This window comes from Mesorhizobium sp. WSM4871, from assembly GCF_055811295.1.
In genome coordinates this window covers 285667-374432 of record NZ_JBVVPU010000005.1, presented here as the reverse complement: position 1 = coordinate 374432, position 88766 = coordinate 285667, and the positions used below count along the sequence as shown (strand labels likewise).

Here is an 88766-nt window from a genome sequence, read left to right as displayed (position 1 = left end):
CCCCCCCCCCCCCCCCCCCCCCCCCCCCCCCCCCCCCCCCCCCCCCCCCCGCCCGGCGCCGCCCCGGCGGCCCCCGCCCCCCCCCCCCCCCCCCCGGACCGGAAACGGCAAGAGAATTGTCAACTCACGCCGGCAAACGAACCTTGCATGAACAGATCCGGCAAATAGCCTGCCGGCTTATCGCCAACCGCCTCGCCACCCGTCAGGCCGCCCTGTATTCCAGGGCCGAAGAACGAATACGGAAAGGACGTGACCGGCCGGTTCGCCGCATCGAGCCGCGCCCGAAGCTCCTCGGGAATGTCGAAATCGATCGCGCCGAGATTGTCCTTGAGCTGGTCAAACCTGGTCGCGCCGACGATCACGTTCGCAATGCCTGCCCTGTTTGCCGTCCAGTTCAGGGCGACCTGCGCTATGCTGCGGCCGAGCTGGGCGGCAACGGTCTACAGTACGGCGACGATTTGCCAATTGCGGTCGGTGAATTTCTGGAACCCGGGATTGGTGGAACCGCGCATGGTCTCCGACCGGCCACCGTCCTTGATGATTGTATCGGAACGGTATTTTCCGCTGAGCAGGCCGCTGTATCGACCAGGGCGCGGACGGTTTTGTTCTCGGCGCCCCAGCCCTATTCCGTTCCGAAGGTCATCGTGCCGAGCGCAAGCCGCGTGACACGCAAGCCGCTGTTGCCGAGCGTGTAAGACATGGTCATGATTATGATTGACGCGGCTTATCGGCCGGGAGTGGCCTTGACCCAGGGATTGCCGCGCTCATGCGTCATGCGGAACGTGAAGCCGTCGACCTTCCAGTCGTCTCCTGAGCGCTTCAGGCGGTGCTCGTAGGTGCCCCACACTTCCCACAGCGGGTCGCCATTGCCTTCCATCCGGTTCCAGGCATAGCCGTTGGAGGAGACCGTCGCGGCGTCAGGCTCGATAACGACCTGGTGGTTGGTGCGCAGATGCAGACTGCTCTTGCTGCCCTTGAGGTTGGCCGACCAGGTGCCGATAAGGTCGTCCGCGGCAATCGTGGCCGGAGGCTGTCCGGAGAGGCTGCTGAAGTCGACGGTGACGCGATCGGCGAAATAGCTGCGAGCCCGCTTCCAGTCCTGTGCATCGACGGCGCGATCGATGGCATCGGCGATGCGGATGACGGCGCGCTCGTCGGCGAGCGCTCGCCAGTCCGATGGTTCTGCTCCGCCGGCATTGACGGGCGCCAATGCAAGGCCCGCCGCGAATACCACGTGCTTCAACGCGTTCATGTCTCCATCTCCTTTTGCGCGCACCAGCCCGCGCCGATGTGTCAACGACAATGTGGGGCAGCGCACCGACATCGATAACATTGCATTGTCTGCACAGACTATGCGATATTGTTCATGAATGGACCGCGACCTGCTCAGCCATCTCCCAGTCGTTGTCGCCGTGGCGCGGCGCGGCGGCTTTGCGCTGGCGGCCGCCGAGCTCGGCATGAGCCCATCAGCGGTCAGCCATGCCGTGCGGCTGGTGGAGGAGCGGATCGGCCAGCCGCTGTTTGCCCGCACCACACGCAGCGTCTCGCTGACCGAGGCCGGTCTGGCGCTGGTCGCGACGGCGGAACCTGCGCTGCAGGATATCGCCGAGCGGATGGAGCGTATTCGCGGCATTAAGGGCCGACCGGCCGGGCTGCTCAGACTGAATGTTTCGCATGTCGCCGTCCCGATGGCCGTAACACCGGTCGTGGCGGTCATGGCGGAGCGTTACCCCGATGTAACGGTGGAAATCTTTGCCAATGAAGGACTGGTCGATATCGTTGGCGAAGGCTTTGACGCCGGCGTCAGGCTTGGCGAGATGATCGCGCAGGACATGGTCGCGATCCGGCTGACGCCGCCGTTCCAGGTCATAATCGTCGCTTCGCCCGCCTATATCGGCCGGCGAGGCCGCCCGGGCAGCCTGGCCGATCTCGCCGACCACAATTGCATAGGCTACCGTCTCGTGCGCTCAGGCGCGGTCTATCGCTGGGATCTAACGGAAGACGGCAAGGATTTGGCGGTGGAGACGCGCGGCACGGCTGTCGTCACCGATTCCCTTGTCGCGATCGATCTGGCGCTATCGGGAACGGGACTGGCCTATGTGTTCGAGCCGCTGGTGCGCGCCGACATGAAGGCCGGCCGGCTTGTCCAGGTTTTGCCGCAGTCGGCGATCGAGGAGCCAGGCCTGTTTCTCTATTTTCCCAGGCGCTCGGCAATGGCGCCGAAGCTCAGAGCCTTCATCGACACCGCACAAGAGATCGGCCGGACATCCTCGCGGACGCCCGGCCGAGTTGCCTGAGCTGAGAAACCCGTCTCCGGGTTATTTGTTTTGGGCTACTTCTTGACCGCTGCCGCGACTTCCGCCGCGAAATCGGTCTCTTCCTTCTCGATGCCCTCGCCGAGCGCGAAGCGCAGATAGGCCGTGATCTTGGCCGGAGCGCCGATTTCCTTCTCGGCATCCTTCAGCGCCTTCTCGACGGTGATGTCGGGATTGAGCACGAAGGCCTGCTTCAGGAGCACGACCTCTTCGTAGAACTTGCGCAGGCGGCCCTCGACCATCTTCTCAATGATCGCTTCCGGCTTGCCGGACTGGCGTGCCTGGTCGGAGAAGATCGCCTTCTCGCGTTCGATGGCAGCCGGGTCGAGCTCTTCGGTAGTCAGCGCCATCGGGCTGGTGGCGGCGACATGCATGGCGACCTGGCGGGCGAAGGCGTTGGCCGCATGCTCGTTGCCCGTGGTCTCGATGGCGACCAGCACGCCGAGCTTGCCCAAGCCATCGGCCACCGCGTTATGCACATAGGTCGCGACGGCGCCGTGCGGAACCGTGAGCTTGGCCGAGCGGCGGAAGCCCAGATTCTCGCCGATGGTGCCGACGGCGTCCTTGATGACGTCGGTGACCGACTTGTCCGAACCCGGATACTTGGCAGCCGCAACCGCCTCGGTCTTGCCGTAGGCGAGCGCGACCTTGGCGACTTTGGCGACGATCTCCTGGAAGGCAGCGTTGCGGGCAACGAAGTCGGTCTCGGAATTGACCTCGACCACTGCTGCTTCGCGGACGCCGGAATCAACGCCGATCAGGCCCTCGGCGGCAGTGCGGCCGGCCTTCTTGTCGGCCTTGGAGATGCCCTTCTTGCGCAGCCAGTCGACGGCTTCTTCCATGTTGCCGTTGGTCTCGTTCAACGCCATCTTGCAGTCCATCATGCCCGCGCCGGTCAAGTCGCGGAGTTCTTTGACCTGTGCAGCCGAAATGCTCATTGTCGCCTCTTTGTTTCAAATGCGCCAACGCACCACCGGTCCTCGATGATGCGCCAGGCGCCAGCGCTTAACACGCCAAAATATGAGAAAGATGAAGGCCGAAACCGGCCTTCGCTGTTACGCTTTTGGGCTCTCGGCGGCCGGCGTCTCGGCCGGTGCCTCAGCGGCCGGCGTCGGATCCAGCGCCGGCTCGACCGGAGCCTCGACCGCAGCACCCACGTCGACGCCGAGCGCGCCCTGCTGGCGAGCGATACCGTCGATGGCCGCTTTGGCGATCAGGTCGCAATAAAGCTGGATGGCGCGAGCCGCGTCGTCATTGCCGGGGATCGGAAAGTCGATCTTGTCCGGATCGCAGTTGGAATCGATGATGGCCACGACCGGAATGCCGAGGCGCTTGGCCTCGAGGATGGCGATCGCTTCCTTGTTGGTGTCGATGACGAACATCAGGTCCGGCGTCGAGCCCATGTCCTTGATGCCGCCGAGCGCCTTGTCGAGCTTCTCGCGCTCGCGGTCGAGGTTGAGGCGCTCCTTCTTGGTGAGGCCCTGGGCCTCGCCGGCCAGCATCTCGTCGAGCTTGCGCAGGCGCTGGATCGAATTCGAGATCGTCTTCCAATTGGTCAGCATGCCGCCGAGCCAGCGGGAATTGACATAATACTGGGCCGAACGCTGGGCTGCATCGGCAACGATGTCGGACGCCTGGCGCTTGGTGCCGACGAACAGAACGCGGCCGCCCTTGGCGACGGTGTCGGACACCTGCTTCAGCGCCTGGTGCAGCAAAGGCACCGTCTGCGACAGGTCGATGATGTGGATGTTGTTGCGAGCGCCGTAGATGTAGGGCGCCATCTTCGGGTTCCAGCGGTGAGTCTGGTGGCCGAAGTGAATGCCAGCTTCCAAAAGCTGGCGCATGCTGAAATCAGGCAGAGCCATTCTCGAGTTCCTTTCCGGTTAGCCTCCACGGACACAGGCATTCTTGGACTTATGTCCTCGAATGCCACCGGAGGTTTCAGCCGGATTTCTCCCGGGCAGACACCAAAGTCCGTGTGTGGAATGAGCGCGCATATAGAGGGGAAGCGCTGTAAACGCAAGCGCTGCCTCTCAGGGTGCGGCGATCGGCACCGGGGTGATCAGCGTATCTTGCCCTTCGGCACCCGGACACGCCGGAAAATCGCGACGATTTCCTCACGGCTGCACTCGATGGCGCCAAGCCGCACCGCGCGGTCGCGTTCGAAGCCGGTTATGTCATAATGCGGCGCAGATGTCTTCGGCGGTCCCTGATAGGATGATCGCTTGATGCCGAGCTGGGCGGCAAAGCGGTGCAACTCGTCGGTATCGTCGGCAAGCAGATGGCACCAGCGGTGGCCGACCCACTTCCAGATTGCCGCATCGACATAGACCGCCATCAGGGCTTACCGCACTCCCTCACCCGGTCCGCATACCCGGTCGTTAGAACGATGTACGTCCAATTGGACGCACAAAGTACGCTCTAACATTTTGAATCTACGCATCGTGCTTTCCGAAAATCGATTCCGATTTTCAGGCCCGATGCGTCATGCCAAGGTTGCGGCATCAGCGATGATAGAAGGGATTCGGGTAGAAAATGAAACCACCGTTGGCCTCGACCTGGCCGACGATTGTTGTGATGGCGTCCTGCATGCGGCGGTGCAATTCGGCAAGCGCCTCGTCGATCGAGCCCTGCCAGGCATGCAATCCCAGCGGCTCCGGCGCGCGGATGTGGGCGCGACGCGGTCCGGCCGGCTGCGGTACGAAGCGGTTGATCGTGTCGCGCAGCGTGCCTTTGCAATAATCGTTGCGGATGCGCTTCAGATGCTCGGCGATCTCCTCCTGCGTGATACGCGGACTGGACCATGCCCACGGCCCGACACGCTGGATACGCTGGATGGTGTCGGCAAGCGCCCGCACCTGCCTATGCTCTTCAGGGTCGCCTGCCCCTTCCCGAAGCCAGCGGCGCGACCGGCGCAAAAGCTCGGCGATCTCATTGGTGTCGGATTGGATTGGGGCACCGGAATCGACCGGAGCGCCGGACTCGACTGGAATGAGTTTCCCAAGCCGCCGGCTTAATTCGATCAGCAATCGCTGCTGGCGCGCGGCATAGGAGCCCTGCGCGTCAGGCGTCACGTCGCAGGCGCTCTCATCGCGCGACAACAGCGTTGCATAGATATGGTGGACGCGTTCCGCCAGCGTATCGGCGGCATGGCGTTCGATCTTCAGGCTTTTCTCGACATAGCCGCATTCCCGCGCCAGCGCCGGCTCGACATCCCCGGTGAAAGCCAGCTTCCAGACGACCGGCGCGATCCACGCCTTGAAATCCCCATCCGTTGCGCGACCGCGCTTGAGCGCTTCGAACCCCATCTCGATGGCTCCCGGCAGCAAGGGGGCGGCGACATTGGCATGCCAGCCGACGCCGCCCTCGGGATGCAGGAGCACGCCATGCCCTTTCAGCGCCCAGGCGACCGAATGCTCCTTGGCCGCCCCGCTGTTGCCGGGAATCTGGGCGATCAGATTGTTCGCCAGCCAGAATTTCTGCATGATCCGGCCGAGGCCGTTGACGACGCCGTGCGTGGCCCAGTACGCCGCGAGCGGGCTGACCTGCGAGACGATCTCCTTGTCGATCATCCAGTCGGTGAAGAACTCCGGATGGTTGGGCGTGATGAATGCCGCCTTGCCCGTGCCGCAGCAGGCCTCCAACCGCCGCCGGTCGTCATCGGGAAAATCGATGTGGCGGACATTGGCAACGCCGCGCAACCCGGCCAGGCGGTTGAACGGCAGCAGGTCGCGCAAGCCGGGAATGCCGTGCAGCATGATGACCCGGTTGACGAACGTCATCATACTGATCAGCGCCGGATTGGGCCGCGGCACCACGAACACATCGATTCTGCTCAACCTGATCCCCCAAGGTAGACGCTGGGGAAAGGGTGAAACGCAATTGCGGCACGTTCAAGTCATTGGCTGCGACAGCGCCGCGTCGTGGTTAAGCGAGGGCTTATTTCGTCGGGCAAGGCTTCGACTGATCGAACAGCGACAGGTTGACCAGCTTGCCGGTCATCGAGAACTCGCCATAGTCCATGAGCATGTCACGCGTGATGCCGTTCTCGAGCAGCTTGAAGCTGATCCGATATTCCGGCACCTCCTCGCCCGACTTGTCGGTGTCGTCGAAATAGGCGATGTCGACCGGCCAATATTTGTCGGTCGCGAGCCTGGCCAGCGCCGGCGCTTCCGGATCGGCCTTGTCGGCATCGGTTTTCTTGCCAACGACGACGGTGGTGGCCATCACCTTGTCGGCGTCTTCCGAGCCGTCGAACAGATTGGTTTCGTAGAAGTTCTCGCCCTTTTCGGCCTTGCCAATCAGTTCGACCAGGTGCTGGGTCGGGAATTGGGTGGCAGCCAGTTCGATGCTGTTCTTCTCCGGCTTGTCCATATCGACCTTGAGGCCCTTCGTCTCCTTCGTCGCGGTGCCCTTGACCTCCTTGTCGAGGTTCTGGTCGACGAAGGATTTCGTCACGAACGAAAATGTCTTGCCTTCGGCGTCCTCGAAGGTCGTCGTCTGCTGATCTGTCAGCCGCGTGTTGTCGCCGGTGACGATCTGGGTGACCATGCGGAACTTCACCGTGTAGCCTTCGCAGGGCGAGCCATTGAACTCGTAGACCATGCGGCCGGAAATGCCGGTGATGCCGGAACGATCCGACGCCTTGTCCAGGGTGATGTCGTAAACGGCGCGGTGCGCCTGCAGCGCCGGGACGGCCAAAGCAGGAGCCGCCGCGAAAAGCGCCGGCAGCAGAACAGCATGGAATGCAAGGCGCGTTGCGCGCATGAGGGGCTCCGATCATCGCGGCCAATGGCAGGCCGCAGGGAAAGATGGTCCAGCTTAAAAAAAGTCATGGCGGAAGCGAGGCAAAAATAGCAATTTCGGCCCGGCCAGCGCGTCGACATCAAGCAATAGGGAAATACCATGAGTGAAACAATCGAAAAGCGGCTAAGCGATCTCGGCGTGACGCTTCCGGTCGCCGCGGCGCCCGCCGCCAACTATGTGCCCTATTGCAGGTCAGGCAATCTGCTCTTCACCGCCGGGCAGTTGCCCCTCAGGGAAGGCAAGCTGCAGGCAAGCGGTCTGCTCGGCCGCGAGATCGACACCGCGACCGGCAAGGAGGCGGCAAAATACTGCGCGATCAACGTATTGGCTCAGGCCAAGGCAGCGCTTGGCGACCTCGATAAAATCCGCCGGCTGGTGAAGATCACCGTCTTCGTTGCTTCAGCGCCGGATTTTGTCGAACAGCATTTGGTGGCCAACGGTGCTTCGGATTTTCTGGTCGCCGTCCTCGGCGATCGCGGCAGACATGCCCGCTCCGCCGTCGGCAGCGCTTCCCTGCCGCTCAATGCCGCAGTGGAAATCGAAGCGATCTTTGAAGTCGAGTGAATAAGATGACCGACCTTTCCTGGCTGACTGCCCGGCCCGTTGCCCATCGTGGCTTTCACGACATGAACAAAAAGCGCTGGGAGAACACGCTTTCCGCTTTCGCCGCCGCGGCCGAGCGCGGCTATGCGATCGAATGCGATGTGCATTTGTCGTCGGATCGCGTTCCCGTCATCATCCATGACGACGACCTGAAGCGGCTGACCGGCCAGGACGGCTTCGTCTGGCAGCGCACGGCGGCTGAACTGACGGCGCTCAGGATCGGCGGCACTTCGGACCGTCTGCCGACGTTGCAGCAGGCGCTCGATCTGGTCGACGGCCGGGTGCCCATGGTCGTCGAGCTCAAAGGCGTTCCCGGCCATGATGATGGCCTGGTCGAAAGCGTCGGCAAGTTGCTCAAGCGTTACGAGGGCAAGGTGGCGATCATGTCGTTCGACCACTGGTTGATCCGCGATTTTTCGAAACATGCGCCCGGCATCCCAGGCGGGCTGACCGCTTATGGCAAGGACGTCAGTTTGATCGAGGCGCATTTCGCCATGCTGGCGCACGGTCTCGCTTTCACCTCCTATGCCGCCGGCGACCTGCCAAACCGGTTCGTCTCCTTCGTGCGCGAGAAGCTCAAAATGCCTGTCATCACCTGGACCGTGCTCGACCAGCCCGCGGTGGAGCTTACCTTCAGATATGCCGACCAGATGACGTTCGAAGGCTTCGAGCCCGATCACGTGAAGGTGGCCTGAAGCGGGCTTGCATGGGCCACTTTGGCGCTTAAATTAGCCTCATGGATCAGGGTGATGAATGCGACGGGCAAACGGCGAATGAACAGTATTCGATCCGCGTCGCCGCCGGTATCGGCGCCTTCACCCGCGCCGAATGGGATGACCTCGGCGGCACTGCGCGAGGCGATAAAGAAAATGGCTACAACCCCCTTGTTTCGTTCGCTTTTCTGAGCGCGCTCGAAGACTCCGGTTGTGCCGTCCGGCGCACCGGCTGGCAAGGTCATCACCTCAGGCTGGAGACGGCGCAAGGCAGGCTGCTCGGCGCCGTGCCCTGCTATCTGAAATCGCACAGCCAGGGCGAATATGTGTTCGACCATGGCTGGTCGGACGCGTTCGAGCGCGCCGGCGGGCGCTATTATCCCAAGCTGCAATGCGCGGTGCCGTTTACGCCCGTCACCGGCCCTCGCCTGCTGGTCCGCAAGGGTGAGGACAGCGGCACCGTGAAGGCCGGGCTGGCTGCTGGCCTGAAGGCCGTGACGGAAAAGCTCGGCGTGTCTTCGGCCCATGTCACCTTCGCCCAGGAGAAAGACGTCGAGACGCTGGAGGCAGCGGGTTTCCTGCACCGCACCGACCAGCAGTTTCACTTCTTCAATGAAGGCTTTTCGACCTATGACGATTTTCTCGCCACGCTGGCTTCGCGCAAGCGCAAGGCGATGAAGAAGGAACGGCGCGAGGCGCTCGCTCACGGCATCTCGATCGACTGGCTGACCGGCAAGGATTTGACTGAAAAAGTCTGGGACGACTTTTTTGCGTTCTACATGGACACCGGCAGCAGGAAGTGGGGCCGGCCCTATCTCAGCCGCGAGTTCTTCTCGATGATCGGCGAGCGCATGGCCGACGACATCCTGCTGGTGATGGCCAGGCGCAACGGACGCTACATTGCCGGCGCCATCAATTTCATCGGCTCGGACGCGCTTTACGGCCGCAACTGGGGCTGTGTCGAGGACCATCCCTTCCTGCATTTCGAGGTCTGCTATCATCAGGCGATCGACTTCGCCATCTCGCGCAAGCTGAAAGTGGTCGAGGCGGGCGCGCAAGGCGAACATAAGCTGGCGCGCGGCTATAGGCCGGTGACCATGCATTCGGCGCACTACATCGCCCATCCTGGCCTGCGCAACGCGGTGGCGGACTATCTCAGGCGCGAGCGGCGCGAGGTGGAGCGGATGGGCGACTATCTCGAAGAGCACACCCCGTTCCGCAAGGATCTCGAGGAGTAGCAGCCGCCCAGCGTCCTCGACCAAGATGCGGCGCTCGTCGAGGCGGGCATGTTGATCTTGCCCGATTGTCTTGCCGGTCCGGAATGGCTTCGCTACACGAGACAGCGAGGCACAATCCGGAGCACAGGCCATGGCGGACGCCACCTATGACAGCAACAATATCTTCGCAAAAATCCTGCGCGGCGAAATCCCGTCGCACCGTGTCTACGAAGATGATGCGGTCGTGGCTTTCATGGATGTGATGCCGCAAGGCCCAGGCCATACGCTCGTCGTGCCGAAGGCGCCCTCGCGCAACCTGCTTGACGCCGATCCGACAACACTCGGCCCGCTTTTTGCGATCGTCCAGAAAGTGGCGCGTGCTGTCAAAAAAGCCTTCGGCGCCGATGGCGTCACCGTCATGCAGTTCAACGAGCCGGCATCGGGCCAGACCGTCTACCACTTGCATGTCCATATCATTCCGCGCTTCGAGGGTGTCCCGTTGAAGCCGCACAGCGGACAGATGGAAAAGCCGGGAATCCTGGCTGAAAACGCCGGTAAGATACGGGCAGCGCTAAGCGACTGATCGCGTCGCAGGCGGGCTTTAGCCGACTTGCGATTGCGCCAGCCTTCGAAAAGCGGTCGGCCGCGGGCCGTGGTCAAGCCGCCGGCTGATCGCCTCGGCGCACTGCTGCGGGCTTAGCAGCGACGTATCGACCTCCAGGTCGTAGATGCCCGGCCGGTGCACCTCATCCTGCCACAGGCGCACGGGCCGCGGCACCGGATCGTCGCTGGAGCCGGTCACATAGCCCTCGTCCGCCGCGCTTCGCGCGCGACGTTCAAGAATCGCCTCGATCGGACAGCGAAGGCCTACGAAAAGGACTGGCAGACCGGCGAGCCGACCGGCGCAATCGGCCAGGATATTGAGCGGCTTCGAATAAGCATCGTGATGACCGAGATCGGCGACGACATTCAGCCCCGACCGGCTGTGGGCGGCAATCGATTCATAAAGCGCGGCATAGAATCGAGGCACCTGCATTTCGAGATCGGGGCGCTCGCCGCCGGGGCGCAGGCCAATGCCCGGACGAAACCCGGGCGGCGTGATCTGCGCGAAGGTATCGACGCCAAGGTTCATCCAGACGCCATCGAACGTCTCCTGGATTGCCTGGACAATGCTCGACTTTCCCGATCGCGGCGCACCGTTCAGAATGATGATTTGCCCGATCTGCACGCGGCCTCCCTCCCAACAAAAAAGCCCCGTTGCCGGGGCTTTTCTGACTCCAGAGCTTGTCAGCCCTTGCGGGGCAGTTGCGGCACCAGGCTGCGCTTGCCGCCATCCTTGCCCTTGGCCTCCGGCTTCTGCGCCACGGCCTTTTTCGCGGCGGGCTTCTTCGCTACGGCTTTCTTGGCCTTGGGCGCATCGTCCAGATCTTCCTTCTTCGGCTTGACCGGCGCCTCGTCGGCCAGCGATTCGAGCTTCAGGCCGGTCTCGCCGGTCTCCTTCTTCTCGACGGTGACGCGCACCGTGCCGCCCTTCTTGAGCTTGCCGAACAGCACCTCGTCGGCCAGCGGCTTCTTGATGTGCTCCTGGATGACGCGGCCGAGCGGCCTTGCGCCCATGCGCTCGTCATAGCCCTTGTCGGCCAGCCAGGCGATCGCGTCCGGCGACAGGTCGAAGGTGACGCCACGCTCGGAAAGCTGGGCCTCGAGCTGCATGACGAACTTCTGCACCACCTGATGGATGACCGGCACCGGCAGCGAGCCGAACGGGATGATCGCATCGAGACGGTTGCGGAATTCCGGCGTGAACAGCCGGTTGATCGCCTCGACATCGTCGCCTTCGCGCTTGGTCGAGCCAAAGCCGATCGCCGCGCGCTGTGCATCCGACGCACCGGCGTTGGTGGTCATGATCAGGATGACATTGCGGAAGTCGATCTGCTTGCCGTTGTGATCGGTCAGCTTGCCGTGATCCATGACCTGCAACAGGATGTTGAACAGGTCGGGATGCGCCTTCTCGACCTCGTCCAGCAACAGCACGCAATGCGGATGCTGGTCGACGCCGTCGGTCAGCAGGCCGCCCTGGTCGAAGCCGACATAGCCGGGAGGCGCGCCGATCAGCCGCGAGACGGTGTGGCGCTCCATATATTCCGACATGTCGAAACGGATCAGTTCGACGCCGAGCGAGGCAGCGAGTTGCTTTGCCACTTCGGTCTTGCCGACGCCGGTCGGGCCCGAGAACAGGTAGGAGCCGATCGGCTTTTCCGGTTCGCGCAGGCCGGCGCGCGCCAGCTTGATCGCCGAGGTCAGCGCGGTGATCGCGGTGTCCTGACCGTAAACGACACGCTTCAACTCGACGTCGAGGCCCTGCAGCACCTTCTCGTCGTCGGCCGAAACCGTCTTGGGCGGAATGCGGGCCATGGTGGCGATCGTTGCCTCGATCTCCTTGATGCCGATGGTCTTCTTGCGCTTGGCCTCCGGCACCAGCATCTGCGAGGCGCCGGTCTCGTCGATCACGTCGATCGCCTTGTCTGGCAGCTTGCGGTCATTAATGTAGCGCGCCGACAATTCGACCGAGGCCTTGATCGCCTCGCTCGTGTAGCGGACCTTGTGGAACTCCTCGAAATAGGGCTTCAGGCCCTTCATGATCTCGATGGCATCCTCGATGGTCGGCTCGTTGACGTCGATCTTCTGGAAGCGCCGCACCAGAGCGCGGTCCTTCTCGAAGAACTGGCGGAACTCCTTGTAGGTGGTCGAGCCGATGCACCGGATCGCGCCGGACGACAGCGCCGGCTTCAACAGGTTCGACGCATCCATGGCGCCACCCGATGTGGCCCCTGCCCCGATCACGGTGTGGATTTCGTCGATGAACAGCACCGCGCCGGGATAGTCCTCGAGCTCCTTGACGACCTGCTTCAGCCGCTCCTCGAAATCGCCGCGATAGCGGGTGCCGGCCAGCAACGTGCCCATGTCGAGCGCAAAGATGGTGGCGTTGAGCAGCACTTCCGGCACATCGCCCTCGACGATGCGCTTGGCAAGGCCCTCGGCGATCGCCGTCTTGCCGACGCCGGGGTCACCGACATAGAGCGGGTTGTTCTTGGAACGGCGGCACAGCACCTGGATGGTGCGGTTGATCTCGCTCTCGCGGCCGATCAGCGGATCGATCTTGCCGGCCTTGGCCTTGTTGTTGAGGTTGACGCAATAGGCGGTCAGCGCGTCCTGCTGCTGCTTCTTCTTGCCGTTTTCTTCCTGCGGCTCGGCGCCATTCTGGCCACCCTGCTCATCGTCGGCGCCGCGTGGCGTCCTCGCTTCCGAAGCGCCGGGGCGCTTGGCGATGCCGTGCGAGATGTAGTTGACCGCGTCGTAGCGGGTCATCTGTTGTTCCTGCAGGAAATAGGCGGCATGGCTCTCGCGCTCGGCGAAGATGGCAACGAGCACATTGGCGCCCGACACTTCCTCGCGGCCGGACGACTGCACATGGATCACCGCACGCTGGATGACGCGCTGGAAACCGGCGGTCGGCTTGGAGTCCTCGTCGTAACCGGTAACGAGATTGTCGAGCTCGGTGTCGATGTAGGTCAGCACCGTATGCTTCAGATCGTCGAGATCGACATTGCAGGCACGCATGACAGCGGCCGCCTCGGTGTCGTCGATGAGCGCGAGCAGCAAATGTTCAAGGGTTGCGTATTCATGGTGCCGCTCATTGGCGAGCGTCAGCGCTTGGTGAAGCGCCTTTTCCAGGCCTTGGGAGAAAGCCGGCATGTTACCTCACTTCTTCTCCATCACGCATTGCAGCGGATGCTGATTCTGTCGGGCGAAATCCATGACCTGAGACACTTTGGTCTCGGCCACCTCGAATGTATAGACCCCGCACTCGCCCACTCCATGATTGTGAACATGAAGCATGATGCGTGTGGCGGCTTCACGGTCCTTCTGGAAAAAACGCTCCAGCACGTGGACCACGAATTCCATGGGTGTGTAGTCGTCGTTGAGGATGAGGACCCGGTAAAGGCTGGGCTTCTTGGTCTTGGTTTTGGTGCGCGTAATGACGGCCGTGCCGCGACCGGCCTCATTGCCGCCGCTGCCGTTTTGCATACGCGCCACGTCTCTCGTGGCAGTCAAACCGATCGTCACGTAGTCCTGCCTTTTTCGAATCCCCATGCGAGTTCGACATGTAGGTGTTCGATGGACGATTTTAAGCCCTTCTGTTTAGCTGACAATATGGCTAGGTGGCCAAACTTGACGGATTTTCGCAATCGTGAAGCCGGCAGAGCCCCTGATTTGAAATTGCCATGAAAAAACCCGGCCGCGCTTCCGCGACCGGGTCTGTCTTACAGGCTCGGGGCCGTCTTCACATCATACGGACAAACTACTTCGCCTTTGCGACGATCGATTCGAACGGCTTGTAGGCTTCCTTGGCGAGTTCGGCGTAGAGATCGCCGATCTTTGTCGCCTCGGTGACGAAGGATTCGTAGGACTGCTTGGCGTAGTCGGACTGGATTTCGATCGCCTTGTCCAGCGACTTGGCCGAGAAAAGTTTCTCGACCGCGGCGCTGCCGGCTTCGAAGCTCTTCTTGGTGTATTCGCCCGCTTCGGTGGCAATGGCCTGCGCGCCCTTGGAAAGGGACGCAAAGCTCTTCAAGCCGGTGTCGGCAAACTCTTTGCCGTATTTGCTGAAATCTTCATAGGTCTGGGCCATTTCACGCATTCCCTTTGATGACGGCCTTTGATGGCCGTCCCGAACTGGGCGCCTATCCGGCCACGTTGTGCAATGCACGTGAATATATTGTGCGCTGCACAAAAGTCAAGGTTTAGCCAAAATCAGTAACCCCCGCCACGCCGGCAGCGGCTAAGATTCGAATAAAGAGAAGCTCAATCCCGAAGAAAATGGTGAACGCGGCGGTTACCATAAACGGATTGGTAACGCTGACCGCGGTAGCGTGGCTGGAAGTGAGGCAGGGACCCTTTGCCGCCTCCAGGGCAACAAAAAACTCAAAGGAATTATCGGTGCGTCAGGCGTTGTCGGGCATTCTTTCCAAATCCGCGTCCTCTTTGAAAACGATCGTGATCCTCGCTTTGGCGATGACATTTGTCGTTGCCGAGGCCGCTTCGTCGCAGGCGGCCAGGTCGGCCGCTATCGTTATCGACGCCAAGACCGGCAAGGTGCTTTATTCCTCGGATGCCGACGGCCGGCGCTACCCCGCCTCGCTCACCAAGATGATGACGCTTTACCTGACCTTCGAGGCCATGGCGAAGGGCAAGATCGCCAAGAATTCGCGAGTCGTTTTCTCGGCACGTGCCGCAGCCGAACCGCCGACGAAACTCGGCGTCCGGCCCGGCGGGGTGGTCACGGTCGAGACCGCGATCCTGTCGATGGTGACCAAGTCGGCAAACGACTCGGCAACGGCGCTTGGCGAACTCCTCGGCGGCAATGAAGCCAATTTCGCCCGTATGATGACCGCCAAGGCCCGGGCGCTGGGCATGAAGTCGACCGTTTTCCGCAATGCCAACGGCTTACCGGACCCCGGTCAGTTCACGACCGCGCGCGACATGGCGATGCTCGGCATCGCGCTAAGGGAGCATTTTCCCCAGTATTACGGCTATTTCTCGCAGCGCTCTTTCCTGTACGGCCGCAAGCGCATTAACGGCCACAACCGGCTGCTCGGCCGCATCAAGGGCGTCGACGGCATCAAGACGGGCTACACGCGGGCCTCCGGTTTCAATCTTGTCTCCTCGGTTTCCGATGGCGATCGCCGCATCGTAGCGGTGGTCATGGGCGGGAAATCGGGCGGCAGCCGTGACAACCAGATGGCCGGTTTGATCAACGCCTACATGCCGAAGGCGTCGTCGCGCGGCAGCGGCGCGCTGATCGCCAAGGCTGGTGGCGGCAATCCGATCACGGCACTGGCCAAGGTGTTTTTGCCCAAGCACGACGCCCCGACGCCGGACGAAAAGCCGGACAATGATGCCGTTGCCGCTCTCGTTGAGGAAAACGCGCCCGTCGTCGATGAGACCACTCCCGTCGTCCAGACCAGAAAGGTCAAGACCGTGGCCGTGGCCACAGCGGACGATGTGGCGACGGCCCGGGTTGCGGCGGCCTATGGCGACACGGAGGCGGTCGATCCCGTCAATACCGCATCGGTGCCCTCGGGCTGGGCAATACAGGTCGCTTCTTCGCCAAAACGGTCCGAAGCCCAGGCTTTCCTCGACAAGACGACGAAGCAGGCCCCCTCGGTCCTCGCCGACGCGTCCGGTTTCACCGTCGCTTTCGACAAGGATGGCGTCACCTACTACCGCGCCAGGTTTGGCGGCTTCGGTTCGAAGAACGCCGCCTGGAAAGCCTGCAGCGCCCTGAAGAAAAAGAAGATCGAGTGCTACGCCGTCCAGCAATAGGCGGTGTGGAAGAACGCCTCCCGGGAAATTCTGCGTCGAAGGAGACTAGTTGTGATTGGAGAGCAAGACATCCTTGGCTTCGTTGATCCGCGCCGCAAGGAAAGACGTGCCACCGATATCGGGGTGCAGGCGCTGCATCAGGCGGCGGTGCGCCTTGCGGACATCCGCCGCGGCGGCCCCCGCTTCAAGACCAAGGATCTTGTAGGCCTCCTCCTTAGTCATGGCGCCCGCACCTGGCGCAACACCCAGCCCGTCGCCACCATTCGCCTCAGCGTCTTTGCGCCAGACGGGAAATCTGCTGTCAAGATACGTCTCTAGCAATTGGCGGCTCTCCGGGTCGCCGGGAAGTTCGAGGTAAAGCTGCTGCAACTCGGCAAGCGCCATGGCGCCGAGCATCTTGCCTTCATGGCGGCCGGCCAGCACGAGGCCTTCCAGGCTGCCGGTATCGTGATCGAGTTCCATTTCGAGTGCGGCGGTGCGCACTGTCGAGTGTTTGCCCGGCGACAACTTCGTTGGCGGCCGTTTCATTCGCATGGAGCCGTACCAGGCGAGCGCCGCCGACAGGATCAAACCGCCAATGCCTTGACGTCCGACCAGAAGCACGGCAACCCCGACCAGCGCCAGCAGGACAGGCCCAACCGTCCTCATCCCGCTTGCGAGTTTCGCCGGGTCGGCGCGCAGGAAGATCATAGCCGCGCCGAGAAGCACCAAAAGCAATGCTACCAATGCGATAATCGCACCCATTATTTCCTGCCGCCCCGCAGATGCTCGATCATCAGCCGGTCTTCCGGCCTGCCCCTGGCTTCCAGTGCCGTCAGCCCTCCGGTCGCAAACACGGCGACCGCCGAAAGCAGGCTGGCCAAGGTCGCGGCGGCCCGCCGATCAAATCGGAACCATGCCCCTTTGGACAGCCGCGTGATCTCCTTGAAGGCATTTTCTGCGCCGGAATCATGACCCTCCTGAAAGACGAAGACGGGAACGCCATGCAGGCCGAGGCTGCCGGCTTTGGCGGCAAGATCGTCGACATTTTCTTCCATGGCGTCGCCGATATAGACCAGCGCATTGACCTTTGAGGCCGCCGTCTGTTTCAGCGCATGGGCAAGCACCTTGCCGATCTGGGTATGGCCGCTACGGCATTCTATCCGCGTCATCAGTTGCTTCAGCGCGTCCGTATTGGTCACGAACGCGGATGAACGACACTCGCCCAGACCGCGAAAATAGACCAATTGAACCTTGAGCGCCCCGGCCCTGCCGACGGCGTCGAACATCTCGCCCTGGAGCGCACAGGCGAGATCCCAGGTGGGCTGGCGGCTCATTGTGGCGTCTAGGGAAAGGATCAACCTGCCCGAACCAGTCGCGGACGCGGCAAGCGTCCTCGCTTGGCGGACAAAGGCGTCGATTTCGCCGGTGCTCGATTGAGGCTTGACCGGTGCAGGATCGGCCCTTGCGGGCACGGGTTGCTTCTTGTCGCTCATGCGATTCAAGATGTGGCGTTGCCGCACCGCTTGCAAGTCCAACATGATGAGACTTGGAGGGCCAGCAATCAAGACCATCGGCCCCGGACCTGGCGCATTCGCCTCAGAGCAGGCCGAGGTCGGCAAGCTCGCGCCTGAGTTTCGGCGGTATCTCGAAGAGCCCGGCCATGCCCTTGCCAAGATCGGCCGGCGCATCGGAAGGCTTCAGGTAGCGCCAGCCCTGAAAGGCACGACGCGGCTGCCAGTCGGTGCGCACGACGACAGGATCGAGGACGAGATGGCAGCGACCAATCCCCTCGCCATCGGTGAAGGGCCGGATTTCGGTGATCAGCTGGCGGCACTGGACATTGCCTTTGACCACCCAATAAAGAGACCCACCATCGGTGACTTCGGCGCCACGCGTCGGCACCATCCGGGTGGTGTGGTAGTGCTCAGCAGGTTCGCCGGCGCGCCTTTTTTCCTCGAGACGGAAGGCGATCCACTCTTCGAGATCCTCTACGCTGTCGCAGCCGACACAGAGCTTTATGAGATTGAGAGACATGGATTAAGGTTTAGTCCGGCACGCGAAGCCGTCAACGGCCTGGTCGACTTTCTCCACAGTGCCAGGTTTTTGGCTCAGCACTCCACGACGTTGACGGCAAGACCGCCAAGACTGGTCTCCTTGTATTTCTCGTTCATGTCGAGGCCGGTCTGGCGCATGGTCTCGATTGCCGCGTCGAGAGGCACGAAATGAACGCCGTCGCCCTTGATCGCCAGGGACGCGGCGGTCACTGCCTTGACGGCGCCCAGCGCATTGCGCTCGATGCACGGCACCTGCACCAGCCCGCCGACCGGATCGCAGGTCATGCCGAGATGATGTTCCAACGCGATCTCGGCCGCGTTCTCGACCTGCTCGGGCGTGCCGCCCATGACGGCGCACAGACCCGCCGCCGCCATTGCCGAGGCTGAACCGACCTCGCCCTGGCAGCCTACTTCAGCGCCCGAGATCGAGGCGTTGGTCTTGATGATGCCGCCGACCGCCGCAGCTGTCAGCAGGAAATCGCGGATGCTCGGCTGATCGGCCTCGGGGTGGAAATGCAGCCAGTAGCGCAGCACCGCGGGCAGCGTTCCGGCAGCGCCATTGGTCGGCGCGGTGACGACGCGCCCGCCGGCGGCGTTCTCCTCGTTGACTGCCATGGCGTAGATCGACAGCCAGTCATTGGCGAGCAAGGGATTGGGCCGGTTCTGCTGCCACTGCTCCTGCAGCTTGTCATGCAATTGCCGCGCTCGACGGCGCACCTTGAGCCCGCCCGGCATGATACCGTCCTGCGACAGGCCACGATCGATACAACCCTTCATGGCGCTCCAGATGCCGTCCAGACCAGCGTCGAGCTCTTCGCGCGACATCTGCGTTTCCTCGTTGACACGCTTCATGTCGGCGATGGAAAGGCCGTTTTTCGCCGCCATGGACAGCATCTCGACCGCGTTCTTGAATGGGTAGGGAACCTTCTTGCCTTCCGTCGTCACCGAGCCCTTGGCCTTCATCCGCTGCAGCTCTTCCTCGGAAACCACGAAGCCGCCGCCGATCGAATAATAAATGCGCCTGAGCAGCAGCCGGCCGTCGGGATCATAGGCCGAGAAGGCCATGCCGTTGGCGTGGCCGGTGAGCGGCGTCTTGCGGTCCAGCACTAGATCCGTGTCCGGGTCAAAGCGATAGGATGGATGACCGGGCGGCGAAATCCGCTTCTCGGCGGCGATGCCAGCGACAATGCCGTCGGCCTGGTCGGGATCGACGGTCTGCGGTGTCTCACCGGCAAGGCCAAGCACCACCGCGCGGTCGGATCCATGGCCGATACCGGTGTAGGCGAGCGAGCCATGCAGGCTTGCGGCGATGCGATCGACCCTGGCGCCGGCCGGCCGCGGCCAGTCGTCTCCCGCGACTTCATCGAGAAACCGCCGCGCCGCGGTCATCGGCCCCATCGTGTGCGAGCTCGATGGTCCGATGCCGATCTTGAACAGGTCGAAAACCGAAAGGAACACGCGGCGCTGTCTCCGTGATCAATCCACATATAGGAATTCTCATGATGTTTCCGCTCTTTTGAAAATCGCGGCGCAGCGCCTGCCGACCTTGTTTGCTCCGCCAGCGACATGACTGAAATCGATCATCGAAGCGACGGCTCTGCTTGTGATAAAAGAAAGCGCATGGGCGATTCCTTCCATCTGTCGACGGCCGATCTCGCAGCACTGGCCTTCTTCCTCATCGCATGGGTGCTGCACACGCTCGCCGCCGACGGAAGGCTGGTCAGCCGCGTGTCGCTGACGATGGCGATGAACGCCCAGCGCGAAGCCTGGATGCGGACCATGGCCGAGCGCGAGATCCGCATCGTCGACACCGCCATCATGAGCGGGCTACAGCAAGGGACCGCCTTTTTCGCTTCAAGCTCGCTGATTGCGCTGGGCGGCTGTTTTGCCTTGCTTGGCGCTTCCGACCAGGTCGTTTCGGTGCTGAGCGACTTGCCGCTGGGCGATGCACCGTCGCGCGCGGCCTTCCAGATAAAGGTATTCGGGCTGGTGCTGATCCTGGCCTTTGCCTTCTTCAAATTCGGTTGGGCCTACCGGCTGTTCAACTATTGCTCGATCCTGATTGGCGCCGTGCCGATCCCGCATGGCGAGGCTTCGCGCAACCCGGTGACCGAAACGGCGGTCTGGCGGGCGGCGCGCATGAACATGCTGGCTGGAAAGCATTTCAATTCCGGCCTGCGCGGCGTGTTCTTCTCGATCGGTTATCTCGGCTGGTTCGTCGACCCGATGGTGTTCGTGCTGTCGACGCTGCTGCTTCTGGCTGTGCTGGTCCGCCGCCAGTTCTTTTCCGCCGCGCGGCAGGCGGTGATCGGTCAGCCGCCTGGCCCGTCAGCCGGTCCGGGGAAAAGCCGATCGATGCGGCCCGACAGCCAATAAGCCATCAGCCCGATCCATTCACGGACCGCGGTGGTGGTGACCTCCAGCCCGTTGTAGGGGGGGAATGTGCCGATGCTTTCCGTGCCGGAGGTCATGTAGTCGACCGGCCACGGAACGGTCGGAAAGCCTGCCTTGTCGAACAGCGCCGTGGCGCGCGGCATATGGAAGGCCGAAGTCACCAGCAGCCAGGTCTCGCCGGGTTTCGGTGCGACCAGTTGCCTGGTAAAGACCGCATTCTCATAGGTGTTGCGGGATTTGTTCTCGAGGATCAGCCGATCGGCTGTCACGCCAAGCGCCGTGAGCAGGCGCGGCCCGGAGTCTGCATCGCCCTCACCTTTGATTACCATTTCAACGGTACCACCGGAGATGGCGATCTTCGCTGTCGGAAAACGCCGCGCCAGCACGGCCGCCTGAACGATCCGGTCGCCGGCGCCGTTAATTTCATAGCCGCCACGCACGGCATTGATGGCACTCTCCAAACCGCCGCCCAGCACGATGATACCGTCGACCCTTTCTGGCAGCGGTGGCCTGGGGAAGCGGTCCTCCAGCGGACTGATCATTATCGCGCCGAGTTCCGTCCATGTCGAAAGCGCAAGAATGAGAACGGCAAGGACGCTGCCGGCGGTCGCCAATCCTCGCCGGCCGAACATCGCCGCCACCAGCCCCGCCAGCAGCAGGAAGATCGCAAAATTCAACGGCTGGACAAAGAACCAGAGAAATTTGGAAAGATAGAAGAACATCCTTCACCCCCACCGCATCGGCCCGAAAATCGGTATCGATTTTCGGAAAGCCCGGTGCTTAGACCAAACGTGTCAGAGCGTATTTTGTGCGTCCAGATGGTCGCTCCAATGCATGCCGCCCAAAAGCGCGTAGCGGTTCTGGGGGCAACGACCTGCATAGACCGGGGCTAAAGCGCACCGCATCATTCAAACGCGATGCCTAAAGGACTACCACCACTTTTCCGGCTGAAACGTGCCGGCCGCCTGTTCGATGACATGGGCGGTCTGGAACAAGGTTTCCTCGTCGAAAGGACGGCCGATCAGCTGCAGGCCGAGCGGCAGGCCCTTGGCGTCGAGGCCGGCCGGCACGGTGATGCCCGGCAGCCCGGCCATGTTCACCGTCACGGTGAAGATGTCGTTGAGGTACATCTTGACCGGGTCGGCGGCCATGTCCTCGTCGGCGATGCCAAAAGCCGCCGACGGCGTCGCCGGTGTCAAGATGACGTCAATTCCTGCGGCGAACACATTCTCGAAATCCCGCTTGATGAGGTTTCTCACCTTCTGCGCCTGCAGATAATAGGCATCGTAATAGCCGGCCGACAGAACATAGGTGCCGATCATAATGCGGCGCTTGACCTCGCGGCCGAAGCCGGCGGCCCGGGTCTTCTCATACATGTCGACAATGTCCTTGCCGGGCACGCGCAGGCCGTAGCGGACGCCGTCATAGCGGGCGAGGTTCGACGAGGCTTCGGCAGGCGCCACGATATAATAGGCCGGCAAGGCATATTTCGTGTGCGGCAAGGAAATGTCGACGATCTCGGCGCCGGCATCCCTGAGCCAGGCAATACCCTTCTGCCACAGCGCCTCGATCTCTTCGGGCATGCCGTCGACACGATATTCCCGGGGGATGCCGACCTTCATGCCTTTGACCGGACGGCCGATCGCCGCCTCGTAGTCTGGCACCGGCCTGTCGACCGAGGTGGTGTCCTTCGGATCGACCGAGGCCATGGATTTTAGCAGGATCGCGGCGTCGCGCACGTCGCGGGCGATCGGCCCGGCCTGGTCGAGCGACGACGCGAACGCGACGATGCCCCAGCGCGAGCAGCGGCCATAGGTCGGTTTGATGCCGACCGTGCCGGTGAAGGCGGCGGGCTGGCGGATCGAGCCGCCGGTGTCGGTGGCGGTGGCGCCCGCGCACAGGAACGCCGAGACGGCCGAGGCCGAACCGCCGGACGAACCGCCCGGCACGAGCTGGGCATTGTCCAGCGTGCGCGCGGTCCTGGTGCCGCCGGCCGAGACGAAACCGCCGTCGCCCTGATGCGTGGTCGGCATCACCACCGTGTCGAGGCGCGAACGCCGCCACGGATTGACGACCGGACCATAGTAGGACGTCTCATTGGATGAGCCCATGGCGAACTCGTCCATGTTGAGCTTGCCCAGCATGACGGCGCCGTCGGCCCACAGATTGGCGGTGACGGTCGATTCGTAGCGCGGCTTGAACCCGTCCAGCACGTGGCTGCAGGCCTGGGTATGAATGCCCTCGGTGCCGAACAGGTCCTTGATCCCGAGCGGTATGCCTTCGAGCGAACCGCCCTCGCCCTTGGCCAGTTTCGCGTCCGATACCTTGGCCATGCCGCGCGCCTTGTCGTCGGTGACGGCGACATAGGCGTTGAGCGCCGGATTGGCCCGCTCGATCGCCGAGAGATAGGCGTCGGTGATCTCGGTTGCGGTGATTTCCTTGGCGCGCAGCTTGGCGCGGGCCTGCGAAATCGTGAGTTGCGTCAGGTCGCTCATCGGGCAAGGCTCTTTTCGTAAAACACCGACCACTCGGTATCAGGGTAATCCAGAACCGGGCCGCAGCGCGAGAAACCGGCGCGTTCGTAGACAGTCCAGGCGGCCGGATGGCGGTCGCCGGTCTCCAGCACCAGACGCTCCAGCCCTTCGCTGCGCGCCAGCGCCTCGACCCGCTCGACGATTTTCGCGCCGATCTTCCGGCCGCGATGCGAGGGACGCGTATACATGCGCTTGACTTCGCCAATGACGCCATCGTGGCGTTTGAGCGCGCCACAGCCTATTGCCAAGCCGTTGTCGCGGGCGATGAAGACAGTCGTATTCTCGTCGGCCATCTGCTCGACGGTCATGTGGTAGCAATGCTCCGGCGGCGTCAGCTCGAGAAGCGTGGTGTTGAGCTCGTCGATCAGCCCCCGCACATCGTCCTGCAATGGCGTCTCGATGGCGATCTCGATTGCCATCGGCCGCTACTCCACGACCTTCGGAACGAGGAAGAAATTCTCTTCGGTCGCCGGCGCATTGGCAACGATGTCGGCCGCCTTGTTGCCGTCGGTGACGACATCCTTACGCTTCTTCATCTCCATCGGGATGACCGACGTCATCGGCTCGACGCCGGAAACGTCGACCTCGTTCAATTGCTCGACAAAACCGAGGATGGCGTTCAACTCTCCGGTCATGCGCTCGGCATCCTCCTCGCTCACCGCAATGCGGGCGAGACGCGCGACGCGCTTCACAGTCTTGACATCAACGGACATATTTGTCGCCTCGGGAAAACCAGGTCGCGCTATAGCGGCGTGGCGCGTGCCGCGCAACATGCATCATGCCGGCAACGCGGCCGGAAGCGTCTATGGCAGCGCCACGCCGTCGCAGAGGAAATAGCTGCCGCTGTTGCCGCTTGCCTCGCTCTCATCGTCGACGGGCCGGACGGAAACCAGGTCGATCTGCTTCGGATTCATTTGCGTGACCGACAAAACGTCCGGAAAGAGATAGCCCGGCTCCTGGCAGATGGCGGTCACCGCCCAGCTCGGTGAACGAGTCGCCTTGGTGATCTCAAGGAATTCGCAATTGTATTCGATGCTTTCCAGGCCGCGGGACGACAGCACGATGTTGCCGGCCTCGATCACCGTCTGCAGCGTATCCTTCCTGGCTTGGGCACAAAGCTCCTCGGATTGGAGATAGACACCTTCGATGAAGTCCTCCGCGGCGGGCGCAGGCGATGCCGCGACCAGCATCGAAATGCAAAGAGAGCTCCTCAAAGCCATGTTTTCATTCCGTTTTGGTACCTTCTACCCGATATCTTCTACAAGGTAATCGTCTCGCCGATCTTCGGCAATGCCACTTTCACATCCGATCCGTCCATTCCCGCCACGAATTTTTCTGCGGTCTGGTCGATGATCGGAAACGTGCCGAAGTGACTGGGGATGACCGTATCGAAATCGAAGAAGCGCCGGCAGGCAAGGGCCGCCACCGCGCCGCCCATGGTGAAGCGGTCGCCGATCGGCACGATGCCGATCTTCGGCTCGTGCAATTCGTTGATCAGCGCCATGTCGGAGAAAATGTCGGTGTCGCCCATATGGTAGAGCGTCTTGTCCTCCGGAAAATGCAGCACAAGCCCGCCCGGATTGCCGAGATAGGTGTTCTGGCCATTGTCGCCCGGGAACGACGAGGAATGCAGTGCCTGGACGAAGGTGGTGGTGAAGCCGCCGCAATCGACAGTGCCGCCGATATTGCCGGGGTTGATGTTCTTGTCGCTGGCGCCCTTGCCGACCAGGTACATGCAGATTTCGAAATTGGCGACCAGCATGGCGCCACTTTTCCCGAGCACTTCCAGCGCCCCGCTGACGTGATCGCTGTGGCCGTGCGTCAACAACACATGCGTGACCCCTTCCGCGGGCCTTTCCCAACCACCGGTCCAGGACGGATTGCCGATCAGATAGGGGTCGATGAGAATTTTCGCGTCCGCGGTCTCGATGCGGAATGCGGAATGTCCGTACCAGGTGAGTTTCATCAATGCTTTCCTCGATTTTTGCTTCGGTAAAGGATAGAACGCCGACGGCAAAGTTAAAGTGCCGCTGCGTCCTCTGCGCGTACAGGACGCACCGCGCCATGGTCAAAAGGAAAGCGGTTGAGCGTCATCACGATCGAGGAGTTGCCGGCTCAGCTCGGCGGTGGCAAGACGCTGGCCGGGCTCGATCTCGGCGACAAGACGATCGGCGTGGCGGTTTCCGACCGGGGTTTTTCCTTCGCCCATCCGCGCCCCGTGATCATGCGCCGCAAGTTCTCGCTCGATGCCGCCACGCTGCTGGCCTTGCTGCAAAAGGAGAATGCCGGGGCCGTGGTGCTTGGACTGCCGGTCAATATGGACGGATCGGAAGGGCCGCGGGCTCAGAAATCCCGTGCCTTCGTCCGCAATATGGCTGGCCTGACAGACCTGCCTTTCGTTTTCTGGGACGAGCGGCTGTCGACGGTGGCGGCCGAGCGGACATTGATCGAGATGGATTTTTCGCGCCGCAAACGCGCCGGCAAGATCGATTCGGCCGCTGCGGCCTTTATTTTGCAGGGCGTTCTCGACCGGCTTCAGACGCTCGGCGTCGATGCCTGGTCGAAATAGCGCTCGCGCATTGTTCGGATCCAGCTGCCGATCGCCCGGCGCCGGCGAAACGCCCAAAACGCCATCAAGAGCAGCCCGTCGAAGACGCAGGCCTTCGCCACCATGCCGGGAATGATGGCCGGATCGACGCCCAGCATCTGCCCGTAGAGCCCGAAGACGAAATCATGCAATTGCCGGCTGAGCATCACATAGCCGAAATTGATGTCGTTGAGCGAAAGGAAGAACCAGCCCCAGAACAGGACCAGCGGAGCAGCCCAGAGTGCGAACAAATAGCGCATCAGCGGCCATCCCTCGGTTTGGTTTCCGATCGTCCGGAAATGCGCGACAGCAAGGAACTGTGCGCCGCGTCCTTGGCCATCAGATGCGCGGCGGCCCGGATATCGGCTCTGGCCGGAACCGCCACGGCGATGGCCGAGCGCCGCTCCGCAAGCATGGCGACATAAGAAGCCAGAAGTGCGGCCAATTGCACGGCGACGGCCATGAACAGCCCGTCGATGCCTTGCGCGGCACCGCCGACCAATATCAACGACAACACGGCGGAAGCCGAGATGAAGGCGGTGCGCACGACGCTGTCGACGGCTTGCGGATCTGGCGGGCCGCTGATCAGGGTCTCGACGAAGGCCCAGCAAAACAGCACCGCAACGACAAGCAATGCAACGGCAAGCGGCGCCACGACGACGGCGTTTTCGAGATCGCCGAAATGGGCATTCTGAATGGCGACGCCCAACACGCCGAGCGCCGCCGCAACGCCGCGATTTCCGTCAATGCAGATGAACGCCAGCAGGGCGAAAGCTACTGCCCAGTGCAAGGCCAGAAAGGAGGTCAATATGTACCGCATGGCGTTCCCGCTTTGGTAAACAGGACAGTGGGCTTTGCGGCCCGCCGCCGCAATGGAAACCATTTGTTAAGGTTAACGGCTATCCACAGGGCGTGACAGGGGCGAAATTCCCCGTCAAAACCCTCTCAGTTGACCGGCGGATAGAGCGTGTCGATGATCATGCGGGCATCGTGGCGCGAATCGAGCATGCCGTAGGTGTTGCGCCACTGGCCGGCTAGTCGCGTCTCGACGAAAGCATCGGCTATCCGCCCTGCTCCCAGCCGCCGCAGTTCCGCCGCCGCCGCCGACAGCGCCAGTTGCTCGGTCAGCAGCCGCGCCGAGCCCTCATCCGTGGCCGCCACCTGCATCGCTGCCTTGAGCACGCCAATGGTGCCACGCCCGCCGGCTCCGAGATCGCGGTCGATGCCGCTCAGCACTTCGTCGAACAGGCCGGGCGCCCGGCCGAGCACGCGCAGCACGTCGAGCGCCATCACGTTGCCGGAACCCTCCCAGATCGCGTTGACCGGCGCCTCGCGGTAATAACGGGCAAGCGGCGCCTCCTCGACATAGCCATTGCCGCCCAGGCATTCCATCGCCTCGTAAAGCAGCGGCGGCGCGATCTTGCAGACCCAGTATTTGACGACCGGGGTCATGGCGCGGGCGAAAGCCGCCTCGCCACGGTCGCTGGCCGCCTCGTCGAAGGAACGCGCCAGCCGAAACGACAGCGCGGTGGCGGCGGCGACGTCGAGCGCCATGTCGGCCAGAACGCGCTGCATCAGCTGCTGCTCGATCAAATTGGCGCCGAACACCTGGCGGTGACGTGTGTGGTGGACGGCCTCGGCCAGCCCTGCCCGCATGATCGCCGAGGAGGCGAGGGCGCAGTCGAGCCTGGTCAGCGTCACCATGTCCATGATCGTCTTTACGCCAGCGCCGGGCTCGCCGACCATTTCACCGATGGCGTTGACGAATTCCACTTCGGACGACGCATTGGAGCGGTTGCCGAGCTTGTCCTTCAGCCGCTGGAAGCGGAACCCGTTGCCTGATCCATCACCGAGAATGCGCGGCACGAGGAAACACGAAAGCCCCTCCGGCGCCTGGCCGAGCACCAGGAAAGCATCCGACATCGGCGCCGACATGAACCATTTGTGGCCGGTGAGCCGATAGAACCCGCTGCCGGCGCGCTCGGCCCTGGTGGTGTTGGCGCGCACATCCGTGCCGCCCTGCTTCTCGGTCATGCCCATGCCGAGCGTCAGCCCGGTCTTTTCGACCGGCGGCTTCTGGCTCTGGTCGTATTTGCGCGTCGTCACCCTGGGCGCCCATTCGCGAAACAGCTTCGGGCTGGCCATCAGCGCCGCCAGCGATGCGCTGGTCATGGTGATGGGACAGAGATGCCCGGTTTCGAGCTCGGCCGTCAGGTAAAATCGGGCGGCGCGCACCTGATGGCGGCGCCCGACTTCGGCATCGCCATTTTCCCAGACCGAGGAGTGCAGGCCGTTGGCCACCGACCGGCGCATCAGCGCATGGTAGGCCGGGTGGAACTCGACCTGATCGATACGCCGGCCCTGCCGGTCATGGGTCCTGAGCTTCGGCGTCTCGACATTGGCAAGACGGGCCAATTCCTGCGCCTCCTGCGTCAGCACGAAACGGCCAAGCCCGTCGAGATCCTTGCGCACCGGATCGGAAAAGCGCTCGGCAAGCTGGATCAGCAACGGATCGCCTCGCCACGCATTGCCGCCCGTCAGCGGCGGCGGCTGGTTGATCACGTCGTCGGTCACGAACTGTCCCTGTTGTCTGAAGGCTAAGAAGTTGTCCGAACGCTACGAATCCGAAGCCGTTGGCGGTTATAGCCCAAGCGTTGCTGCGCGCGCGACGAAAAACCGGGGAGAAAGGCCGCAATCCAAAGCTGGTACTTGCGGCTGCAAAATCTGAGCCCTATAGCAGCGCCTTGAGATGACCGACGCTTCGTCCCCCTACCCTCACCGCCATCTTCTGGGCATCCGCGATCTTTCCCCCGCCGACATCGAGCTTCTGCTCGACCGGGCCGATCGAGCGGTGGCGATCTCCCGGCAGCCGGAGAAGAAGACTTCGACGCTGCGCGGCCGCACCCAGATCAACCTTTTCTACGAAGCCTCGACCCGCACGCAATCCTCGTTCGAACTGGCCGGAAAGCGGCTCGGCGCCGATGTTATGAACATGTCGGTGGCGAGCTCCTCGGTGAAAAAGGGCGAGACGCTGATCGATACGGCGATGACGCTGAACGCCATGCGCCCCGACATACTGATCATCCGCCACCAGTCGGCGGGAGCCGCCGCACTTCTGGCGCAGAAGGTTGGCTGTTCGGTGGTCAATGCCGGCGACGGCTCCCATGAGCACCCGACGCAGGCGCTGCTCGACGCGCTGACCATCCGCCGCGCCAAGGGGCCGCTGTCGAAGCTGATCGTGGCGATCTGCGGCGATATCCTGCATTCGCGCGTGGCGCGCTCCAACATCATGCTGCTCAACGCGCTCGGCGCCCAGGTCCGCGTCGTCGCCCCTTCGACGCTTCTGCCCGCCGGCATCGAGAAAATGGGCGTGATCGTCACAAGCTCGATGGCCGAGGGGCTTAAAGGTGCCGACGTGGTGATGATGCTGCGCCTGCAGCGCGAGCGCATGGAGGGTGCTTTCGTGCCTTCGGTGCGCGAATATTTCCGCTATTTCGGCCTTGATGCCGAGAAGCTGAAGGCCGCCAAGGACGACGCGCTGGTGATGCATCCAGGCCCGATGAACCGCGGCGTCGAGATCGCTTCGGAAATCGCCGACGGTCCGCAGAGCGTCATCCAGGAACAGGTCGAGATGGGCGTCGCCGTGCGCATGGCGGTCATGGAAGCGCTGCTTGATCCCCGTCGTAACCAAGAGGGGAGAAACCAAGAGGGCCGCGGCGCATGAGCACCACGGTCTTCAACAAGGTTCGCATCATCGATCCGTCGCGCGGCATCGACGAGGTCGGCGCGGTTATCGTCGAAGGCCGTAAGATCGCCGCCGCCGGCAAAGCAGCGCTCAACCAGGGTGCTCCTGAAGGCGCCACGATCATCGATGGCGCCGGCAAGGCGGTTGTCCCCGGCCTGGTCGACGCACGCGTCTTCATCGGCGAACCTGGTGGCGAACACCGCGAGACCATTGCCTCGGCCAGCGTGGCGGCGGCAGCCGGCGGCGTAACCTCGCTCGTCATGATGCCCGATACCGACCCGGTGATCGACAATGTCGCGCTGGTCGAGTTCGTGCTACGCACCGCCAAGGATACGGCCAGCGTCAACATCTTTCCGGCGGCGGCAATCACCAAGGGCCTCGAAGGCCGCGAGATGACCGAGTTCGGCCTGCTCCTCGAGGCCGGCGCGGTCGCCTTCACCGACGGTCGCCACACCATACCAAGCGCGCTGGTGATGCGCCGCGCGCTGACCTATGCGCGCGATTTCGGTGGCATCATCGCCCATGAAACCCAGGATGCCGACCTCGCCTCGTCAGGCGTGATGAATGAAGGCCTCTATGCAAGCTGGCTCGGCCTTGCCGGGATTCCGCGCGAGGCCGAAGCCATCCCGCTGGAGCGCGACCTTGCGCTGGCGCGACTGACCGGCGGCGCCTATCACGCGGCCAAGATCTCGACTGCGATGGCGGCGGCAGCGGTCACGCGGGCCAAGGCCGATGGCGCCAATGTCACGGCAGGCGTGTCGATCCACAATCTGTCGCTCAACGAGAACGATGTCGGGGAGTACCGCACCTTTTTCCGGCTGACGCCACCGCTACGTGCCGAGGAAGACCGGCTGGCGATGATCGAGGCGGTCAAGGACGGCACCATCGACATCATCGTCTCCTCGCACGACCCGCAGGACGTCGACACCAAGCGCCTGCCCTTCGCCGATGCGGCGGCCGGCGCCATCGGGCTGGAAACGCTGCTGGGGGCGGCACTACGGCTCTATCACAATGGCGACGTGCCGCTGCTCAGGCTGGTCGAGCTGCTATCCACCGCCCCGGCAAGGCTCTTTGGCCTGCCCGGCGGAACGCTGAAGCCGGGCGCGTTGGCCGATCTCGCGCTGGTCGATCTGGACGAGCCATGGATCGTCAGCGAAGACGGCATTCGCTCGCGCTCGAAGAACACCTGTTTCGAAGGCGCGCGGCTGCAAGGCAAGGTCTTGCAAACGCTGGTAGCGGGACGCACAGTGTTTTCGGCCTAGCCGGCTGCGACGCATCGCTCCGCAATCCACTCGGCTTGGGAAACACGTGGGGAACAATGGCTTACGGTCCGGTCTTGGCAATTGTCTTCGGCTATCTGCTCGGCTCGATTCCGTTCGGGCTGCTGATCACCCGTGCCGCCGGCCTTGGCGATGTGCGCAAGATCGGCTCCGGCAATATCGGCGCCACCAACGTGCTTAGGACCGGCAACAAGGGGCTCGCCGCCGTGACGCTGCTGCTCGACGCGCTGAAGGGTACTGCAGCGGTGCTGATCGCCGGCCGTTTTGCTCCGGAGCTTGGGCTTTGGGCCGGACTTGGCGCTTTCCTAGGCCATCTCTTTCCGGCTTGGCTAGGCTTCAAGGGCGGCAAGGGCGTGGCTACCTATCTCGGCGTGCTGATTGCCCTTGCCTGGCAGGTGGCGCTGATCTTCGCCGTCGTCTGGCTGGCGGTTGCGTTCCTGGCCCGCTACTCCTCGCTGGCGGCGCTCACGGCTGCGATCATCGTACCGATCGCGCTCTATTTCCTCAGCACACCGCAGATTGCCGGGCTGTTCGCGTTGATGAGCCTGGTCGTCATCATAAAACACCGGGCGAACATCGAGCGGCTGCTGGCCGGCACCGAGGGCAAGATCGGGGCCAAGGGATGAGCCAGCGTTCCGCCGGGCCGCGCCTCAGCGACCGGCAGCGGCTGAGCTGGCTTCGCTTGATACGAACGCCGAATGTCGGCCCAGCGACCTTTCGCGATCTGATCAACCGCTTCGGCTCAGCCGAAGCGGCATTGGAGATCCTGCCCGAACTGATGATTTCGGGCGGCGCCAGCCGCATCGCCCGCATCCCGTCCGTCGCCGAGGCCGAAGCCGAACTGGACGCCGCCCGTCGGGCCGGCGCCCGCTTCGTCGGCATCGGCGAGGCCGACTACCCGCCGCTGCTAAAGAGCATGGATCATCCGCCGCCGCTGCTCGCCGTGAAGGGCGAAGGGGCGGTGTTCCGCTTGCCGGCAGTGGCCATCGTCGGCGCTCGTAACGCCTCGCTGGCCGGTATCAAGATGGCGCGGACGCTCGCCGCGGAACTCGGCCGCGACGGCTATGGCATCGTCTCCGGCCTGGCGCGCGGCATCGACACCGCGGCACACCAGGGCAGCCTTGCGACCGGCACGATCGGTGTGCTGGCCGGCGGCCTCGATATGCCCTACCCGCCCGAGAATACCGGCCTGTGCGACGAGATTGCCGAGCGCGGCGCCATCATATCGGAAATGCCGTTTGGCTGGCAGCCACGCGCCCAGGATTTTCCGCGCCGCAACCGCCTTGTCGCCGGCGCCGCCCTGGGACTGGTCGTGGTCGAGGCCGCGCAACGTTCGGGCTCGCTGATCAGCGCCAGGCTTGCCGGCGAGATGGGCCGGCTGGTCTTCGCCGTCCCCGGCTCACCGCTCGATCCGCGCGCCGCCGGCACCAACGGCCTGCTCAAGGACGGCGCCACCCTCGTCACCGAGGCCTCGGACATTTCCAGCGCGATCGCACCGCTGGTCGGCACGCAGATGCCCGGGGCGCCGCTTGAGGAGCCGCCCGATTTCTCGGTGACACCGCCGCCCGGCGAGGACGACCGCGCCCGCGTCATCGAGGCGCTCGGCCCGACGCCGGTGGCGGTGGACGAGATCATTCGTCACACCGGCCTGCATCCAGCCCAGGTTTTCATGGTGCTGCTGGAACTCGACCTCGCCGGCCGGCTGGAACGGCATGCAGGCGGGAACGTGTCGCTGATCTGATCGAGATCTCCCCGGCACACCAGTCTTGTGAAAACGCTCGCCGATGCATCTCGATTGGCTCTTGCCGCAAACCACTCCGCTCGGGCCCGCGTCAAACCGATAAGGCAAATACCAGCGTAATCTGCCGGCACATCCACGGTCGTGTCAAAGACGGCCCATGTGCTGGTCGGCTCTTGAACGGGCAAAAATCTCATAAAAGCACCTGCTAATATATGCCCTTGAACTTAGGGCACCGGGCTTTGTTCCTGCATCGCTCAAACGAAGGAGAATTTCCCCCAGGCGCGGCCCGATGCGTTGACCTGGGCCGAGCGCCTGTCGGCGCCATCGGCCTGGCCCCCGCTGGCGGGAGCTCGGTGCAATTGCTGTTGCTCTTGTCGGGAAAGGAATGGCCGGCGCCACTTGGGGGGCGTTGGGGTAGGTTGCCTGATGGGCGCCGGCCGAGCGGAACCAGGTCCGCCGCCTGCGTATAGAAGCCAAGTTCGCGAGACTTGTTATGGTGTGATCGCGGAAGACCCAATTCCGAGCATGTGTCCGGAACCGACCCTGTTTTTGTTGGTGAGCGCGATGGGGCTCGAACCCATGACCTACTGATTAAAAGTCAGTTGCTCTACCGGCTGAGCTACGCGCTCCCGCGGGCCCAGATATGCCGCCCTCGAAATTGCGCGGAACATAGGGAGAGTGCCGCAACGGGTCAACCGGAAAAAGACAAAGCGAAAGCCGGGATTTCTCGCGGTGCCGCAGCGCCTCATGCCACCGAGCCGGCAGGCGCTTAACAGTATTCAACAGGCGGGCGAAAGGCTGGCCATAAGCGCAGCGGCCAGGCGAGAGAAACATTATAAATCAGCGCATTGCTATATTTCGAGGAACAATTGTACGCCTTGTCCGTTTTCTCGCCACAAGGGACGTCAACCACCCTTCAAGGAGAAAGATCATGAACAGGATCATGTCGGGTCTGCTGGCGACCACTCTCTCGCTTTCGTTTGCTGCCGCGGAGATCGTGCCGGTCAACGCGCAACCGACCTATGTGCCGCTGAACCAGGGGCTTTCGTCAAACGTCCAGACCGTCCAGTATGAGCCGTGGCGGAAGCGGAGTTTCAACCGCAATTTCTCCCGCCGTGACTTCTCGCGCCGCAGCTTTGCCCGTAACGACGGCAGGTACTGGCGCGGCCATCGCGGTTCGCGCGAATGGCGTCGCGGCTATCGCCGTCACGGCGACTACTGGTTCCCGCTGGCTGCCTTCGCGACCGGCGCGCTGATCACCGGCGCGATCGTCAACAATCAGAACCGCGTCTATCGGGGCGACGCCCACGTGCAGTGGTGCTATGACCGCTACCGGTCCTATCGTGCATCGGACAATACTTTCCAGCCTTATAACGGTCCGCGCCAGCAGTGCTATTCGCCCTACTGAGGACGGTCAATCAGTTACAGGTAGTAGAGAGCCCGTGCCTCCATTGGCACGGGCTCTGTTCTGGTATCTCGGCAAGGGCGCATTGCTAAAGGAAGTCCGGATCAGCTAGCCCAGTTAATGCTCTTGATAGTCAGGTAAAGGCCTCCGCCTTCACCACGCGGAGAACGATAGGCGCCAAGGGCGTCGCAAATTCGAACCACCGCCCCGGTCAAATCCCAACCGAGCGCTTCCAGGTCATTGTCCGTATCGATCACATAAGACTGGGCCAGCTCATCGATTTTGTTCGCTTCTCCGAAGGAACGAACCAGCTTTGCATCGCTGAGAAGATCGCCAGGCAGGTTTGAATTTGCCCAAGCCCAAAGCCAGTTCCTGGCCTTCGCGCTGGTGGAGCCCGCAATCTGGATTTCGGCAATGACCTTGACGACCCCTTCCTCGGAGAAAAGGAGCCTTCCGGTCGTCAGGTCGTAGTCATAGCGCGGCCAACCGCCAAGGCCGAAATCTTTCTGCAAGCGGTCGTTCTTGGCATTCAGTTGTTCAAAAGCTTCTTCCCGCCAAGCGGCATACGAGCCCGGATCGATTGCGCCTCGTTCCAGCACGATGTGCCCCCAACCGCCCGACCTATTGTTCGCTAAGAGTCCTGCGCACAGCGTCGCGCCAACCCGCCAGCTTGGCGGAACGTATTGAAGCATCCATATCCGGCTTGAAGCGCCGGTCAAGCGCCCAGCTCCTGGCGAACTCCTTTGCCTTCGGCCACACACCTGCCTTCGAGCCGGCCAGCCATGCCGCGCCAAGCGCCGTCGTCTCGAGAATGGTCGGACGGTCGACCGGCGCGTCGAGAATGTCGGCCAGCCGCTGCATGGTCCAGTCGGAGGCCACCATGCCGCCGTCGACGCGAAGCACGGTCCTGGCCGAGGCGCCCTTCCAGTCCTTGCGCATGGCGTCGAGCAGATCGCGGGTCTGGAAAGCGACTGATTCGAGCGCGGCGCGGGCAAATTCCGCCGGCCCTGAATTGCGCGTCAGCCCGAAGATGGCGCCGCGCGCATCGGCGTCCCAATGCGGCGCGCCGAGCCCGACAAAGGCCGGCACCAGATAGACATCTTGCGTCGGATCGGCTGACGCCGCCAGGACACCGCTCTGCGCGGCCTTGCCGATCACCTTGATGCCGTCGCGCAGCCACTGCACGGCAGCACCCGCGATGAAGATCGAGCCTTCCAGCGCATAGGTGGTCTTGCCGTTCAGCCGATAGGCGATGGTCGTCAAAAGCCGGTTCTTCGAGCGCACCAGATCGCCGCCGGTGTTGAGCAGCGCAAAACAGCCGGTGCCATAGGTGGATTTCATCATGCCCGGCTCGAAACAGGCCTGGCCAATGGTCGCCGCATGCTGGTCGCCCGCCACGCCGAGAATTCTAATCTCCGCACCAAACAGACTTTTCTCTGTGATTCCATAATCATCGGCGCAATCCCTGACGTCAGGCAGCATCGCGGCCGGGATACGCAGGATGGAAAGCAGTTCGTCGTCCCAGGCATTCTTCTCGATGTTGTAGACCAGCGTGCGCGAGGCGTTGGTGGCGTCGGTGGCGTGAACCTTGCCGCCGGTCAGCCGCCAGATCAGGAAACTGTCGATGGTGCCGGCCAGCAACTCGCCCCTCTCGGCGCGTCTTCTGGCGCCCTTCACCTTGTCCAGCATCCAGGCAATCTTGGTGCCCGAGAAATAAGGATCGAGCAGCAGCCCGGTCTTTCCCGTGAATGTCTTCTCCAGCCCCTGCTTCTTGAGCTTCCGGCACAGCGGCGCGGTGCGCCGGTCCTGCCAGACGATCGCGTTGTGGATCGGCTTGCCGGTCGCCCTCTCCCATATGACGACGGTCTCGCGCTGGTTGGTGATGCCGATGGCGGCGACATCGGAAGCCTCGCGGCCAGCATTCTTGAGCGCGGCCTTAACCGTCGCGACGACGCTTCCCCAGATTTCCTCCGGGTCGTGCTCGACCCAGCCGGAGGCCGGATAATGCTGGGTGAATTCCTGCTGCCCGCTACCTGCAATTTTCATCTTGTCGTCGAACAGGATCGCCCGGCTCGATGTCGTGCCCTGATCGATCGCCAGGATGTATCCGCTCATAATCTCTCCCTCGGCGTATGCCCAACAGGGCGCACGGCATAGCAATTGTCCATACAAACAGGGGAGACGGCAACATGCCGCCTCCCCCGATTATAGCGATGCGGGCGCGAAGACCCGCATCAACAGTCTTACTTCTGCCAGCTCTTCACCAGCTCGTCGTAGTTGATGGTGATCGGCTTGTCCTTCTCCGGCTCGATCTTGAGCTGCGGCGCGAGATTGCCGTTCTTGACCGCGTCGGCATTCCAGTAAGCGAGGTCATGCTCTTCGGCCATCTTCGGGCCGATGTCGCCCTGGATGCCGGCGCGCTCGAGACGCTCAAGCACCTTTTCCTGCTCGGCGCAGAGCGAATCCATCGCCTCCTGCGCCGTCTTGGCGCCCGACGAGGCATCGCCGATGGCCTGCCACCAAAGCTGTGCCAGCTTCGGATAGTCAGGAACATTGGTACCCGTCGGCGACCATTGGACGCGGGCTGGCGAGCGGTAGAACTCGATCAGGCCACCGAGCTTCGGAGCGCGGTCCGTGAAGCTCTTGTGCTGGATCGTGCTCTCGCGGATCAGCGTCAGGCCGACATGGCTTTTCTTCACGTCGACGGTCTTCGAGGTGACGAACTGCGCGTAGAGCCAAGCTGCCTTGGCGCGGTCGTCAGGCGTCGACTTGAGAAGCGTCCAGGAGCCGACGTCCTGGTAGCCGAGCTTCATGCCGTCCTTCCAGTAGACGCCATGCGGCGACGGAGCAAAGCGCCATTTCGGCGTGCCGTCCGCGTTCACGACGGGAAGGCCGTCCTTCACCATGTCGGCGGTGAAGGCCGTGTACATGAACATCTGCTGGGCAATTTCGCCCTGAGCCGGGACCGGGCCGGATTCAGAGAAGGTCATGCCCTGGGCCGCGGCCGGAGCGTAAGCCTTCAGCCAGTCGAGATATTTCTGGATCGAGTAGACGGCGGCCGGGCCGTTGGTGTCGCCGCCGCGCGCGACGCACGAGCCGACCGGCTGCGACTTCTCGTTGACCTTGATGCCCCACTCGTCGACCGGAAGGCCATTCGGCAGCCCCTTGTCGCCATTGCCGGCCATCGACAGCCAGGCGTCGGTGAACCGCCAGCCAAGCGACGGATCCTTCTTGCCATAGTCCATATGGCCATAGACCTTCTTGCCGTCGATCTCGCGGCCGGTGAAGAATTCGGCGATGTCCTCATAGGCCGACCAGTTGACCGGCACGCCGAGGTCGTAGCCGTATTTCGCCTTGAAGTCGGCCTTGTTCTTCTCGTCGTTGAACCAGTCGTAGCGGAACCAGTAGAGGTTCGCGAACTGCTGGTCGGGCAACTGGTAAAGATCGCCGTCCGGAGCCGTCGTGAACTTGGTGCCGATAAAATCGGCGAGGTCGAGGTTCGGATTGGTGACGTCCTTGCCCTCGTTCGCCATCCAGTCGGTCAGGCTGCGCGCCTGCTGGTAGCGCCAATGGGTGCCGATCAGATCGGAGTCGTTGACATAGGCGTCATAGACGTTTTCGCCCGACTGCATCTGCGTCTGCAGCTTTTCGACGACATCGCCTTCGCCGATCAGGTCATGGGTGATCTTGATGCCCGTTATGTCGGCGAACGCCTTGGCCAGCGTCTTCGATTCATACTCGTGCGTCGTGATCGTTTCCGAAACGACCTTGATGTCCATGCCCGCAAACGGTTTTGCGGCATCGATGAACCACTGCATCTCGGCCTCCTGGGCGGCGCGATCGAGGGTCGACATGTCGCCGATCTCAGCGTCGAGGAATGCCTTGGCTTCGTCCATTCCGGCATAAGCGTTGCCTGCCCCGAACAACAGGACAAGCGCAGTCGTTGATGTCAAAAATTGCCGTCTCATTTCGTTTCCTCCACTGTTTCAGTTTCAAGTGCGATCGGAGCAGCCGCCGGCACGCGGCCGCCCCAACTATTTCCCCCTCTATACGTAGCGGAACACGCCGATGGCGTAGACCACGGAGAGAGCGAGAGCCCACCACAGATTGGGTCCGACAAGACCCAGCCAAGCGAGATGGATAAAGGCGCTGCCCAGCAGCGACAGGAAAAGACGGTCGCCGCGCGTCGTCTCGAAGCGGAGCACGCCGACCCGAGGATTGCCGCCCGGCGAGGCGTATTCCCAGATCGCCATGCCGCAGAGCAGCAGCAGGATCGTGATGAAAAAGATCGCTGTCGGCAGCGTCCATGCCATCCAGGAAAGGTTCATCGTCACACCCTCCCCAGGGCAAAGCCCTTGGCGATATAGTTGCGTACGAACCAGATCACGAGCGCGCCCGGAAGGATGGTGAGCACGCCGGCCGCGGCCAGCACGCCCCAGTCAAGGCCGGAGGCCGAGACCGTTCGCGTCATGATCGCGGCGATCGGCTTGGCGGCGGTCGTGGTCAAGGTTCGCGCGATCAAAAGCTCGACCCATGAGAACATGAAGCAGAAGAAGCAGGCGACGCCGATGCCGCTGGCGATCAGCGGCATGAATATCCTGAGGAAGAAGCGCGGGAAGGAATAGCCATCGATATAGGCCGTCTCGTCTATCTCCTTCGGCACGCCCGACATGAAGCCTTCGAGGATCCAGACCGCCAGCGGCACGTTGAACAGGCAGTGCGCCAGCGCCACCGCGATATGCGTGTCGATCAGGCCGAAGGCCGAGTAGAGCTGGAAGAACGGCAGCGCAAACACAGCCGGCGGCGCCATGCGGTTGGTCAGGAGCCAGAAGAACAAATGCTTGTCGCCGAGGAAGCGATAGCGCGAAAACGCATAAGCGGCGGGCAAAGCGACAGCGATCGAAATCACTGTGTTCATAACGACATAAATGATCGAGTTGATGTAGCCCTTGTACCAGGACGGATCGGTGAAGATGGTGACGTAGTTGCCGATCGTCGGCGCGTGTGGATAGAGCGTCAGCGACGACACGATCTCGCTGTTGGTCTTGAAACTCATGTTGATGAGCCAGTAGATCGGCAGCAGGAGAACGATGATGTAGACCGTCGGCACGATCCACCACCAGCGCGATTCCTCGCCGCGACGCCGCATCAGCCGGGCGATCTCATCCTGCGACATTGCGCTGGCTAGTCCTTCCGAGGCCGTCGTTTCGCTCACTCTGTCCTGCCTCGTCGTTCTTTCGTTGGCGCCGCTCATCTCAGCGCTCCGCGTCGTAGTTGGTCATCACGGTGTAGAACACCCATGACAGCAGAAGGATGATGAGGAAGTAGACCAGCGACATGGCTGCCGCCGGCCCGAGGTCGAACTGGCCGAGCGCCGTCTTGACGAGGTCGATCGACAGGAACGTCGTCGAGTTGCCGGGACCGCCGCCGGTGACGACGAAAGGCTCGGTGTAGATCATGAAACTATCCATGAAGCGCAGCAGCACGGCGATCAGAAGCACGCGCTTCATCTTCGGCAGCTGGATGTAGCGGAACACCGCCCAGCGCGACGCGCCGTCGATCTTGGCCGCCTGATAAAAGGCATCGGGAATCGAGACCAGTCCGGCGTAGCAGAGCAGCACGACGAGGCTTGTCCAGTGCCAGACATCCATGATGATGATGGTGATCCAGGCGTCGATCGGATCCTGGACATAGTTGTAGTCGATGCCGAGCGCATTGACGTAATAGCCGAAGAGGCCGATGTCGTTGCGGCCGAAAACCTGCCAGATCGTGCCGACGACATTCCACGGGATGAGCAGCGGCAGCGCCATCAGCACCAGGCAGACCGGCACCGCCCAACCCTTCTTCGGCATGTTGAGGGCGATGAAGATGCCGAGCGGCACCTCGATGGCCAGGATGATGAAGGAAAAGACCAGATTGCGGACCATCGCTTCCCAGAAGCGGTCGGAATGCAGCAGTTCCTCGAACCATTCCGTACCGGCCCAGAAGAAGACATTGTTGCCGAACGTGTCCTGCACCGAATAGTTGACGACGGTCATCAGCGGGATGACAGCCGAGAACGCCACCAGCACCAGCACCGGCAGCACCAGGAACCAGGCCTTGTTGTTCCAGGTCTTTTCCATCTACGCCCCCATCTCGACACGCCAGGAATCGGCATAGATGTTGATGCGGGCCGGATCGAAGCGCACCTTCGGCTCGGCCGGCACGGTCTCGTCCTCGCCGATGACGGCGGCGATCTCGCGGCCTTCGAGACTGGCGCGAACCACCTTGTGGCGGCCGACATCCTCGACCTTGCTGACCTTTACCGCCATGCCGTCGCGGCCAAGCCTGACATATTCGGGGCGGATGCCGAGCTCGATCGGGCCGGTTGCCGTCTGGGGCGCGCCGGGCAGTTCGATGCGCTGGCTGCCAAGCGTCGCCGTCTTGCCCTCGATCGCCACCGGCATGACGTTCATGCCGGGCGAGCCGATGAAATAGCCGACGAAGGTGTGGCGCGGCCGCTCGAACAGTTCGGCCGGCGTACCGATCTGCACGATCTCGCCCTCATACATGACGACGACCCTGTCGGCGAAAGTCAGCGCCTCGGTCTGGTCGTGCGTGACATAGACCATCGTGTAGCCGAAGCGGCGATGAAGCTGCTTCAATTGCGAGCGCAGCACCCACTTCATATGCGGGTCGATGACGGTCAGCGGCTCGTCGAACAGGATGGCGTTGACGTCCGAGCGCACCAGCCCGCGGCCGAGCGAGATCTTCTGTTTCTGGTCTGCGGTCAGTCCGCGCGCCTTCTTCCTGGCCCATGACGCCAGGTCGATCATGTCCAGCGTCTCGCGCACCTTGCGGTCGACATCGGCTTCCGGCACGCCGCGATTGCGCAGCGGGAAAGCCAGATTGTCGTAGACGGTCATGGTGTCGTAGATGACCGGGAACTGGAACACCTGGGCGATGTTGCGTTCCTGCGTCGACAAATTGGTCACGTCCTTGCCGTTGAACAGCAACTGGCCGTGCGAGGGATGCAGCAATCCCGAAATGATGTTGAGCAGCGTGGTCTTGCCGCAACCGGACGGCCCAAGCAGCGCGTAGGCGCTGCCATCCTCGAAGACCTGATGCACTTCCTTCAGCGCATAGTCCTTGTCCGACTTCGGATTGGGACCGTAGGCGTGGCGGATGTGGTTGCAGTCGATGCGCGCCATGTGCCCTCCTCCCTCAAGCCGCCAGCATCTGCGGTGCTGCCGCCGAGCGGCCGTTGGCGTCGAACACCATGATGTGGCGGGGGTCGATGAACACCTCGATGACCTGGTCCGGCTCGAACGCCAGGATGCCGTGCTCCAGCATCACCCAGCGCACATCGGCGAAGTCGAGATGCACGAAGCTTTCCGAACCGGTGATTTCGGTGATCGAGACCTTGGCTTTCACCGAAACCGCTGAAGGGCTTGGCCGCGCAAAAGAGAGATGGTGGGGCTGGAAGCCGATCGTGTAGCTCGTATCGGCAATGCCGGCGAGCTCAGCCGGCACCGGGAGGTTAACCCCACCATCAAGGAGGAAGCTCGAACCGCTTTTCTTCAGCACGATCGTGTTGAGCGGCGGATCGGCGAAGGTCTTGGCCGTGACCAGGTCGTTCGGCCTGCGGAAGACGTCGATCGTCGGCCCGAACTGGGTGATGCGGCCTTCGGAAAGCGTTGCCGTGTTGCCGCCGAGCAGCAACGCCTCGTGCGGTTCGGTCGTGGCATAGACGAAGATGGTCCCGGCCGCCGCGAAGATCTTTGGCAGTTCCGCGCGCAGTTCCTCGCGCAGCTTGTAGTCGAGATTGGCGAGCGGCTCGTCGAGCAGCACCAGGCTGGCGTTTTTGACGATGGCGCGCGCCAGCGCCGTGCGCTGCTGCTGGCCACCGGAGAGGCTGAGCGGCGTGCGCTCGAGATAGGGCGTCAGCTTGAGGAGCGCGGCGGCTTTGCGCACCTCGCTGTCGATCTTCGCCCGGTCAGCGCCAGCCACGCGCAGTGGCGAGGCGATGTTCTCGTAGACGGTCATCGCCGGATAGTTGATGAATTGCTGGTAGACCATGGCGACGTTGCGCTTCTGCACCGGCATGCCGGTGACATCCTTGCCGTCGAACCAGATCGACCCGGAGGCCGGCACGTCGAGGCCGGCCATCAGCCGCATCAGGCTGGTCTTGCCGGACAGCGTCGGCCCGAGCAGAACGTTGAGCGAGCCGTGCTGAAGCGTCAGCGACACGTCGCGTATATGCTCCGCCGCGCCCACCGTCTTGGTGACGTTTCTCAGTTCCAGCATGATGCCTCCTCCCAGGCTTTCTGCATCACTTGGCCATCCCTACTCGGCCGCCGCCACATGGCGTCGGCTTATTCCACGCATGAACTCCTCCAGCGCCGCCGCCTGTTCGCGGCTGAGATGCAGGCCACGCTTGGTCCTCCGCCACAAGACGTCGTCAGCGGTGACGGCCCACTCGTTCTGGGCGAGATAGCGCACCTCCGCCTCGTAGAGATCCGCGCCGAAGTGCCGGCCAAGATCGGCAGTCGACCTGGCCAACCCCAGCAGCATGCGCGCGCGGGTGCCGTAGAGCCGGGTCAGCCGGCGGGCCAGGCGCGCGTCGAGGAACGGATAGGCCGTTTTCAGTTTCGCCACTTCGGCGTCGAAGCCGGTAGCCGGGAAATCACCGCCCGGCAGCGGCGCGTTCGCCGTCCATGGCTTGCCACGTTTGCCGAGAAAATCCTCGATCTTGCCGAGCATCGATTCCGCCAGCCGGCGATAGGTGGTGATCTTGCCGCCGAACGCGTTCACGATCGGCGCAACGCCTTCGCCGCCATCCGCTTTCAGCACATAGTCGCGGGTGGCTTCCTGCGCCTTCGAGGCGCCGTCATCATAGAGCGGACGCACGGCTGAATAGGTCCAGACGATGTCGGAGCGCTTGACGGCCTGCGCGAAATATTCGCTAGCCGCGGCACAGAGATAGTCGATCTCGGTGTCGCTGATCTTCGCGTCATGGGGATCGCCGGGATAATCCTGGTCCGTAGTGCCGATCAGGGTGAATTCTTCCTCATAGGGAATGGCGAAGATGATCCGTCCATCCTTGTTCTGGAAGAAATAGGCGCGCGGGTCGTCGAACTTCTTGCCGATGACGATGTGGCTGCCCTGCACAAGGCGGACATTGTGCACGTCGTTCAAGCCGACCGTGCCGGACAGCACATGGTCGACCCACGGACCAGCGGCGTTGACCAGAAGCCGTGCCTTGACCTCCTCATGTTCGCCGGTGCGGATATCTTCCAGACGGATCGTCCAGAGGTCTCCGTCGCGGCGTGCACCGACAACCTTGGTGCGGGTCCGGATCGTGGCGCCCCGGTCGGCGGCGTCGCGAGCGTTCAACGCCACCAGCCGCGCATCGTTGACCCAGCCGTCCGAATATTCGAAGGCCTTTCGAAACAGCGGCTTCAATGGTTTGCCGGCCGGATCTCTTGCCATATCCAGCGTTCTCGTCGCCGGCAGCAATTTGCGCCCGCCAATGTGGTCGTAAAGAAAAAGGCCAAGCCTGATCAGCCAGGCCGGACGCAGGCCTTTTGCGTAAGGCAGCACGAAACGCATCGGCCAGATGATGTGCGGCGCATTCTTCCACAGCACCTCGCGCTCCATCAGGGCTTCGCGCACGAGACGGAACTCATAAAATTCGAGATAGCGCAAACCGCCATGAATCAGTTTGGTCGAGCCGGAGGAGGTTCCGCTCGCCAGATCGTTCATCTCGGCAAGGAAGACCGAAAAGCCGCGCCCAACGGCGTCACGGGCAATGCCGCAGCCATTGATGCCGCCACCGATGACGAAAATGTCATGGATCGGGGATGCCTCCACAAAGTCCTCCAACAATTTCGCATTGCAGCATTTTTGATCTTTTGCGAAACCGTAGCGGGATTATTTCGAAATGAGAACGAATGTCAAACGAAATATAAACGGCAACAAATTGCCGCAACGACATCCTCTAGGACAGCGACGTTTCGATCAGCTGAACCTCTGCCTCCTGGCAGATTTTGCGCACCGACGGAATGTCGCAGCGGTCGGTGATGAAGGTGTTGACCTGCGACAGATGGCCAATGCGAACCGGCGCCGTGCGCTCGAACTTGGTCTGGTCGGACACCAGGATGACGTGCCTTGCATTGGCTATGATCGCTTGCGCCACCTTCACCTCGCGAAAGTCGAAATCAAGCAGCGCCCCGTCATGATCGATCGCCGAGGCGCCGATCACCGCATAGTCGACCTTGAACTGCCGGATGAAATCGACTGCCGCCTCGCCGACCACGCCGCCGTCGGAACCTCGCACGACGCCGCCGGCGATCACCACCTCGATCGAAGGATATATGCGCATCCTGTTGGCAACATTAATATTATTGGTGATGACCATGAGGCCCGTATGATCGAGAAGCGCCTTGCTGACCGACTCTGTCGTGGTGCCGATGTTGATGAACAGCGAGGCGTTGTCAGGAATCAGTTTCGCCGCCGCAAGGCCGATCGCCTCCTTCTCATCGGCAGCGATCTTGCGCCGCGCCTCATATTCCATGTTCTCGATTCCGGACGGAAACAGCGCCCCGCCATGGATGCGGGAAAGCAGCCTTTGGTCGCACAGATCGTTGAGATCCTTGCGGATTGTCTGTGGCGTCACGTTGAAATGCGTTGCCAGATCGTCGACCAGCACACGGCCATGGTCCTTGGCCATCTGGATGATTTCGGCATGCCGTGGCGACAGATACATCGGTGAGCCTCTCTTTCGTTTTTCTTGTCAATAGACCAAAACGAAAGTGATGAAAAGGCACAAGCCGGCTAATGAAAATCTCAAGATTGCGAAAGCAACCTCGGCGCAACTCTCCGAGGCCAATCAAGCCAAGCCGCGGGCGATCTCCGTGATGGTTTCGAAGGCAGTGTCGATGTCCGCCGCCGTCGTCTCGAACTGGCCGACCTGAAAACGGATCGCGACATGCCCGTCCACGCGCGTCTGCGTCAGGTAGATGCGGCCATCGTCGTTGATCGCGTTGACCAGGCGAAGATTGTGTTCGTCGGCATCGCCGCCTTTAGCCGCTACGTGCCGGAACGAAAACAGCGACAGCATCGGCTCGGTGACGATCTCAAAATCCGGCTCTCCGGCCAACCGCGCGGCGAGACGTTCGCTCCAGGCAACATGGTTGCGGATCATGGTCCGCAGATTTTCCAGCCCATGGGCCCGTAGCAGGAACCACAATTTCAGTGCGCGAAAACGCCTGCCAAGCGGCACCGACCATTCGGAATAATTGATGATGCCATCACGCCCGTGCGTCTTCAGGAATTCGGGCTTGATCGCCAGCGTGCGAACGAGATCCTCCGGCTGGCGGATGAACTGAACCGAGCAGTCGAACTGCGCCCCCAGCCATTTATGCGGATTGAAGACGATGGAATCCGCTTGCTCGGCGCCAGCCCAGAAATGCCGGTATTCCGGGCAGATCATCGCCGACCCGGCCCAGGCCGCATCGACATGCAGGTAGAGCCCGTGGCGCCTGGCTACCGCGGCAACGCCGGCAACGTCATCCGTGCCGCCGGTGCTGGTGCCGCCGACGCTGGCGATGATGCCGGCCGGCAGCATGCCCGCCTCCCGGTCGGCGACGATTGCCGCTTCGAGGGCTGTGACATCCATGGCGCGAAAACGGCCGGCAACTGGGATGCGCACGAGGTTCTCCTCGCCGATGCCCGATACCCAGATCGCCCGGTCGATGGAGGTATGCACCTGGTCGGATGAATAGACGCGCAATGCCGGCTGGCCATGCAGGCCCTTCTTGTTGCCTTGCCAGTCGAGTGCGCGCTCGCGCATGGTGAGCACGGCCGCGAGCGTCGCCGACGACGCCGAATCTTGCATGACGCCGGAAAACCCTTCCGGCAGCCCAAGCGCCTGCCGCATCCAGTCGACGACCCGCGTCTCGAGTTCGGTCGCCGCCGGCGAGGTCTGCCAGAGCATGCATTGCGCCGCCATCGCCGAGACCAGGTACTCAGCCACCACCGAGACAGGAGCGGCATTGGCCGGGAAATAGGCAAAGAAGCGCGGATGCTGCCAGTGCGTCATGCCCGGCAGGATCTTGTGTTCGAAATCGGCGAATATTGCATCCATCGGTTCCGCCGCCTCGGGCGGCGAGGCTTCGATACTCCTGAAAATGTCGCCCGGCTCGACCAGCGGCCGCACCGGTCTTTCTCGCAACGTATCGCGATAGTCGGCGCCCCAATCGGCGGCGCGCCTCGACCATTGCCGGAAATCATCCTTGTTCATCGCACCTCCGGGAAATTATCCGAGCGCAGCCTGTATCGCCGCACGCCTGCGAAGAAGGTTGGCGCTATTCCCGAAAATCGGGCAGGCTCGCAAAGGCAGCCTTCAGCGCGTTCGACCAGCCGTCGGAGATCGTGCGGTAATATTGATCGTCCTGGGCTATCCGCTTCTTCAGGCTGATCTTGAAGGCGTCCTTTTCATAGAACAGCAGGTCGAGCGGCAGGCCGACCGACAGGTTCGATTTCAGCGTCGAGTCGAACGACACCAACAGCAGCTTCACCGTTTCGGCGAAACTCATCGTCCTTTCATAGGCACGGATGATGATCGGCTTGCCGTATTTGGTCTCGCCGATCTGGAAGAAGGGTGTGTCGTCGGTCGATTCGATGAAATTGCCCTCGGGATAGATCATGAACAGCCGCGGCTCACTGCCCTTGATCTGGCCGCCGAGGATGAAGGAAGCATTGAAATAGGAATCGGCCTTGTCGCCGGTAGGCGACGAATGGGCGATGACTTCCTTGACGGTGTCGCCGACCATGCGCACCGTCTGGTACATGGAAGGCGTTTCCAGCAGCGTCGCATGGCGATCGGCAATCGCCTTGGTGCGCTCGTCGAGCAGGCTGACCACGGCCTGCGTCGTCGCCAGGTTGCCGGCCGACATCAGGACGATGACGCGCTCGCCCGGTTCCTCCCAGACATGCATCTTCTTGAAGGTCGAGATCGAATCCATGCCGGCATTGGTGCGCGTGTCCGACATGAACACGAGCCCGCGATCGATCTTCAAGCCGACGCAATAGGTCATCGAATCTCTTTGGCAGCAATCTTGCCGGGAATTACTGCTCCACCGTGACGGTGACCGCAAGCTGTTCTTCCGCCTGTCCCAGCCGAATTCCCGATACGGGCGTGGCATCGCGGTAATCGCGGCCGGTCGCCACCTTTACATAGCGTTCGTCTGGAGAAATGCCGTTGGCCGCATCGAAGGCAACCCAGCCGAGCCCGAAAACATGCGCCTCGGCCCAGGCGTGGCTTGCCGCCTGTTCCACCGCCGCACCCAGCATCAGATAGCCGCTGACATAGCGGGCCGGGAACCCCATGGCGCGCGCGGCGGCGGCAAAAATGTGGGTGTGATCCTGGCAGACACCGGTCTTGAGCCCAAGCGCCTCCTCGGCCGGCGTCGCTGCGTTGGTCGTGCCAGGCGTATAGGCGACGCGCTCGCCAATCACGGCCATCAATCGGTGTAGTCTCTCGATATCGGTGCCCTCTCCGACCGATGCGGCGAGTTCGCGAATGCCGCTGCCAATCGCCGTCAACGGCGTTTCATGGCTGAACAGCCAGAGCGGCGCAAAACCCTGATGCGGCCCGGAAACGCCCGCGGTGTCGCGTGTCACCACCTCGCCTGATGCCTCGACGGTGATGAAATCGCGCTCGCCTTCGACGCTCAGCAGCCGTGTGTCATTGCCAAAATGGTCGGTGAAGCGCACTTCCTCGCGCGCGCCTTCGATCTGCAGGGCCCAGGACAAGACTGTCTGTGTGGATCCGCTGGCCGGAAAAAGCCGCAGCCGCTGCAGCAGATAGTGCACCGGCGCATCGTAGCGGTATTCGGTGCGATGGGTGATTTTGAGCCGCATGGGCGTCATTTTCCATTTGTAAGCATGATCCTGTCGGCAAACCGTCTCCACTTTGCCGGATCATGCTCAGTAAAACTTGTAATCCTGCGCGATCTCGTCGCCGAGCCTGGTGTTGTCGCGAATGAAATTGGCCAGGAATTCATGCAGGCCGGCGTCGAATATGTCCTTGATCGAGCCGGCCGTCAGCATGGCCTGGGTCTTGCCGGCCGTCGCATGACAGGCATGACGCTCGCCATAGTCGTCGCCAAGGAATTTCAGATGCTCGGTCAGGAAGCGATAACAGAAGGTCAGCGAGCGCGGCATGCGGACATTGAGGATCAGATAGTCGGCGATATTGGTCGGCTTGTAGTCGGCCTCGTAGACCCAGCGATAGGAGCGGTGCGCCGACACCGAGCGCAGGATCGACTCCCACTGGTAATTGTCCAGCGTCGAACCGACCCAGGAGATCGACGGCAACAGCACATAGTATTTCACGTCGAGGATGCGCGCCGTGTTGTCTGCGCGTTCGACATAGGTGCCGAGCTGCGAGAAATCGAAGATCTCGTTGCGCAGCATGGTGCCGTAGAACGAGCCGCGGATCAGCGCCGTCTCACGCTTAATGGCGTCGAGCACGCTGGGCAGGTCGCGCTCGTCGATCGGCCTGGCCAGCATCCGCTTCAGCGCCATCCAGGCTTCGTTGATGCTTTCCCAGGTCTCGCGCGTCAGCGCGGTGCGCACCATGCGGGCATTGCTGCGGGCCGTCTCGATCGACGACATCGTGCTCGATGGGTTCGACGTGTCCCTTAGCAGGAAGTCGGCGACGTTGGCAGCGGTGTACTCCTGGTGTTTCTGGGTGAAGGCAGCGTCCGAACCGGCGCTGAGCAGCACCGAATTCCACTCCTCCGAGGCGTTCTGGGTACGGGTCAGCGCCATGCGCAGCCCGGCATCGACCAGCCGCGCCATGTTTTCCGCCCGCTCGATATAGCGGTTCATCCAGTAGAGCCCGTTGGCGGTGCGGCCTAGAAGCATGTGGAGTTGCCCTTTGGGCTAGTGAGTAGCGAATAGTGAGCAGCGAACAGTAAGTGTTTGAATCTCAATGGAATATGGCATTCGCTGTCCCCTCTACTTCCACGACTGACTACTGACTATTCCCTACTCACTTACTCTAATCATCCAGCACCCAGGTGTCCTTGGTGCCGCCGCCCTGAGAGGAATTCACGACCAGCGAGCCTTCCTTGAGCGCCACACGCGTCAGCCCGCCGGGCACGATCTGGATGCGGTCGGAAACCAGCACGTAGGGCCTGAGATCGACATGGCGCGGCGACAGGCCCTTCTCCGTCAGGATCGGACAGGTCGACAGCGCCAGCGTCGGCTGGGCGATGTAATTCGACGGCTTCGCCTGGAGTTTCCTGGAAAAATCCTGACATTCCTTCTTGGTCGCCGCCGGCCCGACTAGCATGCCGTAGCCGCCGGAACCATGCACCTCCTTGATGACCAGTTCGTCGATGTGCTCGAGCACATATTTCAGGCTGTCCGGTTCCGAGCAGCGCCAGGTCGGGATGTTGCCGAGGATCGCCTTGCGGCCGGTGTAGAATTCGACGATCTCGGGCATGTAGGAGTAGATCGCCTTGTCATCGGCGATGCCGGTCCCTGGCGCGTTGGCGATGGTGATGTTGCCGGCGCGATAGACATCCATGATGCCGGGCACGCCAAGCGCGGAGTCCGGCCGGAAGGTCAGCGGATCGAGGAACGAATCGTCCACCCTTCGGTAAAGCACGTCGATCTGTTTGTAGCCCTCGGTGGTGCGCATCGCGACATGGCCGTCGACGACGCGCAGATCCTGTCCTTCGACCAGTTGCACGCCCATCTGGTCGGCGAGGAAGGCGTGTTCGAAATAGGCAGAGTTGTAGCTGCCTGGCGTCAGCACGGCGATGGTCGGCGTGCCTTTCGCGCTTTGCGGCCGCACCGCCGCCAGCGACTGGCGCAGGAGTTGCGGGTAGTTTTCGACAGGCCGCACCTTGATCTGCTGAAACAGCTCGGGAAAGAGCTGCATCATCGTCTCACGGTTCTCCAGCATGTAGGAGACGCCCGACGGCGTGCGCGCATTGTCCTCGAGCACATAGAATTCGTTTTCGCTGATGCGCACGATGTCGACGCCGATGATATGGGTGTAGACGCCGGCCGGTGGCCTGACCCCGATCATCTCCGGCAGGAACGCTTCGTTCCTGGCGATCAGTTCCTTGGGAACGCGGCCTGCGCGCAAGATCTCCTGGCGATGATAGATGTCGTCGAGGAAGGCGTTCAGCGCCTGCACGCGTTGCTCGATGCCTTGCGTCAGCCGCCGCCATTCGTTGCCGGAAATGATGCGTGGAACGATATCGAAGGGGATAAGGCGTTCGGATGCTTCCTGCTCGCCATAGACTGCGAAGGTGATGCCGGTCTTGCGAAAAACGCGTTCGGCGTCCTGCATCTTCTCGGTAAGTCTGGCCGGGTCCTGCTCCTTCAGCCAGCGATCGTAAGCCGAATATGGTTTTCTCAACCCGGAAACTTCCGGAAGCATTTCATCAAACGCTGCCAATCGCATACTCCCCTGTGACGCCATTTCACTGGCCCCGCCGGAGAAAATCAAGCGCAATCGGCGATTTCAGGGGTGTCGGCGATCAGTATGTCATCGCTGCCTAAAATTAGGGCAGCAACAATGTGGCTGTATCAGGGGTTTGCCTTCTTAGAAGGCGCGGAAGGTGACGACCGTGAACGTGTCCTTGATGCCGGGTAGAATCTGCACCTTCTCGTTGACGAAGTGGCCGATGTCCTCCTCGTCGTCGACATAGAATTTGGCGAGCAGATCGTAATTGCCGGCGGTCGAATAGATTTCCGAGGCGATCTCGGCATCGGCGAGCGCACTGGCGACCTCATAGGCCTTGCCCAGATCGCACTTTATCTGCACGAAAAATGCCTTCATTGCCCAGTCCTGCTCAGCCCCACCTCCAGCGCCGCGCGTCCATTTGGACGCGCAAAGGACGCTGTAGCACTTTGATTGCGCATGATCCTTTCCGAAAATCGATTTCGATTTTCGGGGTCATGTGCACAAGCGGCCCTTGTGGCAGACTGCCGCCCGGCTTTCAAGCATGAGGGCGCGCTAAGGCCGCCCTCGCCTGAGTTCCGCATATGAGACGCTGAATGTTAGCCGTCGCTGAAACCATGAACCGCCGTCAAGCGTATGGTATGCTGAGCGTCTTCGGACGGCTCCTCAGGGGACAATGGAGACAGGCCATGCGCCGCGCGGTTTTCGCATTCGCAATCGTTCCATTCATTTTCGCGCTCCCAGCCTTAGCCGGCGATGCCGAGATCAAGGCAGGTCAAGCAATCATCGACGGGCAATTGAAGGCTTTCATGGCCGATGACGGCGCTGCCGCCTACAGCTTCGCCGCGCCGAATGTGAAACGCATCTTTCCGACCGTCGACACCTTCATGAACATGGTGACCAATGGCTATGCGCCGGTGCGCAAGCCACGGACCTATTCTTTCGGCAAGGTGCAGGAAATGAGCCCGACATCGATTATCCAGCAGGTGCTGATCATCGGACCGGACGGCAAGGACTACGAGGCCGTCTATACGCTCGAGCAGCAGCCCGACGGCACCTACCGGATAACCGGCTGCAGCCTGCGCGCATCCAATGCGCTGAGCACCTGAACGCTCGGTCACATCGCTGGAATATCGCCCCTCATCCAGCCTTCGGAAATTTCAGCGGCTCGCGCGTCGAACGCGCCGGCCTCGATAGCGGCGCGAATGTCCTGCATCAGCTTCTGATAGTAGGAAAGATTGTTCCAGGTCAGCAGCATCGCCCCCAGCGCTTCTTGCGAACGCACCAGATGGTGCAGATAGGCACGCGAATAATCCAGCGCCGCCGGGCAGTCGCTGTCCTCGTCCAGCGGGCGTGGATCGTCGGCATGGCGGGCGTTGCGCAGATTGACCTTGCCACGCCGTGTATAGGCGAGGCCGTGGCGGCCGGCGCGCGTCGGCATGACGCAATCGAACATGTCGATGCCACGCGCCACCGATTTCAATATGTCGTCCGGCGTGCCGACGCCCATGAGATAGCGCGGCCTGTCCGCCGGCAGTTCCGGACAGGTGATGTCGAGCATGTCGAGCATTACCGCTTGCGGTTCGCCGACGGCCAGCCCGCCGACGGCGTAACCCTTCAGATCCATCGCCTTCAGCGCTTGCGCCGAACGCAACCGCAAATCAGGCACATCGCCGCCTTGCACGATGCCGAACATCGCCTTGCCCGGTTGGTCGCCGAACGCCGACTTGCAACGCTCGGCCCAGCGCAGCGACAATTCCATGGCGCGCTCGATTTCCTTCTTCTCGGCCGGCAGTGCAGTGCATTCGTCGAGCTGCATCTGGATGTCGGAATCGAGCAGCCCCTGGATCTCGATCGAGCGTTCGGGCGACATCTCAAAGGCGGCGCCATCGATATGAGAGCGGAAGGTGACGCCTTTTTCCGTGAGTTTCCTCAGCTTCGACAGCGACATCACCTGGAAGCCGCCGCTGTCGGTCAGGATCGGATGCGGCCAGCGGGCGAATTCATGCAGGCCGCCGAGCTTCGCCACGCGCTCTGCGCCGGGCCTCAGCATCAGATGATAGGTGTTGCCAAGGATGATGTCCGAGCCGACGCCACGCACCTGATCCATATACATCGCCTTCACCGTGCCGCCGGTGCCGACCGGCATGAAGGCCGGCGTGCGGATTTCACCGCGCGGCATGGTGATCGCACCGCGCCGCGCTCTGCCGTCGGTCGCCGATACCTTGAAGGTGAACTCTCTAGTCATTAGTCATTGAATTCCTTGTCATGCACCGGCGCATTCGGGGCCTGCCTGTCCAGCGATTGCCGGTAGCGGATGCAGCCGCGCATGAATTTCGGCCAGGGCGGCACGGCCACAGCCGGCTCGGCCCTTTCCGGCAACAGGTCCCAGAGATCGGGATGATGCCAGCACAGATCATGGCCGGTGGCATCGCGGTGGGTGCGAATGCCGGCACGCAATTTCCTGACCTCGGCGATCAAGGCGTCGCGATCGAAGGTTTCCAGATCATCGTCCATCGTTCTCCTCCCTGAACAGAAGACTTGCGTCTCCATAGGAATAGAACCTGTAACGGGTCTCGATGGCATGCGCATACGCCGCGCGCATCGTTTCGAGCCCCGAGAAGGCCGAAACCAGCATGAACAGCGTCGAACGCGGCAGATGGAAATTGGTCATCAGCATGTCGGCTGTCTTGAAGCGGTAGCCGGGCGTGATGAAAATGTCGGTCGGCCCCGACCAGGCGGCGAGCCGGCCATTCGGGCTTGCCGCACTTTCCAGCAGGCGCAGCGAGGTCGTGCCTACGGCGATGATGCGCCCGCCCCTCGCCTTCGCGGCGTTCAGCGCCTCGGCTGTTTCCGGGCTGACGGAGCCGGTCTCGGCATGCATCTTGTGGTCGGCGGTGTCGTCGGCTTTCACTGGCAGGAAGGTGCCGGCGCCGACATGCAAGGTGACGAAACGGCGCTCGATGCCCTTCGCGTCGAGCGCGACGAACAGCTCCGGCGTGAAATGCAGGCCGGCCGTCGGGGCGGCTACCGCCCCCTCCTCCCTTGCATAGATGGTCTGGTAGTCGCCGCGGTCGCGCTCATCGTCGTCACGCTTCGACGCAATATAGGGTGGCAGCGGGATATGGCCGACAGCGTGCAGTGCCTCGTCGAGGAACGGACCGGAAAGGTCGAAGCCGAGCAGCACCTCACCGCCGTCGCCTTTCTCGATCACCGTGGCGTCGAGCTGGCCGAGAAAGCAGGAATTGCCGTCATGACCGAAATGAATGCGGTCGCCAGCGGCGACGCGCTTGCCCGGCCGCATGAAAGCCAGCCACCGGTCCGGCGCGGTGCGCATATGCAGCGTCGCTTCCACTTGCGCCACCGCCTCGCCGCGCCGCCTGATGCCTTTCAGTTGCGCGGGAATGACTTTGGTGTCGTTGAAGACCAGGACATCGCCGCGCTTCAGCAAGGATGGCAGATCGCGCACCGACCGGTCCTCAAGCCCTTCGCGTGGCCTGACCACCAGCATCCTGGCGCTGTCGCGCGGTTCGGCCGGGCGAAGCGCGATGCGCTCCTCCGGCAGTTCGAAATCGAAAAGATCGACGCGCAAGAATTCCCCGCCTCAAGGTTCAGGGCAGGTCACCGCCCAGGCGCCAACACCTTCTACGCTCAGCGTACCGCCCATAGCCGTGCTGGATTGTTCGCTGGCCTTGACCAGCCGCAATCTGGCGACGATCGAACTGATGGCTTCATCGGTGAGGTCGATCAGCATGCGCTGATCGTCCTCGAATGCCTGTCCAACGACGATTTTCGTCGAGCCCGGCTGCCCGTCCGTGGTCCATGTCTTGCCGCCGGCATCCAGCCATACACGCGCGACGGCGATGACGGCGGTGTGTCCCAGCAGGACGTCGATCGACGCAGCGCCGCCCTCGGCACTGCAAACGATCGATTCTGTAGCGAGCGCCGGCGTGGCTGCAGCAGCAAACATCAGCGTGACTGCTGCGACAGCCCGGCAACTCATTTTACGTCGGCCGCAACCTTCAGCGACACGATCTTGTCGGGATCCTGCACCGGCTCGCCGCGCTTGATCTTGTCGACATTGTCCATGCCCTCGATCACCTGGCCCCAGACTGTGTACTGGCGGTTGAGGAAGGCGGCGTCGTCGAAGCAGATGAAGAACTGCGAATTGGCCGAGTTCGGGTTCTGCGAACGCGCCATAGAGCAGGTGCCGCGAGCGTGGTTGGCGTTGGAGAATTCCGCCTTCAGGTCGGGTTTTTCCGAGCCACCCATGCCCGCGCGGGCCGGCGCAAAAGTCGGTTTGCTGGAATTGCCGAACTTGACGTCGCCGGTTTGCGCCATGAAACCGTCGATGACGCGGTGGAACACCACGCCGTCATAGGCGCCTTCGCGCGCCAGTTCCTTGATGCGGCCGACATGGCCGGGCGCCAAATCGGGGAAAAGTTCGATGACGACCTTGCCCTTGGTCGTTTCCATGATGAGCGCGTTCTCGCGGTCCTTGATCTCGGCCATGTCAGATATCCTTTTGAAAAACAGACTTATTTGACAATTTTACTTGTCCGCGGCGATGCGCACCTTGATCATCCGGTCGGGGTCGCTGACCGTGCCATTGTTCGCCTCGTCGCCCTTCTTGATATTGTCCACCAGTTCCATGCCGCTGACGACATTGCCGACGATGGTGTACTGGCCATCGAGCGGCGGCGCCGGCGCGAACATGATGAAGAACTGCGAATTCGCGGAATTCGGGTGCTGTGAACGGGCCATGCCGACCACGCCGCGCTCATAGTGCTCGGTCTTGGAGAATTCGGCCGGCAGATCGGGAAGATCGGAACCACCGGTACCGACAGCATCGGCATTGAAGCCGCTCTTCATGTTGCCGAACTTGACGTCGCCGGTCTGCGCCATGAAGCCGTCGATGACGCGGTGGAAGGTGACATTGTCGTAGGCGCCCTGGCGCACCAGCTTCTTGATCTGCGCGACATGCTTGGGCGCGAGATCAGGCCTCAGCGCTACGGTCACGTCGCCGTCCTTCAGCGTGATGATCATGGTGTTTTCCGGATCGGCAGCGAAGGCCGAAACCGACGCGGTCACAAGACCGGCAAGCACGATGAGGAACGAGGCGAGCTTTTTCAGCTGCATTGGATGATCTCCGAAAATCTATTTCGCGAATTTGGCGGTGAGCGCACCGGCCACGGCCGCCGGCACGAAGGGGCGGATGTCGCCCCCCATCGAGGCTATCTGGCGGACAAGTGTGGCGGTAATGGTTCGCACCGAAGGGCTGGCCGGCAGAAAAACCGTCTGCAGTTCCGGCGCCATGGTCTCGTTCATGCCGGCCATCTGCATCTCATAGTCGAGATCGGTGCCGTCGCGCAGGCCGCGGATCATGATCGAAGCTCCATGCTTCCTGGCAGCGTCGATGACCAGCCCGTCGAAGGCGACGACTTTGATGCGGGCGCCGTCGCGGCCGAATTCCGCCTTTGCACTCTCGATCAGCGTCACCCGTTCCTCGAAGGAAAACAGTGGCTTCTTGCCGGGATGGATGCCGATCGCCGCATAGACAATGTCGGCCACGGCCAGCGACGCTTTCAGCACGTCGAGATGGCCGTTGGTGAGCGGATCGAAGGAGCCGGCATAAAGGGCGATGCGTTCGGTCATGGCAGGCTTCTAGCGGGCACACGGGCGGAAGGCAAATCCGATTGATTGATGCAACGTACGTGAACCTTTTCGCGGACATGAACGACAGATGAATGCGTTGATCACGAACGCTTCACGCAGCGTTCACTAGGTTGCAGCTTCAGAAGATGAAACCAAATCCCCATTTAACCGTTGTTAGGCGCAGGAGAACACGCACATGCTGATCTACATGCTAGCCACCGCAATGACCGTCGCCATGCTGATCGCCACCGTATTTGGGCTGCATCAGGAGGCGGACCGCGTTCGCGCAAAGGCCAACACCAAGCGTTTTGAAGGCTTCGGTGTGCGAAAACCCTACAGACACTTCTAAGTCACGTACCCACAGATTGCATTCGCGCCGGCCGTGGGTCGGCGCCGCCGTTTCAAGGCCTATTCGGTGGTGTCCGTACCAGCGTCCTCGACGCTGCCATTCGACCCGACCTCGACGTTCTCTTCGACTTCCTCGTCCGATTGCGGTTCCGAAATCCGCTCCACCGACACGACTTTCTCGCCTTCGGCGGTATTGAAGATGGTCACACCCTTGGTGGCGCGGCTGGCGAAACGGATATCGTGGACCGGCACGCGAATGACGGTGCCGCCATCCGAAACCAGCATGATCTGGTCGTCATTGCCGACCGGGAAGGTCGCCACCAGGCGGCCGATCTCTGCCGTCTTCGACACATCGGTGGCGCGGATGCCCTTGCCGCCGCGTCCCGTCAGCCGGAAATCATAGGACGACGAGCGCTTGCCATACCCATATTCCGTCACCGTCAGCACGAACTGCTCATGCGCCTTCAGGAACTCGTAGCGTTCGTCGGAAAGCTCCGTCTCCTCGCCGACCTCCTCATTGGTGAGCTGGATGTCTTCCTCCTCGCCGGCCGCGATATCGGCGGCGAGCCGCCGTTCGGCCACCACCCGCTTGAGATAGGCAGCGCGCTCGGCCGGCGGCGCGTCGACATGTTCGATCACCGCCATCGAGATCACCCTGTCGCTGTCGGCCATGGCGATGCCGCGCACGCCGACCGAATTGCGGCTCTGGAACACACGCACGTCGCTGACCGAAAAGCGGATGCACTGGCCGGAACTTGCGGTCAAAAGCACGTCGTCATTGTCTGTACAGGTCTCGACGCCGAGGATTTCGTCGCCTTCCTCCTCCAGCTTCATGGCGATCTTGCCATTGCGGTTGACCTGGACAAAGTCCGACAGCTTGTTGCGGCGCACGGTGCCGCGCGTGGTAGCGAACATCACATCGAGCTCGCCCCAGCTCGTTTCGTCCTCGGGCAGCGGCATGATCGTGGTGATGCGCTCTCCCTGTTCCAGGGGCAGCATGTTGATCAGCGCCTTGCCGCGTGACTGCGGGTTGCCGATCGGCAAGCGCCACACCTTTTCCTTGTAGACGATGCCGCGCGAGGAGAAGAACAGCACCGGCGTATGCGTGTTGGCGACGAACAGCCTTGTGACGAAATCCTCTTCCTTGGTCGACATGCCGGAGCGGCCCTTGCCGCCACGGCGCTGCGCCCGGTAGAGCGACAGCGGCACGCGCTTGATGTAGCCGGAATGGCTAACCGTCACGACCATGTCCTCGCGCTGGATCAGGTCCTCGTCTTCCATATCCGCCCCACCGTCGGTGAGCTCGGTGCGGCGCGGCGTGCCGAACTCGTCGCGCACGGCGATGAGCTCATCCTTGACGATCTGCTGGATGCGGGCGCGGGACGACAAAATGTCAAGATAATCGACAATTTCGGCGCCGATCGTGTTCAATTCGTCGGCGATCTCGTCGCGGCCGAGCGCGGTCAGGCGCTGCAGGCGCAGTTCGAGGATGGCGCGGGCCTGCTCCTCCGACAGATTATAGGTGCCGTCCTCGTTGATGCGATGGCGCGGATCGTCGATCAGGAGGATCAGCGATTCGACGTCGCCCGAGGGCCAGCGCCGTTCCATCAACTGCTCGCGCGCCGTCTGCGGATCCGGCGCGGTGCGGATGAGCTTGATCACCTCGTCGATATTGGCGACGGCGATGGCCAAACCGACCAGCACATGGGCGCGGTCGCGCGCCTTGCGCAGCAGGAATTTCGTACGCCGGCTGATCACCTCCTCGCGGAAGGAGACAAACGCCTTCAGCATATCGATCAGCGTCAGCACTTCCGGCTTGCCGCCGTTGAGCGCCACCATGTTGGCGCCGAAGGACGTCTGCAGCGGCGTGAAGCGATAGAGCTGATTGAGGATGACGTCGGCGACCGCGTCGCGCTTCAGTTCGATGACGACGCGGTAGCCCTGGCGATCGCTCTCGTCGCGGATGTCGGAAATGCCTTCGATGCGCTTGTCGCGCACCAGTTCGGCCATTTTCTCGATCATCGAGGCCTTGTTCACCTGGTAGGGAACCTCGGTGATGACGATCGATTCACGGTCGTTGCCGCGCTGCTCGACATTGACGCGGCCGCGCATGACGATAGAGCCGCGACCGGTCGAATAAGCACTGTAGATGCCGGAACGGCCAAGCACGATGCCGCCGGTCGGGAAATCCGGTCCCGGGATGATCTCCATCAGCGCCGGCAGATCGATCGCCGGATTGTCGATGATGGCGATGGCGCCGTTGCAGACTTCGGCGAGGTTGTGCGGCGGGATGTTGGTGGCCATGCCGACGGCAATGCCGCCGGAACCGTTGACCAGAAGGTTGGGGAAGCGAGCCGGCAGCACCTTCGGCTCGGTATCAGAGGCGTCGTAAGTATCCTGGAAATCGACGGTTTCCTTGTCGATATCCTCCAGCAATTCATGCGCGACCTTGGTCAGCCGCGACTCGGTGTAACGCATCGCCGCCGGCGGATCGCCGTCGATCGAACCGAAATTGCCCTGCCCGTCGATCAGCGGCACGCGCAGCGACCAGTCCTGCGCCATGCGGACCAAGGCGTCGTAGATGGAGGCGTCGCCATGCGGATGGTATTTACCCATCACGTCGGCGACCGGGCGGGCCGACTTCACATATTTGCGGTTCCAGTGGTAGCCGCTCTCATGGGCGGCGTAGAGAATACGCCGATGCACCGGCTTCAGGCCATCGCGCACGTCGGGCAGCGCACGGCTGACGATCACGCTCATGGCGTAATCGAGGTAGGAGCGCTGCATCTCCTCAATGATGGATATCGGCTCTATGCCGGTCGGGCCGCCATCGGCGCCGCGCGGTGGTTTCTGGTCGGTCAAATCAGGTCACAATCCAGTCGGGAATCACTGGCTGCTTATATAGGAAGCGCCGCCGAAACTCCAATATCGGCGACGGCTTTTCCAGAGACAATTTCGTTGGTAATTTCAAAAGGATACCGCCGATTGCGACGATATGGCCAAGGCGCTTTTCGCCATAACCGAAGCAAAGCCCGCCATGGGTCGTGGTCCTTGGCCAACAGCCTCGATCGCGACAACCTAGCCGTCATATGGCTTTACAGACATGGAACGGGTCGACGCTAAGAAACGCGCCGGCGGGCGCGATAGGCGCCGGGCGCTTCCCCCATGACCCGCCGGAAGCGGCGGTTGAAGGTCGACAGATCGTTGAAACCCGCCTCGAAGGCAATCGCCGAGATCGCATCGTTCGACATCCGCAGCCGCACCGCTGCCCGGTGCAGCCGCGTTTTCAGCAGGAACTGGTAAGGCGTCATGCCCGCCACTTGCCGGAATGTCCGCAGGAAATGATAGGGACTGGTCGCCGTCTCGTCGGCAAGCTCAGTGAGCGAAAGCGGCCGGTCGGCCTCCAGCTCGATCAGCCTGACTGCTTCGGCGACCCGTTTCTGGTCGCGGCGGCTTGGCGGCCTGCGGGCCCGCAGGGAACCGGTGGCTGCGGCGACCACCGCGCCGGCGATGCGCAGGCCGAGGTCCTCGAACGCATCGCTGTCAGCCGTTTCGCGCGCGGCCTCCGCCTCCGCCAGCAGCGGCGCCAGCACCGGCAGGGGCGGCAAGCGGGGCGCCGCAAAGCCCAATCGCCTCGCGCCAGGCACCTCGGCAACGATGGCTTCCATATAGGCCGGAGCAAAATGGAAGGAGAGGCAGCGGTCACCGGCTCCATGTTCGTGGCCGCATTCGTAGCAGGCGCCGGGATTGCCGAGCAGGATGGCGCCGGGAGCCAGCATCGCCATACCCTGCCGCGTGCGGTAGCGGAAGGTGCCGCTGGTCACCGCGGCGACACAGTAAGTCCGGTGCTCTTCCTCGAACGGCCTGTCGCCGGCGCCGGCCGTGCACACCACGTCGGACACGTGCCAGCCCGGCCCCGATGCCAGGTTTTGCTCGTTCGTCGTCATGGTCTGAAAGATAGCAATTTTTCCCAAGCGCAGAACCCGGCCATGGCCCTATTGGTCGCGCTCTCCTGACAAACGAGGCAGCAACCATGACCGATCCCTTGACCCAAGCGCTGCACAGCGACGGACCCAACCCCGACCTGGCTGAAAAGCTGGATCTCTATGGACGCTTCGTCGGCGCATGGACATTCGATGCAACACGCCATCTCGAAGACGGCACGGTTCTGACCGGGCGCGGCGAGGTGCATTTCGGCTGGGTTCTGGAAGGCAAGGCAATCCAGGATGTGTGGATCCTGCCCGCGCGGAACACCGGCGCACAGGCTTCGCTCGGCACATGGACGTTCCATGGCACGACATTGCGCGTCTATGATCCCGGCGCCGACGCCTGGCACATTTTCTGGAGCGATCCGCGCAACCAGTATTTTAGCCGCCAGCTCGGCCGCGCCGAAGGCGACACGATCGTCCAGCAAGGTGTCGACGCGCGTGGCTCCTCCGTGCGCTGGAGCTTCTTCCGGATCACCGAAAACTCGTTCCGCTGGCTGGGTGAGTGCGCGCATGACGGCAGCGTGGACTGGCGCCTCGAGGTCGAGTTCCTGGCGCGTCGCCTGACTCCAGCCTGATCAACCAACACTTTGCAAACATGGAGAAAAATATGCTTGACCATGTCTCGATCGGCGTCCGAGACGCCGACGCCTCGAAACGCTTCTACGATGCCGCGTTGAAACCGCTCGGCTACGCCTGCCTCAGCCAGTCACCCGGCTCGCTCGGCTATGGCCGGGAAACGGTGGCGCTGTGGGTGAACGAGGCCCCGCGGCCGGTGAAGACGGACGCGGAGTCCGGCCTGCATTTCTGCTTCGCCGCGCCGACGCGCGCCAGCGTCGATGCATTCCACGCGGCAGCACTGCGTGAAGGCGGCAGCGACAATGGCCCGCCCGGCCTGCGAGCATCCTACGGCGACAACTACTACGCTGCCTTCGTCATCGACCCGGACGGATACCGCACCGAAGCCTATTGCAGCGCCGCCAGCTAGCCGCCTTCTCCTGCCTGTTTGCAGCGCCCCTGCTTTGCTCTACCAATTAAGCAGAGCGGGCGCTGCCCGGCGGGAGGGTTAGAGATGCCGAGCTTCGACAGCCTGTTCAACGCGTTCGTCACCATCCTGGTGACCATCGACCCGCCCGGGCTGGCGCCGCTCTTTCTTGCCGTGACGCGCGGCATGAACCGCGAGGAGCGTCAGCAGGTCTCCGTCCGCGCCTCGATCATCGGCTTCCTGGTGATGGCGCTGTTTGCGGTCGCCGGTGCGTCGATCCTCTCGGTATTCGGCATTACCTTGCCGGCGTTTCGCGTCGCCGGCGGATTTCTGTTGTTCTTCATCGCCTTCGAAATGGTGTTCGAGCGCCGGCAGGACCGCAAGGAGAAGATCGGCGACGTTGCCATCACCAAGGACATGATACACAACATCGCCGCCTTCCCGCTGGCGATCCCGCTGATTGCCGGTCCGGGCGCGATTTCGGCGACTGTCCTGCTTTCCGGCTCGTTCCAGGGCTTTGCCGCGCAGGCGGCGCTGGTCGCCATCATCTTCGTCTGCCTGGCCATCACCTATCTGGTGTTCGTGCTGGCCGAGCGCATCGACCGCATCCTCGGCCAGACCGGCCGCTCGATCCTGACCCGGCTGCTTGGCGTCATCCTGGCGGCACTTGCCGTGCAGTTCGTCGCCGACGGCATCAAGGCGCTGATGGCGGGGTAGCAAGTAAACCGGTTCAGACATGCGCCCGATTTAGTTCAATAGGCGAAGCCGAGGCCGCCCCTCGTCAATAGTGACGTCGCCACCTTGCAACGCATACCAGTTGCCACGCAAAGCCGGCGCGGCGGCCTCTGTCCAGACGAGACGCCCGTGTTCGCGAATGAGATAGCCTGCTCGTTCAAGTAGCACTGCAAAAGGTGGAACTGACGTTTCAATGAGGATCGGCAAATGGGCTCGCTTACCGTCGTATCCATCTGGCAGAGTCGACACGACTAGCTCGCGAAGCTCTGCTATCGAGTTCAATTCGCTGTCATTTTTCAAAGTCACTGCCAGCTCGACAAAGGGGCTTGTTACCTGTTCAATGATGTCGAGGTAGGTGCTCAACACATAGTCGAGCGAGGGGAACATTCGCGACGCTTCGCCTGCCGCAACGGCCGCTATGGCATCAATATCCTGCTGGAGTTGAAAGTAGGCGCGTGGCTGCCCGCGAGGCGAGTTCGGTATCACCTCCCAATGCGTATCCACCTGTTTAACCGGCTCAGCAATCTCGAGCGCCCACAGAACGAAAGAGGCTCTTTCAAAGGCGGACGTGAAGTTGTGGCAAAAGACACTTCCCTTGCGACCAATCTCAACCGCATCTACCTGATTTCTATCAATAAATCCACCATCGGAAGTCAATTGGATAGGTTCGTTTTTCGCTGCGTTTCGAGCTATCTCGGCGACCAACAAGCCGTAGAGTGACTTCTTACAGGAGATGTCATTCGACATAAGCAATCCCAACTCAACCTTGCTACAAACTTCTGGATTGAACTGGATTAAACGTTGATAAAAATAATCCGCTGAATTTACGCCGTCGTGTCGATCACTTCGAAATCGTGGGTGATGGTCGCCGTCTTGGCCAGCATTGCTGAGGCCGAGCAGTATTTTTCGATCGACAGGTTGATCGCCCGTTTCACCTTGTCCTGCGAGAGCGCCCTTCCCTTGACGATGAAACGCATGTGGATGCGGGTGAACACTCGAGGCTCGGTTTCCGCCCGTTCGGCATCGAGTTCGACCACGCAGTCCTCGACCGCCTCGCGCCCTTTTTCGAGGATATGGACCACGTCATAGGCCGAGCAACCGCCGGTGCCGATCAGCACCAGTTCCATGGGACTTGGCCCTGGCGTCCTGCCTTCCGGGCCGAAAGCGGTGCCCAAAACCACCTTGTGGCCGCTGCCGGACTCCCCGACAAAGGTGCGTTCCTCGACCCATTTGACGCGTGCTTTCACTGCATTCTTCCTTGCGAGGCTACCCTATTGACCGAACACGACCGCGTGCATGATGCGGCCGGGCAGCAGCGTGAAGATGCCGGCGCCGATCAGCGCGAAAACATAGAGCTTGATCATGGCGCCGCGATGCGCGGCGACTTTGTGGCTGTGAGCATGCCAGACCGCCAGCGGCACGGTGACCAGCACCAGGATCGACAGGAGATGGATCGGGCTGAACGGACCGATCAAGCGTATCTCCTGGATCCAGAAACCCGAGATGGCGATGACCAGCATCAGCGCCGCCCAGATATAGCCAAACAGACGGTGGCGTGGCGTGCCTTTCGGCAAGGCCAGTTGCGCTCCGCCTATCGCCAGTGCGGTAAAGGCCGCAAATGCATGCCACGGGATGGGAGGGGGCGCGGACAACAGCGGCTCGAGAGACATCTCGCCCTCTCCTCAATGCCCCAGCTCAAACGCCCAGCACGGCATTCACTCAGAACGGGATTTCGTCGTCCAGTTCGCGTGACGAACCACCGCCGCCGCCCTTTGATCCACCACCGCTGCCGCCGCCACCACGGTTGAAGCTCTCGCCCGGGCTCGACTGGCCAAAATCGGAACCGCGGCTGTTGCCGCCGCCGGCATAGTTGCCGACCTGACCGCCGCCTTCGCCGCGCGCGTCGAGCATCTGCAACTCGCCACGGAATTTCTGCAGCACGATTTCGGTCGTGTAGCGGTCATTGCCGGTCTGATCCTGCCATTTGCGGGTCTGCAACTGGCCCTCGACATAGACCTTCGCGCCCTTCTTCAGGTACTGCTCGGCCACCTTGGCGAGTTGGTCATTGAAGATGACGACATTGTGCCACTCGGTCTTTTCCTTGCGCTCGCCGGAATTCTTGTCGCGCCAGCTTTCCGACGTGGCGATGCGGATGTTGACGACCGGATCACCGGAATTCAGGCGGCGGATTTCAGGGTCCGCCCCGAGATTGCCGACCAGAATGACCTTGTTGACGCTACCCGCCATCACACTTCTCCGCGCTCATCCGAAACCAAATTTCTGTCGCACGCACCTTACAGGCTGCGGACAATCCCCGCCTGCTGTGGCTGCCTTTTCCCACAAGGTTTTTGTTCTCTTTTCGTTCTAAATCCAGCAAAGGCCCGTTGTCAAGGAATGTCAGCAATCGGCGGCATCTCCACGCCATTTCATATGGGCGGGAAAACACCGCTTGCCAAACCAATAAGTATCGACTTATGCTTTTGCCATGATCGAAGCAGAGATTTTTCGCGCCCTTGCCGACCCGACGCGCCGCGCCGTCTACGAGCGGCTCGCCGCCAGCGAGATGACGGTATCGGAATTGCGTAGCGGCATGACGGTGTCGCAGCCGGCCGTGTCCCAGCATCTCGCGGTGCTGCGCGGCGCCGGCCTGGTCACCGAGCGGCGGACCGGCCGCAATGCCTATTATCGCGCCGATCCGCAGGGGCTTGAGCCACTGCTCGGCTGGATCGAACGCTACCGTGCATTCTGGCCGGAGCGCATCGAGAGGCTGAAGACGGTTTTGAAGGACATGGATCAATGACGGACGAAAAGCAGGTGCAGACTTCGACAGACTCCCTCGCCTTCGAGTGCGAGCTTCCGGACCCGCCGGAGAAAGTCTGGCGAGCGCTGACCGAGCCGAGGCTGCTCGCGGCCTGGCTGATGCCCAACGACATCGAGCCTGAAATCGGCAGCCGCTTTGCCTTTGCGGGACCGGATGCACGGATCGACTGCGAAATCCTCGAGGCCGAACCTGGACGGCTGCTGCGCTATTCCTGGCGCGAGCGGCCAAAGAACCAGGCTGCATCCCGGCCGGAGCCGCTCGACAGCGCAATGGACAGCATCGTCACGTTCAGGCTTGACCGCACAACCACCGGCGGCACGCGTCTGCGCATTGTCCATGACGGTTTCGTACGCGCCGCGACACCCGTTGCTGCCTCACCCCAAGTCACAATGGCCAGCGCCGGCTGCAGGCTTTCGCTAGGCTTGCCCAACACGCCTAATCAGCCTGGCGCCGCAAACATGCCGCGCATGTTGCTGCGCGCGGCTTGAACGACAACCAGGAGAAAAAAGATGAGTGGGCTTGGCAATCTGGTGCCGATGGTGATCGAGCAATCGAGCCGCGGCGAACGCGCCTTCGATATTTTTTCGCGGTTGCTGCGCGAGCGCATCATCTTCATCAACGGCCAGATCGACGACGGCATGTCAGCGCTGGTCTGCGCCCAGCTTCTGTCGCTGGAATCGGACAATCCCGACAAGGAGATCTCGCTCTACATCAACTCGCCTGGCGGCGTGGTGACCAGCGGCTTCGCCATCTACGACACGATGCGATATATCTCCTGCCCGGTATCGACCGTCTGCATGGGCTTTGCCGCCTCGATGGCTTCTTTCCTGCTGATGGCGGGCACGCCGGGGCGGCGCATCGCGCTGCCCAACACCAGCATCGTGCTGCACCAGCCGTTGGGGGGCTTCCAGGGCCAGGCCTCCGATATCCAGCGTCACGCCGAAGGCATCCTGCGCACCAAGAAGCGTATGACCGAGCTCTATGCGCATCATTGCGGCCGCACCTATGAAGAGGTCGAGCGCACGCTCGACCGCGATTTCTTCATGACCGCCGAGGACGCCAAGGCATGGGGCCTCGTCGACCATGTTTTCGATACGCGCAAGAAGGCGGCTTGAGGCAAGCCGGCTGACACGCGGCAATTTGATCGCGGCCGGTCTGGCCTCGCCCGCCGCGTGACACTATAGTTCGCGACATGACCGACAGCCGTTCATCCAGATCATTGCGCCGTGCCGCCGCTCTTGCCGGCGCCTGCTTGCTGGCCGGCAGCGCGTTTGCCGATGACAGTTCGCCGCAAAAGGGCGCCCTGCCCGGCGTGACCGGGGACTATCGCATCGCCAGGCCGGCCCCGCAGCCCGAACCCGACGACGCGTTGCCGGCCGGTGGCAACGGCCAGTTCAAGATCGGCAATACCGATGTCAGGATTTCCGGCAGTATCACCATCGATGTCGGCGCCGGCGCGATCAAGCCGTCCAACCGTTAGACCGGTGAACTGGCCAAACCGTCACCGCGGCAAATGATGCCCGGTATTCCCCTTCCCTTCGTTACCTCGCTCTTGCTGATCATCCTTCTCGTGAGGCTGATCGGTCAGCGGGAACCGGCGCTGCGTCCGGAAATCGCTTTCGTTGGCGCCGGCGCAACGCTGGTGACAATCGTCGGGTTGCGTTGGAGCTTTGATGTCCAGGCGATACGATTTATCCAGCCCATCGTAGCCGCCTCGCTGCCACCAATCGCCTGGTTCTGCTTTGCCGGACTGACGGGCGTCCGAAGCTCCATGCGGATATGGCTCCATGCCATTCCAGTCGGCATCGTGGCAATCCTTTCCACGACCTGGATGAGATGGCAGCCGCCGATCGACCTGATCTTGGCCGCGTTGTTCTTCGGATATGGATTTGCCTTGCTGCGCCTAGCATCAGCGGGGCCGGATGGCCTTGGCGCCGCGCGACTCGCCGATGCGGCAAAGGCGCACAAGGCCACTCTGATAGCGGGGCTGGTTCTGGTCAGTTCCGGCGTCGTCGACCTCCTGGTCGCTGGCGACTTTGATTTTTATCAGGGCGCCCATGCGGCTTCGATCGTTGCCATTGCCAACCTGTTGACCCTGCCGCTCATCGCCTATGCCGTGGCGGCCGTCGGGAACAGCGTATCTGCCTCGGAAGCCAACGACGCCGCACAGGATCGGCTGACCGATAGGACCATGGCTTCCAACCGACCCGAGCCATCCGATTTCGCAACGGCAGACGACGCGAGGATCGTCGAAAGCTTCGATGGGTTGATGCGCGAAAGACAGATGTTCCGCGACCCGGATTTGACATTGAACCGCCTGGCCAGAAAGGCCGGCATTCCACCGCGACAGATTTCGGCCGCCGTAAATCGCGTCCGTGGGCGCAACGTATCGCAGGTGGTCAACGAATATCGAATTGAGCACGCGAAACGGCTTCTCGCCAATACCGAGCTGCCGGTGACCACCATCATGTTCGAAGCGGGATTCCAGACAAAGTCGAACTTCAATCGCGAATTCCTTCGGCTGACAGGAACCAGTCCGAGCGACTTTCGCCGCTCGAACATGCACAATCCGAGCGAGGCTGCGCCTATTTCGGCGGGATCGCCTGCGCCAGAAACGCAATGATCAGGTCCGAAACCTGCCGGTGGATGGCCTCCCGGTCTCGTGTTCCTCCGTCCTTGCAAACGATGCCATCGCCGGGCGTTTCCTCTTCGATCAAGGCGACGGCTCCCGGCTTGCAGAGCTGCATGAAGCTGAAGTGCATCGCGTCGGCGATTTCGACATAGCTGGATGTTGCCGTGGGCAGATTGGCGGCGAGATAGCCCGACTCCAGCCGGGCCGGCATGTCGCCAATATCGACGCCTGCGCCAACGATCAGTGCAGGCACATGAAAGGCAGCGAGACTTTCAGGCGTCAAACCGCGCGCGAGCCCAAGATCGAGCGAAACGACGGCACCAATCCTGGCGTCGCTCAGGTCGCCATCGAGCTCTGTGCCACCACCAGGGACAATGCCCAGTTCGGTGGAAAGTGCGCAGGCTCGCGGGCTCGAATGCGTCTTGCAGTCCTGTGTGAACAGGCCTGTGCTGAAGCGTGCCCCGGCAAGCGCGGTGACGGTCCATCCGCCAAGGGAGTGGCCGATTGCTGCGATGCGGGCCGGTTCGATGGTTCCCGCCAGCGATGGATCGTTGCTCAGCGCGTCGGTCACGCGGCTGAGGTCGTGGGGGCGCTCCCAAAGTCTTGCCGCCTCCGCCGGGCTTTTATTGAAGGTCGTGGTTCCAGGATGGTCAGGCGCCGCGACCACATATCCCCGGTGGACAAGTTGGTCTGCGAGCCAACTGAGGTTTCTCCAACTGCCACCATAGCCGTGGGACAGGACGACGAGCGGGTGCGCGTCTTTTGTCAGATGGGCGTTTTTGACAGCCGGCACGCCGTAGAAGACGCGATTTTCGCCGACAGCTGTTACCGGGCCCTCGTCGCTGGTCGGATACCAGATACTGACATGCAGCGGCCGATCGCCCACTGCATCCGGCAGCTCGGTTTCACGAAAGCCGACGGTCCCGGCCGCCTGTGCGACAGAGACAGAGATCGAGAACATCGCAGGCAGGACTATGAGAAGAGGTTTAAGCATGGAAATCTCCGACAGGACTGGACATGCGTTCATTGTCGGAGATGGCGGTCAGCAGCGACCTACAACGCGATTGAGGACTTAATTTCTTTGTCCCGATGCCGTCTGAAACAAACAGCCCCGCCGTGCTTTGCGCAAACGGACGGGGCTTTTATGGATATCAAAATCCAACTCGCCGGGAATGTTTTACCGGCTTTTGATTTCGGATGCTTCGCGGCGTTCAGCCGACGATCCGACCAGTGGTCTCTGATTTTGGGGATCGGCAAGTCACGGTTTGTCGGGCGGCGCATACGCCTACCCTGGCACTTATGCCTGCCGTGGCTCCAGCGAGATCTGGAGCCTCAAGGGACTATCCGGTGGCGTCATGCTCCGCTCCTGTGTCCGTTGCGACGTTCGTGTCGTCCGAAGCGCAAATCGCAAAGCCTGCGGCGTCTCGCAGGCCGCCTGTGGGCGGCGAGGCCATCAAAGACGGCTAGCTTCGGTTGACTGTTTGAGACTGCGCCCCTCGGTCGGCGACGTCAACCGTCAATAGCCGGGTTACAAAAAATGTGATCGCCGGGAGATTACGTGAGGGTCAGGTTAGGCGGGGGTCAATTCCCCACAGCTTTTGTCAGGAGCGTGTTCGGCCTTTGTTCTTTCCGCTTGCCCGCTCGCGCGAAAGACGGTTAAACGACTTCTGTCGGGAATAGTGGCGTCTCTCGACGTGGCGGCGAAATGACCTACATAAGGGATGGCCGGGAACCCCCCGCCACTCCAGCAAATTCCAGACCTGAGGCGGCGACCGGCAATGGCCGACCATAAATATCTTTCCATTCGCGGGGCGCGCGAACACAATCTGAAGAATGTCGATCTCGACCTGCCGCGCGACAGCCTGATCGTCATGACCGGCCTGTCCGGCTCCGGCAAGTCGTCGCTCGCCTTCGACACCATCTATGCGGAGGGCCAGCGTCGCTATGTCGAGAGCCTGTCGGCCTATGCCAGGCAATTCCTGGAAATGATGCAGAAGCCTGATGTCGACCAGATCGACGGCCTGTCGCCTGCCATCTCCATCGAGCAAAAGACGACCTCGAAGAACCCGCGCTCGACGGTCGGCACCGTCACCGAGATCTACGACTACATGCGGCTGCTGTTCGCGCGCGTCGGCATTCCCTATTCGCCGGCCACCGGCCTGCCGATCGAGAGCCAGACGGTTTCGCAGATGGTCGACCGCGTGCTGTCGGTCGAGGAAGGCACCCGTCTGTTCATCCTCGCGCCCATCGTGCGCGGCCGCAAGGGCGAGTACCGCAAGGAATTGCTGGAGCTGCAGAAGAAGGGGTTCCAGCGCGTCAAGGTCGACGGCGTCTTCTACGAAATCGCCGACGCGCCGGCGCTGGACAAGAAGTACAAGCATGACATCGACGTCGTCGTCGACCGCATCGTCGTGCGCGGCGACCTCGCCACGCGGCTGGCCGATTCCATCGAAACGTCGCTGAAGCTCGCCGAAGGGCTGGCGGTCGCCGAATTCGCCGACCGGCCGCTCGACGCCAGCCAGAGCGGAGAGGATTCGGTCAACAAGTCGAAGAACGAGACGCATGAGCGCATCCTGTTCTCGGAAAAATTCGCCTGCCCGGTCTCCGGCTTCACCATTCCCGAGATCGAGCCGCGGCTGTTCTCGTTCAACAATCCGTTCGGCGCCTGCCCGACCTGCGACGGGCTCGGCAGCCAGCGCGCCATCGACGCCAGCCTGATCGTGCCCGACGACAATATCTCGCTGCGCGCCGGCGCCGTCAGCCCGTGGGCGAAGTCGACCTCGCCCTACTACGCGCAGACGCTGGAAGCTCTGGGCAAGGCGTATAACTTCAAGCTTGGCGACAAGTTCAAGGATCTCAGCGAAGAGGCAAAAGACGCCATCCTGCGTGGCACCGGCGAGCGCGAAATCACATTCCAGTATGATGACGGCCTGCGCTCCTACAAGACGACCAAGACGTTCGAAGGCGTCATTCCCAACCTCGAGCGACGCTGGAAGGAGACCGAATCCGCCTGGATGCGCGAAGAGATCGAGCGCTTCATGTCGGCCACGCCCTGCCCGGCCTGCAATGGCTACCGGCTAAAGCCGGAGGCGCTGGCGGTGAAGATCGCGGGAAAACACATCTGCGAAGTCACCGAGCTGTCGATCCGCAAGGCCGACCAGTGGTTCACCGAATTGCCGGCCCAGCTCAACGACAAGCAGAACGAGATCGCCGTGCGCGTCCTGAAGGAGATCCGCGAGCGGCTGCGCTTCCTCAACGATGTCGGGCTCGACTATCTGACGCTGTCGCGCAATTCGGGCACGCTGTCGGGCGGCGAAAGCCAGCGCATCCGGCTGGCCTCGCAAATCGGCTCGGGGCTGACCGGCGTACTCTATGTGCTGGACGAGCCGTCGATCGGCCTGCATCAGCGCGACAATGCCCGCCTGCTCGACACGCTGAAGCATCTGCGCGACATCGGCAACACGGTGATCGTCGTCGAGCATGACGAGGACGCCATCCTGCATGCCGACTATGTCGTCGACATGGGACCGGCCGCCGGCATCCATGGCGGCGAGATCATCGCCCAGGGGACGCCGCAACAGGTCATGGCCAATCCCAATTCGATCACCGGCAAATATCTGTCGGGCGCGCTCGAAGTGGCAACGCCTGGGGTGCGGCGCGAGGCCAAGAAGAACCGGCGTCTGAAGATCGTCGGCGCGCGCGGCAACAATCTGAAGAACGTCACCGCCGAAATCCCGCTTGGCACGTTTACCGCCGTGACCGGGGTGTCGGGCGGCGGCAAGTCGACCTTCCTGATCGAGACGCTGTTCAAGGCGGCGTCGCGCCGCATCATGGGCTCGCGCGAGCATCCGGCCGAGCACGACCGTATCGAGGGCCTGGAATTCCTCGACAAGGTCATCGACATCGACCAGTCGCCCATCGGACGGACCCCACGCTCAAATCCCGCCACCTATACCGGCGCCTTCACGCCGATCCGCGACTGGTTCGCCGGCCTGCCGGAGGCCAAGGCGCGCGGCTACCAGCCCGGCCGTTTCTCGTTCAACGTCAAGGGCGGCCGCTGCGAGGCCTGCCAGGGCGACGGCGTCATCAAGATCGAGATGCACTTCCTGCCCGACGTCTACGTCACCTGCGACGTCTGCCACGGCAAGCGCTATAACAGAGAGACGCTCGACGTTGTGTTCAAGGGCAAGTCGATCGCCGACGTGCTCGACATGACGGTCGAGGAAGGCGTCGACTTCTTCGCCGCCGTGCCCGGCGTGCGCGACAAGCTGGAGACGCTGAAGCAGGTCGGGCTGGGCTACATCCACATCGGCCAGCAGGCGACGACGCTGTCGGGCGGCGAGGCCCAGCGGATAAAACTCGCCAAGGAACTGTCGCGCAAGGCGACCGGCAAGACGCTCTATATCCTCGACGAGCCGACCACCGGCCTGCATTTCCACGATGTCGCCAAGCTCCTGGAAGTGCTGCATGAGCTGGTCGACCAGGGCAACACGGTCGTCGTCATCGAGCACAATCTCGAAGTGATCAAGACCGCAGACTGGGTGCTCGATCTCGGCCCCGAAGGCGGCGACGGCGGCGGCGAGCTGGTCGCCTCCGGCACGCCGGAGGACATCGTGCGCGAGAAGCGCAGCTACACCGGCCAGTTCCTGAGGGAATTGCTGGGGCGGCGCCCCGGAGGCAAGCGCGAAGCGGCGGAGTGACTGGTTGTTCATTAGCTCACCAGATTGCTACTTAATTTTTTGTGCCGCTCAATCGGGACAACGCCATGCAAAAAAGAGTTAATTTTGGCCGTGTAAAATTCAGCTCAAAGCTTATCCGCAGAGCTATTGATCAACTAAACAAAATAGACGCAGACATAACAACAAAATTTACAACTTTAACTATAAGAAATAATCATGAACTCTGGCGCTTTGACACAGTCGAAGAATTTTTTGAGTTATATCGTCAAGATGCGATTGGCGGCTGTTTTTTAACGGTAGCATTCTTTAAAGGTCACGATCGAGAATTCGAACTCGACCTGGAATTCCTTGGAAGTGAGACTAACGTAACTGTCTCATCAAAATCACGTCAGATAATCGAATCCGTTCTATCGCTTTTTGCCGAGGCCGAGCCTTCCGAGAAGGTTGTCCTTGTGGAGGATAGTGTAGACAATGATGATGAACATCAGAAAAAAGTAAGCGTCTTTATAGGTCATGGGCGCAACTCTCAATGGGAGAAAATAAAGAGTCACCTACAAGACAAGCATGGCATTGGCGTCGTTGCATACGAGACCGGCGCGCGATCCGGACATACCATCCGAGACATCTTGGATAGTATGGCTGAAGAATCGTCGCTAGCTCTTCTGGTTCTGACAGGGGAAGACAAAACAGATAGTGGAATTCGAGCTCGCCAGAACGTCATTCACGAATGCGGCCTCTTTCAAGGACGTTTAGGATTCGATCGGGCGATAATGATTGTAGAGCAAGGGGTTGAACTTGCCTCAAATTTTGACGGAATACAGCAGATAAGATTTAAGCGCGGTCATATTTCCGAGGTTTTTGGCGACGTGCTTGCGACTATTCGGCGAGAGTTCGGAGCGATTTAGCGCTCGCTGCCCTTGAGAGGTTCTGTGTTGAAAAAGGCGGGTCATAGCAATCTAACTTCAGTCGTCTCTCTCACCACGGCGGCCTACGCGCCCTACACCGCGTTGCTCGGCGCGCCGCCAATACCGGTCACCGAGGACTACGCGCCGCGCATCGAACGCGGCGAGGTCTGGCTGCTGGAAAGCGGCGATAAGACGGCCGGGCTTCTGGTTCTCGAACGGCACCCGGACCATACGATGATCTTCAGCGTCGCGGTCGCGCCGGGCTTTCAGGGCAAGGGCTTCGGGATCAAACTTCTCAATTTCGCCGATGAGCAGACACGGCTGTGGGGCCTACCAGAGGTGCGGCTCTACACCAATGCCAGGATGGAGCGGAACATCGCGCTCTACAAAGCCTATGGCTTTCACGAAACGGGCCGCCGGCCCAATCCACACCGGCCAGGATGGATGGTCGTCGACATGGCAAAGCCCGTTAGAGATATAGCCCCGGCCTGATCGCATTTCGGAGGAGAAGACAATGAGCAGCCATGGAACAATCCGCGCCGGCATGGGCGGCTGGACCTTCGAGCCTTGGGACACCTCCTTCTATCCGGACAAGCTCCCGAAGGCCAAGCAGCTCAACTATGCCAGCCGGCAGGTGCCGAGCATCGAGGTCAACGGCACCTATTATTCCAGCTTCAAGGAGCCGACCTTCGTCAAATGGGCGAACGAGGCGCCGGACGGTTTCGTCTATTCGCTGAAGGGCAATCGCTTCGTCACCAACCGCCGGGTGCTCGGCGAGGCCGGAGAGTCCATGATGCGGTTCCTGGGCTCGGGCGTCGCGGCACTCGGCGACAAGCTCGGGCCGATCCTGTGGCAGTTCGCGCCGACGAAAAAATTCGATCCGGACGATTTCGAGGCCTTCTTGAAACTGCTGCCGGAAAAGCAGGACGGCGTGGCGCTGCGCCATGCGGTCGAAGTGCGCAACGACAGCTTTGTCGTGCCGGAATTCGCCGCTTTGGCGCGCAAGTACAAGGTCGCCATCGTCTATGCCGACCACGCCAAATATCCTGATATCGCGGACGTCACCGGCGATTTTATCTATGCTCGGCTGCAGACCGGCAGCGACGACAATCCTGACTGCTATACGCCGAAAGGGCTGGACGAGTGGGCGGCGCGTGCCAAGACCTGGGCGGAAGGCAAGGTTCCCGCCGACCTGCGGCGTGCCGATCCCGCTACCGAAGCGCCGGTCAAGCCGCGTGACGTGTTCGTCTACTTCATCACCGAAGGCAAGGTTCGCGCCCCATTCGGCGCCATGGCCTTGATGAAGCGCGTGACAGGCTGAGAGACCGAAGCGCTTGGAATCGTGGCATCTTCGCCGCCATCGTAACCTTATCGATACCTCCTTGCTGCATGACTCCAGTCGGGCCAGGTCGCGCAGTTGCGACCGTCGTGGCAAGGAACGCGGGGCATGTCGCTCGACTACAACTCACTTCTGCTGGCAATCGGTTTCTCGGCCGCCTGCCTGAGTTTGACGTTGTTCGGCATCTGGCTGACAGCCCGTACTGAAAAATTTCTGCTGACCTGGGCGATCAGCGCGTTGCTGATCGTCGGCGACGTTTTCATCTACAGGGACTATATCGACGCGCCGGGACGCCTGCTCGGCATGGCGAGTTTCGCCGTGCTCCTCGTCGGCTTCTCGACGATGCTGGGCGCCGCCTACCAGTTCACGTCAGGCCGATCGCCGATCCCGCTGACAGTCTTCGGCAGCGGCATCTCGCTGGCCGTGGCGTTGCCGCCCATGGCGCTTGGGTATGACGGGCTCGGCTTCATGCTCGAGAATTCCTGTGCCGCCCTGCTCTTGTTCGCGACGGCTCGTGAATACTGGAAAGGACGCGCCGAGGCGCCCGTCCCGATCATCAGCCTCACGGTGCTCTACTGCGCCACCGCCGTGTCCTTCGTGCTCTGTGCCATGGTTCTCGCATGGGACGGCAGACTGGTTCTCGGGCATGCGCCGAGCAACTGGGCCGAAAATCTCAGCCTCGTCATCGTCATTGCCTCGATGACCGGCGTCGGCGCCCTTTCGCTGGCGCTCAACCAGGGGCGCCTGGCCCGATATCACCGCCTGGATGCATTGACCGATCCGCTGACCGGCCTGCTCAACCGGCGCGCGCTGTTCGATCTCAACAACAGTGCGCCGATCGGCGCCTTCACGGCAGTGGTCGTATTCGATCTCGACGGCTTCAAAGCCATCAATGATGAATTCGGCCATGCCACGGGCGACCGCGTGCTGAAAGTGTTCGCCGAGGAACTGACCGGCAATCTTCGCCCGAGCGATGTCGCCGCGCGCATGGGTGGAGAGGAATTCGCGCTGGTTTTGAAACGCACCCTTCCCGAAACGGTGGAGCTTGCCGCCGAACGCATACGCACCGCCTTCGCCGCGCGCGTCATCGAGACCGAGACGCGTCCCCTGACATGCACGGTCAGCGCCGGGTTCGCTTTCGGCAGCAAAGAAGGAATGAGCTTCGACAAGGTGCTCAGCCGCGCCGACAAGGCGCTCTACGCCGCCAAGCGCGGCGGCCGCAACCGTGTTTCGACACTGCGACGCGCGAGCTAGCGGCGCAGCAACCTCAGCCAATCCTCAAGCCGCCATGACGATCTCATTGTAGGCGTCGAGGTCGACATAGAAGACCTTGGTGATCTCCGCGATCAGTTCGTCGTGGTCATACCCCTCCGATTTCAGAATGTTGATGGCGATCATGATGTCGACGCGCTCGGTTAGCCGTCGTTTCTGATAGTCCTCGACGTAACGTTCCATAGGCTGTCCCTGGTGCCCGAAAAGTTGAAACAACAATCAAACCACAGGAGGGAAGCCGCTCGCACGAAGCGTGGTGGCGCGGCTTGCACCTTCCTCTGATCTGCCGATTGAGACTGATACGGAAAGCGGCCGACTCACCAAGGCCAAGCAAAGCCTAGCATGCAATCTTCAACGCGCCAGAGTTGCAAGCAGCGGGATTGGAGAAGAATCTAGACGGTCAGGAATTTGCGGACATCCGCCCTGTCGAGATCTTCCGCCGGGCCGGTGTGGACGATCTGGCCGCGGTCCATGATATTCACCTCGTCGGCCAATTCCCGGCAGAAATCGAGATATTGTTCGACCAATAGCACGGCGATGCCAGCCTGGTCGCGCAGGTAGCGGATGGCGCGCCCGATATCCTTGATGATAGACGGCTGGATGCCTTCGGTCGGCTCGTCGAGTACCAGCAGCCTCGGCCGCATCACCAGCGCCCTGCCGATGGCAAGCTGCTGCTGCTGGCCGCCGGAGAGGTCGCCGCCGCGGCGCGCCAGCATCTGCTTGAGCACCGGAAACAGCTCGAAGACATGGCCGGGAATGTTGCGGTCGGCGCGCTTCAGCGGCGCGAATCCCGATTCGAGGTTTTCCCGCACGCTGAGCAGAGGAAAGATCTCCCTGCCCTGCGGCACGAATGCGATGCCCGACCGGGCGCGGTCATACGCCGCGCTCCGGTCGAGCGCCTTCCCCTCGAAGGCAACGCTTCCGCTCGTCAGCCGATGGTGGCCGACGATCGATCTCATCAAACTGGTTTTGCCGACGCCATTGCGGCCGAGCACGCAGGTGATCTTGCCGGCGCCGGCCTTGAGCGAGACGCCGCGCAGCGCCTGGGCGGCGCCGTAGTGCAGCGTGGCGTTGGAGACTTCGAGCATGGTCAGCGCCTTCTCCAACGCCTGACGAAGGAGAGGTCGAAACGATGGAACGAAACCCGCCAGACCATGATCATCTCCCGAGATAGACTTCGACGACGCGCTCGTCGGCCGAGACGAAATCGAGGGAGCCTTCGGACAGCACCGAGCCCTCATGCAGGCAAGTGACCTTGACACCCAGCTCGCGCACGAAATGCATGTCATGCTCGACAACGATGACCGAATGGTCGCGCGCGATATCCCTGAGCAGGCGTGCCGTCTCCTCGGTCTCGGCATCGGTCATGCCGGCGACCGGCTCGTCGACCAGCAGCAGCTTTGGGTCCTGCGCCAGGAGCATGCCGATCTCGAGCCATTGCTTCTGTCCATGGCTCAGATTGGCGGCAAGTTCGTCGCGCTTGTCGCCGAGCCGGATGATGCCGAGGATGTCGTCGATCTGCCGCGCCTCGGCCACTGAGCGGCGATGGAACAGCGCCGGGAAGATCGAGCGCGGCCCCTTCAGCGCCAGCATCAGGTTCTCCTCGATCGTGTGGCTTTCGAAGACGGTCGGCTTCTGGAATTTCCGGCCGATGCCCATCATGGCGATCTCGGCCTCGTCATGCTTGGTCAGGTCGACCTGGCCGTCGAAGAAAACCTCGCCCTGGTCGGGCCGCGTCTTGCCGGTGACGATGTCCATCATCGTCGTCTTGCCGGCGCCGTTGGGACCGATGATCGCGCGCATCTCGCCCTTGTCGAGCACCAGCGACAGATTGTTGATGGCGCGAAACCCGTCGAAGGAAACCGAGACGCCGTCGAGATAGAGGATGGTGTTCGACTTCGACATCGCTCTACTCCGCCGGCTGCGGTTCAGGGCCGGAAGCGGACCAGTCGCCCGGCGTCCTCGCTGCGCTGCGAACGATCTTCTCCGGCGGCACGTCAGGATCGGTGCCGGCCTCCTCGGCGATCGAGGCCGCCCGCATAGCCTTGGCGTTGCCACGCCAGGAATCCCACATCCCGATAATGCCCTTGGGCAGGAACAGCGTGACGGCGACGAACAGGCCACCCAGCGCAAACAGCCAGAATTCGGGCAACACGCCGGTGAACCAGGACTTTCCGGCATTGACCAGAAGCGCGCCGATGATTGGCCCGACGATGGTGCCGCGGCCACCAACGGCTGACCACACCACGACCTCGATCGAGTTGGACGGTTCGAACTCGCCCGGATTGATGATGCCGACCTGCGGCACGTAGAGCGCCCCGGCGATACCGGCCATGACAGCCGAAACGGTAAAGGCGAACAGCTTGACGTTCTCCGCCCGCCAGCCGAGGAAGCGCGTGCGGCTTTCGGCGTCGCGCACCGCCATCAACAGCTTGCCGTATTTGGAGCCGACGATCGCCCAGGTGACAAAGACGGCAAGCGCCAGCGTGACGGCGCTCGCCGCAAACAGCGCCGAGCGCGTCGTGTCGGCCTGCACGTTGAAGCCCAGAATATCCTTGAAATCGGTCAGGCCGTTATTGCCGCCAAAACCCATGTCGTTGCGGAAAAAGGCAAGCAGCAGCGCGTAGGTCATCGCCTGGGTGATGATCGACAGATAGACGCCGGTGACGCGGCTGCGAAAGGCGAACCAGCCGAAGACGAAAGCGAGCAGGCCTGGCACCGCAAGCACCATGATTGCGGCGAACCAGAAATGGTCGAAACCGTACCAGAACCATGGCAATTCCTTGTAGTTGAGGAACACCATGAAATCGGGCAGCAGCGGATTGCCGTAGACGCCGCGCGAGCCGATCTGGCGCATCAGATACATGCCCATCGCATAGCCGCCGAGCGCGAAGAAGGCGCCATGGCCGAGCGAGAGGATGCCGCAATAGCCCCAGACCAGATCGAGCGCCAGCGCGAGCAACGCATAGCAGAGGTACTTGCCGGTGAGCGCGACGATATAGGACGGCACGTAGAAGGCGCTTGCCGGCGAGACCGCAAGATTGAGCAGCGGCACGATGATGGCGGCGGCGAGCAGGATGAAGATCGTGATGGCGATGCGGCGGTCGGCGCCGGCGGCGAAGAAGCGTCCCGTGATCATGCTTCCACCGCCCTGCCCTTCAGCGCGAACAGGCCGCGCGGGCGTTTCTGGATGAACAGGATGATGAGCACCAGCACGACGATCTTGCCCAGCACGGCGCCGGCATAGGGTTCGAGGAACTTGTTGACGATGCCGAGCGAGAAGGCGCCGACCAGCGTGCCCCAGAGATTGCCGACGCCGCCGAAGACGACGACCATGAAACTGTCGATGATGTAGCCGCGACCGAGATTGGGCGAGACATTGTCGATCTGGCTGAGCGCGACGCCGGCAATGCCGGCAATGCCGGAACCAAGCGCAAAGGTCAGCGCGTCCACCCACGGCGTCCTGATGCCCATCGAAGCGGCCATGCGGCGGTTGGCGGTGACGGCGCGCATCTGCAGGCCCCAGGGCGTGCGCTTCATCACATAGAGCAACAGCGCAAACACGCAGAGCGAAAAAACCAGGATCCAGAGGCGGTTCCAGGTGATCGCTAGCTGGCCGACATCGAACGAGCCTGACATCCAGGACGGATTGCCGACCTCCTGGTTCGTCGGCCCGAAGATGGTGCGCACCGCCTGCTGCAGGATCAGCGAGACACCCCATGTCGCGAGCAGCGTTTCCAACGGCCGGCCATAGAGGAAGCGGATGACGCCGCGCTCAATGGCAAGGCCGACCAGGGCCGCTACGAGAAAGGCGAGCGGCAGCGCGATGACCAGCGACCAGTCGAACAGGCCGGGAAAGGAATTGCGGATCACCTCCTGGACGACGAAGGTGGTGTAGGCGCCGAGCATGACCATCTCGCCATGTGCCATGTTGATGACACCCATGACGCCGAACGTGATGGCCAAGCCGATAGCGGCAAGCAGCAGCACCGACCCCAGCGAAATGCCGTACCAGATGTTCTGGCCGGCATCCCAGAAGGCGAGCGTCGAATTGATGGTGCCGATTGCCGCAGTCGCCGCGTCCTTGACCGCGCCTTGCGAATTCGCTTCGACCGAGGTCAGCAGCGAGAGCGCATCGCGATCGCCGCGCGCGCCGATCAGGGCGACTGCCGCAAGCTTGTCGGCTTCGGGCTTGTCAGAAACCAGAACCGACGCGGCGCGCGCCTGTTCGAACAGTACCTTGACGTTTGCATCGGTCTCGGCGGCAATCGCTGCGTCGAGCGGCTCGATGTTGGTGGCATCGGGCGTCTTGAACATGGTTACGGCGGCGGCGATGCGCACGGCCGGCTCCTTGGCCCGTAGCGTCAGCGTCCCCAGCGCGTCGCGGATGACGCGGCGCAACGTGTTGTTGACCTTGATCTTGGTGATGTCCGACTTGGCTGCTTCACCCGATTTTTCGCCGCTCAGGGGATCGAGGAGTTCGACGCTGTCGCCGCCCTCCTTGCCGACGAAGACCAGGGAATCGGCTTTGCGAACATAGAGATCGCCTTCCGCGAGCGCTGCAAGCGGGCGTTCCACCAAGGGATCGCCGGTGGCGGCAAGCTCGCGCACCACGGCCTCGGTGGCCGAGAAATTCGCGGTTGTGGCAAATTTCGCGATGATCGCGCGCAGATCGGCTTCGGCAGCGTTTGCCGGCAACAGATTTGCCAGCAGAAACAGCAGCACCAGGCCGAGAGCGCGCAAAAAGATCATCCGTTCAGCTACTCCTGAGGAGTTCGAATTCTGCGTCCGGGCGGACTGGAGGAGGAGTTCGCCCGGACGCTTCGCGGCCTTGGTCGTGGACCTCACGGTCCAGACCGGGCCATGGACCTGACGGTCCAGACCGGCCATGGGCCTAACGGCCCAGAACCGGCCATGGGCCTAACCGGCCCAGACCGGGATCAGTTGGTTCCCTTGCCGCCGCACTTGCCGGTGGCGACGTTGAAGTTGCCGCAGGACAGAGGCGCGCGCCAATCGGAGATCAGGTCCTTGGAGTCAGGCAGATAGTCGGACCATTCATCGCCCATCACGAGACCAGAGGTCTGCGACACCGTCTCGAACTGGCCGTCGGCCTGGATCTCGCCGATCAGCACCGGCTTGGTGATGTGATGGTTCGGCATCATCGTCGAATAGCCGCCGGTCAGGTTCGGCACGGAGACGCCGATCATCGCGTCGATGACCTTGTCCGGATCGGTGGTGCCGGCCTTCTCGACCGCCTTCACCCACATGTTGAAGCCGATATAGTGGGCTTCCATCGGGTCGTTGGTGGTGCGCTTGTCATTCTTGATGAACTTGTGCCAGTCGGCGATGAACTTCTTATTCTCGGGCGTATCGACGCTCTCGAAATAGTTCCAGGCGGCGAGATGGCCGACCAGCGGCGCGGTGTCGAGACCGGCAAGCTCTTCCTCGCCGACCGAGAAGGCCATGACCGGGATGTCCTCGGCCTTGATGCCCTGGTTGCCGAGTTCCTTGTAGAACGGCACGTTCGCGTCGCCATTGACGGTCGAGACGACAGCGGTCTTCTTGCCCGCCGAACCGAATTTCTTGATTGCCGAAACTTCGGTCTGCCAGTCGGAGAAGCCGAATGGCGTGTAATTGACCATAATGTCCTCCGCGGCGACGCCCTTGGCCTTCAGATAGGCCTCGAGAATCTTGTTGGTGGTGCGCGGATAGACGTAGTCGGTGCCTTCAAGCACCCAGCGCTTTACCGAGCCGCCGTCCTCGCTCATCAGATAGTCGACGGCGGGAATGGCCTGCTGGTTCGGCGCGGCACCCGTGTAGAACACGTTGCGCTCGCTCTCCTCGCCCTCATACTGGACGGGGTAGAACAGGATGTTGTCGAGCTCGGAAAATACCGGCAGCACCGATTTGCGTGACACCGAGGTCCAGCAGCCGAACACCGCCGCCACCTTGTCCTTGGAGATCAACTCGCGCGCCTTTTCGGCGAAGAGCGGCCAGTTGGAAGCCGGGTCGACAACGACCGCCTCAAGTTTCTTGCCGAGCAGGCCGCCCTTGGCATTCTGCTCCTCGATGAGCATCAGCATGGCGTCCTTCAGCGTCGTCTCCGAAATCGCCATGGTCCCCGACAGCGAATGGAGAATACCCACCTTGATCGTGTCGTCGGCCGCTTTGGCCGGGACGGACATCAACAGACCCGCCGCGACCACGCCCGCCGAAACCGTTTTCGTTATTGTCGAGAAACTACCCCTCATATTCCACACTCCCAAGCTGGTTGACTGCACCGCACCAATGCAAAGCAACCTCCGTGCCAACTGGCGGCGGACCGTAGAAAAGGCAGGAATTTTCAAACGTTATCAGCTTCTTATAATATTAGCCGGCAATGATGGAGCGGAATCGCTAAAGTTTTGCAGGGAAAAAATTGCGCATCTCTGCCTAGATTTTGCCCAAATGCCTAAAATGCCTACATTTTAGGCTGCATTGCATTTAACTCGCCGAAGGCCAAGCAGATAGACTTCGCAATGATAGGTGCCGTCCGGCATTTTGCCGTCGCTGAAGTCGGCGCGCGCCCCGCCGGTGGCTGCAAGCATAAGCGCGATGCTGAAACATGTTCCTCAACCTCGGCGACATCACCATCAAGGGCAATCGCTATAGCGGCCCGGTCACGTTCGGGATTGCTGAGCAGGGCTATAATTATCAGATGGACGCCAATGGCGTGATCACCTGGCTTGGTCCATTGGGCGGCTATACCACCGGCGGCAACTCGATCTCGCTTACCCAGGCCACTCTGGACGGACAGACCAGCCCGTCCTTCGACATCATCATGCGGCAGCCCGACGGCGCCTTCACCGCTTCGACCTGCACGAAGGGTTGACGCCAAAAAAGCGCGGAACCTTGCCGGTTCCGCGCCAGCAGGCAGTCGGGAGGATGCTGTCGGCTAAATGCTCTTCGCCGACATCTGTCCGGCGATGTACTCGGCTTGGCGGATTGCCAGCGACACGATCGTCAGTGTCGGATTTTCGGCGCCGCCGGTGGTGAACTGGCTGCCGTCCGACACGAACAGGTTCTTGATGTCGTGCGCCTGGCCATGCTTGTTGACGACGCCGTCTTCCGCCTTCTCGCTCATCCGGTTGGTGCCGAGATTGTGGGTCGAGGGATAGGGCGGCGTCGGGAAGGTGCGGGTCGCGCCGACCGCCGCGTAGAGCGCCGAGCCCTGCTTGTAGGCATGGTTGCGCATCGCCGTGTCGTTGGCGTGGTCGTCGAAATGAACATCGGCGATCGGCATGCCGTGATCGTCCTTCATGTCGGCATGCAGCGTGATGCGGTTTTCCGCGCGCGGCATGTCCTCGCCGACGATCCACAGGCCGGCCATGTGGTCGTAGTGGTCAAGCGCCGTGGTGAAGGAGCGGCCCCAGCCGCCGGGATCAAGGAAGGCTGCCATGAAAGGCAGGCCTATCGACAGCGTCTCGAGCTCGTAGCCGCCGACGAAGCCGCGCGACGGATCATGGCGCGCCTCGTCGCGGATGATGCCGGCCATGGTGGTGCCGCGATACATGTGCACCGGCTTGTCGAAGATGGCGTAGACCGAGCCGGTGGTGTGGCGCATGTAGTTCTTACCCACCTGCCCCGACGAATTGGCGAGACCATCGGGGAACTTGCTCGATGCCGAATTGAGCAGCAGACGCGGACTCTCGATCGAATTGCCGGCGACGGCGACGATGCGGGCCTTCTGCTCCTGCAGCTTGCCGTCCTTGTCGGCATAGACGACGCCGGTGACCTTGCCTGACGCATCGTGGTTGATCTTGATAGCCATGGCATTCGGCCTGACCTCGAGATGGCCGGTCGCCTCGCCCTTGGGGATCTCGGCATAGAGCGTCGACCATTTGGCGGCCCATTTGCAGCCCTGGAAGCAGAAACCGGTCTGCTGGCAGGAGTTGCGGTCGTCGCGGTCGACCGAGTTTATCGCCATGTTGCCGGTGTGGCACTCCTTGTAGCCGAGCTTGTCGGCGCCGGCCTTCAGCACCTTGAAGTTGTTGTTCCCCGGCAGCCTCGGCCAATCATTGGTTCCGGTGACGCCCATCTTGGCTTCGGCCTTGGCATAGTAGGGCTCCATCTCGGCCAGCGTGATCGGCCAGTCGAGCAACGTCGCGCCTTCCAGCTTGCCATAGGTCGAGAGCGTCTTGAATTCATGCTCCTGGAAGCGCAGCGAAGCGCCCGCCCAATGCGTGGTCGAGCCGCCAACCGACTTGACGATCCATGCCGGCAAATTGGGAAAGTCCTTCGCCACCCGCCAGTCCCCCGACGTCGTGCGCTTGTCCGTCCAGGCGAGTTGGGCAAAGGAATCCCACTCGTCGTTGATGAAATCCTCATACTCGTGGCGGGCGCCCGCCTCCAGGATGACCACGTCGACGCCCTTCTGGGCGAGTTCGTTGCCGAGCGTGCCGCCGCCGGCGCCCGAGCCGATGATGACGACCACGCCATCGTTCTTGAGATCAAATGGTGCTGCCATGGTTTCCTCCCATGATGTGTGTCTGATGCGGTCAGGGACGAACGAGGCTCAGAGCCACTCGATGTCGTCGAAACCGCGCGCGATATAGCCGCCCTTGGAGTAGGATTCGCCCTCGTAGCCGAAGATCGGCCAGACCTCCTTCTGGTTGTAGAGGCCGACGACCAGCCCGCCGCGGACTGCCTGGAAGAACGGCGTGCCCTCGATCTGCTTGAGCACGGCGACGCGCTGCTCCTCCCAGCCGAGACCGTTGTAGCCGTCCTTGCCCGACTTCAAGTCGAGATCGGCGATACCCTTTTCGATGAGATCCTTGTGGGCGGGATCTTTCCCGGCCTGCTCGTCATGCGCTTTGACGGCGATAGCGTAATATTTGTCGGGCACCTGGTCGTGCGGGTAGATGTCGCGCGCCATCTGGATCAGCGTTGCCATGGTTTGCGGCTTGAGCGCCGATGTTTCAAGGCCCCAGGCATGTTCCGGGCTGATGACGGCGCTGCCTGAAATCACCAGCAATGCGCTTGCCCCGCCGCGTTTCAGCAGCTCGCGGCGCGATAGGCCGGGTTTCCCCTCAAAGCCCAGCTTCCTCTCGTAGATCGTGACCATTTGTTCCTCCCTTGCTTGCTATTTGCACCCGAGGGGTGCCATTGCTGGCGCCGCGCCAGCCGGCGCGGCCGTGATCTCTCCTATTTGAAGCGTCCGCTGCGCTGCAGGACCTCGATCTTATAGCCGTCGGGATCCTCGATGAAGAAAAAGCGGGCAAGCAGCACGCCGTCGCGGTTGAACTCGACGATCTTCTTCGGGGCGAGCCCGAGCGCGCCGAGCCGGTCGTGCTCGCTGTCCAGATCGGCGACCGAAACCGCAAAATGGCCATAGCCGTCGCCGAGCGCATAAGGCTCCTGCCGGCCCTTGTTGACGGTCAGTTCGAGCTCGAACGAAGTATCGGCATTGCTGAGATAAATGAGCGTGAAGCTCTCGAAATCGAGCCGATCGGCAACATCCAGTCCGAAGGCGTTCCGGTAGAAATCGACGGACCGGGCCTCGTCGAGAACCCGGATCATGGTGTGGATTGCCTTCGCCAAATCAGTCTCCGCTGCTGCTTGCCTTGAAGCGATTATGAGCGGCGTTGGGAAAAGGTGGTGGCAGCCGGTTACCACGCACCGCCGTCACCAGCCCGATACCATTCCTGCCAAGGACGAAAGTCCGATTGCCGTTTTCTGTTTTCCAGCTGAAGATGGCCGGGAGGGACCGGCTCTGTTCAAAGGCGCGAATCGCTGCTGATTGCGCCCAAAACCAACAACAATGGGAGGTAACGATGTGCAGGGTTTTTGCCGGACAGGATCCGGAGGGCTACCGCCAGATCAACCGCTCGATCCGCATCGATGGGCACTCGACCAGCATCCAGCTCGAGGCGACCTTCTGGACACTGCTCGACGAGATCGCCGACAGCCAGGGTTTGACGACGCCGAAATTCATCTCGAAGCTCTATGACGAGGCCATCGAGATCAATGGCCAGATTCCGAACTTCGCGTCGATGCTGCGCACCACATGCGCCCTCTATCTGCGCGGGCACCGGCCTGGCATGGAAGAGCAGACGGCGCCGAAACGGGAAGCGGCCTAGCTTTCGGCCGCAACCTCCAGCGCCAGCCGGGCCATATCGGTGAAAAGCGCCTGACGTTCGGAATAGTCCGTTTGCTCGCTGGTCACCACATTATCGACGACGGACAAGATCGACAGAGCCCGGGCGCCGAAATGCGATGCGATGCGGTAGAGCGCGCTGGTTTCCATGTCGACGGCGAGTGCGCCTTCAGCCTGCACCTGGGCGAAGCGGGCGCGCCCCTCGGGATGATAGAATATATCGCTGCAGGCCGTCAGCCCGGCATAATGTTTGATGCCGAGTTCGCCAGCCCTGGCCAGTGCGCGGGCAAGCAGCGCCGGATCGGGACCGGCAGCGGCATCGTAGAGCCCGTAGACCTGGCCACTCCCTGCACTTTCTGCGCGAACCGATTGCGAGATCACCAGGCTGCGCAGCCCGACCTCGGCGGTCAAGGCGCCGCAGGTGCCGGTGCGGATCAGCGTCTTGACGCGATGGAAGTCCAGCAATTCATGGGCGTAGATCAGGAAGGACGAGACACCGATCCCCGTCGTCTGGATGCTGACCGGTCTGCCCTGGAAAAGACCTGTGAACCCGAGGGCGCCCCTGCGGCGGTTGACGCAACGCGGCGCTTCGAGAAAAGTTTCAGCCATCCATTCGGCGCGCTCCGGGTCACCCGGCAACAGCACCGTTTCGGCATAATCGCCCCTAGCAGCCTCGTTGTGCGGCGTCACGGCATCTACCCCAATTCCCCGCCGCGTTGTCGTCGCAATCATGGCAGGCTGGCGTCGATGCGCAAGCGGCGATTGCGAAGCTCCAGTGGCCGGACCTCACTGGTTATGAACGGACGGCTCGTTCTCCGGCACCGCCAGCTGTAAAAGGCCGGACACGGGCGTCTGTGAACTCGATCACATTCAGGCTGCGCGCCTCTGGCAGATCACGCGCCTCGGGTTGTTTTGCCTTGGGTGACATGCCTCAGGATTCAAGCACGTCCTTGACGATCGTGGCCAGTTGCTTGAGCGAAAACGGCTTCGGCAGGAAACCGAAATGCGCGTCCGCCGGCAGGTTTCTGGCGAACGCGTCCTCGGCATAACCGGAAACGAAGACGAATTTGATGTCCGGTTGCCGCTTGCGCAATTCGCCGAGCAGCGTCGGCCCGTCCATTTCCGGCATCACCACGTCGGAAACGACGATGTCGACCTTGCCGCCAAGCGCTTCGAAGACTTCCAGCGCCTCGACGCCCGAGGATGCCTCGTGGACGGTATAGCCACGCGACGTCAGCGCTCGCATGCCGCCCATGCGCACGGCATCCTCGTCCTCGACCAGCAGCACTGTGGCCGAGCCCGACAAATCCTTGGCCGATTCGGCGATCTTGGCAGGTGTTGCCGGCGCCTCGCCGGGCTCGCCTGGCTTTTTCACCTCTGCAATGTGACGCGGCAGGAAGATGCGGAAGACGGATCCCTTGTCGACCTCGGAATCGCAGAAGATAAAGCCGCCCGTCTGCTTGATGATGCCATAGACCATCGACAGGCCAAGCCCGGTGCCCTTGCCCACCTCCTTGGTGGTGAAGAAAGGTTCGAAAATCTTCTTCAGGACATCGGGCGCGATGCCGCTGCCCGTGTCTTCCACTTCGACGACCACATAGTCGGCCGGGGCCAGTTCACGGTAGGAAAAGGTCTTGCTCTCCTCCGCTGTCACGTTCCTGGTGCGCACGGTGAGCTCGCCGCCAGTCGGCATCGCGTCGCGCGCATTGACCGCCAGATTGACCACCACCTGCTCGAATTGCCCGATGTCGACCTTAACCGGCCACAGGTCACGGCCATGATCGACCTTCAGCTTGATGTCGTTGCCGACCAGGCGGGCCAGCAGCATCCTGAGATCGGCAAGCACATCGGTCAGGTTGAGCACTTCCGGCCTGAGCGTCTGCTTGCGCGAGAAGGCCAGCAGTTGCCGCACCAGCGAGGCCGCCCGGTTGGCGTTCTGCTTGATGTTCATGATGTCCGGGAAGGACGGATCCGACGGGCGGTGGTTGGTCAACAAGAGATCCGACGCCATGATGATGGCGGTCAGCACATTGTTGAAGTCGTGCGCGATTCCGCCGGCAAGCTGGCCGACCGCCTGCATCTTCTGGCTTTGCGCCATCTGGCCTTCGAGCGCCTTCTGCTCGGTGGTCTCGACGGCGTAGACGATGGCCGATTCCTCGGCGCCCTCACCGCCTGTGCCGTCGGCAACCGCGTTGACGTAGAAGCGTATGTGCCGCTCCTCGTTGCCGGGCAGCAACGTATCGATAGGCTCGATATCGGCCTGCCGCTGCCTGGCCTTTTCGAATGCAGCAGCAAAGGCGGGCCGGTCGCGCTCATGGACCACCGTATCGAGCCGAACGCGGCGGTCGACGGCATCGCGATCGACGACGGTGGAAAACAGCGACAGGAACGGCGCGTTGGTGCGCAGGATGCGGCCGCTCTGGTCGACGCCCGCGATCGCCATCGGCGTCGAATTGAAAAACCGGGTGAAGCGGATCTCCGAGGCGCGAAGATCGGCGGACGCATCCTCACCCTGGGTCCGGTTGAGCACGATGGTGCGGGTCGGGCCGTTGAGGCCCTCGCGGCTGGCCGAAACGCGATGCATGAAACGCACGGGCAGCGCCTCGCCGGTCATTGTCGTCAGATCGAGATCGATGACTGCGTTGCGCGTGGTGCCGGGATCGGCCTTGACCGAGCGGACCAGCGCCATGCCGTCGCCAGCCACGATCTCGGGAAGCGTCACGGCGCCGGGCGTGAAACTCGTCAGGTCGATGCCCAGCCATTCCGCCAGCGTGGCGTTGATATAGGTGACCCGGCCCTCCTGATCGGCCGAAAAGAAACCGGCCGGCGCATGGTCGAGATGATCGATGGCCTTTTGCAGATCGAGGAAGAAGCGCTCTTGCTCGGCCCGCTCCTGCGAGATGTCGGCGAGTTGCCACGCGAGTAGCGGCAGCCTCTGGCCCGGCACGTTGAAGGCGCGAGCCTGTGCCCGGTACCAGCGCGCGCCGGGCTCAGTGCCGGGGCGAATGGATTGCGCGAGCCGAAACTCGCCGTCGCCGGGCTG

Annotated in this window: 94 protein-coding genes, 1 tRNA gene and 1 pseudogene (1 of these 96 running past the window's edge); 30 read left to right on the top strand and 66 right to left on the bottom strand. The window is 62.1% G+C overall.

Annotation, left to right across the window (positions count from 1 at the left end; translation table 11 throughout):
- Positions 1-119: 119 nt before the first annotated feature.
- Entirely contained in the window at positions 120-398 is a 279-nt protein-coding gene (locus AC0L2H_RS13585) for a hypothetical protein (protein WP_473590726.1), read from the bottom strand.
- A gap of 326 nt (positions 399-724) precedes the next feature.
- Positions 725-1252 (bottom strand): nuclear transport factor 2 family protein, encoded by a 528-nt coding sequence (locus AC0L2H_RS13580; protein ID WP_473590688.1) that lies wholly within the window; start codon positions 1250-1252, stop codon positions 725-727.
- 118 nt (positions 1253-1370) lie between these two features.
- Between AC0L2H_RS13580 and AC0L2H_RS13575 the strand changes: the two genes are divergently transcribed.
- Positions 1371-2297 carry a LysR family transcriptional regulator gene (locus AC0L2H_RS13575; protein ID WP_473590687.1) on the top strand — a complete coding sequence of 309 codons (927 nt, stop codon included), beginning with the start codon at positions 1371-1373 and terminating at the stop codon, positions 2295-2297.
- 35 nt (positions 2298-2332) lie between these two features.
- Here AC0L2H_RS13575 and tsf read toward each other — a convergent pair whose 3' ends face one another.
- The 5 genes from tsf to AC0L2H_RS13550 form a co-directional block, all read right to left on the bottom strand.
- Complete coding sequence (gene tsf / locus AC0L2H_RS13570) at positions 2333-3253, bottom strand: translation elongation factor Ts (RefSeq protein WP_473590686.1); 921 nt, start codon at positions 3251-3253, stop codon at positions 2333-2335.
- A gap of 117 nt (positions 3254-3370) precedes the next feature.
- Positions 3371-4180, bottom strand: coding sequence for a 30S ribosomal protein S2 (gene rpsB, locus AC0L2H_RS13565; RefSeq protein ID WP_097574600.1), 810 nt, complete (start codon positions 4178-4180; stop codon positions 3371-3373).
- 197 nt (positions 4181-4377) lie between these two features.
- Positions 4378-4653, bottom strand: a complete 276-nt coding sequence (locus AC0L2H_RS13560) for a DUF4031 domain-containing protein (protein ID WP_006334612.1) — start codon at positions 4651-4653, stop codon at positions 4378-4380.
- Positions 4654-4819: 166 nt separating this feature from the next.
- The gene (locus AC0L2H_RS13555) at positions 4820-6154 is read right to left on the bottom strand and encodes a lysophospholipid acyltransferase family protein (RefSeq protein ID WP_473590685.1); all 1335 of its coding nucleotides are present in this window, start codon (positions 6152-6154) and stop codon (positions 4820-4822) included.
- A gap of 100 nt (positions 6155-6254) precedes the next feature.
- Positions 6255-7082, bottom strand: coding sequence for a cell envelope integrity EipB family protein (locus AC0L2H_RS13550; RefSeq protein WP_473590684.1), 828 nt, complete (start codon positions 7080-7082; stop codon positions 6255-6257).
- 138 nt (positions 7083-7220) lie between these two features.
- Between AC0L2H_RS13550 and AC0L2H_RS13545 the strand changes: the two genes are divergently transcribed.
- From AC0L2H_RS13545 to AC0L2H_RS13530, 4 genes are all read left to right on the top strand, one after another.
- Positions 7221-7685: a RidA family protein gene (locus AC0L2H_RS13545; protein WP_473590683.1), complete on the top strand. Its 465-nt coding sequence runs from the start codon at positions 7221-7223 to the stop codon at positions 7683-7685.
- A gap of 5 nt (positions 7686-7690) precedes the next feature.
- Positions 7691-8419: a glycerophosphodiester phosphodiesterase gene (locus tag AC0L2H_RS13540; RefSeq protein WP_473590682.1), complete on the top strand. Its 729-nt coding sequence runs from the start codon at positions 7691-7693 to the stop codon at positions 8417-8419.
- A 41-nt stretch (positions 8420-8460) separates the two neighbouring features.
- Complete coding sequence (locus AC0L2H_RS13535) at positions 8461-9675, top strand: GNAT family N-acetyltransferase (RefSeq protein ID WP_473590681.1); 1215 nt, start codon at positions 8461-8463, stop codon at positions 9673-9675.
- A gap of 130 nt (positions 9676-9805) precedes the next feature.
- Positions 9806-10237, top strand: a complete 432-nt coding sequence (locus AC0L2H_RS13530) for an HIT family protein (RefSeq protein WP_473590680.1) — start codon at positions 9806-9808, stop codon at positions 10235-10237.
- 18 nt (positions 10238-10255) lie between these two features.
- Here AC0L2H_RS13530 and AC0L2H_RS13525 read toward each other — a convergent pair whose 3' ends face one another.
- The 4 genes from AC0L2H_RS13525 to AC0L2H_RS13510 all read right to left on the bottom strand — a co-directional run bounded on the left by AC0L2H_RS13525 (position 10256) and on the right by AC0L2H_RS13510 (position 14347).
- Positions 10256-10882: a chloramphenicol phosphotransferase CPT family protein gene (locus AC0L2H_RS13525; protein WP_473590679.1), complete on the bottom strand. Its 627-nt coding sequence runs from the start codon at positions 10880-10882 to the stop codon at positions 10256-10258.
- A gap of 59 nt (positions 10883-10941) precedes the next feature.
- Positions 10942-13410: an ATP-dependent Clp protease ATP-binding subunit ClpA gene (clpA, locus tag AC0L2H_RS13520; protein ID WP_107647673.1), complete on the bottom strand. Its 2469-nt coding sequence runs from the start codon at positions 13408-13410 to the stop codon at positions 10942-10944.
- 6 nt (positions 13411-13416) lie between these two features.
- On the bottom strand, positions 13417-13743 hold the full coding sequence (gene clpS / locus AC0L2H_RS13515) for an ATP-dependent Clp protease adapter ClpS (RefSeq protein WP_167434233.1): 327 nt from the start codon (positions 13741-13743) through the stop codon (positions 13417-13419).
- Positions 13744-14017: 274 nt separating this feature from the next.
- Positions 14018-14347: a phasin family protein gene (locus AC0L2H_RS13510; RefSeq protein WP_473590678.1), complete on the bottom strand. Its 330-nt coding sequence runs from the start codon at positions 14345-14347 to the stop codon at positions 14018-14020.
- Positions 14348-14655: 308 nt separating this feature from the next.
- Between AC0L2H_RS13510 and AC0L2H_RS13505 the strand changes: the two genes are divergently transcribed.
- Positions 14656-16041, top strand: a complete 1386-nt coding sequence (locus AC0L2H_RS13505) for an SPOR domain-containing protein (RefSeq protein ID WP_473590677.1) — start codon at positions 14656-14658, stop codon at positions 16039-16041.
- Between the two features lie 45 nt (positions 16042-16086).
- Here the strand turns inward: AC0L2H_RS13505 and AC0L2H_RS13500 are convergent, their stop codons facing one another.
- The 4 genes from AC0L2H_RS13500 to AC0L2H_RS13485 all read right to left on the bottom strand — a co-directional run bounded on the left by AC0L2H_RS13500 (position 16087) and on the right by AC0L2H_RS13485 (position 19535).
- Positions 16087-16785 (bottom strand): DnaJ domain-containing protein, encoded by a 699-nt coding sequence (locus AC0L2H_RS13500; RefSeq protein ID WP_473590676.1) that lies wholly within the window; start codon positions 16783-16785, stop codon positions 16087-16089.
- Positions 16785-17516 (bottom strand): VWA domain-containing protein, encoded by a 732-nt coding sequence (locus AC0L2H_RS13495; RefSeq protein WP_473590675.1) that lies wholly within the window; start codon positions 17514-17516, stop codon positions 16785-16787. Before AC0L2H_RS13495 ends, AC0L2H_RS13500 begins: the two co-directional genes overlap by 1 nt.
- A gap of 103 nt (positions 17517-17619) precedes the next feature.
- Positions 17620-18057: a DUF1489 family protein gene (locus tag AC0L2H_RS13490; RefSeq protein ID WP_473590674.1), complete on the bottom strand. Its 438-nt coding sequence runs from the start codon at positions 18055-18057 to the stop codon at positions 17620-17622.
- A 74-nt stretch (positions 18058-18131) separates the two neighbouring features.
- A complete protein-coding gene (locus AC0L2H_RS13485) occupies positions 18132-19535 on the bottom strand; it encodes an L-serine ammonia-lyase (RefSeq protein WP_473590673.1) in 1404 nt (467 codons plus the stop codon).
- A 162-nt stretch (positions 19536-19697) separates the two neighbouring features.
- On the opposite strand from AC0L2H_RS13485, the gene AC0L2H_RS13480 reads away from it, so the two are divergent.
- Complete coding sequence (locus AC0L2H_RS13480) at positions 19698-20453, top strand: DUF599 domain-containing protein (protein ID WP_473590672.1); 756 nt, start codon at positions 19698-19700, stop codon at positions 20451-20453.
- Here the strand turns inward: AC0L2H_RS13480 and AC0L2H_RS13475 are convergent.
- From AC0L2H_RS13475 to AC0L2H_RS13450, 6 genes are all read right to left on the bottom strand, one after another.
- Complete coding sequence (locus tag AC0L2H_RS13475; protein WP_473590671.1) at positions 20390-21193, bottom strand: YdcF family protein; 804 nt, start codon at positions 21191-21193, stop codon at positions 20390-20392. The genes AC0L2H_RS13480 and AC0L2H_RS13475 overlap by 64 nt on opposite strands.
- 207 nt (positions 21194-21400) lie before the next feature.
- Positions 21401-22966, bottom strand: a complete 1566-nt coding sequence (locus AC0L2H_RS13470) for an amidase family protein (protein ID WP_473590670.1) — start codon at positions 22964-22966, stop codon at positions 21401-21403.
- Positions 22963-23424 (bottom strand): GNAT family N-acetyltransferase, encoded by a 462-nt coding sequence (locus AC0L2H_RS13465; RefSeq protein WP_473590669.1) that lies wholly within the window; start codon positions 23422-23424, stop codon positions 22963-22965. Before AC0L2H_RS13465 ends, AC0L2H_RS13470 begins: the two co-directional genes overlap by 4 nt.
- A gap of 6 nt (positions 23425-23430) precedes the next feature.
- Entirely contained in the window at positions 23431-23718 is a 288-nt protein-coding gene (gatC, locus tag AC0L2H_RS13460) for an Asp-tRNA(Asn)/Glu-tRNA(Gln) amidotransferase subunit GatC (RefSeq protein WP_473590668.1), read from the bottom strand.
- A 90-nt stretch (positions 23719-23808) separates the two neighbouring features.
- Complete coding sequence (locus AC0L2H_RS13455) at positions 23809-24225, bottom strand: hypothetical protein (protein WP_107647660.1); 417 nt, start codon at positions 24223-24225, stop codon at positions 23809-23811.
- A 38-nt stretch (positions 24226-24263) separates the two neighbouring features.
- Positions 24264-24971, bottom strand: a complete 708-nt coding sequence (locus AC0L2H_RS13450) for a metal-dependent hydrolase (RefSeq protein WP_473590667.1) — start codon at positions 24969-24971, stop codon at positions 24264-24266.
- 117 nt (positions 24972-25088) lie between these two features.
- Between AC0L2H_RS13450 and ruvX the strand changes: the two genes are divergently transcribed.
- The gene (gene ruvX, locus AC0L2H_RS13445; protein WP_473590666.1) at positions 25089-25574 is read left to right on the top strand and encodes a Holliday junction resolvase RuvX; all 486 of its coding nucleotides are present in this window, start codon (positions 25089-25091) and stop codon (positions 25572-25574) included.
- Here ruvX and AC0L2H_RS13440 read toward each other — a convergent pair.
- The 3 genes from AC0L2H_RS13440 to AC0L2H_RS13430 all read right to left on the bottom strand — a co-directional run bounded on the left by AC0L2H_RS13440 (position 25541) and on the right by AC0L2H_RS13430 (position 28166).
- Positions 25541-25852 carry a DUF6105 family protein gene (locus AC0L2H_RS13440; protein ID WP_473590665.1) on the bottom strand — a complete coding sequence of 104 codons (312 nt, stop codon included), beginning with the start codon at positions 25850-25852 and terminating at the stop codon, positions 25541-25543. The two genes, ruvX and AC0L2H_RS13440, sit on opposite strands and share 34 nt — an antisense overlap.
- A complete protein-coding gene (locus AC0L2H_RS13435; protein WP_473590664.1) occupies positions 25852-26412 on the bottom strand; it encodes a hypothetical protein in 561 nt (186 codons plus the stop codon). The genes AC0L2H_RS13440 and AC0L2H_RS13435 overlap by 1 nt, the downstream gene beginning before the upstream one ends.
- Positions 26413-26537: 125 nt before the next feature.
- Positions 26538-28166: a DNA alkylation response protein gene (locus AC0L2H_RS13430; protein WP_473590663.1), complete on the bottom strand. Its 1629-nt coding sequence runs from the start codon at positions 28164-28166 to the stop codon at positions 26538-26540.
- A 175-nt stretch (positions 28167-28341) separates the two neighbouring features.
- On the opposite strand from AC0L2H_RS13430, the gene AC0L2H_RS13425 reads away from it, so the two are divergent.
- From AC0L2H_RS13425 to dprA, 4 genes are read left to right on the top strand one after another with little or no spacing between them, the layout of a single operon-like run.
- Complete coding sequence (locus tag AC0L2H_RS13425) at positions 28342-29316, top strand: aspartate carbamoyltransferase catalytic subunit (protein WP_473590662.1); 975 nt, start codon at positions 28342-28344, stop codon at positions 29314-29316.
- Positions 29313-30599, top strand: coding sequence for a dihydroorotase (locus AC0L2H_RS13420; RefSeq protein ID WP_473590661.1), 1287 nt, complete (start codon positions 29313-29315; stop codon positions 30597-30599). The genes AC0L2H_RS13425 and AC0L2H_RS13420 overlap by 4 nt, the downstream gene beginning before the upstream one ends.
- Positions 30600-30655: 56 nt before the next feature.
- A complete protein-coding gene (gene plsY / locus AC0L2H_RS13415) occupies positions 30656-31243 on the top strand; it encodes a glycerol-3-phosphate 1-O-acyltransferase PlsY (protein ID WP_473590660.1) in 588 nt (195 codons plus the stop codon).
- Complete coding sequence (dprA, locus tag AC0L2H_RS13410; protein WP_473590659.1) at positions 31240-32358, top strand: DNA-processing protein DprA; 1119 nt, start codon at positions 31240-31242, stop codon at positions 32356-32358. Before plsY ends, dprA begins: the two co-directional genes overlap by 4 nt.
- Before the next feature lie 553 nt (positions 32359-32911).
- On the opposite strand, the gene AC0L2H_RS13405 is transcribed toward dprA, so the two are convergent.
- Positions 32912-32987: transfer RNA gene (locus AC0L2H_RS13405), tRNA-Lys, on the bottom strand.
- Positions 32988-33289: 302 nt separating this feature from the next.
- On the opposite strand from AC0L2H_RS13405, the gene AC0L2H_RS13400 reads away from it, so the two are divergent.
- On the top strand, positions 33290-33766 hold the full coding sequence (locus tag AC0L2H_RS13400) for a BA14K family protein (protein WP_473590658.1): 477 nt from the start codon (positions 33290-33292) through the stop codon (positions 33764-33766).
- A gap of 101 nt (positions 33767-33867) precedes the next feature.
- Here AC0L2H_RS13400 and AC0L2H_RS13395 read toward each other — a convergent pair whose 3' ends face one another.
- From AC0L2H_RS13395 to AC0L2H_RS13320, 16 genes are all read right to left on the bottom strand, one after another.
- The gene (locus AC0L2H_RS13395; protein ID WP_473590657.1) at positions 33868-34362 is read right to left on the bottom strand and encodes a DUF6882 domain-containing protein; all 495 of its coding nucleotides are present in this window, start codon (positions 34360-34362) and stop codon (positions 33868-33870) included.
- Between the two features lie 22 nt (positions 34363-34384).
- Complete coding sequence (gene glpK / locus AC0L2H_RS13390) at positions 34385-35878, bottom strand: glycerol kinase GlpK (protein WP_473590656.1); 1494 nt, start codon at positions 35876-35878, stop codon at positions 34385-34387.
- A gap of 128 nt (positions 35879-36006) precedes the next feature.
- Complete coding sequence (locus AC0L2H_RS13385; protein ID WP_473590655.1) at positions 36007-37731, bottom strand: ABC transporter substrate-binding protein; 1725 nt, start codon at positions 37729-37731, stop codon at positions 36007-36009.
- Between the two features lie 78 nt (positions 37732-37809).
- Complete coding sequence (locus tag AC0L2H_RS13380) at positions 37810-38091, bottom strand: DUF2160 domain-containing protein (protein WP_107647646.1); 282 nt, start codon at positions 38089-38091, stop codon at positions 37810-37812.
- Between the two features lie 2 nt (positions 38092-38093).
- Complete coding sequence (locus AC0L2H_RS13375; protein ID WP_473590654.1) at positions 38094-39017, bottom strand: carbohydrate ABC transporter permease; 924 nt, start codon at positions 39015-39017, stop codon at positions 38094-38096.
- A gap of 1 nt (position 39018) precedes the next feature.
- Positions 39019-39885, bottom strand: a complete 867-nt coding sequence (locus tag AC0L2H_RS13370; protein WP_473590653.1) for a carbohydrate ABC transporter permease — start codon at positions 39883-39885, stop codon at positions 39019-39021.
- Positions 39886-40953, bottom strand: coding sequence for an ABC transporter ATP-binding protein (locus AC0L2H_RS13365; RefSeq protein ID WP_473590652.1), 1068 nt, complete (start codon positions 40951-40953; stop codon positions 39886-39888).
- Positions 40954-40966: 13 nt separating this feature from the next.
- Positions 40967-42049, bottom strand: coding sequence for an ABC transporter ATP-binding protein (locus tag AC0L2H_RS13360; protein WP_473590651.1), 1083 nt, complete (start codon positions 42047-42049; stop codon positions 40967-40969).
- Positions 42050-42088: 39 nt separating this feature from the next.
- Entirely contained in the window at positions 42089-43615 is a 1527-nt protein-coding gene (glpD, locus tag AC0L2H_RS13355; RefSeq protein ID WP_473590650.1) for a glycerol-3-phosphate dehydrogenase, read from the bottom strand.
- Positions 43616-43742: 127 nt separating this feature from the next.
- Positions 43743-44510 (bottom strand): DeoR/GlpR family DNA-binding transcription regulator, encoded by a 768-nt coding sequence (locus tag AC0L2H_RS13350; protein ID WP_473590649.1) that lies wholly within the window; start codon positions 44508-44510, stop codon positions 43743-43745.
- Positions 44511-44633: 123 nt separating this feature from the next.
- Positions 44634-46046: a pyridoxal phosphate-dependent decarboxylase family protein gene (locus tag AC0L2H_RS13345; protein WP_473590648.1), complete on the bottom strand. Its 1413-nt coding sequence runs from the start codon at positions 46044-46046 to the stop codon at positions 44634-44636.
- 64 nt (positions 46047-46110) lie between these two features.
- Positions 46111-46842 (bottom strand): proteasome-type protease, encoded by a 732-nt coding sequence (locus AC0L2H_RS13340; RefSeq protein ID WP_107647640.1) that lies wholly within the window; start codon positions 46840-46842, stop codon positions 46111-46113.
- Positions 46843-46873: 31 nt separating this feature from the next.
- The gene (locus AC0L2H_RS13335; RefSeq protein ID WP_473590647.1) at positions 46874-47668 is read right to left on the bottom strand and encodes a transglutaminase family protein; all 795 of its coding nucleotides are present in this window, start codon (positions 47666-47668) and stop codon (positions 46874-46876) included.
- Between the two features lie 66 nt (positions 47669-47734).
- A complete protein-coding gene (locus AC0L2H_RS13330; protein ID WP_473590646.1) occupies positions 47735-48676 on the bottom strand; it encodes an alpha-E domain-containing protein in 942 nt (313 codons plus the stop codon).
- 136 nt (positions 48677-48812) lie between these two features.
- Complete coding sequence (locus tag AC0L2H_RS13325; RefSeq protein WP_473590645.1) at positions 48813-50225, bottom strand: circularly permuted type 2 ATP-grasp protein; 1413 nt, start codon at positions 50223-50225, stop codon at positions 48813-48815.
- A 147-nt stretch (positions 50226-50372) separates the two neighbouring features.
- Positions 50373-50609 (bottom strand): Lrp/AsnC family transcriptional regulator, encoded by a 237-nt coding sequence (locus tag AC0L2H_RS13320; protein WP_006334738.1) that lies wholly within the window; start codon positions 50607-50609, stop codon positions 50373-50375.
- Positions 50610-50920: 311 nt separating this feature from the next.
- On the opposite strand from AC0L2H_RS13320, the gene AC0L2H_RS13315 reads away from it, so the two are divergent.
- Positions 50921-51340, top strand: a complete 420-nt coding sequence (locus tag AC0L2H_RS13315) for a DUF4864 domain-containing protein (RefSeq protein ID WP_473590644.1) — start codon at positions 50921-50923, stop codon at positions 51338-51340.
- Positions 51341-51348: 8 nt separating this feature from the next.
- Here the strand turns inward: AC0L2H_RS13315 and tgt are convergent, their stop codons facing one another.
- The 7 genes from tgt to coaD form a co-directional block, all read right to left on the bottom strand.
- Positions 51349-52479 (bottom strand): tRNA guanosine(34) transglycosylase Tgt, encoded by a 1131-nt coding sequence (gene tgt / locus AC0L2H_RS13310; protein ID WP_473590643.1) that lies wholly within the window; start codon positions 52477-52479, stop codon positions 51349-51351.
- The gene (locus AC0L2H_RS13305; RefSeq protein ID WP_473590642.1) at positions 52479-52748 is read right to left on the bottom strand and encodes a hypothetical protein; all 270 of its coding nucleotides are present in this window, start codon (positions 52746-52748) and stop codon (positions 52479-52481) included. The genes tgt and AC0L2H_RS13305 overlap by 1 nt, the downstream gene beginning before the upstream one ends.
- The gene (gene queA, locus AC0L2H_RS13300; protein ID WP_473590641.1) at positions 52738-53823 is read right to left on the bottom strand and encodes a tRNA preQ1(34) S-adenosylmethionine ribosyltransferase-isomerase QueA; all 1086 of its coding nucleotides are present in this window, start codon (positions 53821-53823) and stop codon (positions 52738-52740) included. Before queA ends, AC0L2H_RS13305 begins: the two co-directional genes overlap by 11 nt.
- A gap of 12 nt (positions 53824-53835) precedes the next feature.
- Positions 53836-54201, bottom strand: coding sequence for a hypothetical protein (locus tag AC0L2H_RS13295; RefSeq protein WP_107647632.1), 366 nt, complete (start codon positions 54199-54201; stop codon positions 53836-53838).
- A 29-nt stretch (positions 54202-54230) separates the two neighbouring features.
- The gene (locus AC0L2H_RS13290) at positions 54231-54743 is read right to left on the bottom strand and encodes a peptidylprolyl isomerase (protein WP_107647631.1); all 513 of its coding nucleotides are present in this window, start codon (positions 54741-54743) and stop codon (positions 54231-54233) included.
- Between the two features lie 39 nt (positions 54744-54782).
- Positions 54783-55277, bottom strand: coding sequence for a peptidylprolyl isomerase (locus tag AC0L2H_RS13285; RefSeq protein ID WP_473590725.1), 495 nt, complete (start codon positions 55275-55277; stop codon positions 54783-54785).
- Between the two features lie 111 nt (positions 55278-55388).
- Positions 55389-55886, bottom strand: a complete 498-nt coding sequence (coaD, locus tag AC0L2H_RS13280) for a pantetheine-phosphate adenylyltransferase (RefSeq protein ID WP_473590640.1) — start codon at positions 55884-55886, stop codon at positions 55389-55391.
- A gap of 196 nt (positions 55887-56082) precedes the next feature.
- Between coaD and AC0L2H_RS13275 the strand changes: the two genes are divergently transcribed.
- The gene (locus tag AC0L2H_RS13275; protein ID WP_107647628.1) at positions 56083-56235 is read left to right on the top strand and encodes a hypothetical protein; all 153 of its coding nucleotides are present in this window, start codon (positions 56083-56085) and stop codon (positions 56233-56235) included.
- A gap of 59 nt (positions 56236-56294) precedes the next feature.
- Here AC0L2H_RS13275 and gyrA read toward each other — a convergent pair whose 3' ends face one another.
- A complete protein-coding gene (gene gyrA, locus AC0L2H_RS13270) occupies positions 56295-59096 on the bottom strand; it encodes a DNA gyrase subunit A (RefSeq protein WP_473590639.1) in 2802 nt (933 codons plus the stop codon).
- A 257-nt stretch (positions 59097-59353) separates the two neighbouring features.
- The gene (locus AC0L2H_RS13265; RefSeq protein WP_473590724.1) at positions 59354-60181 is read right to left on the bottom strand and encodes a helix-turn-helix transcriptional regulator; all 828 of its coding nucleotides are present in this window, start codon (positions 60179-60181) and stop codon (positions 59354-59356) included.
- Between the two features lie 86 nt (positions 60182-60267).
- On the opposite strand from AC0L2H_RS13265, the gene AC0L2H_RS13260 reads away from it, so the two are divergent.
- The 3 genes from AC0L2H_RS13260 to AC0L2H_RS13250 all read left to right on the top strand — a co-directional run bounded on the left by AC0L2H_RS13260 (position 60268) and on the right by AC0L2H_RS13250 (position 61922).
- On the top strand, positions 60268-60798 hold the full coding sequence (locus AC0L2H_RS13260) for a hypothetical protein (protein WP_473590638.1): 531 nt from the start codon (positions 60268-60270) through the stop codon (positions 60796-60798).
- Positions 60799-60830: 32 nt separating this feature from the next.
- Complete coding sequence (locus AC0L2H_RS13255; protein WP_473590637.1) at positions 60831-61208, top strand: VOC family protein; 378 nt, start codon at positions 60831-60833, stop codon at positions 61206-61208.
- An 84-nt stretch (positions 61209-61292) separates the two neighbouring features.
- Positions 61293-61922, top strand: a complete 630-nt coding sequence (locus AC0L2H_RS13250; protein WP_008875977.1) for a MarC family protein — start codon at positions 61293-61295, stop codon at positions 61920-61922.
- A 30-nt stretch (positions 61923-61952) separates the two neighbouring features.
- Here AC0L2H_RS13250 and AC0L2H_RS13245 read toward each other — a convergent pair whose 3' ends face one another.
- From AC0L2H_RS13245 to AC0L2H_RS13230, 4 genes are all read right to left on the bottom strand, one after another.
- Entirely contained in the window at positions 61953-62687 is a 735-nt protein-coding gene (locus tag AC0L2H_RS13245; RefSeq protein ID WP_473590636.1) for a hypothetical protein, read from the bottom strand.
- A 77-nt stretch (positions 62688-62764) separates the two neighbouring features.
- Complete coding sequence (locus AC0L2H_RS13240) at positions 62765-63187, bottom strand: OsmC family protein (RefSeq protein ID WP_473590635.1); 423 nt, start codon at positions 63185-63187, stop codon at positions 62765-62767.
- Between the two features lie 24 nt (positions 63188-63211).
- Positions 63212-63610 carry a DUF2306 domain-containing protein gene (locus AC0L2H_RS13235; protein WP_473590634.1) on the bottom strand — a complete coding sequence of 133 codons (399 nt, stop codon included), beginning with the start codon at positions 63608-63610 and terminating at the stop codon, positions 63212-63214.
- 49 nt (positions 63611-63659) lie between these two features.
- Complete coding sequence (locus AC0L2H_RS13230) at positions 63660-64187, bottom strand: single-stranded DNA-binding protein (RefSeq protein WP_473590633.1); 528 nt, start codon at positions 64185-64187, stop codon at positions 63660-63662.
- Between the two features lie 238 nt (positions 64188-64425).
- Between AC0L2H_RS13230 and AC0L2H_RS13225 the strand changes: the two genes are divergently transcribed.
- The 5 genes from AC0L2H_RS13225 (at position 64426) to AC0L2H_RS13205 (ending at position 67384) form a co-directional block, all read left to right on the top strand.
- The gene (locus AC0L2H_RS13225; RefSeq protein ID WP_107647619.1) at positions 64426-64740 is read left to right on the top strand and encodes an ArsR/SmtB family transcription factor; all 315 of its coding nucleotides are present in this window, start codon (positions 64426-64428) and stop codon (positions 64738-64740) included.
- Positions 64737-65249 carry an SRPBCC family protein gene (locus AC0L2H_RS13220; RefSeq protein ID WP_473590632.1) on the top strand — a complete coding sequence of 171 codons (513 nt, stop codon included), beginning with the start codon at positions 64737-64739 and terminating at the stop codon, positions 65247-65249. The genes AC0L2H_RS13225 and AC0L2H_RS13220 overlap by 4 nt, the downstream gene beginning before the upstream one ends.
- A gap of 21 nt (positions 65250-65270) precedes the next feature.
- On the top strand, positions 65271-65876 hold the full coding sequence (locus AC0L2H_RS13215) for an ATP-dependent Clp protease proteolytic subunit (RefSeq protein WP_473590631.1): 606 nt from the start codon (positions 65271-65273) through the stop codon (positions 65874-65876).
- A gap of 77 nt (positions 65877-65953) precedes the next feature.
- A complete protein-coding gene (locus tag AC0L2H_RS13210) occupies positions 65954-66241 on the top strand; it encodes a hypothetical protein (RefSeq protein WP_473590630.1) in 288 nt (95 codons plus the stop codon).
- A 36-nt stretch (positions 66242-66277) separates the two neighbouring features.
- Positions 66278-67384, top strand: a complete 1107-nt coding sequence (locus AC0L2H_RS13205; protein ID WP_473590629.1) for a helix-turn-helix domain-containing protein — start codon at positions 66278-66280, stop codon at positions 67382-67384.
- Here AC0L2H_RS13205 and AC0L2H_RS13200 read toward each other — a convergent pair.
- The gene (locus AC0L2H_RS13200; protein WP_473590628.1) at positions 67347-68387 is read right to left on the bottom strand and encodes an alpha/beta hydrolase family protein; all 1041 of its coding nucleotides are present in this window, start codon (positions 68385-68387) and stop codon (positions 67347-67349) included. The genes AC0L2H_RS13205 and AC0L2H_RS13200 overlap by 38 nt on opposite strands.
- Positions 68388-69171: 784 nt before the next feature.
- On the opposite strand from AC0L2H_RS13200, the gene uvrA reads away from it, so the two are divergent.
- From uvrA to AC0L2H_RS13175, 5 genes are all read left to right on the top strand, one after another.
- The gene (gene uvrA / locus AC0L2H_RS13195) at positions 69172-72093 is read left to right on the top strand and encodes an excinuclease ABC subunit UvrA (RefSeq protein WP_473590627.1); all 2922 of its coding nucleotides are present in this window, start codon (positions 69172-69174) and stop codon (positions 72091-72093) included.
- 65 nt (positions 72094-72158) lie between these two features.
- On the top strand, positions 72159-72977 hold the full coding sequence (locus AC0L2H_RS13190; RefSeq protein WP_473590626.1) for a TIR domain-containing protein: 819 nt from the start codon (positions 72159-72161) through the stop codon (positions 72975-72977).
- Positions 72978-73001: 24 nt separating this feature from the next.
- Entirely contained in the window at positions 73002-73469 is a 468-nt protein-coding gene (locus tag AC0L2H_RS13185) for a GNAT family N-acetyltransferase (RefSeq protein ID WP_473590625.1), read from the top strand.
- A gap of 22 nt (positions 73470-73491) precedes the next feature.
- Positions 73492-74298 (top strand): DUF72 domain-containing protein, encoded by an 807-nt coding sequence (locus AC0L2H_RS13180; protein ID WP_473590624.1) that lies wholly within the window; start codon positions 73492-73494, stop codon positions 74296-74298.
- Positions 74299-74424: 126 nt separating this feature from the next.
- Entirely contained in the window at positions 74425-75570 is a 1146-nt protein-coding gene (locus AC0L2H_RS13175; RefSeq protein WP_473590623.1) for a GGDEF domain-containing protein, read from the top strand.
- 24 nt (positions 75571-75594) lie between these two features.
- Here the strand turns inward: AC0L2H_RS13175 and AC0L2H_RS13170 are convergent, their stop codons facing one another.
- From AC0L2H_RS13170 to urtA, 6 genes are all read right to left on the bottom strand, one after another.
- Positions 75595-75771 (bottom strand): hypothetical protein, encoded by a 177-nt coding sequence (locus AC0L2H_RS13170; protein WP_473590622.1) that lies wholly within the window; start codon positions 75769-75771, stop codon positions 75595-75597.
- Positions 75772-75980: 209 nt separating this feature from the next.
- On the bottom strand, positions 75981-76676 hold the full coding sequence (urtE, locus tag AC0L2H_RS13165; protein WP_473590621.1) for an urea ABC transporter ATP-binding subunit UrtE: 696 nt from the start codon (positions 76674-76676) through the stop codon (positions 75981-75983).
- Positions 76677-76746: 70 nt separating this feature from the next.
- Positions 76747-77493: an urea ABC transporter ATP-binding protein UrtD gene (gene urtD, locus AC0L2H_RS13160; protein WP_107647907.1), complete on the bottom strand. Its 747-nt coding sequence runs from the start codon at positions 77491-77493 to the stop codon at positions 76747-76749.
- Positions 77494-77497: 4 nt separating this feature from the next.
- Positions 77498-78727, bottom strand: a complete 1230-nt coding sequence (gene urtC, locus AC0L2H_RS13155) for an urea ABC transporter permease subunit UrtC (RefSeq protein ID WP_473590620.1) — start codon at positions 78725-78727, stop codon at positions 77498-77500.
- A complete protein-coding gene (gene urtB / locus AC0L2H_RS13150) occupies positions 78724-80340 on the bottom strand; it encodes an urea ABC transporter permease subunit UrtB (protein ID WP_473590619.1) in 1617 nt (538 codons plus the stop codon). Before urtB ends, urtC begins: the two co-directional genes overlap by 4 nt.
- A gap of 188 nt (positions 80341-80528) precedes the next feature.
- A complete protein-coding gene (gene urtA, locus AC0L2H_RS13145; protein WP_473590618.1) occupies positions 80529-81773 on the bottom strand; it encodes an urea ABC transporter substrate-binding protein in 1245 nt (414 codons plus the stop codon).
- A 419-nt stretch (positions 81774-82192) separates the two neighbouring features.
- Here urtA and AC0L2H_RS13140 point away from each other — a divergent pair.
- Positions 82193-82459 (top strand): annotated as a pseudogene (locus AC0L2H_RS13140) (hypothetical protein); the annotation flags it as partial.
- Positions 82460-82522: 63 nt separating this feature from the next.
- On the opposite strand, the gene AC0L2H_RS13135 reads toward AC0L2H_RS13140, so the two are convergent.
- The 3 genes from AC0L2H_RS13135 to AC0L2H_RS13125 all read right to left on the bottom strand — a co-directional run bounded on the left by AC0L2H_RS13135 (position 82523) and on the right by AC0L2H_RS13125 (position 85167).
- Positions 82523-84094 carry a GMC family oxidoreductase gene (locus AC0L2H_RS13135; RefSeq protein WP_473590617.1) on the bottom strand — a complete coding sequence of 524 codons (1572 nt, stop codon included), beginning with the start codon at positions 84092-84094 and terminating at the stop codon, positions 82523-82525.
- Positions 84095-84142: 48 nt separating this feature from the next.
- On the bottom strand, positions 84143-84691 hold the full coding sequence (locus AC0L2H_RS13130; RefSeq protein ID WP_473590616.1) for a gluconate 2-dehydrogenase subunit 3 family protein: 549 nt from the start codon (positions 84689-84691) through the stop codon (positions 84143-84145).
- An 80-nt stretch (positions 84692-84771) separates the two neighbouring features.
- A complete protein-coding gene (locus tag AC0L2H_RS13125; RefSeq protein ID WP_473590615.1) occupies positions 84772-85167 on the bottom strand; it encodes a VOC family protein in 396 nt (131 codons plus the stop codon).
- Positions 85168-85400: 233 nt separating this feature from the next.
- On the opposite strand from AC0L2H_RS13125, the gene AC0L2H_RS13120 reads away from it, so the two are divergent.
- The gene (locus AC0L2H_RS13120; protein WP_097573801.1) at positions 85401-85706 is read left to right on the top strand and encodes a ribbon-helix-helix domain-containing protein; all 306 of its coding nucleotides are present in this window, start codon (positions 85401-85403) and stop codon (positions 85704-85706) included.
- Here AC0L2H_RS13120 and AC0L2H_RS13115 read toward each other — a convergent pair.
- Together AC0L2H_RS13115 and cckA are read right to left on the bottom strand one after the other, a co-directional pair.
- Entirely contained in the window at positions 85703-86413 is a 711-nt protein-coding gene (locus AC0L2H_RS13115; protein WP_473590614.1) for a purine-nucleoside phosphorylase, read from the bottom strand. The genes AC0L2H_RS13120 and AC0L2H_RS13115 overlap by 4 nt on opposite strands.
- A 241-nt stretch (positions 86414-86654) precedes the next feature.
- Positions 86655-88766, bottom strand: partial view of a cell cycle histidine kinase CckA gene (gene cckA, locus AC0L2H_RS13110; protein ID WP_473590613.1) — the 3' portion only. It continues 462 nt past the right edge of the window; 2112 of the gene's 2574 nt are visible here — the last part of the coding sequence; its start codon lies off the right edge, out of view — the gene reads right to left on this strand; the stop codon is at positions 86655-86657.

What these genes read in the sequence shown, in the direction of transcription:
- AC0L2H_RS13370 (WP_473590653.1), bottom strand. Translation starts at nt 39,885, where the DNA reads ATGGAAAAGACCTGGAACAACAAGGCCTGGTTCCTGGTGCTGCCGGTG.
- AC0L2H_RS13560 (WP_006334612.1), bottom strand. Translation starts at nt 4,653, where the DNA reads ATGGCGGTCTATGTCGATGCGGCAATCTGGAAGTGGGTCGGCCACCGC.
- AC0L2H_RS13375 (WP_473590654.1), bottom strand. Translation starts at nt 39,017, where the DNA reads ATGAGCGGCGCCAACGAAAGAACGACGAGGCAGGACAGAGTGAGCGAA.
- rpsB (WP_097574600.1), bottom strand. Translation starts at nt 4,180, where the DNA reads ATGGCTCTGCCTGATTTCAGCATGCGCCAGCTTTTGGAAGCTGGCATT.
- AC0L2H_RS13510 (WP_473590678.1), bottom strand. Translation starts at nt 14,347, where the DNA reads ATGGCCCAGACCTATGAAGATTTCAGCAAATACGGCAAAGAGTTTGCC.
- AC0L2H_RS13170 (WP_473590622.1), bottom strand. Translation starts at nt 75,771, where the DNA reads ATGGAACGTTACGTCGAGGACTATCAGAAACGACGGCTAACCGAGCGC.
- AC0L2H_RS13255 (WP_473590637.1), top strand. Translation starts at nt 60,831, where the DNA reads ATGCTTGACCATGTCTCGATCGGCGTCCGAGACGCCGACGCCTCGAAA.
- AC0L2H_RS13130 (WP_473590616.1), bottom strand. Translation starts at nt 84,691, where the DNA reads ATGGTCACGATCTACGAGAGGAAGCTGGGCTTTGAGGGGAAACCCGGC.
- AC0L2H_RS13385 (WP_473590655.1), bottom strand. Translation starts at nt 37,731, where the DNA reads ATGAGACGGCAATTTTTGACATCAACGACTGCGCTTGTCCTGTTGTTC.
- tgt (WP_473590643.1), bottom strand. Translation starts at nt 52,479, where the DNA reads ATGACTAGAGAGTTCACCTTCAAGGTATCGGCGACCGACGGCAGAGCG.
- AC0L2H_RS13120 (WP_097573801.1), top strand. Translation starts at nt 85,401, where the DNA reads ATGTGCAGGGTTTTTGCCGGACAGGATCCGGAGGGCTACCGCCAGATC.
- AC0L2H_RS13200 (WP_473590628.1), bottom strand. Translation starts at nt 68,387, where the DNA reads ATGCTTAAACCTCTTCTCATAGTCCTGCCTGCGATGTTCTCGATCTCT.
- urtD (WP_107647907.1), bottom strand. Translation starts at nt 77,493, where the DNA reads ATGTCGAAGTCGAACACCATCCTCTATCTCGACGGCGTCTCGGTTTCC.
- AC0L2H_RS13490 (WP_473590674.1), bottom strand. Translation starts at nt 18,057, where the DNA reads ATGTCTCTCAATCTCATAAAGCTCTGTGTCGGCTGCGACAGCGTAGAG.
- AC0L2H_RS13335 (WP_473590647.1), bottom strand. Translation starts at nt 47,668, where the DNA reads ATGCGGCTCAAAATCACCCATCGCACCGAATACCGCTACGATGCGCCG.
- AC0L2H_RS13580 (WP_473590688.1), bottom strand. Translation starts at nt 1,252, where the DNA reads ATGAACGCGTTGAAGCACGTGGTATTCGCGGCGGGCCTTGCATTGGCG.
- clpS (WP_167434233.1), bottom strand. Translation starts at nt 13,743, where the DNA reads ATGCAAAACGGCAGCGGCGGCAATGAGGCCGGTCGCGGCACGGCCGTC.
- AC0L2H_RS13425 (WP_473590662.1), top strand. Translation starts at nt 28,342, where the DNA reads ATGACCGACGCTTCGTCCCCCTACCCTCACCGCCATCTTCTGGGCATC.
- AC0L2H_RS13260 (WP_473590638.1), top strand. Translation starts at nt 60,268, where the DNA reads ATGACCGATCCCTTGACCCAAGCGCTGCACAGCGACGGACCCAACCCC.
- urtA (WP_473590618.1), bottom strand. Translation starts at nt 81,773, where the DNA reads ATGTCCGTCCCGGCCAAAGCGGCCGACGACACGATCAAGGTGGGTATT.
- urtB (WP_473590619.1), bottom strand. Translation starts at nt 80,340, where the DNA reads ATGATCTTTTTGCGCGCTCTCGGCCTGGTGCTGCTGTTTCTGCTGGCA.
- AC0L2H_RS13230 (WP_473590633.1), bottom strand. Translation starts at nt 64,187, where the DNA reads ATGGCGGGTAGCGTCAACAAGGTCATTCTGGTCGGCAATCTCGGGGCG.
- AC0L2H_RS13180 (WP_473590624.1), top strand. Translation starts at nt 73,492, where the DNA reads ATGAGCAGCCATGGAACAATCCGCGCCGGCATGGGCGGCTGGACCTTC.
- dprA (WP_473590659.1), top strand. Translation starts at nt 31,240, where the DNA reads ATGAGCCAGCGTTCCGCCGGGCCGCGCCTCAGCGACCGGCAGCGGCTG.
- AC0L2H_RS13475 (WP_473590671.1), bottom strand. Translation starts at nt 21,193, where the DNA reads ATGTTCTTCTATCTTTCCAAATTTCTCTGGTTCTTTGTCCAGCCGTTG.
- AC0L2H_RS13440 (WP_473590665.1), bottom strand. Translation starts at nt 25,852, where the DNA reads ATGCGCTATTTGTTCGCACTCTGGGCTGCTCCGCTGGTCCTGTTCTGG.
- AC0L2H_RS13275 (WP_107647628.1), top strand. Translation starts at nt 56,083, where the DNA reads ATGCTGATCTACATGCTAGCCACCGCAATGACCGTCGCCATGCTGATC.
- gatC (WP_473590668.1), bottom strand. Translation starts at nt 23,718, where the DNA reads ATGTCCGTTGATGTCAAGACTGTGAAGCGCGTCGCGCGTCTCGCCCGC.
- AC0L2H_RS13465 (WP_473590669.1), bottom strand. Translation starts at nt 23,424, where the DNA reads ATGGCAATCGAGATCGCCATCGAGACGCCATTGCAGGACGATGTGCGG.
- tsf (WP_473590686.1), bottom strand. Translation starts at nt 3,253, where the DNA reads ATGAGCATTTCGGCTGCACAGGTCAAAGAACTCCGCGACTTGACCGGC.
- AC0L2H_RS13285 (WP_473590725.1), bottom strand. Translation starts at nt 55,277, where the DNA reads ATGATCATCACGCTGAAGGACGGCGACGTGACCGTAGCGCTGAGGCCT.
- AC0L2H_RS13315 (WP_473590644.1), top strand. Translation starts at nt 50,921, where the DNA reads ATGCGCCGCGCGGTTTTCGCATTCGCAATCGTTCCATTCATTTTCGCG.
- AC0L2H_RS13235 (WP_473590634.1), bottom strand. Translation starts at nt 63,610, where the DNA reads ATGTCTCTCGAGCCGCTGTTGTCCGCGCCCCCTCCCATCCCGTGGCAT.
- AC0L2H_RS13470 (WP_473590670.1), bottom strand. Translation starts at nt 22,966, where the DNA reads ATGAGCGACCTGACGCAACTCACGATTTCGCAGGCCCGCGCCAAGCTG.
- AC0L2H_RS13500 (WP_473590676.1), bottom strand. Translation starts at nt 16,785, where the DNA reads ATGGGTGCGATTATCGCATTGGTAGCATTGCTTTTGGTGCTTCTCGGC.
- AC0L2H_RS13305 (WP_473590642.1), bottom strand. Translation starts at nt 52,748, where the DNA reads ATGGACGATGATCTGGAAACCTTCGATCGCGACGCCTTGATCGCCGAG.
- AC0L2H_RS13380 (WP_107647646.1), bottom strand. Translation starts at nt 38,091, where the DNA reads ATGAACCTTTCCTGGATGGCATGGACGCTGCCGACAGCGATCTTTTTC.
- clpA (WP_107647673.1), bottom strand. Translation starts at nt 13,410, where the DNA reads ATGCCGGCTTTCTCCCAAGGCCTGGAAAAGGCGCTTCACCAAGCGCTG.
- AC0L2H_RS13190 (WP_473590626.1), top strand. Translation starts at nt 72,159, where the DNA reads ATGCAAAAAAGAGTTAATTTTGGCCGTGTAAAATTCAGCTCAAAGCTT.
- AC0L2H_RS13365 (WP_473590652.1), bottom strand. Translation starts at nt 40,953, where the DNA reads ATGGCGCGCATCGACTGCAACCACATCCGCCACGCCTACGGTCCCAAT.
- AC0L2H_RS13435 (WP_473590664.1), bottom strand. Translation starts at nt 26,412, where the DNA reads ATGCGGTACATATTGACCTCCTTTCTGGCCTTGCACTGGGCAGTAGCT.
- glpK (WP_473590656.1), bottom strand. Translation starts at nt 35,878, where the DNA reads ATGAGCGGATACATCCTGGCGATCGATCAGGGCACGACATCGAGCCGG.
- AC0L2H_RS13455 (WP_107647660.1), bottom strand. Translation starts at nt 24,225, where the DNA reads ATGGCTTTGAGGAGCTCTCTTTGCATTTCGATGCTGGTCGCGGCATCG.
- AC0L2H_RS13530 (WP_473590680.1), top strand. Translation starts at nt 9,806, where the DNA reads ATGGCGGACGCCACCTATGACAGCAACAATATCTTCGCAAAAATCCTG.
- AC0L2H_RS13215 (WP_473590631.1), top strand. Translation starts at nt 65,271, where the DNA reads ATGAGTGGGCTTGGCAATCTGGTGCCGATGGTGATCGAGCAATCGAGC.
- AC0L2H_RS13450 (WP_473590667.1), bottom strand. Translation starts at nt 24,971, where the DNA reads ATGAAACTCACCTGGTACGGACATTCCGCATTCCGCATCGAGACCGCG.
- urtE (WP_473590621.1), bottom strand. Translation starts at nt 76,676, where the DNA reads ATGCTCGAAGTCTCCAACGCCACGCTGCACTACGGCGCCGCCCAGGCG.
- AC0L2H_RS13265 (WP_473590724.1), bottom strand. Translation starts at nt 60,181, where the DNA reads ATGACGACGAACGAGCAAAACCTGGCATCGGGGCCGGGCTGGCACGTG.
- AC0L2H_RS13135 (WP_473590617.1), bottom strand. Translation starts at nt 84,094, where the DNA reads ATGGCAGCACCATTTGATCTCAAGAACGATGGCGTGGTCGTCATCATC.
- AC0L2H_RS13495 (WP_473590675.1), bottom strand. Translation starts at nt 17,516, where the DNA reads ATGAGCGACAAGAAGCAACCCGTGCCCGCAAGGGCCGATCCTGCACCG.
- AC0L2H_RS13245 (WP_473590636.1), bottom strand. Translation starts at nt 62,687, where the DNA reads ATGTCGAATGACATCTCCTGTAAGAAGTCACTCTACGGCTTGTTGGTC.
- AC0L2H_RS13350 (WP_473590649.1), bottom strand. Translation starts at nt 44,510, where the DNA reads ATGTATCTGTCGCCACGGCATGCCGAAATCATCCAGATGGCCAAGGAC.
- AC0L2H_RS13420 (WP_473590661.1), top strand. Translation starts at nt 29,313, where the DNA reads ATGAGCACCACGGTCTTCAACAAGGTTCGCATCATCGATCCGTCGCGC.
- AC0L2H_RS13175 (WP_473590623.1), top strand. Translation starts at nt 74,425, where the DNA reads ATGTCGCTCGACTACAACTCACTTCTGCTGGCAATCGGTTTCTCGGCC.
- AC0L2H_RS13535 (WP_473590681.1), top strand. Translation starts at nt 8,461, where the DNA reads ATGGATCAGGGTGATGAATGCGACGGGCAAACGGCGAATGAACAGTAT.
- AC0L2H_RS13360 (WP_473590651.1), bottom strand. Translation starts at nt 42,049, where the DNA reads ATGCTGGAACTGAGAAACGTCACCAAGACGGTGGGCGCGGCGGAGCAT.
- plsY (WP_473590660.1), top strand. Translation starts at nt 30,656, where the DNA reads ATGGCTTACGGTCCGGTCTTGGCAATTGTCTTCGGCTATCTGCTCGGC.
- uvrA (WP_473590627.1), top strand. Translation starts at nt 69,172, where the DNA reads ATGGCCGACCATAAATATCTTTCCATTCGCGGGGCGCGCGAACACAAT.
- AC0L2H_RS13250 (WP_008875977.1), top strand. Translation starts at nt 61,293, where the DNA reads ATGCCGAGCTTCGACAGCCTGTTCAACGCGTTCGTCACCATCCTGGTG.
- AC0L2H_RS13225 (WP_107647619.1), top strand. Translation starts at nt 64,426, where the DNA reads ATGATCGAAGCAGAGATTTTTCGCGCCCTTGCCGACCCGACGCGCCGC.
- AC0L2H_RS13295 (WP_107647632.1), bottom strand. Translation starts at nt 54,201, where the DNA reads ATGTTTGCTGCTGCAGCCACGCCGGCGCTCGCTACAGAATCGATCGTT.
- AC0L2H_RS13340 (WP_107647640.1), bottom strand. Translation starts at nt 46,842, where the DNA reads ATGACCTATTGCGTCGGCTTGAAGATCGATCGCGGGCTCGTGTTCATG.
- AC0L2H_RS13480 (WP_473590672.1), top strand. Translation starts at nt 19,698, where the DNA reads ATGGGCGATTCCTTCCATCTGTCGACGGCCGATCTCGCAGCACTGGCC.
- AC0L2H_RS13575 (WP_473590687.1), top strand. Translation starts at nt 1,371, where the DNA reads ATGGACCGCGACCTGCTCAGCCATCTCCCAGTCGTTGTCGCCGTGGCG.
- coaD (WP_473590640.1), bottom strand. Translation starts at nt 55,886, where the DNA reads ATGACCGAACGCATCGCCCTTTATGCCGGCTCCTTCGATCCGCTCACC.
- AC0L2H_RS13540 (WP_473590682.1), top strand. Translation starts at nt 7,691, where the DNA reads ATGACCGACCTTTCCTGGCTGACTGCCCGGCCCGTTGCCCATCGTGGC.
- AC0L2H_RS13345 (WP_473590648.1), bottom strand. Translation starts at nt 46,046, where the DNA reads ATGAACAAGGATGATTTCCGGCAATGGTCGAGGCGCGCCGCCGATTGG.
- AC0L2H_RS13545 (WP_473590683.1), top strand. Translation starts at nt 7,221, where the DNA reads ATGAGTGAAACAATCGAAAAGCGGCTAAGCGATCTCGGCGTGACGCTT.
- AC0L2H_RS13220 (WP_473590632.1), top strand. Translation starts at nt 64,737, where the DNA reads ATGACGGACGAAAAGCAGGTGCAGACTTCGACAGACTCCCTCGCCTTC.
- AC0L2H_RS13550 (WP_473590684.1), bottom strand. Translation starts at nt 7,082, where the DNA reads ATGCGCGCAACGCGCCTTGCATTCCATGCTGTTCTGCTGCCGGCGCTT.
- urtC (WP_473590620.1), bottom strand. Translation starts at nt 78,727, where the DNA reads ATGATCACGGGACGCTTCTTCGCCGCCGGCGCCGACCGCCGCATCGCC.
- AC0L2H_RS13330 (WP_473590646.1), bottom strand. Translation starts at nt 48,676, where the DNA reads ATGCTTCTAGGCCGCACCGCCAACGGGCTCTACTGGATGAACCGCTAT.
- AC0L2H_RS13210 (WP_473590630.1), top strand. Translation starts at nt 65,954, where the DNA reads ATGACCGACAGCCGTTCATCCAGATCATTGCGCCGTGCCGCCGCTCTT.
- AC0L2H_RS13400 (WP_473590658.1), top strand. Translation starts at nt 33,290, where the DNA reads ATGAACAGGATCATGTCGGGTCTGCTGGCGACCACTCTCTCGCTTTCG.
- AC0L2H_RS13320 (WP_006334738.1), bottom strand. Translation starts at nt 50,609, where the DNA reads ATGAAGGCATTTTTCGTGCAGATAAAGTGCGATCTGGGCAAGGCCTAT.
- AC0L2H_RS13290 (WP_107647631.1), bottom strand. Translation starts at nt 54,743, where the DNA reads ATGGCCGAGATCAAGGACCGCGAGAACGCGCTCATCATGGAAACGACC.
- AC0L2H_RS13205 (WP_473590629.1), top strand. Translation starts at nt 66,278, where the DNA reads ATGCCCGGTATTCCCCTTCCCTTCGTTACCTCGCTCTTGCTGATCATC.